General features: G+C 63.3%; 96 protein-coding genes, 2 pseudogenes and 1 riboswitch. Of the genes and pseudogenes, 35 read left to right on the forward strand and 63 right to left on the reverse strand.

Annotated features, from left to right (window positions below):
• Positions 1-39: 39 nt before the first annotated feature.
• The 3 genes from fba to FCU66_RS27295 form a co-directional block, all read right to left on the reverse strand.
• Entirely contained in the window at positions 40-1,104 is a 1,065-nt protein-coding gene (fba, locus tag FCU66_RS27285; protein WP_013532928.1) for a class II fructose-bisphosphate aldolase, read from the reverse strand.
• Positions 1,105-1,267: 163 nt separating this feature from the next.
• Complete coding sequence (locus tag FCU66_RS27290) at positions 1,268-1,741, reverse strand: 6,7-dimethyl-8-ribityllumazine synthase (RefSeq protein WP_136620731.1); 474 nt, start codon at positions 1,739-1,741, stop codon at positions 1,268-1,270.
• A 77-nt stretch (positions 1,742-1,818) separates the two neighbouring features.
• A riboswitch (FMN riboswitch) is annotated at positions 1,819-2,021 on the reverse strand.
• A gap of 66 nt (positions 2,022-2,087) precedes the next feature.
• A complete protein-coding gene (locus FCU66_RS27295; protein ID WP_136620732.1) occupies positions 2,088-3,257 on the reverse strand; it encodes an MFS transporter in 1,170 nt (389 codons plus the stop codon).
• A 49-nt stretch (positions 3,258-3,306) separates the two neighbouring features.
• Here FCU66_RS27295 and FCU66_RS27300 point away from each other — a divergent pair, with 49 nt between their 5' ends.
• Positions 3,307-3,846, forward strand: coding sequence for an Lrp/AsnC family transcriptional regulator (locus tag FCU66_RS27300; protein WP_136620733.1), 540 nt, complete (start codon positions 3,307-3,309; stop codon positions 3,844-3,846).
• A gap of 18 nt (positions 3,847-3,864) precedes the next feature.
• On the opposite strand, the gene mtnA is transcribed toward FCU66_RS27300, so the two are convergent.
• The gene (gene mtnA, locus FCU66_RS27305; RefSeq protein ID WP_136620734.1) at positions 3,865-4,959 is read right to left on the reverse strand and encodes an S-methyl-5-thioribose-1-phosphate isomerase; all 1,095 of its coding nucleotides are present in this window, start codon (positions 4,957-4,959) and stop codon (positions 3,865-3,867) included.
• A complete protein-coding gene (mtnK, locus tag FCU66_RS27310; RefSeq protein ID WP_136620735.1) occupies positions 4,956-6,227 on the reverse strand; it encodes an S-methyl-5-thioribose kinase in 1,272 nt (423 codons plus the stop codon). The genes mtnA and mtnK overlap by 4 nt, the downstream gene beginning before the upstream one ends.
• Positions 6,228-6,362: 135 nt before the next feature.
• Here mtnK and FCU66_RS27315 point away from each other — a divergent pair, with 135 nt between their 5' ends.
• The 3 genes from FCU66_RS27315 (at position 6,363) to FCU66_RS27325 (ending at position 10,053) form a co-directional block, all read left to right on the forward strand.
• Positions 6,363-7,874 carry a sugar ABC transporter ATP-binding protein gene (locus FCU66_RS27315; RefSeq protein WP_136620736.1) on the forward strand — a complete coding sequence of 504 codons (1,512 nt, stop codon included), beginning with the start codon at positions 6,363-6,365 and terminating at the stop codon, positions 7,872-7,874.
• Between the two features lie 80 nt (positions 7,875-7,954).
• Positions 7,955-8,950 (forward strand): ABC transporter permease, encoded by a 996-nt coding sequence (locus FCU66_RS27320; RefSeq protein ID WP_136620737.1) that lies wholly within the window; start codon positions 7,955-7,957, stop codon positions 8,948-8,950.
• 50 nt (positions 8,951-9,000) lie between these two features.
• Positions 9,001-10,053, forward strand: a complete 1,053-nt coding sequence (locus FCU66_RS27325) for a substrate-binding domain-containing protein (RefSeq protein ID WP_136620738.1) — start codon at positions 9,001-9,003, stop codon at positions 10,051-10,053.
• A 137-nt stretch (positions 10,054-10,190) separates the two neighbouring features.
• Here the strand turns inward: FCU66_RS27325 and FCU66_RS27330 are convergent, their stop codons facing one another.
• From FCU66_RS27330 to FCU66_RS27345, 4 genes are all read right to left on the reverse strand, one after another.
• Positions 10,191-10,421, reverse strand: coding sequence for a type II toxin-antitoxin system RelE/ParE family toxin (locus tag FCU66_RS27330; RefSeq protein ID WP_342778207.1), 231 nt, complete (start codon positions 10,419-10,421; stop codon positions 10,191-10,193).
• Entirely contained in the window at positions 10,414-10,689 is a 276-nt protein-coding gene (locus FCU66_RS27335) for a ribbon-helix-helix domain-containing protein (RefSeq protein WP_136620739.1), read from the reverse strand. The genes FCU66_RS27330 and FCU66_RS27335 overlap by 8 nt, the downstream gene beginning before the upstream one ends.
• A gap of 104 nt (positions 10,690-10,793) precedes the next feature.
• Complete coding sequence (locus FCU66_RS27340) at positions 10,794-12,848, reverse strand: bifunctional aldolase/short-chain dehydrogenase (RefSeq protein WP_136620740.1); 2,055 nt, start codon at positions 12,846-12,848, stop codon at positions 10,794-10,796.
• 91 nt (positions 12,849-12,939) lie between these two features.
• Complete coding sequence (locus tag FCU66_RS27345) at positions 12,940-13,905, reverse strand: sugar-binding transcriptional regulator (protein WP_136620741.1); 966 nt, start codon at positions 13,903-13,905, stop codon at positions 12,940-12,942.
• 189 nt (positions 13,906-14,094) lie between these two features.
• On the opposite strand from FCU66_RS27345, the gene FCU66_RS27350 reads away from it, so the two are divergent.
• The 4 genes from FCU66_RS27350 to FCU66_RS27370 all read left to right on the forward strand — a co-directional run bounded on the left by FCU66_RS27350 (position 14,095) and on the right by FCU66_RS27370 (position 21,295).
• Entirely contained in the window at positions 14,095-15,747 is a 1,653-nt protein-coding gene (locus FCU66_RS27350; protein ID WP_136620742.1) for an acyl-CoA synthetase, read from the forward strand.
• Positions 15,748-16,115: 368 nt separating this feature from the next.
• Positions 16,116-16,721 (forward strand): TetR/AcrR family transcriptional regulator, encoded by a 606-nt coding sequence (locus FCU66_RS27360; protein WP_136620744.1) that lies wholly within the window; start codon positions 16,116-16,118, stop codon positions 16,719-16,721.
• Positions 16,722-16,772: 51 nt separating this feature from the next.
• Entirely contained in the window at positions 16,773-17,915 is a 1,143-nt protein-coding gene (locus FCU66_RS27365) for an efflux RND transporter periplasmic adaptor subunit (RefSeq protein ID WP_136620745.1), read from the forward strand.
• A gap of 233 nt (positions 17,916-18,148) precedes the next feature.
• On the forward strand, positions 18,149-21,295 hold the full coding sequence (locus tag FCU66_RS27370; RefSeq protein WP_136620746.1) for an efflux RND transporter permease subunit: 3,147 nt from the start codon (positions 18,149-18,151) through the stop codon (positions 21,293-21,295).
• A gap of 32 nt (positions 21,296-21,327) precedes the next feature.
• On the opposite strand, the pseudogene FCU66_RS42880 reads toward FCU66_RS27370, so the two are convergent.
• A pseudogene (locus tag FCU66_RS42880) lies at positions 21,328-21,540 on the reverse strand (SOS response-associated peptidase); the annotation flags it as partial.
• A 267-nt stretch (positions 21,541-21,807) separates the two neighbouring features.
• Here FCU66_RS42880 and FCU66_RS27380 point away from each other — a divergent pair.
• The 8 genes from FCU66_RS27380 to FCU66_RS27415 all read left to right on the forward strand — a co-directional run bounded on the left by FCU66_RS27380 (position 21,808) and on the right by FCU66_RS27415 (position 30,536).
• Positions 21,808-22,089: a hypothetical protein gene (locus tag FCU66_RS27380; protein ID WP_136620747.1), complete on the forward strand. Its 282-nt coding sequence runs from the start codon at positions 21,808-21,810 to the stop codon at positions 22,087-22,089.
• A 319-nt stretch (positions 22,090-22,408) separates the two neighbouring features.
• The gene (locus FCU66_RS27385; protein ID WP_136620748.1) at positions 22,409-24,421 is read left to right on the forward strand and encodes a CocE/NonD family hydrolase; all 2,013 of its coding nucleotides are present in this window, start codon (positions 22,409-22,411) and stop codon (positions 24,419-24,421) included.
• 19 nt (positions 24,422-24,440) lie between these two features.
• Positions 24,441-25,391 (forward strand): ABC transporter permease, encoded by a 951-nt coding sequence (locus FCU66_RS27390; RefSeq protein ID WP_136620749.1) that lies wholly within the window; start codon positions 24,441-24,443, stop codon positions 25,389-25,391.
• The gene (locus FCU66_RS27395; RefSeq protein WP_168992073.1) at positions 25,375-26,262 is read left to right on the forward strand and encodes an ABC transporter permease; all 888 of its coding nucleotides are present in this window, start codon (positions 25,375-25,377) and stop codon (positions 26,260-26,262) included. Before FCU66_RS27390 ends, FCU66_RS27395 begins: the two co-directional genes overlap by 17 nt.
• Entirely contained in the window at positions 26,259-27,224 is a 966-nt protein-coding gene (locus tag FCU66_RS27400; RefSeq protein ID WP_136620750.1) for an ABC transporter ATP-binding protein, read from the forward strand. Before FCU66_RS27395 ends, FCU66_RS27400 begins: the two co-directional genes overlap by 4 nt.
• Entirely contained in the window at positions 27,221-28,249 is a 1,029-nt protein-coding gene (locus FCU66_RS27405; RefSeq protein ID WP_136620751.1) for an oligopeptide/dipeptide ABC transporter ATP-binding protein, read from the forward strand. The genes FCU66_RS27400 and FCU66_RS27405 overlap by 4 nt, the downstream gene beginning before the upstream one ends.
• Before the next feature lies 1 nt (position 28,250).
• Positions 28,251-29,813 (forward strand): ABC transporter substrate-binding protein, encoded by a 1,563-nt coding sequence (locus FCU66_RS27410; RefSeq protein WP_136620752.1) that lies wholly within the window; start codon positions 28,251-28,253, stop codon positions 29,811-29,813.
• 42 nt (positions 29,814-29,855) lie between these two features.
• On the forward strand, positions 29,856-30,536 hold the full coding sequence (locus tag FCU66_RS27415; protein WP_136620753.1) for a TetR/AcrR family transcriptional regulator: 681 nt from the start codon (positions 29,856-29,858) through the stop codon (positions 30,534-30,536).
• A 209-nt stretch (positions 30,537-30,745) separates the two neighbouring features.
• Here the strand turns inward: FCU66_RS27415 and FCU66_RS27425 are convergent, their stop codons facing one another.
• Entirely contained in the window at positions 30,746-32,284 is a 1,539-nt protein-coding gene (locus FCU66_RS27425) for a trimethylamine methyltransferase family protein (protein WP_136621572.1), read from the reverse strand.
• Positions 32,285-32,300: 16 nt separating this feature from the next.
• Here FCU66_RS27425 and FCU66_RS42885 point away from each other — a divergent pair, with 16 nt between their 5' ends.
• On the forward strand, positions 32,301-32,696 hold the full coding sequence (locus FCU66_RS42885; RefSeq protein ID WP_425462872.1) for an imidazolonepropionase-like domain-containing protein: 396 nt from the start codon (positions 32,301-32,303) through the stop codon (positions 32,694-32,696).
• Positions 32,697-32,996: 300 nt separating this feature from the next.
• Here the strand turns inward: FCU66_RS42885 and FCU66_RS27430 are convergent.
• The 17 genes and pseudogenes from FCU66_RS27430 to FCU66_RS27510 all read right to left on the reverse strand — a co-directional run.
• Positions 32,997-34,502: pseudogene (locus tag FCU66_RS27430) on the reverse strand (oxidoreductase); the annotation flags it as partial.
• Between the two features lie 161 nt (positions 34,503-34,663).
• Positions 34,664-36,373 (reverse strand): trimethylamine N-oxide permease, encoded by a 1,710-nt coding sequence (locus tag FCU66_RS27435; protein ID WP_136621570.1) that lies wholly within the window; start codon positions 36,371-36,373, stop codon positions 34,664-34,666.
• Between the two features lie 256 nt (positions 36,374-36,629).
• A complete protein-coding gene (locus tag FCU66_RS27440; RefSeq protein ID WP_136621569.1) occupies positions 36,630-38,999 on the reverse strand; it encodes a trimethylamine N-oxide demethylase in 2,370 nt (789 codons plus the stop codon).
• Positions 39,000-39,347: 348 nt separating this feature from the next.
• The gene (locus FCU66_RS27445) at positions 39,348-39,971 is read right to left on the reverse strand and encodes a sarcosine oxidase subunit gamma (RefSeq protein ID WP_136621568.1); all 624 of its coding nucleotides are present in this window, start codon (positions 39,969-39,971) and stop codon (positions 39,348-39,350) included.
• The gene (locus tag FCU66_RS27450; protein WP_136621567.1) at positions 39,964-42,945 is read right to left on the reverse strand and encodes a sarcosine oxidase subunit alpha; all 2,982 of its coding nucleotides are present in this window, start codon (positions 42,943-42,945) and stop codon (positions 39,964-39,966) included. The genes FCU66_RS27445 and FCU66_RS27450 overlap by 8 nt, the downstream gene beginning before the upstream one ends.
• Entirely contained in the window at positions 42,945-43,220 is a 276-nt protein-coding gene (locus FCU66_RS27455; RefSeq protein WP_136621566.1) for a sarcosine oxidase subunit delta, read from the reverse strand. The genes FCU66_RS27450 and FCU66_RS27455 overlap by 1 nt, the downstream gene beginning before the upstream one ends.
• 17 nt (positions 43,221-43,237) lie before the next feature.
• Positions 43,238-44,491 carry a sarcosine oxidase subunit beta family protein gene (locus tag FCU66_RS27460; RefSeq protein WP_136621565.1) on the reverse strand — a complete coding sequence of 418 codons (1,254 nt, stop codon included), beginning with the start codon at positions 44,489-44,491 and terminating at the stop codon, positions 43,238-43,240.
• A 36-nt stretch (positions 44,492-44,527) separates the two neighbouring features.
• Positions 44,528-45,835, reverse strand: coding sequence for a type III glutamate--ammonia ligase (glnT, locus tag FCU66_RS27465; RefSeq protein WP_136621564.1), 1,308 nt, complete (start codon positions 45,833-45,835; stop codon positions 44,528-44,530).
• A gap of 63 nt (positions 45,836-45,898) precedes the next feature.
• A complete protein-coding gene (locus FCU66_RS27470) occupies positions 45,899-47,227 on the reverse strand; it encodes an FMN-binding glutamate synthase family protein (protein ID WP_127255237.1) in 1,329 nt (442 codons plus the stop codon).
• Between the two features lie 6 nt (positions 47,228-47,233).
• Positions 47,234-47,959, reverse strand: coding sequence for a GltB/FmdC/FwdC-like GXGXG domain-containing protein (locus FCU66_RS27475; RefSeq protein WP_136621563.1), 726 nt, complete (start codon positions 47,957-47,959; stop codon positions 47,234-47,236).
• Positions 47,960-47,963: 4 nt separating this feature from the next.
• Positions 47,964-48,860, reverse strand: coding sequence for a class II glutamine amidotransferase (locus tag FCU66_RS27480; protein ID WP_136621562.1), 897 nt, complete (start codon positions 48,858-48,860; stop codon positions 47,964-47,966).
• 103 nt (positions 48,861-48,963) lie between these two features.
• A complete protein-coding gene (locus tag FCU66_RS27485; RefSeq protein WP_136621561.1) occupies positions 48,964-49,293 on the reverse strand; it encodes a hypothetical protein in 330 nt (109 codons plus the stop codon).
• Positions 49,290-49,979 (reverse strand): hypothetical protein, encoded by a 690-nt coding sequence (locus FCU66_RS27490; protein ID WP_168992137.1) that lies wholly within the window; start codon positions 49,977-49,979, stop codon positions 49,290-49,292. The genes FCU66_RS27485 and FCU66_RS27490 overlap by 4 nt, the downstream gene beginning before the upstream one ends.
• A gap of 45 nt (positions 49,980-50,024) precedes the next feature.
• On the reverse strand, positions 50,025-51,419 hold the full coding sequence (locus FCU66_RS27495) for an APC family permease (protein WP_136621560.1): 1,395 nt from the start codon (positions 51,417-51,419) through the stop codon (positions 50,025-50,027).
• Between the two features lie 14 nt (positions 51,420-51,433).
• The gene (locus FCU66_RS27500) at positions 51,434-51,595 is read right to left on the reverse strand and encodes a hypothetical protein (RefSeq protein WP_023759014.1); all 162 of its coding nucleotides are present in this window, start codon (positions 51,593-51,595) and stop codon (positions 51,434-51,436) included.
• A 14-nt stretch (positions 51,596-51,609) separates the two neighbouring features.
• Positions 51,610-51,987 carry a hypothetical protein gene (locus tag FCU66_RS27505; RefSeq protein WP_111546925.1) on the reverse strand — a complete coding sequence of 126 codons (378 nt, stop codon included), beginning with the start codon at positions 51,985-51,987 and terminating at the stop codon, positions 51,610-51,612.
• 12 nt (positions 51,988-51,999) lie between these two features.
• On the reverse strand, positions 52,000-52,287 hold the full coding sequence (locus FCU66_RS27510; RefSeq protein ID WP_013532898.1) for a hypothetical protein: 288 nt from the start codon (positions 52,285-52,287) through the stop codon (positions 52,000-52,002).
• A gap of 286 nt (positions 52,288-52,573) precedes the next feature.
• Here FCU66_RS27510 and FCU66_RS27515 point away from each other — a divergent pair, with 286 nt between their 5' ends.
• The 4 genes from FCU66_RS27515 to FCU66_RS27530 are packed head-to-tail and all read left to right on the forward strand — an operon-like array spanning position 52,574 to position 56,357.
• Complete coding sequence (locus tag FCU66_RS27515) at positions 52,574-53,707, forward strand: aminomethyl transferase family protein (RefSeq protein WP_136621559.1); 1,134 nt, start codon at positions 52,574-52,576, stop codon at positions 53,705-53,707.
• A gap of 41 nt (positions 53,708-53,748) precedes the next feature.
• Positions 53,749-54,345, forward strand: coding sequence for a dimethylamine monooxygenase subunit DmmA family protein (locus FCU66_RS27520; protein WP_136621558.1), 597 nt, complete (start codon positions 53,749-53,751; stop codon positions 54,343-54,345).
• Positions 54,342-55,307, forward strand: coding sequence for a PDR/VanB family oxidoreductase (locus tag FCU66_RS27525; RefSeq protein ID WP_136621557.1), 966 nt, complete (start codon positions 54,342-54,344; stop codon positions 55,305-55,307). The genes FCU66_RS27520 and FCU66_RS27525 overlap by 4 nt, the downstream gene beginning before the upstream one ends.
• A gap of 9 nt (positions 55,308-55,316) precedes the next feature.
• Complete coding sequence (locus FCU66_RS27530) at positions 55,317-56,357, forward strand: heme-dependent oxidative N-demethylase family protein (RefSeq protein ID WP_136621556.1); 1,041 nt, start codon at positions 55,317-55,319, stop codon at positions 56,355-56,357.
• 168 nt (positions 56,358-56,525) lie between these two features.
• Here the strand turns inward: FCU66_RS27530 and FCU66_RS27535 are convergent, their stop codons facing one another.
• Positions 56,526-57,242, reverse strand: a complete 717-nt coding sequence (locus tag FCU66_RS27535; protein WP_136621555.1) for a helix-turn-helix domain-containing protein — start codon at positions 57,240-57,242, stop codon at positions 56,526-56,528.
• A 258-nt stretch (positions 57,243-57,500) separates the two neighbouring features.
• Here FCU66_RS27535 and FCU66_RS27540 point away from each other — a divergent pair, with 258 nt between their 5' ends.
• Positions 57,501-58,859 (forward strand): NAD(P)-binding domain-containing protein, encoded by a 1,359-nt coding sequence (locus tag FCU66_RS27540; RefSeq protein WP_136621554.1) that lies wholly within the window; start codon positions 57,501-57,503, stop codon positions 58,857-58,859.
• A gap of 14 nt (positions 58,860-58,873) precedes the next feature.
• Here FCU66_RS27540 and FCU66_RS27545 read toward each other — a convergent pair whose 3' ends face one another.
• From FCU66_RS27545 to FCU66_RS27575, 6 genes are all read right to left on the reverse strand, one after another.
• On the reverse strand, positions 58,874-60,856 hold the full coding sequence (locus FCU66_RS27545) for an ABC transporter permease (RefSeq protein WP_136621553.1): 1,983 nt from the start codon (positions 60,854-60,856) through the stop codon (positions 58,874-58,876).
• Positions 60,853-61,938 carry a quaternary amine ABC transporter ATP-binding protein gene (locus tag FCU66_RS27550; protein ID WP_136621552.1) on the reverse strand — a complete coding sequence of 362 codons (1,086 nt, stop codon included), beginning with the start codon at positions 61,936-61,938 and terminating at the stop codon, positions 60,853-60,855. The genes FCU66_RS27545 and FCU66_RS27550 overlap by 4 nt, the downstream gene beginning before the upstream one ends.
• Positions 61,939-62,015: 77 nt before the next feature.
• Positions 62,016-62,990: an ABC transporter substrate-binding protein gene (locus tag FCU66_RS27555; RefSeq protein WP_136621551.1), complete on the reverse strand. Its 975-nt coding sequence runs from the start codon at positions 62,988-62,990 to the stop codon at positions 62,016-62,018.
• A gap of 521 nt (positions 62,991-63,511) precedes the next feature.
• Complete coding sequence (locus FCU66_RS27565) at positions 63,512-64,276, reverse strand: SDR family oxidoreductase (RefSeq protein ID WP_136621549.1); 765 nt, start codon at positions 64,274-64,276, stop codon at positions 63,512-63,514.
• A gap of 89 nt (positions 64,277-64,365) precedes the next feature.
• Positions 64,366-65,163: a DUF427 domain-containing protein gene (locus FCU66_RS27570; RefSeq protein ID WP_246094039.1), complete on the reverse strand. Its 798-nt coding sequence runs from the start codon at positions 65,161-65,163 to the stop codon at positions 64,366-64,368.
• A gap of 257 nt (positions 65,164-65,420) precedes the next feature.
• On the reverse strand, positions 65,421-67,076 hold the full coding sequence (locus tag FCU66_RS27575) for an ABC transporter substrate-binding protein (protein ID WP_136621548.1): 1,656 nt from the start codon (positions 67,074-67,076) through the stop codon (positions 65,421-65,423).
• 113 nt (positions 67,077-67,189) lie between these two features.
• Here FCU66_RS27575 and FCU66_RS27580 point away from each other — a divergent pair, with 113 nt between their 5' ends.
• A complete protein-coding gene (locus tag FCU66_RS27580; protein WP_136621547.1) occupies positions 67,190-68,092 on the forward strand; it encodes a LysR family transcriptional regulator in 903 nt (300 codons plus the stop codon).
• A 33-nt stretch (positions 68,093-68,125) separates the two neighbouring features.
• Here FCU66_RS27580 and FCU66_RS27585 read toward each other — a convergent pair whose 3' ends face one another.
• The 8 genes from FCU66_RS27585 to FCU66_RS27620 form a co-directional block, all read right to left on the reverse strand.
• A complete protein-coding gene (locus tag FCU66_RS27585) occupies positions 68,126-70,156 on the reverse strand; it encodes a dipeptide ABC transporter ATP-binding protein (RefSeq protein ID WP_136621546.1) in 2,031 nt (676 codons plus the stop codon).
• Positions 70,149-71,027, reverse strand: a complete 879-nt coding sequence (locus FCU66_RS27590; protein ID WP_136621545.1) for an ABC transporter permease — start codon at positions 71,025-71,027, stop codon at positions 70,149-70,151. Before FCU66_RS27590 ends, FCU66_RS27585 begins: the two co-directional genes overlap by 8 nt.
• Positions 71,024-71,977: an ABC transporter permease gene (locus FCU66_RS27595; RefSeq protein ID WP_136621544.1), complete on the reverse strand. Its 954-nt coding sequence runs from the start codon at positions 71,975-71,977 to the stop codon at positions 71,024-71,026. The genes FCU66_RS27590 and FCU66_RS27595 overlap by 4 nt, the downstream gene beginning before the upstream one ends.
• 71 nt (positions 71,978-72,048) lie before the next feature.
• Positions 72,049-73,713: an ABC transporter substrate-binding protein gene (locus FCU66_RS27600; RefSeq protein ID WP_136621543.1), complete on the reverse strand. Its 1,665-nt coding sequence runs from the start codon at positions 73,711-73,713 to the stop codon at positions 72,049-72,051.
• A 247-nt stretch (positions 73,714-73,960) separates the two neighbouring features.
• Positions 73,961-75,145, reverse strand: a complete 1,185-nt coding sequence (locus FCU66_RS27605; protein WP_136621542.1) for a mandelate racemase/muconate lactonizing enzyme family protein — start codon at positions 75,143-75,145, stop codon at positions 73,961-73,963.
• Position 75,146: 1 nt separating this feature from the next.
• Complete coding sequence (locus FCU66_RS27610; RefSeq protein ID WP_136621541.1) at positions 75,147-76,253, reverse strand: mandelate racemase/muconate lactonizing enzyme family protein; 1,107 nt, start codon at positions 76,251-76,253, stop codon at positions 75,147-75,149.
• A gap of 35 nt (positions 76,254-76,288) precedes the next feature.
• On the reverse strand, positions 76,289-76,981 hold the full coding sequence (locus tag FCU66_RS27615) for a GntR family transcriptional regulator (RefSeq protein WP_136621540.1): 693 nt from the start codon (positions 76,979-76,981) through the stop codon (positions 76,289-76,291).
• A 233-nt stretch (positions 76,982-77,214) separates the two neighbouring features.
• Complete coding sequence (locus FCU66_RS27620; RefSeq protein WP_136621539.1) at positions 77,215-78,003, reverse strand: HalD/BesD family halogenase; 789 nt, start codon at positions 78,001-78,003, stop codon at positions 77,215-77,217.
• 103 nt (positions 78,004-78,106) lie between these two features.
• Between FCU66_RS27620 and FCU66_RS27625 the strand changes: the two genes are divergently transcribed.
• Entirely contained in the window at positions 78,107-79,039 is a 933-nt protein-coding gene (locus FCU66_RS27625; protein WP_136621538.1) for a LysR substrate-binding domain-containing protein, read from the forward strand.
• Between the two features lie 21 nt (positions 79,040-79,060).
• Here the strand turns inward: FCU66_RS27625 and FCU66_RS27630 are convergent, their stop codons facing one another.
• From FCU66_RS27630 to FCU66_RS27640, 3 genes are read right to left on the reverse strand one after another with little or no spacing between them, the layout of a single operon-like run.
• Positions 79,061-80,212, reverse strand: a complete 1,152-nt coding sequence (locus tag FCU66_RS27630) for an efflux RND transporter periplasmic adaptor subunit (protein WP_136621537.1) — start codon at positions 80,210-80,212, stop codon at positions 79,061-79,063.
• 15 nt (positions 80,213-80,227) lie between these two features.
• Positions 80,228-83,404, reverse strand: a complete 3,177-nt coding sequence (locus FCU66_RS27635; RefSeq protein ID WP_136621536.1) for an efflux RND transporter permease subunit — start codon at positions 83,402-83,404, stop codon at positions 80,228-80,230.
• Positions 83,398-83,652 carry a hypothetical protein gene (locus FCU66_RS27640; protein ID WP_136621535.1) on the reverse strand — a complete coding sequence of 85 codons (255 nt, stop codon included), beginning with the start codon at positions 83,650-83,652 and terminating at the stop codon, positions 83,398-83,400. Before FCU66_RS27640 ends, FCU66_RS27635 begins: the two co-directional genes overlap by 7 nt.
• Positions 83,653-83,912: 260 nt before the next feature.
• Here FCU66_RS27640 and FCU66_RS27645 point away from each other — a divergent pair, with 260 nt between their 5' ends.
• On the forward strand, positions 83,913-84,503 hold the full coding sequence (locus tag FCU66_RS27645; protein WP_136621534.1) for a TetR/AcrR family transcriptional regulator: 591 nt from the start codon (positions 83,913-83,915) through the stop codon (positions 84,501-84,503).
• Positions 84,504-84,866: 363 nt separating this feature from the next.
• Here the strand turns inward: FCU66_RS27645 and FCU66_RS27655 are convergent, their stop codons facing one another.
• The 14 genes from FCU66_RS27655 to FCU66_RS27720 all read right to left on the reverse strand — a co-directional run bounded on the left by FCU66_RS27655 (position 84,867) and on the right by FCU66_RS27720 (position 99,516).
• Entirely contained in the window at positions 84,867-85,889 is a 1,023-nt protein-coding gene (locus FCU66_RS27655; protein ID WP_136621533.1) for a LacI family DNA-binding transcriptional regulator, read from the reverse strand.
• 227 nt (positions 85,890-86,116) lie between these two features.
• Positions 86,117-86,908 carry an ATP-binding cassette domain-containing protein gene (locus FCU66_RS27660; protein WP_136621532.1) on the reverse strand — a complete coding sequence of 264 codons (792 nt, stop codon included), beginning with the start codon at positions 86,906-86,908 and terminating at the stop codon, positions 86,117-86,119.
• A 3-nt stretch (positions 86,909-86,911) separates the two neighbouring features.
• Positions 86,912-87,898 (reverse strand): ABC transporter permease, encoded by a 987-nt coding sequence (locus tag FCU66_RS27665; protein WP_136621531.1) that lies wholly within the window; start codon positions 87,896-87,898, stop codon positions 86,912-86,914.
• A 118-nt stretch (positions 87,899-88,016) separates the two neighbouring features.
• Positions 88,017-88,952, reverse strand: coding sequence for a substrate-binding domain-containing protein (locus FCU66_RS27670; protein WP_136621530.1), 936 nt, complete (start codon positions 88,950-88,952; stop codon positions 88,017-88,019).
• A gap of 236 nt (positions 88,953-89,188) precedes the next feature.
• Positions 89,189-90,223, reverse strand: coding sequence for an ABC transporter permease (locus FCU66_RS27675; protein ID WP_136621529.1), 1,035 nt, complete (start codon positions 90,221-90,223; stop codon positions 89,189-89,191).
• Positions 90,220-91,758 (reverse strand): sugar ABC transporter ATP-binding protein, encoded by a 1,539-nt coding sequence (locus FCU66_RS27680; protein ID WP_136621528.1) that lies wholly within the window; start codon positions 91,756-91,758, stop codon positions 90,220-90,222. The genes FCU66_RS27675 and FCU66_RS27680 overlap by 4 nt, the downstream gene beginning before the upstream one ends.
• A gap of 105 nt (positions 91,759-91,863) precedes the next feature.
• Positions 91,864-93,024: a fumarylacetoacetate hydrolase family protein gene (locus FCU66_RS27685; RefSeq protein WP_136621527.1), complete on the reverse strand. Its 1,161-nt coding sequence runs from the start codon at positions 93,022-93,024 to the stop codon at positions 91,864-91,866.
• Between the two features lie 119 nt (positions 93,025-93,143).
• Positions 93,144-94,013, reverse strand: a complete 870-nt coding sequence (locus tag FCU66_RS27690) for an aldose 1-epimerase (protein ID WP_136621526.1) — start codon at positions 94,011-94,013, stop codon at positions 93,144-93,146.
• 16 nt (positions 94,014-94,029) lie between these two features.
• Positions 94,030-94,785 carry an SDR family oxidoreductase gene (locus FCU66_RS27695; RefSeq protein ID WP_136621525.1) on the reverse strand — a complete coding sequence of 252 codons (756 nt, stop codon included), beginning with the start codon at positions 94,783-94,785 and terminating at the stop codon, positions 94,030-94,032.
• Positions 94,786-94,801: 16 nt separating this feature from the next.
• Positions 94,802-95,533, reverse strand: coding sequence for an ATP-binding cassette domain-containing protein (locus tag FCU66_RS27700; RefSeq protein ID WP_056581269.1), 732 nt, complete (start codon positions 95,531-95,533; stop codon positions 94,802-94,804).
• Between the two features lie 3 nt (positions 95,534-95,536).
• Entirely contained in the window at positions 95,537-96,514 is a 978-nt protein-coding gene (locus FCU66_RS27705; RefSeq protein ID WP_136621524.1) for an ABC transporter permease, read from the reverse strand.
• A gap of 77 nt (positions 96,515-96,591) precedes the next feature.
• Complete coding sequence (locus FCU66_RS27710; RefSeq protein WP_136621523.1) at positions 96,592-97,569, reverse strand: sugar ABC transporter substrate-binding protein; 978 nt, start codon at positions 97,567-97,569, stop codon at positions 96,592-96,594.
• Positions 97,570-97,594: 25 nt separating this feature from the next.
• The gene (locus FCU66_RS27715; protein ID WP_136621522.1) at positions 97,595-98,797 is read right to left on the reverse strand and encodes a mandelate racemase/muconate lactonizing enzyme family protein; all 1,203 of its coding nucleotides are present in this window, start codon (positions 98,795-98,797) and stop codon (positions 97,595-97,597) included.
• Positions 98,794-99,516: a FadR/GntR family transcriptional regulator gene (locus FCU66_RS27720; protein WP_136621521.1), complete on the reverse strand. Its 723-nt coding sequence runs from the start codon at positions 99,514-99,516 to the stop codon at positions 98,794-98,796. Before FCU66_RS27720 ends, FCU66_RS27715 begins: the two co-directional genes overlap by 4 nt.
• Before the next feature lie 100 nt (positions 99,517-99,616).
• Here FCU66_RS27720 and FCU66_RS27725 point away from each other — a divergent pair, with 100 nt between their 5' ends.
• The 8 genes from FCU66_RS27725 to FCU66_RS27760 all read left to right on the forward strand — a co-directional run bounded on the left by FCU66_RS27725 (position 99,617) and on the right by FCU66_RS27760 (position 107,215).
• Complete coding sequence (locus FCU66_RS27725) at positions 99,617-100,522, forward strand: SMP-30/gluconolactonase/LRE family protein (RefSeq protein ID WP_136621520.1); 906 nt, start codon at positions 99,617-99,619, stop codon at positions 100,520-100,522.
• Between the two features lie 143 nt (positions 100,523-100,665).
• Positions 100,666-101,949: an NAD(P)/FAD-dependent oxidoreductase gene (locus FCU66_RS27730; protein ID WP_136621519.1), complete on the forward strand. Its 1,284-nt coding sequence runs from the start codon at positions 100,666-100,668 to the stop codon at positions 101,947-101,949.
• A 105-nt stretch (positions 101,950-102,054) separates the two neighbouring features.
• A complete protein-coding gene (locus FCU66_RS27735) occupies positions 102,055-102,939 on the forward strand; it encodes an ABC transporter permease (protein WP_136621518.1) in 885 nt (294 codons plus the stop codon).
• Positions 102,936-103,802, forward strand: a complete 867-nt coding sequence (locus FCU66_RS27740; protein ID WP_136621517.1) for an ABC transporter permease — start codon at positions 102,936-102,938, stop codon at positions 103,800-103,802. Before FCU66_RS27735 ends, FCU66_RS27740 begins: the two co-directional genes overlap by 4 nt.
• Positions 103,787-104,851 (forward strand): ABC transporter substrate-binding protein, encoded by a 1,065-nt coding sequence (locus FCU66_RS27745; protein ID WP_136621516.1) that lies wholly within the window; start codon positions 103,787-103,789, stop codon positions 104,849-104,851. Before FCU66_RS27740 ends, FCU66_RS27745 begins: the two co-directional genes overlap by 16 nt.
• Positions 104,852-105,063: 212 nt before the next feature.
• Positions 105,064-105,672 (forward strand): cupin domain-containing protein, encoded by a 609-nt coding sequence (locus tag FCU66_RS27750; protein ID WP_136621515.1) that lies wholly within the window; start codon positions 105,064-105,066, stop codon positions 105,670-105,672.
• Positions 105,662-106,747 carry an ABC transporter ATP-binding protein gene (locus FCU66_RS27755; RefSeq protein ID WP_136621514.1) on the forward strand — a complete coding sequence of 362 codons (1,086 nt, stop codon included), beginning with the start codon at positions 105,662-105,664 and terminating at the stop codon, positions 106,745-106,747. Before FCU66_RS27750 ends, FCU66_RS27755 begins: the two co-directional genes overlap by 11 nt.
• A 153-nt stretch (positions 106,748-106,900) precedes the next feature.
• Entirely contained in the window at positions 106,901-107,215 is a 315-nt protein-coding gene (locus FCU66_RS27760; RefSeq protein ID WP_136621513.1) for a hypothetical protein, read from the forward strand.
• A 29-nt stretch (positions 107,216-107,244) separates the two neighbouring features.
• Here FCU66_RS27760 and FCU66_RS27765 read toward each other — a convergent pair whose 3' ends face one another.
• Positions 107,245-107,949 carry an SOS response-associated peptidase gene (locus tag FCU66_RS27765; protein ID WP_136621512.1) on the reverse strand — a complete coding sequence of 235 codons (705 nt, stop codon included), beginning with the start codon at positions 107,947-107,949 and terminating at the stop codon, positions 107,245-107,247.
• Between the two features lie 187 nt (positions 107,950-108,136).
• On the opposite strand from FCU66_RS27765, the gene FCU66_RS27770 reads away from it, so the two are divergent.
• The gene (locus FCU66_RS27770; RefSeq protein WP_136621511.1) at positions 108,137-108,490 is read left to right on the forward strand and encodes a nuclear transport factor 2 family protein; all 354 of its coding nucleotides are present in this window, start codon (positions 108,137-108,139) and stop codon (positions 108,488-108,490) included.
• A gap of 101 nt (positions 108,491-108,591) precedes the next feature.
• Here FCU66_RS27770 and FCU66_RS27775 read toward each other — a convergent pair whose 3' ends face one another.
• Together FCU66_RS27775 and FCU66_RS27780 are read right to left on the reverse strand one after the other, a co-directional pair.
• The gene (locus FCU66_RS27775; protein ID WP_136621510.1) at positions 108,592-109,071 is read right to left on the reverse strand and encodes an SRPBCC family protein; all 480 of its coding nucleotides are present in this window, start codon (positions 109,069-109,071) and stop codon (positions 108,592-108,594) included.
• The gene (locus tag FCU66_RS27780; RefSeq protein WP_136621509.1) at positions 109,068-109,424 is read right to left on the reverse strand and encodes an ArsR/SmtB family transcription factor; all 357 of its coding nucleotides are present in this window, start codon (positions 109,422-109,424) and stop codon (positions 109,068-109,070) included. The genes FCU66_RS27775 and FCU66_RS27780 overlap by 4 nt, the downstream gene beginning before the upstream one ends.
• Before the next feature lie 158 nt (positions 109,425-109,582).
• Between FCU66_RS27780 and FCU66_RS27785 the strand changes: the two genes are divergently transcribed.
• Positions 109,583-109,933 carry an ArsC family reductase gene (locus tag FCU66_RS27785; protein ID WP_136621508.1) on the forward strand — a complete coding sequence of 117 codons (351 nt, stop codon included), beginning with the start codon at positions 109,583-109,585 and terminating at the stop codon, positions 109,931-109,933.
• The last annotated feature ends 38 nt before the right edge of the window (positions 109,934-109,971 follow it).

A 109,971-nucleotide genomic window follows, 5' to 3' on the forward strand; every position in this document is an offset into this window, starting at 1 on the left:
CTGCCGGGCATCTCCCCCACGAGGGGGGAGATTGGCAGTTCACCCAAACTTCGGATCGAGACTACCCGACTTATACCGCTTGGCCATCTCCGCAACCGGCAGCGGCTTGATCTTCTGCGCGTTGCCGGCGGTGCCGAACTGTTCGAAGCGCTCCTTGCAGAGCTTGCGCATCGCCGCCATCGCCGGCGTCAGATATTTGCGCGGATCGAACTCGCTCGGGTTCTCGGTCAGCACCTTGCGGATCGCGCCGGTCAACGCCATGCGGTTGTCGGTGTCGATGTTGATCTTGCGCACGCCGTGCTTGATGCCGCGCTGGATTTCCTCGACCGGCACGCCCCAGGTCGGCTTCATCTGGCCGCCATATTTGTTGATGATCTCCTGCAGATCCTCCGGCACCGAAGACGAGCCATGCATGACCAGATGCATGTTGGGCAGGCGGCGGTGGATTTCCTCGATGACGTTCATGGCCAGCACCGCACCATCGGGCTTGCGCGAGAATTTATAGGCGCCGTGGCTGGTGCCCATGGCAACCGCCAGCGCATCGACATGGGTGTCCTTGACGAACTCGACCGCCTGTTCCGGGTCGGTCAAAAGCTGGTCGTGGCTGATCGCGCCTTCGACGCCATGGCCGTCTTCCTGTTCGCCGCCGCCGCTCTCCAGCGAGCCGAGCACGCCGATCTCGCCTTCGACAGACACGCCGCCCCAATGCGCCATGTCGACGACGCGCTTGGTGATGCCGGAATTGTAGGCGTAGTCGGCCGGTGTCTTGCCGTCCTCCTTCAGCGATCCGTCCATCATGACGGAAGTGAAGCCGTACTGGATGGCGGTCACGCAGGTGGCTTCGTTGTTGCCATGGTCGAGATGCATGCAGACCGGAATGTCGGGATGGATTTCGACCAGCGCGTCGATCAGCTTGGCCAGCACCACGTCATTGGCATAGGCGCGCGCGCCGCGGCTGGCCTGCAGGATGACCGGCGACTTGGTCTCCTCGGCGGCCTCCATGATGGCGAGGCCCTGTTCCATGTTGTTCATGTTGAAAGCGGGCACGCCGTAGCCGTATTCGGCGGCGTGGTCGAGCAATTGTCTCAGTGTTATGCGAGCCACCCAATAGTCTCCCGTATCTGGTTTCAAGCGCAACGTCGCGGGCCGGCCGGTCGCCGGTCGGCTCTTGATGCTTCTGGCCGGATTTCAACGGAACCGCAACCTTCAGCGGTCTTCTCGATCGCAATTCTTGTTGCAGGGTTGAAATCCGGGCTGTTTGACGACCTCAGGCCGCGATCTGTTCCCGAGCCGCCAGGAGCTGGACGCAGGCATTGGCCGCTTCCTTGCCCTTGACGGTGAAGTGCTCGAAGAAGAAGCGGTGGTGCTCGGCGCTGTCGTGGTAGTTGTGCGGCGTGAGCACCGCTGACAGCACCGGCACGCCGGTCGACAACTGCACATTCATCATGCCGTCGATCACCGCGCTGGCGACGAACTCATGCCGGTAGATGCCGCCATTGACGACAAAGGCCGTGCCGAGGATCGCGGCATAGCGGCCGGTCTGGGCCAAGGTCTTGGCATGCAGGGGAATTTCATAGGCGCCCGGCACGTCGAAGATATCGACAGCGAAGCGCTCGCCGCCGATGTCGGCCAGTTCCGCCTCGAAGGCCTGTACGCACTGGTCGACGATATCGGCGTGCCAGCGCGCCCTGATAACGGCGATACGGGTCGTTTCATAGTCTTTATGGGAATGCTGATTCATGGGTCCATCCTTCCGTTTCGAACCAGAATCAGGACGCACGATACGCAATCCGGCCCGCCGGGGCGGTCCGTCTTCCGTTTCGTTCTCTTCCATCCGGACTGTAACCGTCGGCTCCGGAATCACACCGGATCTGCTGACCTTCCCGATTGTGCCGGGAAGCGCTCGCGGGCTTGGGTCCCGCGCATGACCCCGAAAACCGGAACGGTTTTCGGAAAGGAATCATGCGCAACTAGGAGTCCTTACCGCCGGTGGGGACTTTCACCCTGCCCTGAGAACATTAACGGCTTTGTATGAAAGGGCAGGACGCTGCTGTCAACCGTGAGAAGGTTGGGCCAAGCACGTACGACTACCTCGTGCGCCAAGCCGCCGCCGATGCGGCAACCAGCATGAGCACTGCCGCAACCGCCGCGCAGGTGGCAAAGCCGAAGCTGGAATAAAGCGGCCCGAAACTGGTGGTGCCGACGAAGACCGCGAGGTAGGTCACCGCGCTGTTCAAGCCCATGATCGTGCCGCGCCGCGACGGATCGAGTGCCGACAGGCGCATCACCAGGACGTTCAATCCGAAATGATTGGCAAGTCCCCAAACCGCGACCATGGCCAGGGTCACGCTGAAACTGCCGCTCGTTGCGGCCATGGCAACATAGACGACCGCGACCAGAAGATAGGCGAATGGCATGACGCGTCGTGCGCCGAGCCGATCGATGACGCCGTCGAGCAGAGCAGCTGTACCGAAGCCGATTCCGTAGGCAAGGGCCGCCAGCCCATTGGCGCTGACCGGCTGCCCAAGCCCAACGTGAAGGTGGTCGCCGAGATAGCCATAGACACCATAGAAGGCGGTCATGAAGGCGGCGCAGGCAATGAGAAGCGGGACGATGCCGGGAATGCCGAGCGCGTCTAGTGGCGTCGGTGCCGGGCCGCTCTTCCTGATGTCACTCAGCGACGACAGTGCGAGGCCGGCCAACGCAAGCATTGCAAGCAGCGCGACCGCTGCGAAAACGGCGCGCCAATGTACGAGATCGGCAAGCACGGCCGACAGCGAGACGCCGGCCACCATGCTGAGCGTCCATCCGGTCAGCACGACCCCGATCGTGCCGCTTTCACGGCCGGGCGGAGCGATGGCCGCGGCGCTGGCATAGATTGCCGGCATGGCGATACCGGCAGCGATGCCGGCGAGCAGCTGTGCCGCGACCAGCATGATCACCGTGGGTGCCGCGGCACTCGCGACCAGTGCCAGTGCCAGCAGCAACAGTGCGCCCTGCAGCATCCGGCGTGCGCCGAGCCGGTCGATGTAGCGGGCCAGGAACAGCGCGCTTGCGGAGGTGCCGAGGCCGAACGCGGCCGCCGCAATCATCACGGCCGGCACGCTGGTCCCGAACGACGAGGCCACAGCCGGTGCGATCGGACCCAGCACAAGCGAGTTCGAGCCGATGACGGCGATGCAGCCCGTCAAGAGATAGGCAAGCGCCGGAATCGGTGCTCGGGCAGTCAAAGGTGCAACTTGATCAATGTTCGACATATCAGCATAATGGCCGTATTCAATTCAGCGGAGAACCAGGAATTTCGCCATGGATGAAGAAACAGATGGCATTCTGCAGAACAGGCCTGCGCCCCGCGATCTCGACGCGATAGACCGAAGAATATTAGGCGTCCTGGTCGATGACGCCACGATCAGCTACGCCGAACTCGGCGATCGCGTGGGCTTGTCGCCACCCGCAGCGCATGAGCGGGTCAAACGGCTCCGGCGCAGCGGCGCCATCCGCAACACGGTCGCCATCATCGATCCCCGGGCGGTGAAAAAGCCTTTGCTTGCCTTTGTCCACATCGACACCAGGGGTTGGGGAAAGACGCCGGAACTGATGGCGGTCTCGCAATATCCCGAAGTCGAGGAGATCCATACCGTCGCCGGTGATACCTGCATGCTGCTGAAGGTCCGCACGGAAGATACCAGAGCACTCGAAGGCCTTTTGGCGCGCCTGTACGAAACGCCGGGGGTCACCTCGACGCGCAGCTATGTGGTTTTATCGACCTATCTGGAGCGGCCGGTGCAGCCGGGCATTACCGAGACATGGCCGACGCCGAAGCATATGGCCGAGCCTCTGTACTAGAAGACTAGAAGCGAGCGGCTACGCTCTCTCGGGAAACATGGCTTTCAGACCCGCGCGCGACGCCTTGGCAACGCCGCGTTCGGTGATCAGTCCGGTCACCAGCCGCGCCGGCGTCACATCGAAGGCCGGGTTTGCCGCCGGCGTCGTCTCCGGCGAAATGCGCACCTGGGCAATCTCACCGGCAGCGGTCTTGCCCCAGACCAGCGAGACCTCGTCGGCCGAGCGCTGCTCGATCGGGATTTCGGCCAGACCGTCATGCACCGTCCAGTCGATGGTCGGCGAGGGCAGGGCGACATAGAACGGCACATCATTGTCGGCGGCGGCGAGCGCCTTCAGATAGGTGCCGATCTTGTTGCAGACGTCGCCGTCGGCGGTGGTGCGGTCGGTGCCGACGATGACCATGTCGATCTCGCCGCGCTGCATCAGATGACCGCCGGCATTATCGACGATCAGCGTGTGCGGCACGCCATGCCCGGCCATCTCCCAGGCGGTCAGCTGGGCGCCCTGGTTGCGCGGCCGTGTTTCATCGACATAGACGTGGACCGGAATGCCGGCCTCCGTGGCCAGATAGATCGGCGCGGTGGCCGTGCCGTAGTCGACGGTCGCCAGCCAGCCGGCATTGCAGTGGGTGAGGATGTTAACCGGCTCGCCCTTCTGCTTGCGTGCCGCGATGGCCTTGATGATGGCGAGACCGTTCTCGCCGATGGCGCGGTTGAGCTCGACATCCTCGTCGGCGATCTCATCGGCGCGCCGATAGGCGGCTGCGGCGCGTTGCTCTGTTGGCAGGGGCCGCAGGAAGCGCCGCATTTCGTCGAGCGCCCAGCGCAGATTGATCGCGGTCGGGCGCGTCTCGTGCAGGGTCTCCCACACAGCGTCGAGCGCTGCATCCGACGGATCGTCAGCCATCTGCATGGCGACACCATAAGCGGCGGTGACGCCGATCAGCGGCGCGCCGCGCACCCACATGTCGCGGATGGCGGTGGCGATGCCGGCAACGCTGCCGATCTTTTCGATGCGGAAATCATGCGGCAGCCAGCGCTGGTCGATGATCTCCACCGAACGTCCGTCGTCGCTCAGCCAGATGGTGCGATAGTGGCGGTCGCCGACGTTCAAATGCTGCTCTCCTGTTCGATCAGCGCGGCCAGGTTGTTGACCTCGTCGATGCTGTGGATATGGCGCCGGTTGACGGCGATGTGACGGCCGAATTTCAGCGCCTTTGCCTCACAACTGGCGCGCAAATCCTCGTCGGCAATGGTCTCGAAATCGGCATTGTGGGCGAGGCCGAGGATACGTCGGTGAACCTCGATGCCGGCAAAGCCCAGCAAATCGGTCCAGATCTGGTGCAGCACATGGTCGAGCGCCTGCTCGGCGCCGAGCCTGTCGCCCTGATCCTCGAACAGGCTCTTCTGATAGAGCATGCCGGTGCGCTCGGTGCGCCACAGATGCGAGAACTCGGCGCGGAACACCGACCATGTTTCGGCTGTCACGCCGAGCAGATAGGCGCGCATGGCGTCGCGCTTGCCAGTCTGCTCATGGCCGCGCTGCGAGAAGAACGACATCCAGAAATTGGCAAGCAGCATGCCGACATCGAAGGCCATCGGGCCGTAGAAGGCGAACTCCGGATCGATCATCCGGGTTTCCCGGTCTGTGACCATGATTGAGCCGGAATGCAGATCGCCATGCAGCAGCGTCTCCGCATTGGCGGCGAACAGATGCTTCAGCCGCTGCGCCTCGACCTTGAGGTCGCGGTCGGCGCGCAGGTCGGCGACGAGACCGTCGAGCTGCGGCGAGGTGTGGCGGTTCATCTTGGCATCGAAATAGGGGTCGGAAAACACCAGGCTCTCGGTGATGTCGCAGAGTTCGACATTGTCGGCGAACAGCGCCAGATCGGCCTTGCGGTCCTTGGCCGCCATGTGCAGGTCGGAGCCGCGAAACAGCGTGCGGGCCATGAACAGGCCGATATCCCGGGCAATGTTCGGCAATTGCCGGCCTTCGATCAGCGCCCGCCGCAGGATGATGTGCGGTGACAGATATTCCATGATGATCAGCGCCTGGCCCTCATCGAAATGATGGATGGCCGGCACCGAGCCCGGCGCACGCGCCTCTTGCCGGGTCAGCGCGTGATATTCGAAGAAAGAGCGCTTTAAGGGCAGCGGCCAGCTGTCGCCGACCAGGCGGACATAGGGCAGGGCCTGCTTGACCACCGCCGCACCGCTGGCGCCCTCGACGATGAACACCAGGTTGAGATTGCCGTCACCGACCTCGCGGACCTTCCAGCATGTCGTGTCCTTGCCGATCTTCGCGCATAGCGCGTCGTTGTCACCAAGGCGGACAGCCAGGGTCTCGACCGACAGGGCTTCGAACGGCAATTTTTCAGTCATCGTCATCCTCCCGCATATGCGCTCCGAACATAACGGAGGCATGGCGGCCGGGCCAAGCTAGGAAGCGATCTGGCAATTGTCAATCGTGTTGACAATTGCCGATACAGCTCATAGCGTCATGTCAGGGAGGAACGCATGGTCGGCAATGCCGTGTTCCGCGTAGAGGGACTGAGGAAATCCTTTGGCCATAACGAGGTGCTTGGCGGCGTCTCGCTGGAACTGCATGCCGGTGAAGTGACCGTGCTGATGGGCGCCAACGGCGCCGGCAAATCCACCCTCGTCAAGATCATCTCTGGCGTCTATGAGCGCGGCGGCGGCACGATGGCGCTCGCCGACCAGGATTTCGCACCGAAAACCCCGGCTGAGGCGATCCGCGCCGGCGTCGTCACCGTGCACCAGAACATCAATGACGGTGTCGTCGCCGATCTCGACGTCGCCACCAATCTGACCCTCGACAGGCTGAGCGGCAAAGGCGCGCCCACCCTGTTCAATCCGGCCCGCGTGCGCCGGGAGGCCAAGGCGGTTGCCGACCGCATGGGGCTGGCCATCGATTTGAAGGCGAGGGTGAGCGATCTTTCGCTGGCCGATCGCCAGATGGTGGCGATTGCCCGCGCCTTGGCGCACCAGCCGAAAGTGCTGATCCTCGACGAGCCGACCTCATCTCTCTCCAGCGCCGAGGCCGATCGGCTGTTTGCGCTGATCGACAGGCTGCGCGAGCAAGGCGTGGCGATCCTCTACATCTCGCACCGCATGTCGGACATCAGGCGGTTGGCCGATCGGATCATCTCGATGCGAGACGGAATCATCTCAGGCATTTTCGACAAGAAGCCGCTCGACTATGAAGGCGCGGTCAACGCCATGCTCGGCCGCAAGATCCATCTCGACCAGATCGTCGTCAGGAATTCGGCCAAGGCAATCCTGACGATCGAAGGTCTGCGCATTGCGCCAGGCGCCCGGCCGATTTCGCTGACGCTCGGCGACGGCGAGGTCGTCGCCATCACCGGCCTCGTCGGCGTCGGCAAGACGGCGCTCGCCGAGACGCTGTTTGGCGTGCGCAGGCCGCTCGCCGGCACCATGACGATGAATGGCAAGCCTTATGCGCCTGAAACAGCTGGTGAGGCAATCGCCGCCGGCGTGTTCCTCGTCGCCAAGGACCGCGGCGAGAACGGCATCGTCGGCGGCTTCAACATCCAGGAAAATATCAGCCTGCCGTTTCACAAGCGCATGTCGCGCTTCGGCATCCTGAGGCGCCGTCTCGAACGTGCCACCGCTCGCCGGCAGATCGAAGAACTGGGCATCGTCTGCCGTTCCGAGAAGGACGAGATGTCGGAGCTGTCCGGCGGCAACCAGCAGAAGGTGATGGTCGCCCGCTGGATGGCTCAGGATGCGAAACTGTTCATTCTGGATGAGCCGTTTCAGGGCGTCGATATTTCCGCCCGCCGCGACATTGCCGCCAAGCTCAGGGCGAGTGCAAACGGCCGCGCCACGCTGTTGTTCGTCACCGAGCTGGACGAGGCGCTGGAGACCGCCGATCGCATCCTGGTCATGTCGGAGCAGACCATCGTCGGCGAACACCGCAATGCCGATGTCGATCTCGATCGCCTGCTGGCCGAGGTCGCCGGCGGACCGTTGCACAGCGCGGCCTAGCGCGCGGCCAATAGGAATTGGAATGGAGAGAGCATGGGTTCGAGTTGGGTAAAGACGGCAGCGGTGCGAGGGGGCACTGAATGACGCTGCGCGACCACGCCATCCGCTACGGGTTCATCGTGCTCTTGTTCGGGCTCGTCGCCTATTTCTCGATCGCGGCCGACGGTTTCGTTTCGCCGCAAAGTGCTGTCTTCATCTTCCAGTCGGTCGCCATCACCGGCGTGCTGGCGCTCGGCGTCACAGCCACGCTGGTCGTCGGCGGCTTCGATCTGTCGATCGGCTCGGTCGCTACGTCAGCCATGATGGCGGCGGCCTATGTGATGGTGGTGCTGGAGCAGAACGCCCTCGTCGCGGTCGTCGTCTGCCTGCTCATCGGCGCCATTGTCGGCCTGATCAACGGCTGGCTGATCGTCTACATGCGCGTGCCCGATCTGCTGGCGACGCTCGGCATGATGTTCCTGCTCGTCGGCCTGCAGCGCATTCCGACCGAAGGCCGTTCGATCGCCACCGGCATGACCATGCCGGACGGTTCGGTCGCCAACGGCAAATTCTCTGACGCCTTCCTGGCGCTCGGGCGCCACCGCTTCGACTTCTTCATCCCCAACCTCATTCCGGTGTCGGTGGTGGTGCTGCTCGTGCTCGCCGTGCTGATCTGGTTCTTCCTCGAATACACCCGCTTCGGCCGCATGATGTACGCGGTCGGCAGCAATGAGCGCGCCGCCGAACTCGCCGGTGCGCCTGTCAAGGCATACAAGATCTGGGCCTACGTTATTTCAGGAGTTTTTGCCTCGATCGGCGGCATTTTGCTCGCTGCCCGGCTTGGACGCGGCGACATCGCCTCGGGTAATAATCTACTGCTCGATGCAGTTGCCGCGGCGCTGATCGGCTACGCGGTGCTAGGTGCCGCCAAGCCGAATGCCTTCGGCACCGCCGTCGGCGCGCTGTTCGTCGGCATCTTGCTGCAAGGCCTGACGATGATGAACGCGCCTTACTACACGCAGGATTTCGTCAAGGGCGTCGTTCTGGTCATCGCCCTTGTCTTCACCTTTGCGCTTTCGGGCAGGGGCAGGAGGTAGCTTTTCGACCGGAACAGGATTTGGGTTCAACAAGAGTGGAGGAAAACAAAGTGAGCATTACAAGAAGACTTCTAGGGAAGGCGGCGCTCGGCCTGGCCGGCGCAACCATGCTGATGCAGTTCCCGGCGCTGGCCGCGGACAAGCCGGCGCCTTTCGACAAGCCTGGCGTCAAGATCGCGTTGGTGCGCTATCTCTCGACCGGCGACTTCTTCCAGGCCTATCTTTCGGGCGTCGAGGCCCAGTCCAAAGCGCTCGGCATCGACCTGCGCGTGCTCGACAGCCGCCAGGATGCCGCCCTTCAGTCCGACATGGTCGATCAGGCCATCGCGCTCGGCGTGCAGGGCATCATCATCCAGCACGGCCTGACGGAATCGATGAAGGACGCCGCCCAGCGTGCGGTCGACGCCGGCATCAAGGTGGTGGCCTTCGATGTCAATGTCGAAAACCCGAAGATCCCGCAGGTCGAACAGTCCGACCGTGACCTTGCGCGCCTCGCGCTCGAGCAGGCGGTCAAGGACAATGGCGAGAGCTGGAATGCCGGCTATGTCTATGTCGCCGGCATCGCGCCGCTCGACCGCCGCAACGAGACCTGGGTCGACGTGAAGAAGAAATATGCCGGCATCAAGGAAGTCGCGATGTTCGGCACGCTCGACAATCCGATCGCCAACTCCGTCGCCAACCAGGCGCGTTCGGTGCTGTCGGCGCATCCCGACATCAAGGTGATGTTCGCTCCCTATGACGAATTCGCCAAGGGTGTGAAGATCGCTGTCGATGAAGCCGGCCTCAACAAGGGCATCAAGATCTACTCGGCTGACATTTCGACCTCGGATATCGCCGCGATGCGGGAGCCCGACAGCGCCTGGGCTGCTACCGCCGCGACCAACCCGGCCGTCGTCGGCCAGGTCTCGGTGCGTGCGCTGGCGCAGTTGCTGGCCGGTGAAGATCCCGGCCACAACGTCGTCGTGCCGCCGACGCTGATCACCCAGAAGGACCTGATCGACAAGGACATCAAGAACATGGAGGACCTGTCTGCCAAGCTGCCGCAGTTCGCCCATGCCGATGTCGCGATGCCGGCCTGGATGCCGAACCCGAACGCGAAGTAGGGTTCAGCTGAAGACAAAGGAAAGGAGCGGCTCTCGGGCCGCTCTTTTCAAATTTGAAGTCTCCTCCCGAAGCCTCTGTTTACAGCCAATGCTCCGGATCGCGCATCCCGTGGACAATCGCCACGACCAGGACGCCGTCAGACTGCGGTTCGTAAATGACGATATAGCCGGCGTTCGATGAGCACACGGGCCGTCGCGCTCAATTCCGGCTGGGCCGTGCCCATCTTGGGGTGCTGCGCCACCAGTTCCAGCTTGGCAAAAATGCGCATAAGCAGCTTGTCCGCTGCCTTTTCGTTGTCGATTGCGATTGTGTGCCAGATATCCCGCAAATCCTGCGCGGCGCGCGGTGTGAGCCGATATCTAGCCACGGGCGCGGCGTTCTGCCTTCAGACTGCGTAGAAACTCGGCGGGTTCGATTTCCACCGGCTTGCCGCTGGCCATGCCGTCGGCATAGGCGCGTTTCAGATGCTCGAGCTCCAGGACACGCAATTCCTCGCGCTGCTCCCACAGGCGAAGAGCGTCGCGGACAATCTCGCTGTTGGAGGCATATGCTCCGCCTTCGATGGCGCTTTGCAGGCGAGCACTCTGCTTCGCGGTGAGCGAGATGGTGAGGGTGCGCATCGGTTCGGCTTTCATGCCGATCCTATATCACACCTCACAGGAACTAACAATATTTGTTAGGATTATGGCATCCATGTCTTGATCCCCCGCCATTCGGCAGGGGATCACAAGGCAAAGTTCTACCTCATAGCTGCCGCGATATTACCGCCATCGACCGTCGTCACGTCGGCGGTGGTCCGGTCGGCCAGCGCGTGGTGCAGGAACGCCTGCGCCACATCCTGTGCCGTCACTTCCTGGCCGAGCAGGTTGCCGGACATGTAGTCCTTCTCCGACACGCCGCGCGCGCCCGAACGGCTGGCGATCATGGCGTCGGTCAGAAGCCCCGAGCGGATGCGATCGGCGTTGACCGCGTTGGAGCGGATGCCGTAGGCGCCATAGTCGAGCGCGTATTGCCGGGACAGGAACAGTGTCGCCGCCTTCGGTACGCCATAGGCGCCGAATTTCGGACCCGGATTGACCGCCTGCTTGGAGGTGTTGAACAGAAGAGCGCCGCCGGTGCCTTGTTCCAGCATGATGCGCACCGCGTTCTGCGCCACCGACTGATGGGCGAAGAAGTTGAGTTCGAAACTCTTGCGCAGGAGCGCATCGTCGAGTTCGCCGATGCGGCCTTCCCAGGCCGCCCCTGCATTGGACACCAGAATGTCGACACCGCCGAACACGGCGACCGCTTTGTCGAAGGCGGCACGCACCTGCGCTGGGTCGGTGATGTCGGCGGCGACACCGATCGAATTGTTGCCGGCCTTCTTGGCGGCCTCGGCAGCCTTTTCAGCGTCGAGATCGACGACGACGGCATGGGCGCCATTGTCGGCGAACAGTTTTGCCGTCGCTGCACCGATCGCGCCGGCGCCGCCGGTGATCAGCACCACCTGGCCGGTCAGCGGCTTCGGCTTGTTGGAAGCTAGCTTGGCCTGTTCCAGCGACCAGTACTCCAGCGGGAACAGGTCTGCCTTGGAGAGCGGATGGAACCGGCCGACCGCTTCGGCGCCGCGCACCGCCTCGATCCACATTTCGCCGACATCGGATGCGATCTTCGCATCCTTCAGCGTGCGGCCGTGGCCGAACATGCCGAGGCCGGGAACCAGAGTCAGCCGCGGCATCTGGTCGAGCATGGTGCGCTTGACGTCGTCGAGCGCATCATTGGTTTCGAAATAGGCGCGGTAATCCTTGGCGAAGGCGTCGACATGGCTCTTGATCACGGATCTGTAGTCGCTGGCCTTGTCCGCATCGGGCGCCGGCAGCGCCATCGGCCCGGTCTTGATGCGGATCGACAGATCGGGTGTCGACACGCCGCGTCCGGCATAGTCGGCAATCTCGGATGAATTGATGAAATCGACGATTGCCGGCGAAGTGCGGAAGTCAGAGATCATGCGGTCGAAGCGGCCTTCGCCGCGCGCTACCGCCACCGCGCCGCGCAGCATCGGCGCGATGGACGCGGGTGTCGCGAGCCTTGCCGGCAAGGCTGCCTTTGCAGCCTGAGGCTTGCCGTGCTTGGCAATGTAGTCCTCGGCGACGTTTACATAATGGATCATCCTGTCATAGGCCTGCTTAGCATCGTCGCCGAAGGTGAAGATGCCATGCTTGTCGAGGATCAGGCCCTCGACATCAGGATCGGTGTCGAAGATATCGGCGGCCGCCTTGGCGAGGTCGAAGCCGGGCATGATGTAGGGCACGTAACCCATCTTGCTGCCGAACACCGTCTTCACCAGCGGCTTCGAGTCTTCCTGGTCGACGATGGCCAGAATGGCGGTCGAATGCGTGTGGTCGACGAATTTGTGCGGCAGGAAGGCATGCAGCAGCGTCTCGACCGACGGGTTGGGCGAGGACGGGTCGATGAGGTTGACGCGTTGCAGCGCGACCATGTCCTCGTCGGCCAGTTTGCTCAGCGCGCGCGCCTTGAGCAGCGGCTTGAGCTTGACCGCCGGCAGGCCCTGCGGCTCGATGACACCCATGTCCCAGCCGCTGCCCTTGACGCACAGCACGTCCCACTCGTCGCCGACAAGATCGGTCGCCGTCGTCTTGCACGAGGTGTTGCCGCCGCCATGCAGGACCAGCCGTGGTTCACCGCCCAGCAGCCGGGTCGTGTAGACGCGCAGCGCCAGGTCGCGGTCGACGCCCTTTTTCGCATAGTCGGCAACGAGCTTTTCGGCTGCATCGTCATTCCACAAATTCTTCATGTTCGTTTCGTCCGGTTGCTGTCTTTGATGGTGAAACAGGAATGCCGCGACGCTTTGATGACAATGCGTCGGCGGCGAAGATGATGGTTTCCTAGGAGGCCTTTTCTGTCGTGGCAGCGGCATGGTCCAGCAGCCGCTGCGCCATGCGCGCGCCGACCACCAGATGCGTGCAAAGGCCGCCTGCGATCGCCGCGAACAGCGGTTCGAACTTGCTGTCCTCCTGCACCACCATCAGCCGTCTGGCGATGGCGCGCAGCGAGGCAAGCTCGGCCGAGATTACCCGGCGGTTATAACTGCAGTCGAGCACCTCGCCCTCGGCGTCGATAATCTGACCGGCGATGACGCCGGCGGCGCCTCGGCTGCGCAGTTCCGCCATTTCGCCCGATGTCAGTGCGCCGCATTTGACCAGATGGCTGTCGGCGTCGACCGCGCCGACCGAGTACAGCGCCAGATCGCATTCACCGACCCCTGACAGCTGTTCGCGGATCACCGGCTCGGCGCGCAGCGCGCGCGCCAGCTCTTCCGTCGACAGCACCAGCGGTGCGTAGAAGTTGAGGCCCTTGGCGTTCAGCCGTCGCGCGATCTCCATCGTGCATTGGTCGGGCCGGTAGGAATAGGGCGCGCCGAGATTGCCGCAGAGCTGCACCACGGTGACATCCTGCAGGTCGGCATAGGACATGATGTCGGCGATCATGTAGACGGTGCGGCCCCAGGCGACGCCGATGCGGTCGCCCTTCTTGACCAGTTCGAGGAAGACGCTTGCCGCCAGCACGGCGATTTCCGTCGACGGGTCGGCGATATGGTCATTTTCCGGCGCGATCCAGACGGCGTCCAGGCCCAACGCATCCTCGAGCTTACGCGCCAGCACATCGTCGGTGAAAAGCTGGGTCGAGGTGGAGATGTTGACGATGCCGGTCTCGCGCGCCTTGCGCAGATACATGGCGACCGAGGCGCGGGAAATGTTAAGCTGGCTCGCCACCTGGTCCTGCCGCAGGCCATGGGCATAATAGAGCCAGGCGGCCTTGTGGATGAGTTGTTCTGCCGGTCGGATCGCCATGCCGTCTCCTCGGCTGACATTATTCACGGCTCTCGACAAAAGTCAAACTGGGCAGGGGCATGCGATGCCCTTTCATCCGCTGAATCTGGATCATCATTGTGCCAAATGCACCCTATCGTGGCATCGTTGATGGTGACGCGGCTCGAGCCTGTGACTAGAAGGTCTAAAAGAAAACGCGGGGAGCATGGGATGGGCAATCCTTACGAACAGGATCTCGACAAGAACGCGGCCAACCATCAGCCGCTGACGCCGCTCACCTATCTGGAGCGCGCGGCCAAGACCTATCCCGACCAGATCGCCATCATCCATGGCCGCCAGCGCGTCGACTATCGCACCTTCTGGCACCGGTCGCTGAAGCTTGCCTCGGCGCTCGACAAGCGCGGCATCGGCAAGGGCGACACGATCACCGTCATGCTGTCCAACACGCCGCCGATGCTGGAGGCGCATTTCGGCGTGCCGATGACCAAGGCGGTGCTGCATTCGCTCAACACCCGCCTTGATGCGGCGGTCGTCGCCTTCCAACTCGACCACGCCGAGACCAAGGTGCTGATCGTCGACCGCGAATTCTCCAGCGTCGTCAAGCAGGCCCTGGAGCTGGCCAAGGTCAAGCCGCTGGTCATCGACTATGACGATCCCGAATACGCCGCCGACGCGCCGTATCCGAAAGGCGAGCGGATTGGCACTCTGGACTATGAGGCGTTTGTTGCTGGCGGCGACGAGGATTTCGCCTGGTCGATGCCCGACGATGAGTGGGATGCCATTTCGCTCAACTACACCTCCGGAACGACAGGCAACCCGAAGGGCGTCGTCTACCACCATCGTGGTGCGGCCCTGATGGCCTACACCAACACCATCCATGCCGGCATGGCCAAGCATGCGGTCTATCTGTGGACGTTGCCGATGTTCCACTGCAACGGCTGGTGTTTTCCCTGGACGCTCGCCGTCCAGGCCGGCACCCATGTCTGCCTGCGCTGGGTGCGGCCGAAGCCGATCTACGATGCGATTGCCGATCACGGCGTCACCCATCTGTGCGGCGCGCCGGTTGTGATGTCGGTGCTGATCAATGCGAAGGACGAAGACAAGCGCGAATTCCCGCAGACTGTCACCTTCAATACCGCGGCTGCTCCGCCGCCGGAAGCCGTGCTGTCCGGCATGGCCGATGCCGGCTTTGCCGTCACCCATCTCTACGGCCTGACCGAGACCTATGGCCCGGCGGTCGTCAACGAATGGCATGGCGCCTGGGACGATCTCGAAAAGAGCGAGCGCAGCGCCAAGAAGGCGCGACAGGGCGTGCGCTATGCAGCACTCGAAGGCCTGACCGTCATGGATCCCGAGACGATGCGGACGACACCAGCCGACGGCGAGACCATTGGCGAGGTCATGTTCCGCGGCAACATCGTCATGAAAGGCTATTTGAAGAACCGTAAGGCGAGCGACGAGGCCTTCGCCGGCGGCTGGTTTCATTCCGGCGATCTCGGCGTCATGCACCCCGACGGTTATATCCAGCTCAAGGACCGCTCCAAGGACATCATCATCTCAGGCGGCGAGAACATCTCCTCGATTGAGGTCGAGGACGCGCTCTATAAGCACCCGTCCGTTGCCTCTTGCGGCGTCGTCGCCAGGCCTGACGACAAATGGGGCGAGGTGCCCGTAGCCTATGTCGAACTGAAGCCCGGCAAGGCGGCGACCGAGGCCGAGATCATCGAGCACTGCCGCGCGCTGCTTGCCCGCTTCAAGGTGCCGAAGGCGGTGATCTTCGCCGAAATTCCAAAGACCTCGACCGGCAAGATCCAGAAGTTCCGGCTGCGCGAGATGGCCAAGGACCTGACTTCGTCATCCTAGGGTGGAGCAGTCGCGAAGCGACGTCGCGGAAACCCTAGGATCCATGCCGTGACCTCACGGCCGTGCTCCAACGGTCGAGAATGACACGGCGCGCTGAACTGCGTAACTTCTTGATCCGCCACACTCTTTGACTGATGTCGCGGCATGGATCCTAGGGTCTGCGCCGCGTCGCTGCGCTCCTTGCTTCGCCCTAGGATGACGACGGGACGAGGGTCGTTCGCCAACTTCTGGCGTGGCGGCCTCCGCCCGTCCTTGTCACCATCTGTCACCAATCGTACGCGTACACAGAATCCGCATTGACAGGTCACTCGTTTCGATTTACGACTGACGAAAGTTGAAATTCGTCACTCGTAAATTGACAGAGGACCATGTCCGAAGCCGCCACCATCGTCGCCGACGCCGCCCGACAGGAGAATGTGACGCGCATTCTCGACTGCGCCGAGCGCCTGTTCCGGCACTATGGCTACGGCAAGACCAATGTCGCCGACATTGCCCGTGAACTCGGCATGTCGCCGGCCAACATCTACCGCTTCTTCGCCTCCAAGGTCGAAATCCACCAGGCGGTCTGCGGCCGGATGCTCGGCGCCAGCTACAAGATGGCCTACGAGATCATGCACCTGCCGGTCAGCGCCGAGGAGCGGCTTCGGCGCTACGTGCATGCGCAGTACAAGATGACGATGGAGACCATGCTCGACGAGCAGAAGGTCCATGAAATGGTCATCGTCGCGATGGAGCGGGACTGGGGCGTGATCGACAAGCATGTCGACAGCATTCATGACCTGTTTGCGGAAGTGATCCGCGACGGCATCGAGGCCGGTGAGTTCAGGCAACAGGACCCGGTGACCGCGTCGCGCTGCTTCGGCGCCGCCACCGTCATCCTGTGCCATCCGCAGATGGTGGCGCAGTGCCTGGCCAAGACCAACCGGGCGATGCCCGACGATCTGATCGACTATGCGATCAGAGCTCTGAAGTAATAGCCGCCGAACGCCGGTGTCGACCGTTTATCTCCAGTCGGGAGTACCAAGATGTCTTTGTCCAGTTCCATCCTCCGCAAGCTGCCGGTTGCCGGCCTGATCGTCGCGGCGCTCGGGCTTGCCGGCTGCTCGCAGGAGAAAGCCGAAGTCAAGGACATCATCCGCCCGGTCAAGGTCGTCGAGATCGCTCAGGCGCATGACACCCGCACGCTCTCCTATTCCGGCTCGGTGCGGGCCCGCACCGAAAGCGCACTGGCTTTCCGCGTCAACGGCAAGATCACCGAGCGCCTCGTCGACATCGGTCAGCATGTGGCCTCGGGCGATGTGCTCGCCCGCATCGATCCCATTGACTACGACCTGTCGGTCAAGAGTGCGCAGGCAGCACTTGATGCCGCCGAGCGGCAGGTCGAGACATCAGAGCTATCCCGCAAGCGCGCCGAGCAGCTGTTTGACAAGAAGTTCACGCCGAAATCGCAGCTCGAACAGGCGACCCTGAGCTACGACCAGGCTGTCGCCACCCGCGATTCCGCTCGCTCGACGCTTGCCCAGGCCAGGAACCAGGTCGGCTATACCGATCTCAAGGCAGACCGGGATGGCATCGTCACCGCGGTCAGCGCCGATGTCGGCCAGGTGGTCGGCTCCGGCGCGCCGGTGGTCACCGTCGCCGTCGATGGTGAAAAGGAAGTGCTGATCGCCGTGCCGGAAATGGAGGTCGCCGAATTCAAGCCGGGCAAGATCGTCAAGGCGGGCTTCTGGTCCGACGACGCGCTGGCGCTCGACGGCAAGGTCCGTGAGGTCGCCGGCAGTGCCGATCCGCAATCGCGCACCTTCGCCGTCCGCGTCAGCTTGCCCAACGATCCGCGCGTGCTTCTCGGCATGACCGCCAGCATCGAAGCCTCGGCGGCCAATGAGCGGCAGCTCGTGTCAATCCCGCTGAGCGCACTGGCCGAGCAAGGCAAGCAGTCGATCGTCTGGGCCGTCGATCGGGGCGCCGACACCGTTCATGCCCGTCCGGTCAAGGTCGCCGAATTCGCCGCCGATGGCGTGCGTGTTGCCGAGGGACTGAAGCCCGGCGACGTCGTGGTCGCTGCCGGAACACAGTTCATGACCGAGAACCTCAAGGTGAAACTCGCCGGCGATGCGGCACTGCAGTCCGCATCCGCGGCAGACGGCGACGCCAAGCAGGTGCGCTGACGACAGACAACCGGCTGCGCGTTCCCGCAGCCGCTGGTTTCCGGGCGGCAAGCGCTCGAACCGAGGCGCTCGATTGATGTAACCCCCACATCGATTTTCGCGTCCCACCGCGATGAGCGTTTCTCCGCTCGGAGAGCCTTGCCGCCCGGAAGCCACTACCGAACCTCGATTTTGTTCCGCGCCAGGACATTCGCATCGGCGCGCTGACGATCAAACGAAGTGGACGACCACTGATGACCAATTCCACGGAAGAGAAGCGGCCCTTCAACCTGTCGCGCTGGGCAATCGGCCATCCGTCCATTGCGCGGTTCCTGTTCGGCCTGATCATCATTTCCGGCGCGCTCGGCCTGATGCGCATGGGCCAGAAGGAGGATCCCGATTTCACCTTCCGGGTCATGGTCGTCCAGGCAATCTGGCCGGGCTCCTCGATCAAGGAGATGGAAGACCAGGTCGTCAACAAGATCGAACGCAAGCTGCAGGAAACGCCGCATCTCGACTTCGTGCGCTCCTTCACCCGCGCCGGCAGCGCCATCATCACGGTGCAGATCAAGGGCGACACCAACGCCGCCGAGGTCACGGACGCGTTCTACCAGGTGCGCAAGAAGGTCGGCGATATATCAGGCGACCTGCCGCAAGGCCTGCTCGGCCCGTACTTCAACGACGAGTTCGGCGACACCTTCATCACCCTGCATTCGATCAGTGGTGACGGCTTCAGCTATCCCGAGCTGAAGAAATTCGCCATCCAGGCGCGCGACATGCTTTTGACGACGCCCGGCGTCGAGAAGGCGGTCATCATCGGCGACCAGCCGGAAAAGCTCTATATCGACGTTTCGTCCAAGGCGCTGGCCGAACGCGGCCTGACGCTCACCGATCTGCAGAACGCGATCAAGGGACAGAACAATGTCGACCCGGCCGGCTCCGTCGACACCGGCACCAATTCGGTGCGCATTTCCGTCGAAGGCGATGTCAGCAAGGTCGAGGACATCAGGAACCTGCGCCTGCGCGCCGGTGGCCAGGTCACAAGGCTGGGCGACATCGCCACGGTGACGTCGGGGCTGGAAGATCCTTTCCAGCGCAAATACCGCTTCAATGGGCATGACAGCGTGCAGCTTGGCGTCGTCATGGCCAAGGGCTTCAAGGTCACCGATGTCGGCAAGGATGTCGAGGCCACCTACAAGCGCTTCGAGGAGGCGCTGCCCTACGGCGTTTCCGTCGACCAGATTTCCGACCAGCCGGGCGTCGTCACGGACGCTGTCGCCGAATTCATGCATGCGCTCGGCGAAGCGCTGCTGATCGTACTCGTCGTCTCGTTCCTGTCGATCGGCTGGCGTTCCGGCCTGGTCATCGCCATCGCCATTCCGCTGGTGCTCGCCGCCACCTTCGCCATCATGTACGAACTCGGCATCGATCTGCAGCGCATCTCGCTCGGCGCGCTGATCATCGCGCTCGGCCTGCTCGTCGACGATGCGATGATCGTCGTCGAGATGATGGAGCGCAAGCTGGAGGAGGGGCTGGTCAAGATCGAGGCGGCAAGCTTCGCCTATTCCTCGACCGCCTTCCCGATGCTGACCGGCACGCTGATCACCACCGCCGGCTTCATCCCTGTCGGCTTCGCGGCTTCCACGGCCGGTGAATATGTCCGCACGCTGTTCTATGTCGTCGGCATCGCGCTGATCGTCTCGTGGTTCGTCGCGATCTATTTCACGCCATGGCTCGGCAACATGATCCTCAAGCAGCGCAAGCATGCCGGCAGTCATCACGACGCCTTCGACACGCGCTTCTATCGCCGGCTTCGTGCCACCGTCGGCTGGGCGGTGCGCCATCGCATCATCGTGCTTGTCATGACGCTGGGCACCTTCGCCACCAGCCTGTGGGCGTTCCAGTTCATCCCGCAGAACTTCTTCCCGCAATCGTCGCGGCCGGAAATCCTGGTCGACCTCTGGCTGCCGGAAGGTACCAGCATCAAGGAGGTCGAGGCGCAGGCCAAGGCGCTTGAAACCAAGATGATGGACGACAAGGACAAGCGTTTCATCGCCACCTATATCGGCGAAGGCGCGCCGCGCTTCTTCCTGCCGCTCGACCAGCAGCTGCGCAATCCGAACTTCGCCCAGTTGCTCGTCATGGCCAATGACGAACCGGCCCGCGAACGGCTGATCGTCAAGCTGCGCACCGTCCTGGCGGAGGACTTTCCGTCCGTCCGCGCCAAGGTCGACCGCCTGTTCCTGGGTCCGCCGACCGGCTGGCCGGTGCAGATGCGCGTCATGGGGCCGGATCGGCAGGAGGTACGCCGCATCGCCGACCAGGTGAAGGCGAAGTTCCGCGAGGATCCGCTGCTTGGTGCCGTGCATGACGATTGGCTGGAGCCGGTGCCGGCAATGAAGCTGGTCATCGATCAGGATCGCGCCCGCGCGCTCGGCGTCACCTCACAGCGCATCCGCCAGATGCTGCAGGCATCGATGTCCGGCGCCCCGCTCGACGACTTCCGCGACGGCGAGGAGACGGTGTCCATCGTTGCCCGCGAGCCGGATGCCAGCCGCAGCCTGCTGTCCTCGGTCGACTCCGTCTACATCCCGACCGATTTCGGCGGCTTCGTGCCGCTGTCGCAGGTGGCCAAGGTTGTCCCGGTGCTGGAGCAAGGCATTGAATGGCGCCGCGACCGCCTGCCGACCATCAGCGTGCGGGCAACGCTGCCCGACGGCGTGCAGTCCAACGACGTCGTTACCAAGCTGTACAAGGACATGCAGGGCCTGCGTGACGGGTTGGCGCCCGGCTACAAGGTCGAGATCCAGGGCGGCGCGGAGGATTCGGCGGAAAGCCAGGCTTCGATCGCCGCCAAGGCGCCGATCATGCTGGCCATCATCGTCGTGCTTCTGATGATCCAGCTGCAGCATTTCGGCAAGGCGATGCTGGTGCTGGCGACCGGTCCGCTCGGCATCATCGGCGCTGCCGCCGCCCTTTTGATCAGCGGCGCGCCATTCGGTTTCGTCGCCATTCTCGGCGTCATCGCGCTGCTCGGCATCATCATGCGCAACTCGATCATCCTGGTCGACCAGATCGACCAGGACATTGCCAAGGGCATGGAACGCTCCGAAGCGATCATCGGCTCGGCTGTACGCCGGTTCCGGCCGATCGTGCTGACGGCGATGACGGCGGTGCTGGCCCTGATCCCGATCTCGCGCGCCGTGTTCTGGGGGCCGCTCGCCTACGCCATGATGGGTGGCATCGTCGTCGCCACCGTGCTGACCATCCTGGTGCTGCCGGCGGGCTATGCCCTGTTCTTCGGCCGCGAGCCCAAGAAGCGCGGCGCCGCGGAGCCGACGGACGATCTGGAACTGAGCCAGAAAGCCGACAGGCCGCAACTGGCGCTGGCCGCCGAATAGATGTTTTGGGGGCTGGGCGATGTCGTCCGGCGCTTCGGTCCGGCCGGCGGAAATCCGAACGTCATCGATGCCAGTTCGATAGCATCCCCAGCGGCGCGCATTATGGGTACCGGATCCTTGAGGCGGACGTCGTCCGCCTGCGGCAGATCAAATTCAGTCTGGTGGGGTGGGATTTTAAGCGCCAGCGACGCCATTTTCCGGCAATATTCGGCCCAAGCGACATGCTGCTCGTAATCGTTGCACATGAAGGCTCCGGACGTGGGCAACCTCTGTCAATACTAGGACAAACAAAGGCGAGATGGAAAGCAGGGGCGTTCGCCCCGTGGTGCCATGAGGAACAGATCCGTCTTGTCGGTTGGATTTTGTCGATTCCTTCCAGTCACAATGAAAATCCTTCCCCGCATGCAGTCAATTCTTCGCGATCAGGCCACCGTCGCTATAGACGGGCGCTGTTCTATGTGACTGCAATGATGCGCCGATGTCGTATCGGTTCTATATTGGGAGGGAAATCAATGCGCGTTCAAATTTCTTTGGCTGCGGCGATGGCGTTGGCTGCTATGGCTGTGACTACCACACCGAGTCTTAGCAAAAGCTGCGGCACTAAGTGCCTCCAAGGGAAAATCGAGGAATTAACAAAGAAAGTCGATAACCTAACCGCTGCTTTGGCTCATACGCAGATTCGAGAATCTGATAATCATAACATTTGTCTTGCACACAACACGCCAGGTCAGGGATTTGGTACCAAGGACTGCGCCGGCGGAAGCGACGAATTCTTCGTTATAGGCTCGCACTGAAACGCTAGGGGGCATCCCGCAGATCTCGCGAGGTGCGCTCTGCTGTCGAGCAGGCTCCGGCACTGAGAATAGTACGGTTGCTGGAGACCAGCAGATATATTCGAATTCCGGGTGCATGACTGGCGAAGCCTCCTTGACACATCGGTAGCATTGGCATCGTCCGGCCCGCGCATTTACTTCCAGCGCCCCGCTCTCGCCGGTCTGCCCGACCGGCGCTGGGCATAGATGGCATTCGGCGCCAAAAAGCGCGAAGCGGGATTGCGCCTTAAATCGCCTTGTTGTACGAACGTTCAACAAGGCGATTTAACGAGTACCTGCCGTGGTACGGACCGAGTTCCCCTTTGCTGTCGAAACCGTCGATCCACTCTGGATCACGCTGGCCGACGGCACCCGCATCGCCGCCACTTTGTGGCGCCCGCGCACCGATACCAAGGTGCCCGTCGTCGTCGAAATGGTTCCCTATCGCCGCCGCGACGGCACCGTTGCCCGCGACATCGACATCCACCCGTGGCTCGCCGGTCACGGCATCGCTTGCGCCCGCATCGACATCAGAGGCTCCGGCGATTCCGACGGCGATCTGGCCGACGAATATCTGCCGCGCGAGCAGGAGGATGCCTGCGAGATCATCGCCCATTTGGCAGCACTTCCCTGGTGCAACGGCAATGTCGGCATGACCGGCATTTCCTGGGGCGGCTTCAACGCGCTGCAGGTGGCGGCGCGCCGGCCGCCGGCCTTGAAGGCCATCATCGCCAACTGCGCCACCGATGACCGCTATGCCGACGATATCCACTATATGGGCGGCGCGCTGCTGACCGAGCAGGAGATGTGGTCGAACTTCATGCTGGTGAAGAAGGCGATGGCGCCTGACCCGCAGATCGTCGGCGACGCCTGGCGCGCCATGTGGGTCAGTCGTCTTGAGGCGACAAGCTCGTTGTCGGAAATCTGGCTGGCGCACCAGCGCCGCGACGACTACTGGCGGCAGGGCTCGGTCTGCGAAGACCACGCCGCGATCGAATGCGCGGTGATGGCCGTCTGCGGCTGGGAGGACAGCTACTCCAACTTCGTGCCGCGCCTGCTCGAGCATTTGCCGGGGCCGAAGCTCGGCATCGTCGGCCCCTGGTCGCATGCCTATCCCTGCCGCGGCGCGCCGGGGCCGCTGATCGGCTATCTGCAGGAGGCGTTGCGCTGGTGGCGGCATTGGCTGTGTGGCGAAGACACCGGCATCATGGACGAGCCGCTCTACCGAGTCTGGGTGACCGGCGAGGAACGGCCGCAACCCTTTTATCTCCCCGATCACGCCGGCAACTGGGCTGCTGAGGATCAATGGCCATCGCCGCACATCGAGCGCCGCGCCTTGCACCTGAACGCCGGCGGGTTGGGCAGCGAACCTGCGCCGGGTGCCACCACACTTTCCGTACGCTCGCCGGTCACCGCCGGACGCGATTGCGGTCGCTGGGGCGGTTATGGCGGCTCCTGCCCGGACATGGCCATCGACCAGCGTCGTGAGGACGGGCTGGCGCTGTGCTTCGACACGCCCCCGCTCGACAACGACCTGACCTTGCTCGGCGCGCCGGAACTCGATCTGCTCGTCACCGTCGACCAGCCGCATGTCAACCTCGCCGCCCGGCTGTGCGATGTTTATCCCGACGGCACCTCGGCGCTGATGACCTATGGCGTGCTCAACCTCAGCCACAGAGACAGCCACGAGCATCCAGAGCCGTGTCCAGTTGGAACACCGTTCCGCGTCCGGCTGAAACTCAATGATTTCGCCCGCACGGTGCCCAAGGGCCATCGCATCCGGCTGGCGCTAGCCAACCAGCATTGGCCGATCCTGTGGCCGCAGCCGAAACTGTCGACGCTGTCCGTGGCGACCGGCGACAGCACGGTGATGCTGCCGGTGCGGCCGCCGTCGGCTCGCGACCGCGACGTGCGCTTTGAACCCGCCGAAACGGCGCCGCCGGTGCCGACGACGACTCTGGACGACGGCTTCGACCGCCGCATCGTCACCGACGATGTCGGCTCAGGCGTGCAGACCATCGCGCTGAGTTCCGACCATGGGCGCCGGCGCTATGACGATCGCGCCATCACCGTGTCCTCGGCCAACAGCGACACGATGAGCATCCGCGCCGACGATCCGCTGTCGGCCAAGCTCGTCACCGAATACCGCTGGGCGATTGCCAGCGGCGATGCCGACATCGAAGCCATGGCAGTCACCGAACTGAAATCGGACGAAACCCATTTCAACCTGAGCTGGCGGATCGAGGCCCGAGAACGGGGCACGCTCGTCCACAGCGCCTCGGCGACGCGGCGCATCAGGCGCGATTTCGCCTGACAGGAGCGGAGAGGAGACCATGCTTGCATATGCAGTGAAGCGCATCGGTCTCGGCCTCCTGATCCTCGTGCTTGTCATGATCGCCATGTATGCGGCCGTCTTCCTGGTTCCGGGCGATCCCGCAACCGTGGCGCTTGGTCCACGCGCCACGCCGGAGCTGAAGCGGCTGCTGATCGAGCGCATGGGCCTCGACCAGCCGGTCTGGTGGCAGATCGTCGAATTCTTCCGCAACGCGCTGACCGGCAATCTCGGTTACGACGTCTGGTCGAACCGGCCGGTCTCCACCCTGGTGCTGGAAGCGTTGCCGAACACGCTGATCCTCGGGCTGACCGCGCTCACCGTCGCGCTTCTGATCGGCGTTCCGCTCGGCTGCCTGTCGGTCATGCGGCGCGGCACAACAGCCGATACCATCATCGGCGTGCTCTCGGTCGGCGTCATCGCCGTGCCGTCCTTCGTCGTTGCCATCTATTCGCTGCTGCTCTTTGCCGTGACGTTGCGCTGGCTGCCGGCCATCGGTGCCGGCGAGGCAGGCGACATCGTCAGCCAGGCCAAGGCGCTGATCATGCCGGCGGCAGCCATCGCGCTCGGCTGGATCGGCTACATCGCCCGCATGGTCCGCGCCTCGATGATGGAGGTGATGGGCGAACCGCACATCCGCACCGCGCGATCGTTTGGTTTGCCTGAATGGAAGATCGTCTCCAAATACGCGTTGCGCATCGCCATCATCCCGACCATCTCGCTGGTCGCCGTCGGCCTCGGCAGCATCCTGTCCAGCGCCGTCTTCGTCGAGGCGGTGTTCGCTCGGCCCGGCATCGGCAAGCTCATCACCGACGCCGTCAACACCCGCAACTATCCGGTCGTGATGGGCACCGTTCTGATCATGACCGCCATCTACGTCTCCATCACCATCGCCGCCGATCTCCTGATTGCGCGGCTCGACCCGAGGGTGCGCGATGTCTTCCGTGGCTGACGCCTCGCTCTCCCTTCCGGACCGACAAAGGCTGCCGCTGCTGCGGGCGCTGCTTGCCGATCCGTTCACCTGCGTAGCGCTGATCCTGGTCAGCGGCTTCCTCATCACCGCCGTCTTCGCGCCATGGCTGGCGCCCTATTCGCCGATCAAGATCGACGTGCTGCACAAGCTGCAGCCGCCATCGCTCGCGCACTGGTTCGGCACCGATCATCTCGGCCGTGATCTCCTGTCGCGCGTCATTTTTGGCGCACGCACGGCGCTGACCATTGCCATGGTCTCCGTCGCTATCGCCGGCGCGATCGGCCTGCTGCTCGGCCTGATCGCCGGCTACGGGCCGCGCTGGCTGGACGCCATTCTGGTGTTGAGCTTCGACAGCCTGAATTCGCTGCCGATGATCATGTTCGCGCTCGCCATCATCACCGTGCTCGGCGCCGGCACCGGCACGCTGATCATCGTCATCGCCGCCACTTCGTTCCCGAGCTATGCCAGGCTGATCCGGGCGCAGACGCTGGCGCTGAAGAACAGCGACTACATCCTCGCCGAGCGCCTGCTCGACGCCAGTGCCGCGCGCATCATCTTCATCCACCTTCTGCCCAATGTCGTTGGCCCGCTGATCATCCTGCTGTCGATGGACATTCCGGTCGTCATCATGGTCGAGGCCGGCCTCAGCTTCCTCGGCCTCGGTGTCAGGCCGCCGACACCGTCCTGGGGCTCGATCCTTTATGACGGCTACACCAGTATCCGCTCGGCACCTTTCATGGTCATCTTCGGCGGGCTGCCGCTGGTGCTCGCAACGCTCGGCTTCACTTTCCTCGGCGAGGGCCTGCGCGACTATCTCGATCCGCGCCTGCAGTTGCGGAGGCCGGCATGACCGGCTCGCTCGCCGCCAGCAACCTCAGCGTCCGCTACGAGACGCCGCATGGCGCAGTGCACGCGCTACGCCATGTCGACATCGAGGCGCATCCCGGCGAGGTGATCGGCATTGTCGGTGAGAGTGGCTGCGGTAAGTCCACATTGGTCACCGCGCTCGCCAACCTGCTGCCGGCCAACGCGCGTATCGACGGATCGATCAGCTACAACGGCGTCGACCTGGCAAAGCTTGACGCACACCACCAGCGCCTGCTGCGCGGCGACGAGATCGCGCTGGTCGGCCAGGATCCGATGACCGCGTTCAACCCGGTGCTGACCATCGGCGACCAGCTCGTCGACTTCCAGCACCACCGCAAGGATCTCGGCCGTGCGCAGAAGCGGGCCCGCATCGCCGCCATGCTCGGCCGCGTCGGCATCGCGGATGCGGAGCGGCGGATGAACAGCTATCCGCACGAACTCTCCGGCGGCATGCGCCAGCGCGTGGCGATCGCCGCGGCGCTGCTGACCGATCCCGGCCTGCTCATCGCCGACGAACCGACGACGGCGCTCGACGTGACGATGGAGGCGCAGATCATCCATCTGCTGCGCGAACTCCGGCGCGACTACAACGGCATCATCATCGTCGTCTCGCACCATCTCGGCGTCATCGCCGAGCTCTGCGACCGCGTCTATGTCATGTATGCCGGCGAGGTGGTCGAGGGCGGCGAGGTCGACGCCATCTTCCACGATGCACGGCATCCCTATACGCAAGCACTGCTCGCCTGCGATCCCGCCCGCTTTCATGAGAAGCTGGATCGGCTGCCGACCATTCCCGGCTCATTGCCCAACCTGACCCAGCCGCCATCGGGATGCGTCTACGCGCCACGCTGCGACCGCGCCTTCGCGCCTTGCGTGTCTGTCGCGCCGCCACTGGTGAAATTGTCTGTCTCGCACATGGCGCGCTGCCATGCGGTGACGCCATGAGCCCGCTGCTCGCCATCGACGATCTGTCGGTGACCTTCGCCCGCAGCGGCTTGCTCAGCCGCCTGATCAACCCGTTCCCGTTGCCGAGCTTCAATGTCATCGACGGCGTGACGCTGTCGCTGATGCCGGGCGAGACGCTTGGGCTGGTCGGTGAGTCCGGCTCCGGCAAGACGACGCTTGCCCGTACCATTCTTGGCCTCGTGCGCGCGGCCGCCGGCCGCATCACCTTCGAGGGCAGGAACGTGGCGACGCCGGCCGATTTCCGCGCCATGCGCCGGCGCTCGGCGATGATGTTCCAGGATCCGGTCGCCTCGCTCAGCCCGCGCCTGCGTATCGGCGCGCTGCTCACCGAACCACAGATCATCCAGGGGCTGCCGATGCCGGACCGTCGCGCCGCGGCAAAGGCGCTGCTGGCGCTGGTCGGGCTGCCGGCCTCCTTCGTCGACCGCTTTCCGCACGAGCTGTCGGGTGGCCAGGCGCGCCGTGTCGGTGTTGCCCGCGCGCTGGCGATGAAACCGCATCTGCTGCTCGCCGACGAGCCGACGGCTGGGCTCGACGTCTCCGTGCAGGGCGACGTGCTCAACCTGATCGGTGAATTGAAGCGCGAACTCGGTTTCGCCGCCATGATCGTCACCCACAATCTGGCCATGATCCGCCATGTCAGCGATCGGCTGGCCATCATGTATCTCGGCCGGCTGGTCGAGACCGGGCCGACGCAGGATGTGTTTTCGGCGCCGCTGCATCCCTACACCGCGACGCTGATCCAGTCCGAGCCGATACCCGATCCGCGCCGGCGCAGCCAGAACCCTGCCGTCACCGGCGAGATACCAAGTGTGTTTCGCCGGCCTTCCGGCTGCGAATTCCACACACGCTGCCCGATCGCCCGCGATCGTTGCAAGACCGAGGCACCGGCCTATCGACCGATGGGCACTGACCGGATGGTGCGCTGCCATTTCCCGCTGGTGACAGGCGGGCAAGAACGGGAAGCCTTCTCACGCGCTTCCGCAAACCACAGGGGAAACTGACATGACACAATGGAACATGGACAGACGTGCATTCCTGAAAGCGGCGGGCGTGCTGGGCGCCGGCCTGGCGATGAAGCCGGGCTTCGCCTGGTCGGCCGCCGGCGATACGTTGCGCATCCGTATGGAGGGCGATCTGCAATGCCTCGATCCTGCCTTCATGAATGGCGGCATCGAGGATGTCATGATGCGCGGCATCTATGTCTCGCTGAACCATTTCGACGATATCAGGAAAGGCTCGCCGTGGTCGCTGTGGGGCGCGGAAAAGCTCGAACAGAAAGATCCGAAGACCATCGCCTTCACCTTGATCGACGGCCTGAAATGGTCAAATGGCTTTGGCGCGGTCACCGCCGACGACGTGAAATTCTCGTTCGAGCGCATCGCCGACAAGGCCTTGTCGTCGCCCTGGGCCTATCAGTTCGAAAAACTTGATCGCGTCGAGGTGGTCGATGCCCGCAATGGCATCATCCACCTCAAAGAACCCTACCAGCCGATCTTCGTCACCAGTCTGCCCTACTATGGCGGACACATCATCAGCCGCGCAGGCACCGAGAAGGCGGGCGGCAAATTCACCACCGAGCCCCCGGCGACATGCGGTCCCTACCTCTTCTCCGACTGGCAGCAGAAACAGAAGGTGACACTGACCGCAAACCCTGACTGGCCGGGGCCGAAGCCGGATTTCGGCAAGGTCGAGATCTACGTCGTCGCCGACGATCAGGCCGCACAGCTGGCCTATGAGGCCGACGCCTTCGACTACACCAAGATCGCCATTTCGGCGACCAAGGCGGTCAAGGCCAGCCCACCCGCCGACACGAACCTGATCGAGGCGCAGTCGACCCGTTACGTCTGGCTGACCATCAACATGCTGAGCCCGCGCCTCAAGGATCTGAAAGTCCGCCAGGCGGTGCAATATGGCGTCGATGTCGGGCAGATCCTGACCGGCGTCTATGACGATCTCACCAAGCGCTCCACCGGCGTCGTCCAGCCCGGCACCAAGTTCGCGCGCGCCAGCAATCTGATCGCCGCACCGGATTATGAGAAGTCCGCCGCACTGCTGGCTGAGGCCGGTGTCAGCGACCTGTCGCTGACCTTGACGGTGATGAACGATTCCATCCGCACCGCGACGGCGCAGATCGTCCAGGCCAGTCTCGAACAGGCCGGCATCAAGGTCGAGATCCAGCCCTATGACGAGGCGGCCTTCTGGGGCGTCGGCGACAAGACGCAAGGTGAGGGCTACAAGAACATCGATCTGGCGCTGATGGATTTCGCCGGCGGTATCGATCCTTCCGAAAACCTGGTCTGGTTCCGCCCCGACCAGATCGGCGCCTACAACTGGTCGGGCTTCGACAGTGCTGAGTTCGAAACCAGTTATCAGCAATTGGTGGCGGAAAGCGATGAGCCCAAGCGCATCGCGCTTTCAAACCGCATGGAGGACCTGATGGAGCAGTCCGGAGGGTTCATCTTCATCTGTCATCAGCCGCTGGTCGTCATCCACAAGACCGATTTCGAGTCGGTCATCTATCCCGACGGCCACCCCAATCCGGTGCTGTTCAAGAAGAAGGGGTAATCACTCCGTGGACAGAAAAGCCACGATCGATTAGCTGGAGCCATGACGGAAGCAGGACCATCACCTGAAAAACGCAAGCGCGGCGCCAAGAAATCGCCGCCGCGCTTCAGCCGCGAGCAGGCGGATGTGCGCCGTTCCATGCTGATCGAGGCGGCGACGCGATGCCTGTCGGTCGGCGGCATCGGCGCCTTCACCATCGATCGCATCTGCAAGGAGGCCGGCGTCTCGCGCGGCCTCATCAACCATCACTTCGAAAGCCTCGATGGCTTGCTGGTCGAAGTCTACAAATCCTCGCTCTACGCCAGCGTCAACAACCAGATCGCCGAAGCCAAGCGCCGCCGCGCCGAGACGTCAGACTGGTCGCCGCAGGCAGCACTTGCCGCCTTGGTGCACTCGAATTTTTCGCCCGATTATTTCAGCCGTGACAATCTCTTGATCTGGCTGTCGCTGTGGGGCGAGATCGCCGTCAACCCGCGCCTCAAGGCGGCGCATCGCGAACTCTATGACGCTTACCGGGCGGAACTCGCCGAGGACATCGCCGCGGTCGCCGTGCCGCGCGGCCGGGATGTCGATGCCCCGACATTGGCGCGCAATTTCATCGCCCTGGTCGACGGGCTCTGGCTCGAATGGTGCCTTGATGAAAGCGTCGTGACGCCACAGGCGGCGGAGGCTGCGGGGTTTGAGATGCTCGAGGGGCAGGTCGGGCCTTTGCGGGACGGGTAACCATTTTGGCCGGCGCCTAGGCACCCCCCTCTGGCCTGNNGCAAGGGGGGAGATCAGATGGCACTTCTGCTTTCGCCAATCTCGAACGTCGAAGAAGAGGACGTATTGGTCGAAGCTGCCAATCTCCCCCCTTGCGGGGGAGATGTCCGGTAGGACAGAGGGGGGTGCCTAGGCGCAGGCCCCGACAATCAGCTCGACACCCCAAAACCTCAATTCAGCGGGCAACCGCCCTCGCGCTTGCGGCGCTCAATATAATCGCGCAGTGCCTCGTCGATGCCGGGATCGATCGGCGGCTGTTCGTATTCGGCGACCATGCGTTTCCACACGACATTGGCCCGTTCGCGCGCGGTGATCTGGCCGCGCTCCATCCATGTGTCGTAATTGTCCCAGTTGGAGACCAGCGGCGAATAGAACGCGCGCTCGTAGCGCTGCATGGTGTGCGCGGCGCCGAAGAAATGCCCGGCCGGGCCGACCTCGCGCACCGCCTCCAGCGCCAGCGTGTCGATGTCGACCACCGGCGGGTCGAAATAGGCGCACATCATCTGCAGCATCTCGGCGTCGATGACCAGTTTTTCGAACGATGCCGTCAGCCCGCCGCCGAGCCAGCCGGCGGCGTGCAGCACCAGATTGGCGCCGCCCATCAGGCAGCCCCACAGCGACATGGCGCTCTCATAGGCCGCCTGCGCGTCGACCGAATTGGCGGCGGTGACATTGCTGGAGCGGAACGGCACGCCGATCAGCCGGCAGAGCTGGCCGGTGATCTGCGCGGCCTGCGTATATTCCGGCGTGCCGAAGGCGGGCGCACCAGTCTTCATGTCGACGTTGGAGGTGAAGCCGCCATACATGACCGGCACGCCGGGGCGCACGATCTGGGTCAGCACGATGCCGGCCAGCGCCTCGGCATGTTGTTGCGACAGCGCGCCGGCCAGCGTCACCGGGCTCATCGCACCGGCCAGCGTGAACGGTGTGATGACGTTGACCTGGCCATGCTCGGCCAGCGCGATCAACCCCTCGGCCATCGGCTCGTCGAGTTGCAGCGGCGAATTGGTGTTGATGATGCCGGTGAACACCGGCATCTCCTGCGCGAGATTCTCGCGCGTCGTGCCCAGCGAAATCGCCACCATCTCCAGCGCGTCGACGGCGCGCCCACGGCCGAGCGCTTGCGGTTGCCAATTCTTGTCGAGCAAGGTGATCTCGGCATAGTAGAGGTCGAGATGGCGCGTGTTCTGGTGCAGGTCGAGCGGCTCGAACGGCCCGCCGCCTTCCTGGTGCAGCACGTTGAACGACTGGATCAGCTTGAGATAATCGCACATCTCGGCGTAGGTGCCGGGCCGGCGGCCGCGATCATTGTCCATCACATAGGCCGGCCCGCCGACCGACGACAGGATGCAGTGCTTCCCGCCGACCTTGACGTTCTTCGCCGGATTGCGGGCGCGCAGTTCGAAGGATGACGGCGCCATGGCGACGCGCTCCATCACCATGGCGCGGTCGAAGCGCACCCGCATTTCGCCGTCGTCGACATCGCAGCCGGCCGAGCGGTAGAATTGCCGCGCCTGCGGCTGCAGCACCCGCATGCCGATCTCTTCGAGAATGGTGAGACCCATTTCGTGGATCGTCTGCACCTGGTCGGCCGACAGGATCTCGATCGGCGCATAAGGCCGCGTCAGCTGCTTCCACGGCCGCTGCTCGATGCCGCCGATCTCGCGCTGCGGGCGACCGGGTCTGCGACGTGCCGTGATGCGCTCCATGGCTCTCTAGAACTCCTTGTTTGACGCAATTCCGAACGGAAAACCGCTTCACACTTTTCCTGGAATTGCTCTATTCAGCAGCTGTCCGCATATCGAAATCCGCTATCGCATCGACGATGGGCGTATCGCGGCGGTAGGGCCGCGAGCGGATCTTCGCGCCGATCTCCTGAGCCAGCTTGTGGCCGCTGTGCACCGCGTGGGCGATGGCGCCCGGAGCCAGCGTGTCGCCGATACGATCGACGCTGCGGATGCCGGCACCGCCAAGCGCCTCCGCCCGTTGCGTCAGGGGCTCGAACAGCTCGCCGCGCGGCAGCCTCAGCCCGACGATCAGCACCGAGCGGCAGGCCACGTGGACCTCCTCGCCGGTGAACAGATGCGCCAGCGTCGCCGTCTCGCCATCGAAGGATTTTAGGAGATGCAGTGTCGTCACCGGCACCTTGCGCCGCGCCAGGGCGCGATGCACCAGCGGCAGTTCGTTGGTCATGATCGTCCAGGCGGAAGCCTGACCCGCCGGCGTCACATAGCTGACCGGGATGCCCTGCGCGGCCAGATGTTCGGTGAGGACGCCGCCCATGTAATAATTGTCGAAATCGAAGACCAGTGTCGGCCCTTGCGGAAGCCGGCCGCCGGCGATGTCGTCCGGGGTGAACACGTCCGGATGGTCGAGCCTGCCGACCGGAATTTCCAGCGATGAGTAGAGCATGTTGGTCCAGCGCGCGCCGGTCGCCAGCACCACGCGATCCGGCGCCAGCTCGACGATCTCGTCCGTGCCCAAAACACTCTCCGGATAGAGCGAGACGTTGCTCATCTCGCTGAGACGCCCAAGCCGGTAATCGACGACGCGGTTCCAGGCCGAGAGGCCGGGCAGCGTCTTCTCGAAAGTCAGTCGCCCGCCGAAGGTGCGGCTGCCGTCGGCCAGCATCACCTCATGGCCGCGACGGCCGAGCGTCAGCGCGCATTCGAGCCCAGCCGGTCCGCCGCCAACAATCAGGATTCGCTCAGGCGCATCGGTGCGCTCGACACGTTCGGGGTGCCAGCCGCGCCGCCATTCCTCGCCGGCGGTGGGGTTCTGGGTGCAGCGTACCGGCACGCCGTCATGCCAGCTCGAAATGCAGATGTTGCAGCCGATGCATTCGCGGATTTCAGCCTCGCGGCCCTCACGGATCTTGGCCGGCAGGAAGGGGTCGGCGATCGAAGGCCGCGCGCCGCCGATGAAGTCGAGCACGCCGCGCCGGATCTGCGAGACCATGGTGTCCGGCGAGGTGAAGCGCCCGACGCCAACCACCGGCTTCCCGGTCAGCGACTTGACGAAATCGATCACCGGCTCATGGCTGCCCTCGCCGGTGAAGCGCGACGCCGAACAGTCGGTCGGGCTGGAGTCCATCTTGACGTCGAACAGGTCGGGCAGGTCGGCCAGCAGTTCGATCAGCTCATGCGCTTCCGAGGGCTGGTTGCGGCCGGGCCTGCCGCGCAGTTCCTCGAGGCTGACCCGCAAGGCCACGCCGCAATCCTTGCCGACGGCATCCTTGGTGACCTCGATCATCTCGCGCACGAAGCGCACCCGGTTCTCGATCGATCCGCCATACTCGTCGACGCGATGATTGTATTCCGGCAGCAGGAACTCGTAGCCGAGATAACCCATGCCGGCATAGACGTAGACCACGTCGAAGCCGGCAATGCGCGCCTTGCGCGCCGCCTCGGCCTGACACCTCAAGACCTCGCGTATATCGGCCTTGTCCATGGTCTTCGGCCGCAAATTGCCCATGAAGCCGACATGGGTGGCCATCCATGGAATTCCCGATGGCGACAGCGGCGGCAGGCGGCTTGTCCTGTTCATCACCGAGGCGCCGCCGTGCCACAATTCCACGCCGGCCAGCGATCCGTGGCGGTGCACCGCTTCCGTCATCAGCGCATGCGCACGGATGTCGTTATCGTCCCACATCGTGGCGAAAGGCAGCGGCGCGTCGTCCGAACTGGGGTCGATCGAACAGGCGCCGGTGCAGATCACGCCCCATCCACCCTCGGCCTTGGCTTCGCGAAAGGCGGCGCGCACCCGCGGCAGGGCGTTGGTCATGCCGCTGGCGTGCGGCACTTGATAGAAGCGGTTCGGCGCGGTGACCGGCCCGATCCGCATCGGCTCGAACAGGATTTCGTAGCGAGGATTGCAGGTCATCGGAGCTTCGCGAATATGCTTGTTGAACGATCGTACAACAAGCATATTCGCACGGCTGACGAAACGCAATGGCCTCTGCGGCGACACGGAATTGGACCTATTACCGGCCGCAACGAAAAAGCCCACCCCGATAGTATCGGAGTGGGCTTCAGCCGGGAGGCTCGGGTCAAGCGCTACGATTCGCGCTCGACCCCTTCAGTTTGGCGTCAGATGACGAAGAACCAGTTGGCGAGCAGCATCACCACGACGCCGGCGACCAGCGTCAGATAGGGCAGCATGCCCGCCTTCTTGACCGCCAGATCGGACGAGCTCATGCCGAGATCGGCCAGCATGTGGTCGGGGAACTTGCCCTTGTCCTGGATGTAATGGCGGAAACAGAACACCGGGATGATCAGCGCGGCGGTGATCAGCCCGGCCCACAGCGCCATCGGGTTCCAGACCTTGGCGCCGGCGCCCATGAAGATGGCGTTGACATAGGCGAAGATCGCTCCGATCCCCAGCAGCCAGGTCGGCGCCTTCCATGGCCGGGCGATATGGCCGTTGTCCATCCGGTGGATCCAGCCGGCGTTGAGGTTGAGGAAGTTGAAGATGATGTAGCCGCAGTTCGACACGGCGAGGATGAAGAAGAAGCTCGTCGCGTCGGCCGAGGCGATGGCCAGCACGATCAGGTTGAAGACCAGGTCCGTCCACATCGCACGTGTCGGCGCGCCATGTTCATTGACGTGGCTGAGATAGCGCGGCAGCCAGCCGTCGACCGAGCCTTGGTAGAGCGTGCGCGAGGAACCGGCCATGGCGGTCATGATGCAAAGCACCAAGGCCAGGATCATCAGCATCACCAGCAGGCTGTGGATCAGCGCTCCGCCGCCGACCATGCCGGCCAATGCGTCGGCGACACCGGAGCCGTCGACGATCGGTGTCGCCAGCATACCGTTCAGGCCAAGCACGCCCTGGAAGGTGAACGGCACCAGGATGAACAGCAGCATGCACAGAAGGCCGGAATAGAAGATGGCCTTGAACGTGTCGGTGCCGGGATTCTTGAACTCCGACGTGTAGCAGACGGCGGTCTCAAAACCGTAGGTCGACCAGGCGGCGATGAACATGCCGCCAAGCACCAGTGTCCAGCCGGCGATGTTCCAGGCGCCGGGCTCAGGCGCATAGGCGGCCGCCAGCGGCACCAGCGGCGAGAAATTCGCCCAGTTGATCTGGCCGGTGATGATCGGGACGACACCGACGATCAGCATCGGGATGATGACCAGCAGGCCGATATATTTCTGCACGTTGGCCGTGCCCAGGATGCCGCGATGCTGGATGGCGAAGATGATCAGCATCAGCACCGCGCCGATGAAGAAGGTCGCGTTGAACGTGAACGAGACCGGTCCCAGCGTGTGGCTGTAAAGCGTCCAGTTGCGGATCGCCGGCGTTGCCGCGGCGGTCACTGCCGTGATGGCGTCGGCGGCGCTGGTTCCGGCATGCGCGGCGATATAGGCGACGACGTCCGGCGAGGCAGCGGTGAACAGCGGCACCGGCGCCAATGCGTTGAGGATGTAGGCGGCGGCGATCGAGCAGCCGAGCGACAGCACTGGCGACCAGGCGAACCAGTTGCACCACACCGACAGCGGCGCGATGAACTTCGAATAGCGCAGCCAGGCGGTGGCGCCGTAGATCGAGGCGCCGCCGGACTTGTTCGGGAACAGGCCGGCGATTTCGGCATAGGTGAAGGATTGCAGGAAGCCCATGATCATGGAGGCGATCCAGATCCCGAAGGCCAGCGTGCCGGTCGTGCCGGCAATGCCGCCGATCGAAAACAGGACGAGGGCCGGAACGCCGCTCGCCACCCAGAAGGCGCCGCGCCAGTCGATATTTCGGTGCAACTTGCCTTCGGCAAGCGGCTCCAGGGCAGTGGTAATCGTGCTCATGTGTTTGGCTTCCCCATTTTTGATGTTCCCCGTTCGTGACGGCCGCGACTTCGCGAGGCTTCGTCATCGACGCATGCTTTGGGCGGCTGCCGGTGTTTCCACTCAGTCGCATTTTTTTCTTAACAGTGAAGATTGATCCGGCGCGCTTTCAGGTCAAGCGTTTTGTGAAGCCGTACACATCACGCTTGTGAGCGCGCGGACTCACACGTTCGGCGACATCGCCGACCGGCCGGCCTGTCCGTCGCGAAAGCGGCCGTCAGGAGCGCGGTTTGGTTTTCTGCGGATCGTAATGCGCGAAGGCGACGACGCGCGCCGGCAGCCGCTTGGCATGGCCGTCGAACTTGCCGATCTCGACCTCGGTACCAATGGCCGAATGGGTGACGTCGAGTCTGGCCAACGCGATGGTCTTGTTCAGCACCGGCGAGCGCATGCCTGACGTGACCACGCCGATCTGGGCGCGGCCGACATGCACGCAGTCGCCATGGCCGACCGCGACATTGGCATCGATGTCGAGGCCGACCAGCTTTGTCTGCGGGTGCTCCTTGCGCCGGATCAGCGCCTCACGGCCGATGAAATCGTCGGTCTTGCTCTTCAGCGGCACGGTGAAGCCAATACCCGCCTCGAACGGATCGGTCTGGTCGGAAAATTCGTAACCGGCGAAGATCAGCCCGGCCTCGATGCGCACCATGTCGAGCGCCTGCAGCCCCATCGGCTTCAGCCCATGCGGCTGGCCGGCCTCCCAGATGGCGTCGAACACCTTTTCGGCGTCGCGCGGATGGCACCAGATCTCGTAGCCGAGTTCGCCGGTGTAGCCGGTGCGCGAGACGACGACCGGGATGCCGTTGCCGCCGCCGATGCGCGCCACCGCAAAGCGGAACCATTCGAGTTCATCGATCGACGGCTGTAGCGGCGAGGTCCAGATCACTTCCCTGAGGATGTCGCGGCTCTTCGGTCCTTGCACGGCGACATTGTGCATCTGGTCGGTGGAGGAACGCACCAGCACGTTGAGACCAAGCTTCGTCGCCGTCTCGCGCAGCCATTCGCCGGACAGGTCATCGCCGCCGACCCAGCGGAAATTGTCCTTGCCGAGGCGCAGCAGCGTGCCGTCGTCGATCATGCCGCCGTGCTCGTAGCACATGGCCGAATAGACCACCTGGCCGACGCCAAGCTTCTTGACGTCGCGGGTCAACGTGTATTGCAGCAGCGCTTCGGAATCCGGACCCGTGACCTCGAACTTGCGCAGCGGCGACAGGTCCATGATCACGGCGTCCTGCCGGCAAGCCCAGTATTCGGCGATCGGCCCGTCCTTGGCGAAGGAATTGGCGAGCCAATAACCCTTGTACTCGACGAAGTTGCGGGTGTGCTTGGCAAAGCTCGAATGAAAAGCTGTCTCGCGGGTCATTTTCGGTTCCGAATCGGGCGTCATGCGTCTGGCTATCGCTCGCGAGAATTTGTGCTGGCCGGAATAGGTCCGCACATGGATGTCGGTCGGGTTCCAGCCATTGGCCGGCGTCGTGTCGTCGGGGCAGGCGGAGGAAACGCAGACAATGTCTGTGAGCGCCCGCAGCAGCACATAGTCGCCCGGCCGCGACCAGGGCTCGTCGGACACCATGACGCCATGCGCGTCGATCGCCGTGTTGAAGAAGAAGTTGATCGCCATCCAGCCGGCACGTGGCGTGACGCCCCTGTCCGCCAGTGCGCGATTGAAGTTCTCCGAGCAGTTGGTGTGGCCGGGGTAACCGATGTCGTCGTAATATTTCGCCGCGCAGGCGAGCGCGAACGCGTCGTGCCGGCCACATGTGTCCTGCACCACCTCGACCAGCGGCTCCATGTCCTGGTCGTAGTATTTCGAATGCAGGCCTGGCATCGGATAGCTCGCACCCATCAGCGTCCGCGTCGTCGTCACGTCGAGCGGATGGTCAAAACCCTTGTCCAGCTTGCGCGCCGAAAAGCACTGGAAATCCGTGCATTGCCGGCCGTCAACATCGATGATCTGCAGATAATCGCCCGCCTTGACGAAATAGGATTCCGCGGTCGCCGAGTGGACACGCAGGTCGAGCACCGGGTCGGCCAGTGGATCGGCCAACTGCGATTTCGCCGCCAAGCGGATCGTGGCGCGCCGGACGATGACGGTAAGCGGCGTTGCCGTGTCGTGACCATCGACCAGCATCGGCCCGCCGGGAGCGGCGATGACCATCGCGCCGTCGCGCGCAATCGTGAAGGCCTGTTCGGTGCCGGCCGGTGTGGCGCCGCCGAAGACGCGCACCGCCTTGGCCTGATCGAGCTGTACCTGACGACGCGCCAGCCCGCGGCGCAAGGAAGCGAGGCTGTCGTCGCCTTCCGCCAGCAAGGCCTTGGTGCCGGCTGCATTGCTGTTGGATTTCTCGCCGAAGATGGAAGGGTCTGTCGCGCCCGATTTGTCCCAGGCCAGCAGCTCGCAGGCCTGGCCGCCCTCGACATTACGCACATTGATCGTGTCGCCGGCTTCGATCTCGATGAGAACCGCGCCGTTGCCCTGGATCGTATAGCGCTCCATGCCCGGCGGCAGCGCGATCTGGCCCGGTCGCAGGATGAGGCTTGGCCTGGGCGGTCCGGCTGTCACTGTGGGGTAGGGCGACTGGCTCATCTCAGCCTTGCGGTTCGAGAAACAAGTTTGCCTGTGTGTAAAATTACTTTAGCAGCAAGAATAGCAGGGGGATCGCGTTTGGCAAGGCAATGGTGGCGTGCGGAAGCGATTGGGCAAGGTTGAATCTTGCTAACCAGCCCTGTCTTCCGAACGTCAGCGCTGCCCCTCATCTGGCTGCCGCCATCTTCTCCCCGTAAACGGGGCGAAGGACGCTGTCGTCGCCGGTTTCGCCAATCGCCAACGTTGCAGAAATGGCGCGGCGACGCGGCCAGCTTCTTTCTCCCCGTTTACGGGGAGAAGATGGCGGCAGCCAGATGAGGGGCAGCGCTAAGATCGACAATTGGTGAGCTAGAATTCCTTGGAATGCCCGATATCGACGCCGTATTCCGCGGCCGAGTCCAGAATCATGTGCCACAGGCTTTCGGCGAAGGTCGCAAACACCAGAAGGTTGAACACGGCCAATCCATCTCGATCGCCGCCGCGCCAAAGCGTGACACTGGTGTGATCCATTGAGGTCGCGGCCGCCGCGCCAACAGCGAACGCATCAGGATGCAGGTCGATCGACGACAGCTTGGCCAGCATGGCGCGCGCCTTGGCGTCGGAGATGCTGATCAGGACGCGCGCATGCGACTGGTCCGACAGCGAGGCGGGGCCTGACAATGAAGTCGCCAGCGTCTGCATCGTGTGCTTGCCGCCCTTCGACAAGACGAAGAACTGATCCGGCCCCGACCAGATCAACGTGGCGTCCGAGGTCTGGATCGCCTTCGGCGCATTAGGAGCCGCCACGCCGAAACGGGCCTTGGCCACCTTTGCCAGCTCGGCCGCTTGGCCGCGCCGCGCCATGACTTGGATCAGATCAAAATTGCGGATCTCGGTCAGCGAGATGCCGGCCTCGATACCGCGCGTGCCATGCGCACCGGCAACAAGTGCCTTTTCAAGCGAGCTGCGGGGAGCCCAGGAAAACTCAGCCACGCTGGCGCCCTCCATCCGGGTCGTAGAAGACGGGATTGCAGAGTTCGACGTCATAGTCCTCGCCGCGCAGCGGGTCATGCGCATGCACGATCTCGCCGATGCGCTCGCGGCCGCGTTCGACCAAGGCCAACCCGATCCATTGGTCTGATGTCGGCGAGAAGCAGACCGAGGTGACGTAGCCCTGGTCGTTGCCTGGGCCGGGCGTCTGCCCCTTAGGAATGATGTGCGCGCCGGAGCGCAAGCGGCGTGCCTTGTCCGTCGGCTTGATGCCGACCACGACCTGCCGGTCCGGCGCGACCAGCGCCTCGCGTCCGGCCATCACGCGGCCAATATAATCCTTCTTGGTCGACATCATCTTGCCCAAGCCAAGATCGGCCGCCGTCGTCGTGCCGCTCAGTTCCGGTCCGGCGATGTGGCCCTTTTCGACGCGCATGACGCCGAGCGCCTCGGTGCCGTAGGGCGTCACGCCGAAGGGCGCGCCGGCCAGCATCAGATTGCGCGCCATGGCATCGCCAAAGCGCGCCGGAACCGAAATCTCGAAGGCCATCTCGCCGGAGAAGGAGATGCGGAACAGCCGTGCCTTGAGGCCGCCGCGCAACGTCACTTCGCGCGCGCCCATGAACGGAAAGCCCTCGTTGGAGAGGTCCTCGGCCGGATCGACGATCTCCTTCAGCAGGTCGCGGGTCTTGGGTCCGGCAATCGAGAATTGCGCCCACTGGTCGGAGACGGAGGTCAACTGCACGTCGAGTTCCGGGAACAGCACCTGGCGGCAGAATTCGAGATGCTGCATCACCAGCCCAGCCTTGGCCGTGGTGGTGGTCAGGAAATAATGATCTTCGGCCAGCCGTGACGTCGTGCCGTCGTCATAGACGATGCCGTCCTCGCGCAGCATCAGCCCGTAGCGCGCCTTGCCGACGGCGAGATTGGAGAAGGTGTTGATGTAGACGCGGTCGAGGAAGGCGCCTGCATCGGACCCGTGCACGTCGATCTTGCCGAGCGTCGAGACATCGCAGAAGCCGACGCCGCCGCGCACCGCCTTGACCTCGCGGGTCACCGATTCCAGCCAGTCCTTCTCGCCGGCGCGGGGATACCATTGCGCCCGCTTCCACAGACCGGTGTCGACGAAGACAGCACCTTGCTCCACGGCCCAGTGATGCGACGGCGTCAGCCGCGTCGCATGGAAAGTCTCGTCGCGATGATGGCCGGCGAAGGCGCCGATGGCGACGGGCACGTAAGGAGGCCGGTAGATCGTCGTGCCGGTCTCGGGAATGGAGCGGCCGCTGACCGCCGCCATGATGGCGAGGCCGGCGACATTCGAGGTCTTGCCCTGGTCGGTCGCCATGCCGAGCGTCGTGTAGCGCTTCAGGTGCTCGACCGATTCAAAGCCTTCGCGCTGCGCCAGTTCGATGTCGGACGCGGTGACATCGTGCTGGTAATCGACAAAGGCTTTCCCCTTGCCGGCGACGTGCCAGAGCGGGGTCAGCGAGAAGACCTCGTCGTCGGCGACAGGTGCGATGCCCGCCTTGCCGTTGTGCCCCGCGTCACGCGCCGCTGCCGCGCCGGCTGCAAACCCCTGGCTCAGGCAGGCGCCGAGCCCGAAATCGCCATTGGCGGCACCGGCGGCAACCATTCCGGGAGGCGCGCCGTCCGGCACGAAGGCCGCGATGTCGTCACGCCATGTCGGCCGGCCGCGATGATAGGAGGTGAGCCCGACCGCCGGGTTCCAGCCGCCGGAAACGGCGAGGCCGTCCGCTTCGACTTCCGCGCGCGCGCCGCCGGTCAGCGACACCGCGATTTTCCTGACGCCGTCCTTGCCACCGTCGACACCGCTGACGGAGCCATGCAGCACCGGGAAGCCGCTCTTGGAGGCCAGCGAACGATGCGCCGGCGATACGTCAGGCCTCGCGTCGATGACCGCGGCAATCTGCAGTCCCGCACCGAGCGCCGTCTCGACTGTGCGCCAGCCATCCTCATTGTTGGTGAACAGCGCGATGCGCTTTGCCGGTGTCGCGGCATAGCGCGCGACATAAGTCCGCATGGCGGAGGCCATCATTACGCCGGGCGTGTCGTTGCCGGCAAAGACGATCGGCCGTTCTATGGCGCCGGCCGCGACGACGCAGCGCCTGGCCACGATCCGCCACAGTCGCTGACGCACCTGGTGCTCGGGCGGCGAGGGCAAATGGTCGTTGACCCGCTCGATCGCGCCATAGGTGCCGCCGTCGTAGACGCCGAACAATGTCGTGCGGGGTATGATGCGGACATCGGGCATTGCCGCGAGTTCGTCCAATGTCTTCGAAAGCCATGCGGCTGCCGGCAGGCCGTCTATGGTGCCGCCGTCCGACAGCAGACGGCCACCGAGCGTGAAATCTTCCTCGCACAGGATGACGCGGGCGCCGCTGCGGCCGGCGGAAAGTGCGGCCGCAAGCCCGGCCGGGCCTGAACCGGCGATCAGCACATCGCAATGCGCCCATGCCTTGTCGTAGTGGTCCGGATCGGCGATGCCGGCGGCGCGGCCGAGGCCGGCGGCACGGCGGATCGCCGGCTCGTAGATCGCTTCCCAGAATTTCGCCGGCCACATGAAGGTCTTGTAGTAGAAGCCGGCGACGAAGATCGGCGCGAACAGTTGGTTCACCGACATCACATCGTGGCGCAGCGACGGCCAGCGGTTCTGGCTGGCGGCCTCCAATCCTTCATAGAGCTCGGCCGTGGTCGCCTTGGTGTTCGGCTCACGCCGTGCGCCCGTGCGCAATTCGACCAGCGCGTTGGGCTCTTCCGAGCCTGATGTCAGGATGCCGCGCGGGCGATGGTATTTGAACGAGCGGCCGACCAGTTTGACGCCATTGGCGATCAGCGCCGAGGCGAGCGTGTCGCCCTGGAAGCCAGAGAAAGCCTTGCCGTCGAAACGGAAGTTCAGTGGCGCCGAGCGGTCGATCAGACCGGCATTGCCGAGCCGGTGTGTCTGCGCGCCGGCCATCACGCACCAACCTTCGCGGCGCCAGCCCCCGCCGCCGGCTCCACCGACGAAATCTCGTGCGTCAGCGTGTTGCGGGTGACCTTCAGCCAGGTCCGGCAACCGCCGCCATGGTACCAGTATTCGCTGGTCTCACCGGCAACGTTGTCGCGCAGATAGACATAGTCGAAGACCTCGTCTTCCGAGGCGCCGGCTTCGGGCCGCACAGGCTTGGCGTCGCCGAGATAGGTGAACTCACCGAGTTCGCGTTCACCGCAGAAGGGACAGACAATGCGCATTTTCTTCTAAACCGCCTTCAATGCAGGTTCGGTTGGGCGCCCTGGCCCTTTTCGTCGATCATGGCGCCGGTCCGGAACCGGTCGAGGCGGAATCGCGCCGCCTCTTCGTGCAGCACATCGCGGGCCAGAAGATGGGCAAAGACAAAGCCGGAGCCCGGTGTCGCCTTGAAGCCGCCATAGCACCAGCCGGCGTTGATATAGAGCCCGTCGACCGGCGTCTTGTCGATGATCGGCGAGCCGTCCATCGACATGTCCATGATGCCGCCCCACTGGCGCAGCAGGCGCACGCGGCCGATCATCGGCATCAGCGCCATGCCGCCCTCGCAGACGTCCTCCATCACAGGCATGTTGCCGCGCTGGGCGTAGGAATTGTAGCCGTCAATATCGCCGCCGAAGACCAGCCCGCCCTTGTCGGACTGGCTGACATAGAAATGGCCGGCGCCAAAGGTGATGACGCCGGGAATGAGCGGCTTGATCGCTTCCGATACAAAGGCCTGCAGCACGTGGCTTTCGATCGGCAGGCGCAGACCGGCCATCGCCGCGACGCGCGACGAACTGCCGGCGACCGCCATGCCGACCTTGCCGGCGCCGATCTTGCCGCGCGAGGTCTCGACACCGGTCACCTTGCCATTGGCGTCCCTGACAAAACCGGTGACTTCGCAATTCTGGATGATGTCGACGCCGAGTGCGCTCGCCGCATGCGCGTAGCCCCAGACCACCGCATCGTGACGCGCCGTGCCGCCGCGCCGCTGCAAGAGCCCGCCTTGCACGGGAAAGCGCGCATTGTCGAAGTTCAGGAACGGTATCATCTTCCTGACGGCGGCGAGGTCGAGCAGTTCCGCGTCGATGCCGTTGATGCGCATGGTGTTGCCGCGCCGCGCATAGGCGTCGCGCTGCGCGTCGGAATGGTAGAGGTTGATGACGCCGCGCTGGCTGACCATCGCATTGTAGTTGAGGTCCTGCTCCATCCGCTCCCACAGCTTCATCGACAGTTCGTAGAAGCCGGTGTTGCCGGGAAGACCGTAATTGGAGCGGATGATGGTGGTGTTGCGGCCGGCATTGCCGGAGCCGATCCAGCCTTTTTCGAGCACGGCGACATTCTTGATGCCGTACTCGCTGGCCAGGAACCAGGCGGTGGCCAGCCCGTGGCCGCCGCCGCCGATGATCACCACGTCGTAGCGGTCCTTCGGCGTGGCGTCGCGCCAGGTGCGTTGCCAGTTCTTGTGGCCGGACAGGGCGGCGCGGGCGAGCGAGAAGATAGAATATTTCATACGGTCATTCCGAGGTCGCTCGCACCGCTGGGTCGACTAGATATCCAGCGTGTGGTCGCGCTCCCATTGCGTGAAGTGCGAAGCATAGGAATTCCATTCCTGGTGCTTCAGCTTTAGGTAGGCCGACGAGAATTCCTCACCCAGCGCCGCCTTGAGCGATTTGTCCTTGTCGAACTCGCGCAAGGCGTCGAGGAGGTTGAGGGGCAGCTTCGGCGCGCCCTTCACCGTATGGCCGTGCTGGTACATGTCGATGTCGTAGCGCTTGCCGGGATCGGCCTTCGAGCGGATGCCGTCGAGCCCGGCCGCGATGATGACTGCCTGCAGGAGATAGGGGTTGGCAGCGCCATCCGGCAGTCGCAGCTCGAAGCGGCCGGGGCCGGGCACGCGCACCATGTGGGTGCGGTTGTTGCCGGTCCAGGTCACCGTGTTCGGCGCCCAGGTCGCGCCGGAGATCGTGCGCGGCGCGTTGATGCGCTTGTAGGAATTGACCGTCGGGTTGGTGATCGCGGCCAGCGCGGAGGCATGCTTCATGATGCCGCCGAGGAAATTCCTGCCCTTGGCCGACAGGCCAAGCTCCATCGAATTGTCGGCGAAGACGTTGGTCTTGCCGGCCTTGTCCCACACCGAGATATGGGCATGGCAGCCATTGCCGGTCAGGCCCTGGAAGGGCTTGGGCATGAAGGTGGCGCGCAGGCCATGCTTTTCGGCAATCGACTTGACCATGAACTTGAAGAACGAGTGCTTGTCGGCGGTCGCCAGCGCGTCGTCGAAGGCCCAGTTCATTTCGAACTGGCCGTTGGCGTCCTCGTGGTCGTTCTGATAGGCGCCCCAGCCGAGCGCCAGCATGTGGTCGCAGATCTCGGCGATGACGTCATAGCGGCGCATCACCGCTTGCTGGTCGTAACAGGGTTTTGAGGCCGTGTCGTATTCGTCGGAAATCGTCTTGCCGTCGGGCGAGATCAGGAAGAACTCGGCCTCGACGCCGGTCTTGACGTGCATGCCGTCGCTGGCTGCTTCCGCGATCAGCCGATTCAGCGTGTTGCGCGGCGCCTGGTCGACCTCCTTGTCGTCCATGATGCAGTTGGCCGCGACCCAGGCGACCTCCGGCTTCCACGGCAGCTGGATCACCGAATCCGGATCCGGCACCGCCAGCATGTCGGGATGTGCTGGCGTCAGATCCAGCCAGGTGGCGAACCCGGCAAAACCGGCGCCGTCCTTCTGCATGTCGGCGATTGCCTGTGCCGGCACCAGCTTGGCACGCTGGCCACTGAACAGGTCAGTGTAGGAAATCATGAAATATTTGACGTTTTTCGCCCTTGCGAATTCTGCAAGATCAGCTGTCACGGAAGTTCCCCATTTTTTGTCGATTGTTGGCCCCAGAGCGTGTGGGCTTCGGCCCTTCGTTGATTAGAAGCCGTTCTTCCCCGGTATCCAGTTGGTGCCGGCCAGCGGCACGCCGGCCATGGCGGCTGCCTCGATCGTCAGCGCGACGAGATCCTCGGGTTCGAGATTGTGCAGGCTGTTCTTGCCGCAGGCACGCGCTATGGTTTGCGCTTCCAGCGTCATCACCTTGAGGTAGTTCGCCAGCCGGCGTCCGGCGGCCACCGGGTCGACCCGCTTCATCAATTCGGGGTCCTGCGTGGTGATGCCGGCCGGGTCGCGGCCCTCGTGCCAGTCGTCATAGGCGCCGGCCGTGGTGCCGAGCTCGTTATACTCCGCCTCCCAGCGGGGATCGTTGTCGCCGAGCGCGACAAGGGCGGCCGTGCCGATCGAGACCGCGTCGACGCCGAGCGCCAGCGCCTTGGCGACATCGGCGCCGTTGCGGATGCCACCGGAGACGATCAGCTGCACCTTGCGGTGCATGCCCAAGTCCTGCAGCGCCTGCACCGCCGGCCTGATGCAGGCAAGCGTCGGCATACCGACATTTTCGATGAACACTTCCTGGGTCGCGGCGGTGCCGCCCTGCATGCCGTCGACGACGACGACATCGGCGCCGGCCTTCACCGCAAGCGCGGTGTCATAGTAGGGACGCGCGCCGCCGACCTTGACGTAGATCGGCTTTTCCCAGTCGGTGATTTCGCGCAGTTCGAGGATCTTGATCTCGAGATCGTCGGGCCCGGTCCAGTCCGGGTGGCGCGAGGCCGAGCGCTGGTCGATGCCTTTCGGCAGCGTGCGCATTTCGGCGACGCGGTCGGAGATCTTCTGGCCAAGCAGCATGCCGCCGCCACCCGGCTTGGCGCCCTGGCCGACGACGACTTCGATCGCATCGGCCCGGCGCAAATCGCGTGGATTCATGCCGTAGCGCGACGGCAGATATTGATAGACCAACTGCTTGGAATGGCCACGCTCTTCCTCGGTCATGCCGCCATCGCCCGTGGTGGTCGAGGTGCCCGACAGCGTCGCACCACGGCCGAGCGCTTCCTTGGCGGGGCCTGACAGCGAGCCGAAGCTCATGCCGGCGATGGTGATCGGGATCTTCAGCTCGATCGGCTTCTTGGCATGGCGAGAGCCCAGCACCACGCTGGTGTCGCAGCGCTCGCGATAGCCTTCGAGCGGATAGCGCGAGATCGAGGCGCCGAGGAACAACAGGTCGTCGAAATGCGGCAGCTTGCGCTTGGCGCCGGCGCCACGGATATCATAGATGCCGGTCGCCGCGGCACGGCGGATTTCGGAAAGCGTATAGTCGTCGAAGGTCGCGGATTTGCGCGGCGTCGTCGGCGGGTTCCTGTAGGTCATGCTGCCTCAATACGCGTCGGCGTTGTCGATATTGAAATTGTAGAGGGTACGCGCCGAGCCGTAGCGCTTGAATTCCGACGACTTGACGCCGGTGACGCCGGCGCGGTCGAGCAGGCCCTGCAGCAAGTCCAGATGCTCGGCCCGCATCTCCTTGGCGATGCAGTCGGCACCGAGGCTGTCGACCTTGCCGCGCACGAACAGCCGCGCCTCGTAGATGGAATCGCCCAGCGCATCGCCGGCATCGCCCAGCACCACCAGATTGCCCGACTGCGCCATGAAGGCCGACATGTGGCCGATATTGCCGTGCACGACGATGTCGATGCCCTTCATCGAAATGCCGCAGCGCGAAGACGCATTGCCTTCGATGACCAGCAGGCCGCCCTTGCCGGTGGCGCCGGCATACTGGCTGGCGTCGCCTTTGACGGTGATCGAGCCCGACATCATGTTCTCGCCGACGCCGGGGCCGGCCGAGCCATGCACGGTGATCGTGCTGCCGGAATTCATGCCGCCGCAGTAATAGCCGACGCTGCCGCGCACATCGATGGCAACAGGCTGGTCGACGCCAACGGCGACCGAATGACTGCCTTTCGGGTTCAGCACTTCCCATGCCGTTTCATTCGAGCCGGGAGCCAGATTGTGCAGTGCCTGGTTGAGTTCGCGCAGCGACTGCTGATCGAGATCGAAGACCCGAGGGTCATGCGCCGCCGTCTTTGAAAGCGTGGTTGCCGGCATGAACTCAATGCTCCCAGAAATAGACGGTTGCGGGCTCGGGTTCCCAGACCCTCGCATTGTCTATGCCGGGCAATTTGGTCAGCGCACGATATTCCGAGCCGAAGGCGACATACTGGTCGGTTTCGGCCATCACGGCGGGCTTGCAGGCGATCGGGTCGCGCACCACGCCAAAACCGTTCTTGGTGCCGACGACGAAGGTGAAGAAGCCGTCGAGATCGCTCAGCGTGCCTTCCAGCGCCTCGCCGAGGTTCTTGCCATGCGCCATCTGTGAGGAGAGATAGGCAGCTGCGACCTCGGTGTCGTTCTCGGTCTCGAATTTCATGCCCTCGCGGATCAGTTCGCGGCGCACATTGTTGTGGTTGGACAGCGAGCCATTGTGCACCAGGCACTGGTCGGCGCCGGTCGAGAACGGATGCGCGCCCATCGTCGTCACCGCCGATTCCGTCGCCATGCGGGTATGGCCGATGCCATGCGTGCCGGTCATCTTGCGGACATCGAAGCGATCGACGACCGCCTCGGGCAGGCCGACTTCCTTGTAGATTTCGACAACGTCGCCGGCGCCCATGATGCGGATGTCGGGGCGCAGCGCCTGGATGGTTTCGCGCGCTTCATCGATCTTGGCGGGCGTGGTCCTGACGACCGCATGGGTCGACTTCACCGCGATCGTCACCGGCGTGCCGATGGCTTTGGCGAGCTCCGCCTCGAGGCCGCGGAAATCGCGCTCCGGCTTGGCCGACTGGATGGTGATCTTGGCTTCATTTTTCGAAGGCGCGCCATAGATGGCGATGCCGGCGCTGTCCGGTCCACGATCGCTGAGCGAGATCAGCATCTGCGACAGCATCGCACCAAGCTGGGGTTCCAGCGACTTGTCCTTCAAAAACAGTCCGACAATTCCACACATGTCAGCCTCCCGGCGTTTGTAGCTAAGAGATCGTTTGCAGCTAAGAGATGATGTATCGAATGAGTCCCATAAATTCAATCATATGAAAAAAATTTTCCTCTAGTTACGTATGCGGCTCGATGTCGCTTTGTGCACTGTCGCTGTCTCGCCGGGCATTGTGAACCCATTTGGCGGTGCGGATGCGGGCGATCTTGTAAGCGTCGAGGATCGACAAGGCATAGATCAGGAAGCCGCCGGCGTGACGACCAACAAAGCTGGCGTCTGGCGGCGCGATCTTGGCGGTGACCCATGCCAGGATCACCATGAAGAAGAGGAACTGAAGGCCGCGCACCGGCACACCCAGAATGACGTGCCCGCTTGCCGGCAGCACGATTGCCGAGCCGAGAACCAGATACGGGCTGGGGGGAGCAGGTGCAGTGGCGGAATTGGTCATGCGGCCTGCCGTTCGCTTTTGTTGATGGCGTCGCGAAGCGCCGACGCTGACACCAGCAGTCTTTCGATCAGCGCGGGATCGAGTGTGGCGTCGCCAAATTCGGCCTGCCGGAAAACGCCATAGCGTGCCCGCTCGGCCTCCGCCAGCAGCCAGACGATGCGTATACCCTTGGGCGTGATCAGCAGTTCCTTGGCGCGCCCCTCGGAAAAGATCTCGATATGACTGGCGATGAGGCCTTGTGGAAAGCGCGCTGCCCCCCGGTCGGTGCGCAGCACCGCCTCGGCAGGAAATCCCGGAGCCTTGGGCAGCGTATGCTCAAGATGATCGAAATTGGAGAAGGTCGTCGGCGAGCCCGGCCGCATCATCATGTCGAACGTCGCAGGCACCGCGACCTCTTCGGTGATCGAAACACTAAGCCAGCGTGCGGGCAGTTTCCGCGTCGCCAGCGTATCGACGATGGTGCGCACCTGGACACGTTTGCTGTTCCACGATCCTTCCCAGGTGATGACGCCGGCGGTGCCTTCCGAAACATTGTCTGCGTCGGTGATGACAGTGCGGATGCGGTCCTGCTCGACGGCGAGCGCCATCGACGCCCTGTTGCGGCTGGCACGCGCCTGCCAGGCAAGGTGGAGGACGAGAGCCAGGACAATGGCCCCGGCCAGCAGTGCTGATGTCACCTCGGACATTTTCTCATGCCAGGCCCGCCAGGGATCCGGACGGGCCTACTCCCATCAATAACCCTGCGGCTTCGGCCACGGCATGGTGAACTGGTCACCGCGCCGCACGAATTTGTAGCGATAGAAATGGAACCACAGCGAGATCAGGAAATAGAAGGCGACCATGGCGATCAGCTGCGAGCCGAAGCCGAGGAAGATGGCGAAGAAGGTCACCACGCATAGGCAAAACAGCACGATGGCCGGGATTGGATGGAAGGGGTGCGTGTAGCCGCGGCGGATCGAGCCCAGCGGCCACTTCTTGCGGAACATGATGATGTTGATGCTCATGAACGTGTATTGCAGCACGCCTGACAGGATCGAGAAGGTGATCGCCTGGTTGAGGTCGGCGATGAAGGCGAAGGCCAGCGCGATCGGCAGCAAGAACAGGATCGAGCGGTAGGGCGTGCGATATTTCGGATGCACGGCCGAGAACCAGGTCGGCAGATAGCGGTCACGGCCGAGCGAGAACCAGGCACGCGCCGCATCGTTGATACAGCCATTGGCCGACGCCAGTGCGGCAAGCAGCGTGGCGACGAACAGCAGGTTCTCGAGCAGCGGGCTGCCGGTCAGCTTGCCGGCGTCCCACAGCGGGTAGTAGGTGATGCCCAGATACTCCCACGGCATCATCGAGGCGCAGACATACCAGGTCATGGCGGCGGCGATCAAAAGCGTGATCATGCCGGCCATGGTGCCGTAAGGCAGCGAGCGGGCGGGCGAGCGCACTTCCTCGGCGGCCTGCGTGGTGCCCTCGATGCCGAGATAGTACCAGATGCCGAACTGGAAGGCGGCGATGACGCCGATCCAGCCATAGGGGAGCGCATTGCCGGGAGTGACCAGTTCGTTCAGCTTCAGCACCGCGCCTTGCGTCCACGGGCTGACCGAAAAGAACAGGATGACGATCGAGATATAGGCGATTGCGGTGATGACGAAGTTGACGTTGAGCGTCATCAGCACGCCGCGATAGTTCAGCCACGCCAGCACGACGATGGTCGCTGCGATGAAGGAATTGTGGGTGAGCCCTTCGACCCCCGCCTTGGCGACGATGGTGTCGCCGAGCAGGATGGCGTCGGACACTTCGAGCATGGTGTAGGCAAAGACCAGGAACAGCGCGACATTGAACGCCATCAGCGGTCCGACAATGTGCTTGGCCTGCGCATATTGGCCGCCGGCGGCGGCGACGGTCGATGTGACTTCGGAATCGATCATCGCGACCGAGGTGTAGAGCAATCCAACGACCCAGCAGACGATAAGTGCTGCCAGCGCGCCGCCTTTGTCGGCGGCAAAATTCCAGCCGGTGAATTCGCCGACGAGAACGATGCCGACGCCGAGTGCCCAGACATGGGCCGGGCCAAGCACGCGGAGCAGGGAAACCCTGTCCCCGTGAATTGCCGGTTCAAGTGTGACCGTCATTGTTCAATCCCCACTCAGATCCGGTGTTTTTCGGAAACGGCTTCAAGCTCGCCTTCGCGCGACGAGGTCAGCACCTCTTCGGAGAAGGTCGTGTCGACCTTGAACCAGTCGTAGAGCATCCACAGGGCAAGCACGATCGAGATGCCCCAGCATGCGTAGGAGAGTACCGTCCACATGGTGCGTCCCTCGATTATTTGTCGTCGAATTTTTCGTTGATGACGTCGCGATATTCGCGGTCGGATGCGCGAAACAGGAAGACGAAATAGCCGATCAGCACCGCAGCCATGATGATCAGCGTCGGCCAGTCGATGACATAATGGAAGCGGTTCTGGATGATGTCGTGCGCGGTCTCGGGCGTGTAGCCGAGCTTTTCCCAGATCGAGGCCATGGTCGGGTTCTGGCCAAGCGCTTCCCAGGTCTTGGCGTCGAGCGCGTCGATGGATTTCGCCGCGCCGGCAAGGCCCATCTTGAGCGGCAGCCACAGCGCCACGAAAATGGCGACCACGACGACGACGATATCGAATATCTGCCCGGCCTTGCTCTGCTCCGGTGGCGTGTAACGGGACATCTCTTCTACCCCTCAGGACTTGCGGTTGCGGAACGCGTCGGCGTTCTTGATATCGAGCCCGTAGATGAATTCCTTGTCTTCCTTGTAGTGCTTGACCATCGCCAGGATCGCCGCGGTGTTGAAGATCAGCACGGCGGCGGCGGCGATCGCGACCACGGCCTTGATGCCGCTGTGCGGGATGTAGGGCCATGTCATGAGGAGGACGAAGAGGATCGTCGCCCACAGGCAGACGATCAGGAGCGCGGATCCGCGCACGTCGGAACGGTACAGCGCTTCGATGCGCTGCTGCATGTCTGACATCGGTTTTCCCCTTTTTCCAACGCTCGACCCCGAATTGGCCGCTCGCTGCCCTCTTTCAACAGAGTGAAATTTTTTTCATAAATTCAGTCCGAATTCCGCAATTGTCAAGCGCGATTTACGTCGGGTTAACCGTTGCTTCGCGGGACGAATTTTGCCTGACAATGAAATTAATTGCTTATGGGTATTGCAGCGCCCGGAGGTTTGCGGTCAATATTCGGCCAAAGCTCCCGCCGCTGCGCAGGGAGCAGGGAACAGCTAAAGAATTTTCGAAACGGAGGACGAGCGGATGACGGCATCCTGGAGATTTTCGACCCTGGCGGATCGCCATCGCGCGCTCGGTTCGAAGCTCGAAGACTGGAGCGGCATGGGAACCGCCTGGACCTACGACAAGGATGCCGACGAGGAGTATATCGCCATCCGCACCAAGGCCGGCCTGATGGATGTCTCCGGCCTCAAGAAGGTCCACATCACCGGGCCGCATGCTTCACACCTGATCGACCTAGCGACGACGCGCGATGTCGAAAAGATCTATCCCGGCAAGTCGGCCTATGCCTGCATGCTGAACGATGCGGGAAAATTCACCGACGACTGTATCCTCTACCGGACCGGACCGAATGCATGGATGGTCGTGCATGGTTCGGGCACCGGCCATGAGGAGTTGCAGCGTGCTTCGGTAGGACGCGACGTCTCGCTGCGCTTCGACGACAATCTGCACGATTTGTCGCTGCAGGGGCCAACCGCCGTCGACTACCTGGCCAAGCACGTGCCGGGTATCCGCGACCTCAACTACTTCCATCACATGCAGACGCAGCTGTTCGGCTTGCCCGTCATGATCTCGCGCACCGGCTATACCGGCGAGCGCGGCTACGAGATCTTCTGCCGCGGCCAGGATGCCGGCACGATCTGGGACAGGATCCTCGACGAGGGCAAAAGCGCCGGCATCATTCCATGCCGCTTCACCACGCTCGACATGCTGCGGGTCGAAAGTTATCTGCTCTTCTACCCCTACGACAATTCGCAGAAATACCCGTTCGACAATGAAGGCCCCGGCGACACGCTGTGGGAACTCGGCCTCGACTTCACCGTCAGCCCCGGCAAGACGGGCTTCCGGGGCGCCGAGGAGCATTACCGCCTGAAAGGCAAGGAACGCTTCAAGATCTATGGCGTTCTGCTCGACGGCAAGGAGCCGGCCGACGAGGGTGCTCCGGTCTATCGCGATGGCAAGAAGGTCGGCGTGGTGACCTGCGCCATGTATTCGCCGCTGGTCAAGAAATCGATGGGCATCGCCCGCCTCGACGTCGACTGCGCGGTCAAGGACACCAAGCTCGAAATCCGCAACAAGAGCGGTGCCATCAAGGCCACCGCGCAGCCGCTTCCGTTCGACGATCCCAAGAAGACCAAGCGCACCGCGAAAGGTTGAGGCATAGTCGACAGCGAGGGGTTCGAGGCACGAAGACTTAAATGGTAGCCAAAAGCATCATCAGCCGGCCCGTTTACGGAACCTTGTCTCCGCAACCCGGCAAGCATCATCTTTTTATCGCGGATGCAGAAGGGGCGCTGGCGATAGCGGAGATCGCCGAGAGGGCGCCGCCCGGATTTTTCGACGACTCCGAAATCGTCTTCATTCCCGGGCCTGACGGCAAACACATCGCCGCCCTCGAAGCGCTGAAGCCGGCGCAGTTTCATCAGGCGCCGTCCTTCGCCAGCCTGCTGCCGCGGCTCAGGCAGACACTGGCCAACGCGCATATGGGCTTGCGTCTCTATCTCTCGGGCACCGAAGGCCTGATCGGCCAGGCGATGCAGGTGGCGCTTGAAGCCGGCATCGACCACACCTCGATCCAGACCGAGCACCGCGGCTCGCTGGCGCGGCGCATGCAATGCGTGCACTGCAAGGGCATCACCGAGAATGTGACCACGCAGCCGGCGACCTGCGCGCATTGCGGCCTGCTGCTGCTGGTGCGCGATCACTATTCCAGGCGCATCGCCGCCTTCCAGGGCGTCTGCATCAATGCGGAAGATCGCTCGGAGATTCCTCCGATGGAGGAGGCCTTCCCATGAGTACAGGCACCACCAAGCTCGATGTCGTGGTCAGCGATGTCGTCCCGGTCAACGATCTGGTCACCCGCTTCCATTTCCGCCGGCGCGACGGCGAGCTTTTGCCGACCTTTTCCGGCGGCGCCCACGTCGTGGTCGAAATGCGCGACGGCGAGCGCACCAGGCTCAATCCCTATTCGCTGATGGGCTCGCCGCTCGACACGCGCGAATACACGATCTCGGTGCGGCGCGACGATGTCGGCCGCGGCGGCTCGCTGTTCATGCACCGCAATGTCCGGCCTGGCCTGGAGATGGTGGTCAGCTATCCGGTCAACCTGTTCTCGCTCGACCGGCGCGCTAGGAAGCATCTGATGCTGGCCGGCGGCATCGGTATTACGCCGTTCATGGCGCAGACCGCGCAGCTGGCGGCGGAAGGCGGCAATTTCGAGCTGCACTACACCTGCCGCACTGCATCGCTCGGCACCTATGCCGATGTGCTGCGCGAGCGCTACGATCGCCGGGTCAGGCTCTATCATGACGACCTTGACGAGCGCATCGAACTCGACCGGTTGTTGTCGACGCAGCCGCTCGGCACACATCTCTATGTTTGCGGCCCGGCCGGCATGATCAACTGGGTGCGCGATCGCGCAGCAAGCCTAGGCTGGCCGGCGGAAACCGTGCATTTCGAGCATTTCGCGGCACCCCAGCCCGGACTGCCGTTCGATGTGACGCTTGCCGTCAGCGGCAAGACGATCCGCGTCGATGAACAGCAGAGTCTGCTCGAGGCGATCGAAGCGGCCGGCGTCGATCCACCCTATCTCTGCCGAGGCGGCGTCTGCGGCCAGTGCGAGACCAATGTCGTCTCGTATGACGGCAAGTTCATCCACAACGACCACTGGCTGAGCGAGGAAGACCATCGCTCAGGTTGCAAGATCATGCCGTGCGTGTCGCGCTTCGAGGGCCGGTCGCTGGTCCTGGAGCGGTAGGAGGAAATCATGGGTATCACCTTTCGCAAGGAAACGTTCCGCGACGACTTCACCTTCAAGAACAGTCCGGAGCACATCAGGCGGTTCCCGTTTCCGTTCCACGAAGACGCCTACATGTATGCGGTCAACATCGAACCGCATGTCGTCGGCCCGAAGGGCAGCGTGCTGGAAAACCTGATCGACGTCGACGAGCACTACGTCGCCGAGATGCAGGACCGCGCGCTGGTGCTGGCCGAGGATCCGCTGCGCTGCCAGTCGCTGCCGCACATGACGCTGGCCGGCTGGGACCTGCTCGAGCTTTTGATGGAGCAGCAGGCGCTGGGCTATCCCGAGCATTTCACGCTGACCCGCGACGGCGATCGCTGGCGCTGGATCAATCGGCCGCTCGGCATCGACGACACCTTTACCTTCGGCGACACCTCGACGCTGCCTTACGGGCCGATGGAGTACATCACCAGGCAGAGCCAGGGCGATTTCTGCATCCTCGACCAGCGCGACGGCAATCTGTGGATGGATGCCGGCATGGTCACCACCCAGGCCGACTGGTCGCTCGATTTCGACATCGGCATGAACTTCTTCGAATGGCACGCACCGGTGCCGCTGGCGCATGAGAAGGGGATTTTTGTCAGGGCGCTGAAGTTCCTCACCAACATCCAGCAAGGCAAGCCGGCCCGGCGGCTGAACTGGACGATGACAATCAATCCACGCCTCGACACCAGCCCCGAAAACTACCACAAATGGGGACCGGACCGGGCGACGGTGACGCCGGAGAATGTCGGCGACAAGGTGCATCTGCGGGTCGAACTGCAGAGCTTCTGGCGGCTGCCGCGCTCGAACGGCATCGTCTTTCCGATCCGCTGCTATCTGATCAAGATGGACGAACTGGTGACGCAGCCAAAATGGGCACGGCGCCTGCACCGCGTCATCCGTGACCTGCCCGACGAACTCGCCAACTACAAGGGTCTGACGCGCTATCGCCCGGCGCTGGTCGAGTGGCTGTCGAAGCTGGATGATGGGAGTGCGACATCACCGGGGTTTGGGCCGGACTGAGCAAGGGCCCCCTCATCCGGCCGCTACGCGGCCACCTTCTCCCCGAGGGGAGAAGAGGTCGCCAACGCTGGCGCCAGCCTCCTCTCCCCTCGGGGAGAGGTCGGATTGCCCCGAATTGCCCTCCGCAATTCGGTTGGCAATCCGGGTAAGGGGCCTTCGTTGAGTTCTTCAGCCCGCGCTCTGCGGATAGCAGATGATCGAGAGATAGCGCATCGGCAGTTTCGTCAGCTGTTCGGGTCCGTGCGGCGCGTCGGCGTCGAAGAACAGGCTGTCGCCGGGCTTCATCGGGTAGAGGTTGCTGCCGTGCCGGTAAACGACCTCGCCTTCGAGCATGTAGAGGAACTCCATGCCCTCATGCTGGAAGGTCGGAAACACATCGGAATCCTCGGTCAGCGTGATCAGATAGGGTTCGACAACGACGCCGCTGGTGTTGGAGCCGATATGGCCGAGCAGATTGTACTGGTGGCCGGCGCGCGTGCCGCGGCGTTCGACATCGAGCCCTTCGCCGGCCTTGACGAAGACGGCGCTGCGCTCTTCCTCGAAGCGGCGGAAGAAGGCGGTGACCGGAACGCCCAGCGCCCGCGACAGCGCTTGCAAGGTGGTCAGCGATGGCGAGGTGATGCCGTTCTCGATCTTCGACAGCATGCCCAGCGAAATGTCGGTGGCGACCGCCAGGTCGGCGACGGTGATGCCGAGCTTCTTGCGGAAGGCCCGCACCTCGCGGCCGATCGCCACCTCCAGCACTTTCTCGCGGGTGTCGCGAATGGCATGCGGGTTCTGCGTCAGCGGCGCGCGGATGGTTTTCCCGTCGGCCGAGACCTTTGGCAGCGGCTTGGCCTTTGCGGCCGCGGGACCAGCCTTGGAATCGGAAGTTTTCTTCGCCATGTCGCCCCCGGGACTCTGCGGATCTATTTCACTCTAGGTGAACATGTCAGGTGCCGATACAGCAGCGCAACTGCGACGGCAAGTCGCCTGAAGGCGCATGCGCATGATCCGGCGTTTGGCCGCGTCCGGTTTTTTGCAGCAAATCCACCGCGGCGGAACCTAGTTTCAGCACAGGGCTGTTGACAGCACGAAAGGGCCAATTACTGTCCCTGTGAGTGAAATTTGTTTCGTAAGAGCAATTCAGATCGGAGGCCTGCCATGAAAAGTCGCGTTGCCGTTATCGGAGCCGGACCGTCCGGCCTGGCACAGCTCAGGGCCTTCAAGTCGGCGGCCGACAAGGGCGCCGACATTCCCGAGATCGTCTGTTTCGAGAAGCAGTCCGACTGGGGCGGCCTGTGGAATTACACCTGGCGCACCGGCCTCGACGAGCATGGCGACCCGGTGCACGGCTCGATGTACCGCTACCTCTGGTCGAACGGGCCGAAGGAATGCCTGGAATTCGCCGACTACACTTTCGAGGAGCATTTCGGCCGGCCGATCGGCTCCTACCCGCCGCGCGCCGTGCTGTGGGACTATATCAAGGGCCGCGTCGAAAAATCAGGCCTGCGCAAATGGGTGCGCTTCAACAGCCCGGTGCGCATGGTGACGTTTTCGGAGGAGACGAAGAAATTCACCGTCACCGCGCATGACCGCACCAACGACGTCACCTATTCGGAAGAGTTCGACAATGTCGTCGTCGCCTCCGGGCATTTCTCGGTGCCCAACGTGCCCTATTTCGAAGGTTTTTCGACCTTCAACGGCCGCATTCTGCACAGCCATGATTTCCGCGACGCGATGGAGTTCAAGGGCAAGGATATCCTGATCATCGGCCGCTCCTATTCGGCCGAGGACATCGGCTCGCAATGCTACAAATACGGCGCCAAATCGATCACCTCCAGCTACCGTTCGAAGCCGATGGGTTTCAAATGGCCTGACAACTGGAAGGAAGTGCCGCTGCTGCAGAAGGTCGTCGGCAAGACCGCCCATTTCAAGGATGGCACCACTAGGGGTGTCGACGCCATCATCCTGTGCACCGGCTACCTGCATTCCTTCCCCTTCCTGACCGACGATTTGAAGCTCAAGACCGCCAACCGCATGTGGCCGCTCGATCTCTATGAAGGTGTCGTCTGGGAGAAGAACCCGCAGCTCTCCTATATCGGCATGCAGGACCAGTTCTACACCTTCAACATGTTCGACGCGCAGGCCTGGTTCGCCCGCGACGTCATCATGGGTCGCATCAAATTGCCCTCGGCCGAGGTGATGGCCGCGCACGGCGCGAAATGGCGCGCGCGTGAGGAGACGCTCGAAGACGCCGAGCAGATGATCTGGTTCCAGGGCGACTACACCAAGGAATTGATGGACCAGACCGATTATCCCGGCTTCGACGTCGAGGCGGTCAACCAGACCTTCATGGAGTGGGAGCACCACAAGGGCGAAGACATTATGAGCTTCCGCGACCACGCCTACCGCTCGCTGATGACCGGCACAATGGCGCCGCTGCATCATACGCCGTGGCTGCAGGCGCTCGACGATTCGATGGAGAGCTATCTCGAGGTGAAGGGCGTCGCGGCGGAATAGCGTCGGGCCGCAGGCTACCCCAGCCTTGCCCTGGCCTTCGCCGTCCAGGCACTGAACAGCCGGTCGGCGACGATGCCGATGAAGGCGATGGCGAGACCAGCGACGATGCCACGGCCGGAATCGGCCTTGGACAGCGCGATGAACACTTCCTGGCCGAGATCGCGCGTGCCGACCATGGCGCAGATGATGATCATCGCCAGCGCCATCAGGATCGTCTGGTTGACGCCCAGCATGATCTCGGGCAGCGCCAGCGGCAGTTGCACGCGAAAGAAGGTCTGGCGCGGCGTGCAACCCGACACCTTGGCCGCCTCGATCAGCGCCGGCGGTACCTGCCTGATGCCGTGATTGGTGTAGCGGATCGCCGGCACCACGGCGAAGGCTATCGTTGCGATCATCGCGGTGACGTCGCCGACCCTAAACAGCATCACCACCGGAATGATGAAGCAGAAGGACGGCAGCACCTGCAGCGTGTCGATGACCGGTGTGACGATCTTCTCGAAGCGGTCGCTGCGCGAAGCCATCAGGCCGATGGGGATGCCGATCAGGCACGCGATGAAGGCCGAGATGCCGCAGAGATAGACCGTCGCCATGGTCTTTTCCCACAGCCCTGTGACGGCGCAAAAGGTGGTGAGCGCGGCGACGAGAATTGCCAGCCGCAGGCCGGAGAGCTGATAGCCGGCAAGGCCGAGCAGGAACACCGCGCCCAGCCACGGGAAGCCCTCGCAGAAGGCGCGCAGCGGGTTCAGCACATTGAGGATCAGAGCCACCCGAAACGCCTCGATCGTGTCGAAGAAGTTGATCGTCACCCAGTTCACCGCCGCTTTCCACAGCGGCGCCGTGGTGAAGGTGATCGCTTTCGGCACCGCCGCGAAGGCGGGCACGAACAGGCCGAGCAGCGTTGTCGCGACAAGGATGGCGATGGCCAGCGTCAGATTGGGGTAGCGCCGCCAGAGGCTCGGGCTCATCTCCTGATGGACATGGCCCTTTGCTTGGCTGTGCGCGATGGCCTGGCTCAGCCGGTCGAGCGCGATGGCGAGCGCCACGATGGCGAGACCCGCTTCCATCGCTTCGCCGACTTTTAGCGCGCGCAGTGCGAGCAGCACGTCGTAGCCGAGGCCGCCGGCGCCGATCATCGAAGCGATGATCACCATGTTCAGCGCCAGCATGATCACCTGGTTGACGCCGATCATCAGTGTCGGCCGCGCCGACGGCAGCAGCACCCGCCACAGTTTCTGCCGCGCCGTGCAGCCGGCCATTTCGCTGAAATCGTCGATCTCCGACGGCACCCGCGACAGGCCCAGCATCGTCGCCCGCACCATCGGCGGGGTGGCGAAGATGGCGGTTGCGATCATCGCCGAGACCGGGCTGTTGCCGAACAGCAGCAGCATCGGGATGAGATAGGCGAAGGTCGGGATCGTCTGCATCAGGTCAAGGGCAGGGGAGACGATGAGCCTTTCGGCCCATGGCTTGCGCCATGCCCAGATGCCGGCGAACAGCCCGGTGACGATGCAGAACGGCACGGCGATGGAGATCAGCGCCAGCGTCAGCATGGCGCTGGTCCATTGGCCGAACAGGGCAATGTAGAGGAAGCAGCCGCCAACCAGCAGGCCGAGTTTTCTGCCGCCAACGGCATGTCCGGCGAGGAAGGCGGCAGCGCAGACGCCGACCCAGGACAGGCGCGGCAGGACATAGGCGTCAGCGCCGTGGCCGATCTTGAAATTCTTGGCCAGCAGATTGAGCGCGAAATCGAGCGGAACGCCGAGCACCGCGGTGATCGAGCGGGTCAACCACGACAGGTTCGACTTGATCCAGCGCATTAGCGCGCTGACCCAGTCGGCGACCGGCACGACGGCGCTGGCCGGATAGTTGACGGCCCAGGGCAGGCGGTCCTGCAGCAGGAACACGACAAGCACGGCGGCAAGCGCGAACGCCCAGATCAGCAGCCAGACCTGAATCGGCCGCGGCCTTGCCTCGCTGGCGCTTGCCGTCACCGTCATGCGCCGGCCCTTGAGCGATCGATGCCGGCCAGCAGATCGATCACCGCTTGCGGCGTCACCTCGCCGATCGGCTTGCCGGTGCCGTTGACCACCGCGAACGGCTTGTTGGCGGCAACGATACCGGCCGAGAAGCTGGCGATCTTGGCGTCTGGAGCTATGGTGCCGCCATGCTCGGAGCCGTCGCAGGCGCGCATCAGGCTGCGTGCCGAGATCACCTTGGCGCGGTCGACGTCGCGGGTGAACTCGGCGACATAGTCGGTCGCCGGATTGACCACCAGCTCCTCCGGCGTGCCGATCTGGATGACCTCGCCATCCTTCATGATGGCGATGCGGTCGGCCAGCCTTATCGCCTCGTCGAAATCATGGGTGATGAAGACGATGGTCTTGTGCAGCATGGTCTGCAGCCGCATCAGCTCGTCCTGCATCTCGCGGCGGATCAGCGGATCGAGCGCCGAGAACGGCTCGTCGAGGAACCAGATTTCCGGTTTTGTCGCCAGGCTGCGGGCGATGCCGACACGTTGCTGCTGGCCGCCGGACAGCTCGCGCGGATAGAAATGCTCGCGCCCCCTCAAGCCGACGAGTTCGATGACCTCGCGGGCCCGTGCCTCGCGTGTCGGCCGGTCCTGCCCCTGGATGCTGAGCGGGAAGGCGATGTTCTCCAGCACGTTGAGATGCGGCAGCAGGGCAAAGTTCTGGAAGACCATGCCCATGCGGTGTCGCCGCAATTCGATCAGTGCTGCATCCGAGATTTTCAGCAGGTCCTTGCCTTCAAATTCAACCTTGCCGTGGGTCGGCTCGACCAGCCGCGACATGCAGCGCACCAGCGTCGACTTGCCGGAGCCCGACAGGCCCATGATGATGAAGATCTCGCCCTGGCGGATTTCGAGGTCGACGGCGCGCACCGCGCCGACCAGTCCGGCGGCAGTGACGTCGGCCATGCTGGCCTTGCCGTCGCGTTCGCGGATGAAACTGGCCGCGTTCGATCCGAACAATTTCCAGACATTGCGGCAGGCAAGCTTTATCGGGCGGGCATCCTTTGGCGCGCCCGCCGCGTTTGGCTCCTGGTCAGTCTTGTTCGTCATTCAAACGTCCTTCTGGAACATCAAGAAGTGAGGCCCGGCTGATCAGGCAGCCGGGTCTCATTTTCCAGTTGGAACGATCACTGCGCCCAGGCTTTCCAGTCGGCCTCGTGGGCTGCGATCCAGGCGGCGGCGACGTCTTCCGGCGTCTTGCCGCCGAGATCGATCTCGCCGCTCATCTTGTTGAGCTCGTCGGTGTCGATCGTGTAGGCCTTCGCCACCTTGTAGGCGACCGGCCATTTGTCCTTCATGCCGGACCAGGAGTATTTCCAGATCTCGCCATGCGGCTTGCCGCAATCATATTTGGCGTCGGGGTTCACGCCCCATTTCGGGTCGTTGTAGCACTCGGGCGTGTATTCGGGGAATTCAACCCACTCGCCCTTGTACTTGGCCGGCGCCCAGTGCGGCGAATAGATCCACAGCATGATCGGCGCCTTGCGCTGATAGGCCGAGTCCAGCTCCGCGAACATCGCCGCGTCGGTGCCGGCATGGATGACGGTGAAGGGCAGTTTCAGCGCCTCGACGCGCTCGTCGTCAAAACCTTCCCAGGTTACCGGACCACCGAGATAACGCCCCTTCGGTGCGGTTTCCGCCGTCGAGAAGGCTTCGGCGCATTTCGGGTCCTTCAGCGCTTCCCAGTTGGGCAGGCCCGGGCACTTCTCCTTCATGTATTCGGGAAACCACCACTCCTCCTTGGCCTTGGGTCCGAGCTTGCCCAGCCGTTCGGTCTGGCCGGTCGCATCGGAGGCCTTCATGGCCTCGCCGGCGGTCGTGTCCCAGAACTCCAGGCCGACATCGAGATCGCCATTGGTGAGACCGGTGGTCAGGCTGGAGAGGTAGTCGGCCGTGGGATATTCGACGGTGTAGCCGAGTTTTTCCAGGATGCCGCCCAGGATCTTGGCGTTGAGATTGACGCTGGTCCAGTCGAACAGCGCGATCTTGATCGGATCGTTGGATTCCGGAGCGGCGGCCTGGGCGGACGGTGTCAGCAGACTTAGTGTCGCGAGCGCGACGGCGCCCATCGACAGTTTCGAGATCTGGCTGCGAAATGACATGCTTGTTCTCCTTCAAGCTGTGAAAATTATCGTTCGTTCCCTTCTTGCGGCTTTTCTTGATTGTGTTGGAAAGGCTGGTCTTCGCGCAAGGCCGTCGGCGCCAAATTGTTGTCCCGGCTTTGGCCAGCGCAGGCAAGATGGTGCTCAATTTCGGTGATGGTGGAGTATGACTGGAGTGTCAGCGTCATGGCTGCCGACAGACCGCTGCGCGAGCGATCATCTGCGGATCAATTGCCAGTCCTGCGGCGCCCTGCAAGGTGCGAGCCATCAAGGTCCCATGATCCAGAGCATTTCCGGCGAAACACGATCGCCTCCAATGCTCCATCCGTTTGTTTTTACGCAATTCCGGACGCAAAACCGCTTCGCACTTTTGCTGGAATTGCTCTCGGCTGTCGACCCGGCAAGCCCCATCTCGCCAAGGCCGTTTCATGAGATGAAATTATATATACCAAGGTTCATGCCGCGCAACGTCTAACGCCTCGCGGGACGTATATATTCAGACTGCAGGCGAAGTCGAACCCCTACCAGCAGACGTAGCCGCCATCGACAATCAGGTCGAGGCCGGTGACGAAACTCGATGCGCGGCTGGCCAGGAACACCGTCGGTCCAACCATCTCCTCCGGCGCCGCCATCCGCCCCATCGGCGTGTCGCGTTTGAAGATCTTCACCTCTTCGGCCACCTCAGGCCGCTTGTTCATCGGTGTCAACGTATAACCCGGGCTGACGACATTGACGCGCAGTCCGCGATCGGCCCACTCCATGGCGAGGCTCTTCGACATGTGGATGACGGCGGCCTTCGAAGAGTTGTAGTGCGCCTGCGTCAGGCCCCGGTTGACGATAGTGCCCGACATCGAGGCGATGTTGATGATCGAGCCCTTGCGTCGCGCCAGCATCTTGCGGGCTTCGGCCTGGCAGGACAGGAAGACGCCGGCGACATTGACCTCGTGCACCTTCTGCCATGTCTCCAGCGGCAGCGTCTCGGCTGGTTCCGAACCGGCAATGCCGGCATTGTTGACGGCGACGGTCAGCGCACCGAGTTCGCTCTCGACGCGATCGATCGCCGCCGCGAGATCGCCCGGTGACGTCACCGTGCCGGTCAGCACCAGCGCCTTGCGGCCGAGCGCCGTGATCCGGTGGGCGGTTTCGTCCAGCCCACCCTTCGATGCATGGCCGAAACAGGCGACGTCGGCGCCTGCCTCGGCCAATCCGATCGCGATTGCCTGGCCGATGCCGCTGCCGGCGCCGGTGACCAGCGCGACATCGCCGTCCAGCTTGAAAAGATCCATCGATAGTCCTCCCTGCCTCAGAGAGGGTATGCGCTGAGCCGTGCTTCGATCAAGCGCCCGCGCGCAAGCGACCCAAGCGGCGTCGATGCTCAGAAATAACCGCTCGACGCGGCCGTGGCTTCCTTCGGGATTTCGACGCCATCGACCAGGATCTTGTCGACCAGTTCGTGGTGGAAACAGACCAGCCCCTTGATGCGCTCCGCCTCGTGTACCGGTTCCGGATAATACCAAACGAGGTTCTCGTGACGCTTCGCCTTCGTCGTCACGTGATAATAGTTGGAGATGCCCTTGTAAGGGCAACGCGAGATGTAGCGGCTGGGCGCGAACATATCGAGCCGCGTGTCGGCGATCGGCAGATAGTGGCGCACCGGATGGCCGGTCTCGAACAGGAACACGCCGCGGCGTGAATCGGCCACCTGTTCGCCGTCGAGGATGACCTGCACGCGCCGCGAGGACGGCAGGCAGTCGACCCGGCGGAACGGATCGCGGGCGTGGACGAAGATTTCTTCGTCCTCCTCGAACCAGTGTCCCATCTTGCTCCAGGTGAACGACATGTAGTCCGATATCGGCGGACAGCCCTTGACCGGATCGAGATAGCGCCAGGCCGCGTCCTCGACCAGCGTGATACCGGTGTTGAGCGAATAGTGGGTGGCAATGCCCTTGAATGGGTCCTCTGTCGTCGTCTTGCTCGGCAGCAGGAACTCTTCGCGAACGTCGCCGATCGGGAAATAGTAGACCGGCAGGTGATCGGATTCGTAGAACACCAATGCGTTGGTCGTGTCGGCCACGGTCATTGACCCCACCTGCACACGCAGGCGCTTCTGCGTGGGCATGGTGAAGGCTATATAGCCCGGCTCGAATTCGTACTGCACGATGGTGTCGAGCAAGGGAAAATGCGGCCCACGGCCGCGCAGATGGGGCTTGCGAATGGTAGTCTCCCGTTTCTTTTCTTTTGTCATAGAGCGTTGACGCAAAGCGAGATAAGCCTGGATCAGGCCGTTAGATCGAAGGGGGCTTCGGGCGGCGAGCTTCTCTTGCATCGAGCGGCTCGAACGATGGCCCCCATCGCTCTTCGCAACCCCAGATAGTCTCACCGCCCGAAAGGCGGAATTGTCCAATCCTGCCTCTATCCCCCAATCCTGCTCTATCCCAAGGACACGCGATCGAGCAGCAGCCCGGCGGCGATCGGCGGCAGTCCGCTGACATTCTTGCGCACCGGCACCGGCAGATCGGGGAAATAGCTGAAGATGACAGGCGTCTCGTCGAGCAGCAGCTTCTGGATGTCGGAGGCGGCACTGCGCTGCGCGCCGACATCGAGCGCCTTGAGATAGCTGGTGACCATGCCGTCATAGGCCGGGCTCTTGAAATGCGCCGCGTTCCACGGGCCGTCGCTGACCAGCGGGCTCTTCAGGAACACGTTGGGCACGCTGCGATGCGCGTAGTCGGTGATGCCGAGCGGGCTATCCAGCCAGTCCGACTGGCCGAACACCGCCTTGCCGTAATATTTGTCCTGGTCCTCGATGTTGAGCGAGATGCGGGCACCGATTTCCTTGGCGAAATTCTGGAACAATTGCGCATAGCCGGGAATGTCCGAATAGCGCAGCGTCGTCAGCGTGATATCGAAGCCGCTGGCGAGGCCCGCCGCCTCAAGCAATTGCTTTGCCTTGGCTATGTCCTGGACGCGCTGCGGCACCGTCTTGTCGGTCGCCGGGAAGGCCGGCGCGAACGGGCTGTCATTGCCGGTCGCCGCCATGCCTCTGCACAGGCCGTCGACCAGCTTCGAACGATCGATGCACAGCGCCAGCGCCTGGCGTACGCGCTTGTCGGTGAAGGGGCCGGTGTCGCAGCGCATGTGAAGCTGGCGGTGTGCGGTCGAAGCGACGCGCAACACGGTGATGTCAGGGCTGTTCAGCACCACCTGGCTGACATCGAGCGGAACAGCATCGAGAATGTCGACCTCGCCGGCCTGCAGCGCCAGGATGCGCGGCTGCACGTCGCCGTAGAACTTGAACTCGAGACGGTCGGGCAGCGCCTTCTCACCCCAATAGTCGGGGTTGCGGACAAAGGTCGCGCCGACCTTGGGCGTGTAGGTCTCCAGCCGGAATGGCCCGGTGCCTTCAAAAGTCTTTTCGTAATCGCCCTTGTAGCTCGCCGGCAGGATGACGGCGTTGTAATTGTCGATCGACACCGAATAGGGAAAGCTGCCATTCGGCGCATCGAGGTGGAAGGCGACGGTGTGGTCGTCGACCTTCTGGGTGCCGCCCTTCGACAGCAGACCTTTGAACACCGATAGCGCGTTGGAAGCGCCGTTGGGGTCGGCCAACCGGTCGAAGGTCGCGACGACGTCGTCGGCCTTGAAGTCCTCGCCATTGTGGAATTTCACGCCCTTGCGCAGCTTGAAGGTCCACACGCTACCATCCTCGTTCGGCGCCCAGCTCTCCGCCAGCACCGGCTTCAAGGTGAGGTCCGGCTGCGTGACGCAGAGAAACTCGGCGGTCTGGAAAACCAGCTGGTAGCTGCCGCTGTCGTAATAGGTGACGGGATCGATGGCGCCGCCCGGCGTCGCCACGCCGGCCCGCACCGTGCCGCCCGGCTTGCCCTCGGCGCGTGCCTGCTGCGTGCCGAGGCCGCTTGCTGCGACAAGGCTGCCCAGAAAGGGCAGGGAGAGGCCAAGCACGCTGCCATGGCGCAGGAAGTCGCGGCGGCCCATCCTGCCGGCCAGCAATTCGTCGACAGCGGAATTTTCGATTGCGGTGAGCGTTCTGCGAGCGTTGTCGATCATCCTGAAATGCTTGGGCATGGCTGGATTCCTCGCTTGTCTTGGGGTTCGGCCATCTAGTTCATTGTTGACTGCCGCCGGAAAGCGATATTTTTTGATAGGGGTCATCGAAATTTTCGATGCAAGAGGTGGGCATGGACACTGAAAATCTGCGCAGCTTTCTCGAAGTCGCCACGCATGGCAGCTTCACGGTCGCGGCCAGCCGGCTCAACCTCGCCCAGTCCACTGTCAGCGCGCGGATCAGGGGGCTGGAGGAGCAGTTAGGCCGCCGGCTTTTCGTGCGCGACCGCGATGGCGTCACGCTGACGCCGGCCGGCCGGCAGTTCCTGCCGCATGCCTCTTCCATCACCCGCACCTGGGAGCAATCGCGGCAGGACATCGCCGTTCCCGATGGCTATGAGACCTTGTTGCGGCTGACCGCGCCGGCCTATCTGTGGGACCGCATCACCTCGCCATGGGTCGAGTGGATGCGCGCCAGGCGGCCGAACGTGGCGCTGCGGCTCGAAGGCAGCTTTCCGGACTCTGCGATCGATCAGCTGGCGGAAGGCCTGCTCGACATCTGCATCCTCTATCTGCCGCGACCGCATCCCGGCATCGTCTACGAAACGCTGGCCGTCGATCAGGTCGTGCTTGTCCAGCATGCCGCGCAGACCAAGCCGTGGACCGAAAACTACATTCTGATGGACTGGGGGCTGGAATTCCGTATCGAGCACGACCGCGCCTTTGCCGGCATGGTCAAGCCTGCCATCTCGGCCGGACTGGTCTTCATCGGCCTGCAGCACGTGCTGTCGCAGCAGGCCGCCGCCTATCTGCCGCTCAGCGCCGTCAGCGGTCATATCGAGCGTGGTGAGATGCGGCGCATCGACAACGCGCCGGTGTTCCAGCGGCCGATCTACCTTGCCTATCCCAGCAACCCTGTCTCGTCGGACGTCTTGGATGTCGCTTTGACTGGGTTGCGCACGTTGGCGAGAGACTGGGCGGAGGGGCAGGGCTTTTCAGAAGGCGACCGTTCCCTGAGCATGGCGGGCCAGGTCTGACCGGCCAAGCCACACTCGCGGCGGTGACGCTCGCTATGCCGGCTCGGTCACGGCCGCTTTCTGCAGCCTGGCCAGTTCGGCGTAAGGAATATGGCAGCGGATCGAATGGCCGGGCTGTGCCTCGCTGAGCGGCGGCTCCTGCTGCTCACAGATAGGGCCTATCTTGCGCGGGCAGCGTGTGTGGAACACGCAGCCAGACGGCGGGTTGGTGGCGCTGGGGATTTCGCCGTCGAGACGAATGCGCGCCGTCTCGGTCTGGTCGAGTTTTGGCACGGCCGACAGCAGCGCTTCGGTGTAGGGGTGGTGCGGCCCGGAAAAGACGTCTTCCGACGGTCCGAGCTCCATGATGCGGCCGAGATAGAGCACGGCGATCTTGTCGGAGAGGTAACGCACCACGGCCAGATCATGCGAGATGAAGATGTAGCTGACGTCTTCCTTCGACTGCAGGTCGGCGAGCAGATTGAGGATCGCAGCCTGCACCGACACGTCGAGCGCCGAGGTCGGCTCGTCGCACACCACGATGCGCGGGTCGCCGGCGAAGGCGCGCGCGATGGCGACGCGCTGCTTCAGGCCGCCGGAGAGCTGGCGTGGCTTGACGGCGAGATGGCGGTCGGTGAGCCGCACCGAGCGGACGAGGTCGTTGAGACGCGCATCCAGCGCCTTGCCGGAAAGGCCCGCCAGCCGCTTCAACGCGCGGCCGATCAGGTGGCGGATCGAATGCGAGCGGTTGAGCGCGGAATCCGGATTCTGGAAGACGATCTGCATCGCCTTGATCTGGTCGTCGCTGCGGTTCTCCAGCCGCGGCGCCAGTGCCTTGCCTTCCAGCTCGATGGTACCGCCTTCGTCGGGCGGCACCAGGCCGAGCAGCAGCCTGGCGAAGGTCGTCTTGCCGCTGCCGGACTCGCCGACCAGCCCGAGCGTCTCGCCGGGCCGCAGATCGAGCGACACGTCCTTGACGGCGCGCAGCGCATGGCCATGGCTGGCATAGGTCTTGTTCAGCCCGGCGACGCGCAGCACCGGTGCTGCCGCCGCCTTTGGTGCGGGCGCCACATCGCTCGGTGTCGCGCGCGGCAGCGCCTGCGCCTTGTCGTGATGGAAGCAGCGCGACAGCCGGCCGCCCAGATCATAGAGCGGCGGCAATTCGCTGCGGCAGCGGTCGTCGGCGAGCGCGCAGCGATCGGCGAAGGCGCAGCCTTTGATATCGGCTCCAATGCCGGGCAGAAAACCCGGAATGGTGTCGAGGCGACCCTGATCCTTGCGTTGGCCACCGCGCGGCAGGCAGCGCAGCAGCGCAACGGTGTAGGGATGGCGCGGATCGTTGAAGATGACATCCGTCGGTCCTTCCTCGACCAGCATGCCGGCATAGAGCACGCCGACCCGGTCGCACATGTTGGAGACGACGGCGAGGTTGTGGCTGATGAACAGGATCGAAGCCGACAGTTCCTGCCGCAGCTGTGCGATCAGGTCGAGCACCTCGGCCTCCACCGTCGCATCGAGGCCGGTGGTCGGCTCGTCGAGGATCAGCATCGAGGGATCGTTGGCCAGCGCCATGGCAATCGCCACGCGCTGCTGCATGCCGCCGGAAAGCTGGTGCGGGTAGCGCTGCATGACGCTTGTCGGGTCGGAGATGCGCACGCGGTTCAGCATGGCGATGGCGCGGTCGGTGGCCGCTTGTCCGGAGATGCCGCCGAGTTCAAAAATCTCGGTCAGCTGGCGGCCGACGCGGATCGACGGGTTCAGCGCCTTGCCCGGGTCCTGGTAGACCATCGAGACGCTTTCGGCCCGCGCCCGCCTGAGCGCCTCGGCATCCAGTTTCATCACATCCTGGCCGTCGAGCGAGATCGCGCCGCCAGTGATCGAGCCGTTGCGCGGCAAATAGCGCACGACGGTGAGCGCCACGGTGGATTTGCCGCAGCCGGATTCGCCGACCAGCCCATAGGCCTCGCCCTGGCCGATGGTGAGGCTGAGGTTGCGCAGCACCGCGCGGTTGCGGCCGGCGACGCGGTAAGCAACCGACAGATCGGTGAGTTCAAGGGCGTTCTTGGCCTTGGCGGACTTAGTCATTGAGCGCTCCGTGAACGCCGTCGGCCGCCAGATTGACGCCGATCACCAGCGAAGCGATGGCCAGCGCGTCGAACAGCACCGTCCACCAGAAGCCGCCGCCGATCATGCCGTAATTGTTGGAGATCGAGAGCCCCCAGTCGGGCGACGGTGGCTGGATGCCGAAGCCCATGAAGGAGAGCGTGGCGACGGCGAAAATGGCATAGCCGAGCCGCACGGTGGTTTCGACCAGGATCGGCGGGATGACGTTGGGCAGGATCTCGACGAACATCGTATGCAGCGCGCTTTCATGCCTGAGCTGTGCGGCGGCGACATAGTCGAGTTCGCGCTCGGCCAGCACCGCGGAGCGCACGGTGCGCGCGATGATCGGCGCGAAGCTGAGGCCAATGACGACGATGACCGTCGTCTTGGATGTGCCGAGCGCAACGATGGCCAACAGCGCGACGATGACCACCGGGATCGCCATGAAGGCTTCGAGGATGCGGCTGACGACATCGTCGACGAGGCCGCGAAAATAGCCGGTGAGCAGGCCGAGCGCGGTGCCGGCCACCGTCGCCAGCAAGGTCGCCAGTGGTGCAACGGTCAGGATGTCGCGCGAACCGACGATGACGCGCGAGAAGACGTCGCGGCCGATCTGGTCGGTGCCGAACCAGTGTTCTGAAGAGGGCGGCGCCAGCGCATTGATTATGTCGTCGGCAAGCGGGTCATAGGGTGCGAAATGTTCGCCGAACAGTGCGCAGGCAACCCAGAACAGCACGATCGCGAAACCAACAAGGAATGTTCGGGAGCGCAGCAGCGAGAAAAAGACCTCGGCCAGCGGGCCGCGCCGGCGCGTGTCGTCGGGGGTGGGGGAAGTGGTCTGGACGGCGCTCATTGATCTGACCCCAGCCGGATGCGCGGATTGAGCACGGAATAGAGGAAGTCCGCCACAAGGGTGGCCACGGCATAGACGATGCCGATGGTGAGAATGCCGGATTCCAGCATCGGGAAATCCTTGCCGCGCGCGGCGGTGAAGATCAGCGAGCCGATGCCCTGGTAGCGAAACAGCGTTTCGATGACGACGAGGCCGCCGATGAGATAGCCCGTCTGCGTCGCGATGACGGTGATGGTTGGCAACAATGCGTTGCGCAGCACATGCCGCCAGATCACCGTGCGCCATGGCAGGCCCTTCAGCACCGCGGTCCGCGTGTAGTCGGAATCGAGCGCCTCGATCATGCCGGAGCGCGCCATGCGGGCGATGTAGCCGAACAGCACCAGGAACAGCGGCAGCGAAGGCAGGATCAGATAATAGAGCTGCGTGAAGAAGCCGGCGTTGCGCGGCCATGCGGCCGATATCGGTAGCCAGCGCAGCCACACACCAAAGATCAGGATCAGAATGATGCCGGTGACGAACTCGGGCAGAACCGTCACCGACAGGCCGCCGAGGCTGATGATGCGATCGAGCGGGCGGTTGAGGTTGAGTGCGGCAACGACGCCGCCGAGGATGCCGATCGGCACCACCAGCACGAAGGCGACCGCCGCCAGCTTCATCGAATTGCCGAGCGCATCGATGACGAAGGGCGCGACCGGCGAGCGGAAGATGTAGGACGTGCCCATGTCGCCCTGGACGAAGTTGGAGATCCAACCCCAGTACTGGGTCAGCAGCGGGCGATCGACGCCAAGCGTGTGATTGAGCGCATCGACCGCGCGCTGGTCGGCGAACGGGCCCAGTATCGCGCGCCCGACATTGCCTGGCAGCACCTGGCCGCCCAGAAACACCATGATGCTGAGCAGGAACAGCGTCACCAGCGACAGCGAGACACGCCGGACAAGGAAGGAGAGAATGGCTAAGACTCCTTGTGGAGCCAGCCCCCGTGAGGGAGCTGGCTGTTACAGGATTGGCTTTCCCTTTCCGTTCAGGCCTTCGATGCCTTGTCGAGGAACAGCTGCGACATCGCGGTCGGCTGCACGCCGGCCACGCCTTTCGCCGTCGCCGTCAGATAGTCGTAGAAATAGCCGAAGATGACCGGCGTTTCTTCGAGCAGCAGGTTCTGGATCTTGCCTGCCGTTGCCTTCTGCGCCTCGAGGTCGAGTGCGGCGATGTAGCTGGTGGCGAGCGTGTCGTAGTCCTTGTTCTTGAAGTGCGCGGCGTTCCAGGTACCGTCGCTCTTCAAGGGCGCGGCCAGGAAGACGTTCGGCACGCCGCGGTGACCGTAATCGGTGATGCCCATCACCGAATCCAGCCAGTTCGATTTGCCAAACACCGCATCGCCGTAATAGGCGCCCTGGTCGAGGATGTTGAGCTCCAGTTCGATGCCGATCTCCTTGACCCAGTTCTGGATGAGCTGGGCGTATTCGGGGATTTCGAGGTAGCGCTCGGTGGTCAGCGTCACCTTGAAGCCCTTGCCGGCGCCCGCGGCTTCCATCAGCTGCTTTGCCTGGGCGATATCCTGCTTGCGTTGCGGCACACTCGCATCGGTCGAGGGATAGGCCGGGGCGAACGGGCTGTCATTGCCGGGCGAAGCACGGCCTTTCATCAGGCCGGCAACCAGCTTGTCGCGGTCGAGGCTGAGGGCGATGGCGCGACGTACGCGCGGGTCCTTGAACGGATCGGAATCGCAGCGCAGATGCAGTTGCTGGTGCGCGACCGACTTCAGGCTGATGATGTCGATGCCCGGATCGTTGAGCAGTGCGACGCCGGCCAGCACGGGCAACTGGTTGATGATGTCGACCTGGCCGCCCTGCAGTGCCAGGATCTGCGGCTGCGTGTCGGCGAAGAAGGTGAACTCCGTCCGCTCGGGCAACGCCTTCGGTCCCCAGTAGTCTTCGTTGCGGACGAAGGAGGCGCCGACCTTCGCCGTGTATTTCTCGATCTTGAACGGCCCGGTGCCGTCGAAGCTTTTCTCGTAGTCGCCCTTGTAGCTCGCCGGGATGATGACGGCGTTGTAGTTGTCGGAAGACAGCATGTAGGGGAAGTTGCCGTTCGGGGCGTCGAGGTGGAATTCCACCGTGTAGTCATCGACCTTCTTTGAGGCGCCCTTCTGCAGGATGCCGTTGAACACCGACAGTGCGTTGGACGAGTTTGCCGGGTCGGCAAGGCGGTCGATGCTGGCCACGACGTCGTCGGCCTTCATCTCGCCGCCGCTGTGGAACTTCACGCCCTTGCGCAGCTTGAAGGTCCACACCGTGCCGTTGTCGTTCGGCTTCCAGCTTTCGGCCAGCGCCGGCTGCAGCACGAGGTCTGGGCCGTCGACGCAAAGGAATTCGGCAACCTGCTGCATGACCAGCAGGCCGCCGGCGTCCGCGATGGTGACAGGGTCGATTGTCGCCGCCGGCACGCTGCTGGCAACGCGGATGGTGGCGCCGGGCGCGCCCTGGGCGCGCGCCAGCGACGGCATGCCGCCGAGGCCGGCTGCCATGCCGATACGGCCCAGCAGCGGCAGCGACAGGCCGAGCAGGCTGCCGTGGCGGACGAAGTCGCGGCGGCTGACCCTGCCGTCGACGAGGCCGTCGATCAGGTGATTTTCAAGCGGCGAGCGATTGCGCCGGATCAGGTCGAGAATGCTGTAATTCTTGCTCATGGGTTTTTACCCTTTCCCCTATTTCTTATGGTTGGCGAAATTTCGTGGATTGCTCCATTTTCCGGCCGCCAGAGAGGTCTGTCGACTGGAACTTTAGCATGCGGTTTTGTCCGGTCCATCCAGTCGTGGCGTCGATGTGCCGGATTCTTGGCTGCACTGCTCCATCGTCTTGTCCGACCTTCCCGACCGAAATCGCGGCGGCTGGCTTCTCGTCTCTTGGCCACTTGTCTTGGTCGCTTGCCGTCATCTAGTTCAGCGGCAAACGGCGATAGGTTCCGGGCTTTGCCGGGTCATGATACTTGTTGCACGGTCCTTTCTCGGTAAAGTCTCTGTGACAGGCAGCGAGGTGTTCCCGCGACAGGGTGACGCCGAGACCGGGACCTTCCGGGACGCGCACGACGTTGCTTCTGGGCGAAAACGGCCCTTCCTCGGTGACATCCATCGGCAGCATGCGAAACAGCGACTGGTTCGGCTCCCTGATCCAGCCGAGTGCCGCGCACAGATGCAGATAGGCAGCACTTCCGATGCCGCTGTCGCCGCTGTAGCACCAGAAATCGATGCCGGCGTGCTCGCAGGCGCCGACGAAGCGCAGCAGGCGGCCGATGCCGCCATGCGTCGTCGGGTTGCCGACGAAGGCGTCGGGCACTTTCATCTCCATGGCGCGCGCAATGTCGATGTTGTGCGTCGAGAACGGGATCGAGCAATGGCGGCGCAATTCGCGCATCTCCTCGATGGTCGCTACCGGGTCCTCCCAGTTGCGCACCCCGAGCTCTTCCAACGGCCGCGCCAGCCGACGCGCGGTGCTGAGCGAATAGGCCTGGTTGGAATCGATGCGGATCATCGCATCGTCGCCGAGTTTGCGGCGGATCAGCTCGACCATCCTGAGCGAGACTTTCGGGTCCTCGGTCGAGAACTTGCCCTCGAAGAAGGTCGTTCCGTGCGTCTCGTTCAGTTCGACGCAATAGTCGGCGACTTCCTCCGGCGTCGTCTCGCCCTTCACATCAGGCCCGTCGCCGCGCAGCGAGAAATAGTCGGTGAACGGGATGTCCTTGCGCACGGCGCCGCCAAGCAGCTGGTAGAGCGGCTGGTTCCAGGCCTTGCCGCGCAGATCCCACAACGCCATCTCGATGGCGCCGAAAGCCATGATGCGGGTGCGGTCGTTGATCGACTGCACACCGGTCCAGTAGGGCAGGCAAACGTTCTCGGCGCCGGCGATGTCGAAGGCATCGCGGCCGACCAGGCGTGGCGCCAGGACATCATTGATGATCGCGGCCGCCGCCGGTGTCGGCGCCTCGCCAAGGCCGATCAAGCCATCCTCGGTCTCGACCTCGACAATGGTCGGCGAAAATCCGTCGAGCTCGCCGAACACCCAGGCGTAGGGCGCCTCGAGGCGCAGATTGATCGGCGTGGCTTTGATGCTGCGGATTTTCATCTCAGCGGCCGACCTCGAAGAAAGGCTTGCCCAGCAGATCGGGAACGACGTCGATGCCTAGGCCGGGGCCATCTGGAATGCCCATGCGGCTGCCGGTGACCGGAGGCATGTTCGACGCCGTGCGCACCGTCACCCATTCATGGAAGGCGATGGCGTGCAGTCGGCGCTCCTCTGGCGTCGACAGCGACAGGTGTGCCATGGCCGCGGTGTCGATCTCGGCGCCGCCGGTGTCCTCGACCGTGATCATGAAGCCCAAATCGACGGCAACATCGCGGATCTGCCGGGTCTTCGTCACGCCGCCCAGCCGCGAGATCTTCAGCGTCAGCCCGTCGGCCGCGCCCAGGCGATGAATTTCCAGCATCTCCTCGAGCGAGGTGACGGATTCGTCGAGCACCATCGGCTTGTCGAGCATGCGGCGCACCGACATGTTTTCCTCGATCGTCGTGCAGGGCTGTTCGAACGTGTAGTCGATGCTGCGCGTGGCGTCGGCGAACTGGCGCGCCTGGTAGGGTGTCCAGCCGGCATTGGCGTCACAGAAGATGACCGTGCCTTTCGGCACCGAAGCGGCGACCGCGGTGACGCGTTCGATGTCGTCATGGACATTGCCGCCGACCTTGACCTGCAGCCGGTGGAAGCCGTCCTTGACGATGCGCTTGGCCAGCGCGGCCATGGCCTCGACGCTGCCATGGGTGACAACCTTGTAGAGTTCAGCCGTCTCGCTCTCCCGACCGCCGAGCAGCGTGACCAGCGGCACGTCGGCGGCGCGCGCCGCGAGATCCCAGCAGGCCATGTCGAGTGCCGACTTGATGTAGGGGTGGCCCTTGAACACCGTGTCCATCAGCCGCCCGACGCTGGCAAGCCCGCGTGGATCGTGACCGATCAGATGCGGCGCGATCTCCACCACGCCGGCGCGAACGCCGGCGGCGAAGGCGGCCGAGTAGAAATTGCCGAGCGGCGCCATCTCTCCCCAACCGGTGATGCCGCTGTCTGATGTCATGGACACGATCACCGCGTCGAAGGCGTCGGCCTCGCGCCCCTTCGACATGCGATAGGGCCCGTCCACGAAGGGCTGCACGACATGGTAGGCTTTGATGGTCTCGATCTGCACGTGTCTTGTCCGCTGTCTGTGATGGTGGGAACGGGTCAGGCGCCCCTCGATGGGCGTTGTTCGAGGCCGCGCGCGTAGGAAAGCAACTCCTCGAAATCGAGATCGATGTGCTCCCTGGCATGGCGCTGGGCTGCACGCATATCCTTGCCCTTCAGCAACCGCACATAGGTTTCGTGAACGTCTTCGGCCGGCACCGGCTCATTGCGGGCATGCTGGTGGAGTGCAAAATACATCTGCAGCCGGCTGGTCAGCCGTTGCCAGGTTTCCAGCAGCACCGAGTTGTCGGCCCATTCGTAGATCAGGCCATGCAGTTGCAGCGCTGTTTCGATTTGGCGTGTCGTGTCCAACTCACGGGTCGCCAGCTTCACTGCTTCGTGGCGCCGGTCGAGCTCGTCGTAGAAGCGCTGGTCGCGCAGCGGCCAAGCCCGCTCGATGGCCAGCTCGTCCATCACCTTGTTGAACGAATAGGCATCGTCGATGTCCTTGGCTGTGACCTCGATGACGAAGGTGCCGGCATAGGGAATGCTGGTCAGGATGCCTTCCTGCACCAGCTCGCGCATCGCCTCGCGCAGCGGCGCACGGCTGACGCGCATTTGTTCGGAGATACGGAGCTCGTTGAGCTTCTGACCGGGTTCGAGCTGGCCGGTCAGGATCGCACGCCGCAGCAGCGCGACGATCTCGGCGCGGCGCGTGGTGTCCGCGATCGGACTGAAATCCACTTTCCCCATTCGGTCGCTCCCAAGGAAACCGAAAGCAAGACAAGCAGATTGTCGACAATCTAACAAGAGGCTATTTCTGAATTGATTGCCGACGCTGCAGAGACCGTTTCGAAATTCGCTCTGGCGAGTCATATGGTGGCGGTTTCGAGAACCGGAGCGCAGCGGACATTTGGGTCCGTGAGCACCGGAAGCGCAGAAAACGCCGCTAGATGGCCGCCAGAGTAGAATTTCCAAACGGTCTCTCAGGCCGCGCGGCCGTAGAAGCCGACGCGCTCCTCGGCGCTGAACATCACGCCGGGCTTCTCATAGTAGGAAAACACCGCGATCATGCGCTCACGCTCGCCTTCGACGGTGGTGACGCGATGCGCGGTGTTCTTGCCGCGGAAGACATTCAGCGTGCCCGGCTTCATGCGCAGGATCTTTGCATCGGGGTCGCGCCCTTCGAGCAGTCTGGCGACGCCGTCATAGTTCGGATTGTCGTCAGATCGCAGATCGGTGCGGTATTCGAGGTCGCCGCCACGCTCCGCTGCTTGCAGCAGCAGCGTCGTCGTGAATTCAGAACGGTCGAAATGCCAATTCAGCGCCTCGCCGGCGCGATAGGCCATGACATTGGTGCGGGCCAGCGGATCCTGCATGACATGCAGCCTGGTCTTGCCCATCGTTGCCGCCAGGAAGCGCAGCAGCGGCTCGTATTCGTAGATGGCGAGCACGACGCTGCCCGGGATCTGGTCGGCGCAGACGGTGTGGCTGATGGTCTCGACCTTGCGCAGCGCCGGATGGTCGGGCGCAAGCTCGGGGATATCAGGCTTGAAGTAGATGTTGTGCATGCGCTTGTGCACATGCGATCGCGCGGCCATCACCGGCTGGATTTCGCGCACGGCTTGTTCTGCCACGCCGGGGCGCAAAAACCCTTCGAGATTGAACATACCGTCGGCTTCGATGGCGGCGATGGATTGTTCGACAAGGCGCTGCCATTCGGCGCTGCCTTCGCGGTCGAGCGGATAGCGGTCGAGATCGAGGATGTCTTTCATCGTCATGGGCTCCGAGGTTTCGAGCCTATGAGACGGCAAAAAAATCTTTCTCTCAACGCCGAAAATAATTAGGATTGAGCAAGAAAAACTTATGGAGCCTGGTGTGGAACGGTTGCCCCCGCTGAATGCGATCAAGGCCTTCGAGGTCGCCGCCCGCGCCGGCAGCTTCACTCTGGCCGCCGCTGAACTCGGCGTGTCGTCGGCGGCGGTCAGCCAGCAGATCCGCAATCTCGAAACCTGGTTCGGCAAGCAATTGTTCGTGCGCAGCGGCAACCGCATCGCGCTGACAGACGCCGGCCACGCCATCTATCCGCAGACGGCGAAGGCTTTGGGAGACATCGCCGCCATAGGCCAGCGCATGCTGGAGGGAGGAGTGCGGACGCGTCTGGTCGTCAGCGTGCCATTCTCGCTGGCCGAACTGTGGCTCGCGCCAAGGCTGGCCACGCTTCTTGATGCCTTCCCGCAGATGGCGATCGACGTCCGGGTCGAGGACGATCCGGTCGACCTGATGCGCCAGAACATCGATCTGCGCATCAGCTATGGCGACTATCACTATCCGGGATTGAAACTCGTTCGTCTCGTCCATGACGACGTCCTGCCGGTCTGCGCGCCGGAATTCTGGCGCCGGCACGGCAATGGCGATCCCGGTCTGGCCGATCTGCACGAGAGCCAGTTCATCCACACCAATTGGGGCCCGAACTATGCCTCGCACCCGACCTGGGCGGATTGGTTCGCGGCATCCGGCGGCAGCCGCTCGCCCGACCCGTCGCACGGGCGGCGGGTCGGCCTGTCCAGCCTGGCAATCGCCTCGGCGAGGCTGGGCCTGGGCATCGCCCTTGGTCAGCGGGTCATGGCGCGCGCCGATCTGGAGGCCGGCCGGCTCATAGCGCTCTCATCCGTATCGGTTCGCCTCGGGCATCCCTATTGTGCGTTCATGCCGCCGGCCAAGGCCGACCGCGCCGATGTCGCCCGCCTGGTGGAACTGCTCACGAAAACGGCGCCCGCGACCTGTGGGAAGGTCGGGGCGCCGCGCTGAAGCCGGTCCTGACGGGGGTGTTCAGGTGGCCGGCTTTTCCGGCATCGGCGATACCGGCGCTCCGGGGCCGATTTTTTGCAGATTGCCCGTGATCACCTGGTCGCCTTCGGCGACGCCGCTCAGGATGGCGACCTGATCGCCGCTCGTCGGTCCGAGCGAAACCAGCCGCTGGTCGACCGTGTTGCCCTTGCCGACGACATAGAGATATTTGCCGAGCTGGCTCGAGCCCAGCGCCGTCTGCGGCACCATAAGCGCATCGGCCTGCTGCCTCACATGCAGCCGGACACGAACATATTGCCCGGGCAGCAGCGTGAACTTGCCGTTGCCGATCGTGGCGCGCGCCGTGATCGTGCCGGTCGAACGATCGACCGAATTGTCGATGAAGGTAAGCTCGCCCTTCTGGCTGGCTTCGGTCTCACCAGGAAGCAGGACCTCGACCTCGATCGGGCCGTTCGCACGCGCCTGTTCGATCTCGGCCAGATCCGTCTCGCTCGGATTGAAGGTGACGTAGATCGGATCGAGTTGCACCAGCGTGTTGAGCACCGTGCCGGCGACGCTGACCAGCGTTCCGACCGAGGCCTGGTTGCGGCCGAGGCGCCCGCCAAACGGCGCGCGGATTTCGGCATAGCTCAAATTGAGCTCTGCCGTGCGGACCGCCGCCTGGTTGAGCGCCAGCGACGCTTGCGCTTCGCGCAAGGTGCTGGTGCGCTGGTCGAAGCCGTCCTTGGCGAGGTAGCCGCTCTTGGCAAGCTCGGTGCCGCGACCAAGGTTTGAGCGGGCATAATCGAGCGTCGCCGTGTCGCGCTGCACCTGGGCCTTCGCCCGGTCAAGAGCCGCCTGGAAGTCGTCAGGTGAGATCTTGTAAAGAAGATCGCCCTGCCGGACATCGACACCGTCGGCAGCGGTCTGCTCCTGCAGATAGCCTGGAATCCTGGCCTGCAAGGTGATGCTGCGGATAGGCTCCGTCCGCGCGGCATAGTCGAGATAGATCGGGATCGTCTTCTTGACGACGCTGACCACCGGCACCGGCATGACGAACGCCGCCGGGGCGGGTGCGGCACCAGCCGTACCGGCATTGAGGCTGAGATTGCCCATGTCGAGCAGGTGGACGCTGGCCACCGAGATCGCACCCAGCGCGACAGCCGTCCCCAACGCGATTTTCCATTTACGCATGATTAGTCTCCAATCTTATTCGGCCGCTTCCGCCAGGGGAGGGAAGGCGGGCTTAGTCGTTGGTTCATTGTCTTGAGAGGCGGGCTCGTCATTGCCGCGTCGTTCGCGCAGCTGTTCGATGACCGCGTAGAAGACCGGCACGAACACCAGCGACAGGATCGTCGCTGCGACCATGCCGCCGAACACGGTGGTGCCGATCGATTGACGGCTCGCGGCACCGGCGCCGGTCGCAAACATCAGCGGCAGCACGCCGAGGATGAAGGCGAAGGCCGTCATCAGGATCGGCCGCAGCCTGAGCCGTGCTGCTTCCATCGCCGCATCGACGATGCTGAGGCCTTCCTCGCGCCGTCGCCGGGCGAACTCGACGATCAGGATCGCGTTCTTCGCCGCCAGGCCGATCAGCATGACGAAGCCGATCTGCGAGTAGACGTCGATCTGCATGCCGCGAGCCCACAGCACCACGAACGCGCCGAACAGAGCGAGCGGCACCGCCAGCAGCACCATGAACGGCATCGCCCAGCTCTCATATTGCGCCGCCAGGATCAGGAAGACGAAGACGATGGCGAGGCCAAAGACGACGGACGCGATCGATCCTGCCTTGAGCTCCTGGAAGGTGATGCCGGTCCATTCGAAACCGAAATCCCTGGGCAGTGCGGTGGCGGCCGCCCGTTCCATCGCGGCGACTGCTTGGCCCGAAGAGAAGCCGGGTGCGGCACCGCCATTGATCGAGGCCGAGGCGTTGTTGTTGTAGTGCGGCACGGTTTCCGGGCCGACGAAGGGCACGAGTTTGCCCAGCGTGCTGAGCGGCACCATGCCGCCGGAGGCATTGCGCACATAGAGCCGCGAAATGTCGGCGGCACCCGCACGTGCATCCTTGTCGGCCTGGATGGTCACCCGGAAGGTGCGGCCGAACAGGTTGAAGTCGTTGACGTAGAGCGAGCCGAGATAGATCTGCAGCGTGTTGAACACGTCCGGCAGGTTGAGACCGAGCAGTTTCGCCTTGCTGCGGTCGAGGTCGTAGTTGAACTGCGGCGTCGAGGTCGAGAACGGCGAGAACAGCTGCTGCGGATTGATCTCCGGCTGCTTGCGCGCCTCGGCGATCACCGCTTGCGTGGCATCGTTGAGGGCTGAGCTGCCGCGACCGGTGAGATCCTCGACGACGAATTCGAAGCCGCCCGTGGTGCCGATACCAGGGATCGACGGCGGATCGAAGCTCAGCGCAAAGGCTTCCGGAATCTGCATCAGCTTGCCGCGCACGTCGGCGACGAGCTTCGAGGCACTCTGGTCGGGACCGCGTTCCTCCCAGGGCTTCAGGATGGCGAATTCGACCGCCGAATTCGACTGCGCGGCACTGGTCAGGAAGTTCAGGCCGCTGATCGAGCCGACGATGTCGACGCCGGGTGTCGCCTGCAGGATGTCGCGCGCCTTTTGCGCCACCGCGTCGGTGCGCTCCAGCGACGCGCCGTCGGGCAACTGGATGACGACGAAGAAATAGCCCTGATCCTCGACCGGAAGGAAGGTCGAGGGCAGGCGCTGCCAGACGAAATAGGTGGCGACCAGTCCTGCCGCGAACAGGCCAAGCATGATCCAGCGCAAGCGGATGAGGATGCGCACGCCATTGGCATAGGCATGCGACAGCCTGTCGAAGCCGGTGTTGAACCAGCGGAACGGGGCGAACTGTGTCTCGCCGCGATGCCGCAGGAAGGCGGCGCTGAGCGCGGGGCTCAGCGTCAGCGAATTGAAGGCGGAGATGCCGACGGAAATCGCCACCGTCAGCGCGAACTGGTTGTAGAGCTTGCCGGAGACGCCGGGAATGAAGGCAACCGGCACGAACACCGCCATCAGCACGGCGGTGGTCGCGATGATCGGACCGGTGACCTCGGCCATCGCGGCCTTTGTCGCCGCAAGCGGCTTGAGCCCGGCCTCCAGCTGTCGTTCGACATTCTCGACCACGACGATGGCGTCGTCGACGACCAGGCCGATCGCCAGCACCATGCCGAGCAGGGAGAGCATGTTGAGCGAGAAGCCGAGCATCTCCATGACGACCAGCGTCGCCACCAGCGACACCGGAATGGCGATGGTCGGGATAATCGTCGTGCGCCAGCTCTGCAGGAAGATGAACACCACGGCGACGACCAGCACCAGCGCTTCGCCGAGCGTGATCAGCACGTCATGCATCGACGCCGACACGAAGCGGGTGGTGTCGTAGTGCATCGCATAGGCGACGCCCTTCGGGAACCGGCCCGAAAGCTCCTGCATCTTGTCCTTGACGCGCTGCTGCAGATCGAGCGCGTTGGAGCCGGGCATCTGGTAGACGGCGAGCACCACGGTCGGGTCCTTGCCGAAGAAGGCCGACGACGAATATTGCAGCGCGCCAAGCTCGATGCGGGCGACGTCGCGCAGCCTGACCAGCGAGCCGGTGTCCGTGTTGGCGCGCACGACGATGTCGCCGAATTCCTTGGGATCGCTCAACCGGCCGATGGCATTGACCTGCATCTCGAAGGCAGTGCCGGCCGGCGCCGGCGACTGGCCGATCTTGCCGGCCGCCACCTGGACGTTCTGTTCGGCGATGGCGTTTTGCACGTCGACCGCGGTGATGCCGAGGTTGGCGAGCTTGTCGGGATCGAGCCAGACGCGCATCGAATAGCGCCGCTCGCCGAAAATCTGCACATCGCCGACGCCAGGCAGACGCTTCAGCGGATCGACCACCTGCAGATAGGCAAGGTTGCTCAGCGCCACCGGATCGACCGAACTGTCTGGCGAGGTCAGGTTGACGATGAGGACGAAGTTCGGGTTCTGCTTCTTGATCGTCACGCCGCCCTGGTTGACGATCGCCGGCAGCGACGAGGCGGCCTGCGAGACGCGGTTCTGGACGTCGACGGCGGCGGTGCTCAGCGAATAACCGACATCGAAGGTGATGGTGATGGTCGAGGAGCCGTCATTGGAGCTCGTCGACGACATGTAGGTCATGCCTTGCACGCCGTTGATCTGCTGCTCCAGCGGCGTCGTCACCGTGTCGGCCACCACTTGCGCGCTGGCGCCCGGATAGTGGGCGCTGACCACGACCTGCGGCGGTGTGATGTCGGGAAACTGCGAGACGGGCAGCAGGAAATAACAAATCGACCCGGCGAGCACCATGATGATGGCGATCGCCGAGGCGAAGATCGGACGGTGGATGAAAAAGTTTACCACGACACGCAAGCCTCCCCGGCTGCTCTTGCCCGCCCGAAGGCGCTGGCAACCCTGGACAGCCCTTGGCCGCGCCCGTCGCCGGGCTCGTCCAGCGAACGCAGCAACGGCACCTCGCGGCGCTGCGCATCGGCAAGCGAGCGCAGCATCCTTTCGAAGGCGCGCGGGTCGACGCCATCTGCTTTCATGACCAGCCGGATCATCGGATCCCGGACGGCTTCATCTATGGTAAGATCGCGGCGCTGTGGCATTGGCCGGCTCCTTGTCTGTCGATTCGCAGCCCATGCTCACGAACCGTTTTTTGATCTCTTCACCGGCCGAGGCCGCATGATCCGCAATTTTCGCCCATCTCGATCTGGCCCATCTGATCTGGTAGGACCAGTTCACAGCCTTGTGATTGACGAAAGGCGATATAGGTGTTACCAGTAAGTAACATTCGTGACGTTACAGACCGGTAACACCATAGTCAAGAGGCGTACCGAGGGATTTTTGGGAAACCAAGGAGGTTTTGATGGAAGACGGCACTGTGGAACGCGCTCGCCCCCGGGACAGGATCCTGGAGACGGCGCAGGACATGTTTCACAAGCATGGCATCAAGGGCGTCGGCATCGACGCCATCACTGAGGCCGCCGGAACCAACAAGATGACGCTCTATCGTCATTTCGATTCAAAGGACGACCTCATCATCCAGTGCCTGCGCGCCACCGCCTGCAAGGCCGGCGCCATGTGGGAAAAGTTCGAAACCGAGCATCCCGGCGACAAGCTGGCGCAACTGCATGCCTGGGTCCGGATCGCCGCCGATATGCTCAGGGCTGACGGCCGCGGCTGCGACATGGCCAATGCCGCCGTCGAGCTAAGCGAGACCGATCATCCGGCAAGACGTGTGATCAAGGAGCTCAAGGAAGCCCAGCGCGATCGGCTGGTGACGCTTTGCAGGGATGCTGGCATCGGCCAGGCCGAACTTCTCGCCGATACGCTATCGCTTCTGCTTGAAGGCGCTCGTGTCAGTGTCCAGAGTGTCGGTACGGAAGGCCCCAGCGCACAGTTCGTCCGCATGGCGGAAGGACTGATTGTTTCCTTCAGGGGCACGGCTGCCGGCTGAAGTCTCCCTCGATTACCGTTTGATTGGCGAGCCCTGATTCAGAGCACCCAGCCGCAGGCTGGAAGGTGCCTCACTCCTTGAGCGTGAGCAGCAATGCAATCTTTGTTGACTGGAACGAAAAAAGCCCGCTGCCGGGAGGAGGTGGCAGCGGGCTCGATTTCGAGTGTGGCGCGGGAGGAGGTGCACCCCACTCAGCGTCGGCATCGCATCTGGGAGGAGTAGATGGCCGACAACCAGAAGCTATGACGTGCCCAACGATTCGGCAATCGTGGATCGTGCATAGCAGCTGTGCAGATTTGCTGTATCGCCCGCGAAAGTTGTCGAGTGTGACCAGAAAAGCTCAGGCGCCATCCAGGCGCGGCTTTACTGTACCGGAACGTTTTCCCTGAAGATCAAGCGCGGCTCGATGAACTTCCGCGTCAGATAGGGCGCCGAGGATGCAATCGAGCCGAGCAGGCGAATGACCGACTGTTCCGCGATCAGTCTGGCATTCTGGTCGATGACGACATCGACCAGGTCGTCGACGAGATGGCCGCGCGTGTCCTTGGTCAAGTCGTGGCAGATGAACACCGGCTTGCGGTTCGGCCTGGCTTCCCGGATCGCCTTTGCGACGCCCGAGTGTCCGGCTCCAACGCAATAGATGCCGAGCAGCTCCGGCTCGTTGTGCAGCGCCTTCATGGTCTCGGTGTAGCTGACGTCGGGCTCGTCGTTGATCTCGACGGCGCTGCTGACCGTCAGATTGGGAAACTCTTCATTGAGCACCGAGCGGAAACCCATTTCGCGCTCCTCGTGGCCGCGATAGGAGCGCGAGCCGACGACCATCGCCAGATGGCCGGTGCGGCCGCCAAGGAAGCGTCCCATCAACAGTGCCGCCGTTCGTCCGGCCACGCGGTTGTCGATGCCGACATAGGCAGAGCGCGGTGCCGCCGGAACATCGGACACCAGCGTCACCAGGCGCATGCCGGCGTCGACGATGTCGCGCAGGATGTTGCGCGTGCGCGGATGATCAACGGCGATGACGCCGACGCCATTGGCCCTGAGCGAGAGGTTTTCGACGGCTGTCTGCAATGCGTTCGGCGAGATTCCGGCAAGGTTGTGGATCCGGCACGAGGCGACAAGCGGCAGGCGCGCGGCATAATCCTCGATATGCCCGGCGAGATCGCGCATGAAGGCATTGCTGCCGATCGGCAGTAGGAATTCAAGGTGGGCGGGCCGCGAGGGCAGCGTCACCTGATCGGCAACCGGCAGGTAGCCGAGCTGCTTGGCCGCCTCCATGACGCGCTGCCGGTTTGCCGCACTCGCACCGGGCCGGTTGTTGAGCACCCTGTCGACCGTTGCGGTCGACAGCCCGCAGCTGCGGGCGATATCGGAGACGGTGGCTTTCATGCCGCAACCCACAGCCCGCAATTGCGGGCGATATCCGAGACGATGGCTTTCATGCCGCAACCCAGCCCGCAATTGCGGGCGATATCCGAGACGGTAGCTTTCATGCCGCAACCCTATGCGCCGATGCGATGCCGCGCCAGACGAGCGATGCGATCTGAGGTGTCGGATGATTGCCGCCCATCAGCCACATGCGCATTAGATTGCCTCGACAAGACGGCCGCCCGTTCTCAGTGCGATGGCTTGCCATCGGCGATGGCATCGCGGATTTCCTTGTCCGACATGCCGGTGATGATCCGCTCGACCTCCGCCACGCTGGTCTTCTTCGGGTCGATGTCGTCGGCGACCACCTTGCCCCGGCGCATGACGACGATGCGGTCGACCACCTGGAAGACATGGTGGATGTTGTGGGCGATGAAAATGCAGGAATGGCCGGAATCGCGGGCGTTGCGCACGAAACTCAGCACGCCCTGTGTTTCGGCGACGCCGAGATTGTTGGTCGGCTCGTCCAAGATGATCAGGTCGCTGTCGAAATGCATGGCGCGCGCGATCGCCACCGCCTGGCGCTCGCCGCCCGAGAGCGAGCCGATCGGCGTCGTCGGCGGGATGTTCTTGGAGATGCCGACCTGCTTGAGCAGGTCGCGGGCGACATTGTTCATGGCGTCCTGGTCCATCCGGTTGAGGAAGCGCGGCGGCTTGATCGGCTCGCGTCCGAGGAACAGATTGCGGGCGATTGACAGTTGCGTGACCAGTGCCGAGTCCTGGTAGATCGTCTCGATGCCGTGGGCGATGGCGTCGCTGGTGGTGCGCAAATTCACCTTCTTGCCGCGGATGAAGATGTCGCCGCTGGTCAGCGGAACCGCCCCCGAGAGCACCTTGATCAGCGTCGACTTGCCGGCGCCATTGTCGCCGAGCAGGCCGACGATCTCGCGTTCATTGACGTGGAAATTGGCATCCTCCAGCGCCTGCACGCGGCCATAGGACTTGCGGATGTTCTGCATGCGGATCAGCGGCTCGGCCATGGTTCAAGTCCCCGCCTGATGCCGGCGTTCCAGCCATGAATGCAGCGCCATCATGCCAAGGATGATCGCGCCGATGAAGATGTTGTAGGCAAGGCCGGGCACGCCGATCAGCACGATGCCGTTGCGCATGACGCGCAGGATCAGGATGCCGAGCACGGTGCCGATGATCGTGCCGCGCCCGCCGGTCAGCGCCGTGCCGCCGATCACCACCATGGCGATGACTTCGAGCTCGTAGCCGGTGCCGCTGTTGGGGTTGGCTGCCGAAGTGCGCAGCGAAGAAATGACGCCGGCGAGCGAGGCCATGACCGACGACAGCACGAACAGGCCGATCTTGACGCCGCTGACGTTGACGCCGCGGGCGCGCGCCGCACTGGGGTTGCCGCCGGCCGCCTGGATCCAGTTGCCGGTGCGGCTCTGCGTCAGGACATAGCCCAGCGCAATCGCCGCGGCGATGAACCAGAACAGCGACATGTAGATGCGGAACGGCCCAATGAAGAAGTCGCCGACCAGCGCCTCCGCCAGCCAGCTGCCTTCGGCGCTCCAGGTGCGCTGCGGAAAACCATCGGTGACGAAAAGCGCGGTGCCGCGCACCACCAGCAGCATGCCGAGCGTCACCAGGAAGGATGGGATCTTGAGCTGTGTCACGAACCAGCCATTGACCAGCCCGATGCAGGCGGCGACCAGCAGCGCGGCGACAAAGCCGACTTCCAGCGAAGTCAAGCCGCTGTTGAACAGCGTCCACATCAGCACCGGCGAGAAACCGAACAGCGAGCCGACCGACAGGTCGAATTCGCCCGACGTCATCAACAGCGTCATCGCCAGCGCGATCAGGCCGAGCTCGACCGTGAAGGCCAGCGTGTTGGAGATGTTCTGCGGCGACAGGAAGTCGTGGTTGAAACCCCAGAAAACGGCGATCTCGACGACGAGCAGCACGAAGGGGCCGAATTCTGGCCGCGCGATCAGGCGTTGGATGAGCGAACGATTTTCCACGAGCAACCCGCGACATGAGTGGAAAGGCTGAGCCTTGCACATCCGCGTGCGAAGGACTCGGCGAAATGGGAAGTCAGCCGCGACCGCCGGGGCGGTCGCGACTGCTAGGGTTGGGATGTTACTTGCCGGACAGGATGTCGTCGTAGACCTGCGCGGTGTCCTTTTCGTAGAGCGCGCCGGTGATGACGTTGAAGCCCGGAGGAATGCCGCTGGCGGCCATGTTGGCCAGCGAAAGCGCGACATAGCTGGTCGCCTGCGGGTCCTGCCACTGGCCGGCATTAACATAGCCGTTCAGCACTTCCTGGGTGGTGTCGAGCGAGTTGCCCCAGCCGACGACCGGGATTTCGCCCGCCTTGATGCCGGCCTGGTCGAACACACGCTTGATCGAGCCGGTGACGAGGTCGCCGAGACCGATGATCGCCTTGACCTTGGCCTTGTTGGCGGTGAGGTAGTCGACCATGCGGTTGATGGCTTCGGCCTGGTCGAGCGTCGCTTCGGTGATTTCATAGGTGATGCCGAGCGGCTCGAAGACGCTCTTGATGCCTTCTTCTTCCTGGACGCCGTAGGTGGCGCCGGGGATTTCGACCGGCATCCAGACGAAGTCGCCCTTCTTCACCAGGCCCTTGTCGACCAGATACTGCGCCCAATGCTTGCCGAAGGTGACATTGTCGCCGCCGACATAGGCGTTGAAGTCGGCCTTCGGGTCCGGCGTGTTGAAATTGATGATCGGGATTTTCGCCGCCCGCGCTTCCTTGACGATCTCGATCAGGCTGCCCGGATCGGGGCTCGTGGTGACGATGCCATCGGCCTTGGCGGAGAGGGCGGCGCGAACCGCTTCCTGCTGGGAGGCCACATCGCCATTGTGGAACGAGGTGTTGACGGTGTTGCCGGTGTCCTTGGCCCATTGCTTGGCGCCGGCGAGGAAGTAGGTCCAGACCGGATCAGCCGGGCCGCCATGCGAAATCCAGTAGAACGTCTTGGCCTGTGCCGCTGCTGGTATCACCATCAGCGCCACCAACAGGCCGTATAGAACGAGTCTTAGCCGTGTCAGCATTTGATTTCCTCCCGTTTGCAGATGATCAGTTCCGGATCCGTCCCTTGTGTTCCGGCGACAGCCGGATTGCGTCTTTTGCCAGCGCCGGTTGGATGCGTCAGAGCATTCCCTTTTTCGGCGGATGGCAAGCCTCCATCTGCAGATGTAGTTGTCGTCTGACGAGGCGTCATCAACGCTCCCATCAGATTGCATCAATTCAGGTGATTTTCCGACTGTCGGATAATTGGTGTCGAGGCTCAGCCGAGCAGATTGTCTTCACCGTGTCCGGCGCGCCGGTTGCGCCACAGCCTGAACAGCCTGTCGACCGCCAGCGCGAGCACGGTCAGGGCGCCGGTCGCGAAGTTGCTCCATGCGGCATCGACGCCAATCAAGCTCATCGCGCTCAGGATCGCCTGGACGAGCAGGATGCCGATCGCCGCGCCAACGACGCTGCCATGGCCACCTGAAAGTGATGTGCCGCCGATGATGGCCGCCGCAATAGCAAGCAGCATGAAGCTGCTGCCATCGCCGGGGGCAATGGCGCCGTTGGCGCCGACATGGATCACGCCGGCCAGCCCCGCCATCGCACCCATCAGCACCAGCGTCAGCAGCCGCACCTTGGCCGTCGGAATGCCGGCATAGGCAGCGGCTTGTCGGTTGCTGCCGACGGCCTGCACCCGGTAGCCAAAGCGTGTGCGGTGGAGCACGACGTGCAGCGCCAAGGCCAGCGCAACGAAAACGATGCAGGCCGCCGGCACCACCGCGAAGGCCTTGCCGGACAGCGTCGTGGAGAAACCGCTGTCCGCGCCCGGCGGTGCTATCGTCTGTCCCTTGCCGGCCGCCAGCGACAGGCCTTGGATCATCCACCAGGTGCCGAGCGTCACCACCATGGCCGGCAGGCGCAGCGTGATTGCCAGCAGCCCGTTGATGAGGCCGAGGCCGGCGCCGAGCAGGATCCCGGCCAGGGCGGCAAGCCAGGGGTCGATGCCGGCAACCATCAAAAGGGCTGCGACAACGCCCGCGAGATGGAACACCGCGCCCGCCGAAAGGTCGATGTCGCGCATGGTGAGCACGAACACCATGCCGATCGCCAGCAGGCCGGGCAGGGCGGCTTGCCCCAGCAGTGACGACAGATTGGCTGGATCGAAGAAGGAGGGCTGGAGCCAGCCGAGCAGCCCGGCCAGGACGGCGAGCCCGACAGCGGCACCGGTCTCGGCCGGTAGCCGAATGTGGCGCCCCGGCCTACGGTTCGCCGATCCGGCTAAAGGCTGTGCGGTATCGGTTCTGGTCATACAATGCCCTCGCGACTGGTCTGTCGGCCTTCGCCCTCTGCCTCGCCCGCCGCAATCAGCTGCAGCAGCCGCCCGCCATCCATGTCGGCGCCGGCGATCTCGCCTGCGAGCCGGCCCTGGTGGAAGGCAAGGATGCGATCGCTCAAGCCGGTCAGTTCGGACAATTCCCTCGAATGCAGCAGCACGATGCAGCCGCTGGCCGCCATCTGCCGGATCAAGGCGTAGATTTCCTGCTTGCTGCCGATATCGATGCCGCGCGCCGGCTCATCGAGCAGCACCACTTGCGGGCCGATTTCCAGCCATTTGGCGATGATCACCTTCTGCTGGCCGCCGGCCGACAGCGAGCCCGCCGGCGTCTCCGGAGCGGACCTGATGCGCAGCGCCTCGATCTGCCGCGCGGCGCGGCCGAGCGCCATCACGGGTGAATACCAGCGCGACCCCCAGTCGCGTGCGCCGACGACGACGTTCGCCAGGTTGAAGGCGATGGACTTGTCTTGCATCAGCCCGTTGCCGCGCTCGTCTGAAATCATGCAGATGCCGCGCCGCGCCGCTTCCGTGCGGGTCTTCGGCAAGCCGTCCCCGTCCGGGAAGCGCACTCTGCCCGCGCGCGCCTTTTGCGCTCCGAACAAGAGGGCAAGCAAGTCCGACACGCCGGAGCCGGCAAGCCCGGCAAGCCCGACGATCTCGCCCGCGCGGGCCATGAAGCTGGCATCCGACAACCTGCCGCCGCCGAGCCTCGAAACCGCGAGCTGCGGCCGCAGCGTGCCGGCAAGCGTCGGCATGGCCCTGAGCGGCAGCGGGAACAGCGACTGGCGCAACTGGCCGATCATCGCTTCCTCCGACGTCGTCAGCTCCTGTCGCGCCTTTGACAGCACGTCGCGGCCGTTGCGGATGACCGTCAGCTGGTCGGCAATGGCCAGCGCATCCTCCAACCGGTTCGAGGCGTAGAGCATGCTCATGCCCTTGGCCTTCAGTCCCCGCAGCACCGCGAACAACCGATCTGTCTCTCGCCGGTCGAGCGCCGAATGGGAGTCGTCGAGGATGAGCAGTCTCGGGTTTTCCAGAAGCGCGCGGGCGATCGCGACGAGTTGCCGCTCACCCGGCCCGAGTTCGGCGAGCGGGGCGTGGACATCGACGGCGAGGCCAAGCTGGCGCAGCAGGTCGCGGCTGCGCGCCTCCATTTCGCGCCGCGAGATCAGCCCGTTGCGCAGCGGTTCGCGGTTGACGAACAGATTGGCGAGCACCGGGCGCTCGTGGAACAGTCCGGCCTGCTGCAAGACGACGCCGATGCCGAGCTTTCGCGCCGCATTGGGGCCGCTGATCGTTGCCTTCTTGCCGTCAAACTCGATGGTACCGCTGTCCGGCCGGACGATGCCCGCCAGCACCCTTATCAGCGTCGATTTGCCGGCGCCGCTTTCGCCAACCACCGCGTGGATCGAGCCGCGCTCGACCACAAGGTTCATGTCTTCGAGCACGACCGTGCCGCCAAAGCCTCTGGCAACATTGCGCACCAACAGTATCGGCGAATCGGACATACGGACGGCCCCCCGACCGCGCCGCGATCTTGGAGCGGATTGCGTCCTTAGTCACTCGGATTCAGCATAAAATTGTGTTGATGGCGATCCGGGGCGAAAGCCGGCTTAGATCAGGTCGGCTTTGGCCAGCTCCCGCATCAGATGGCTGGCGCCGTAGGTCCAGTGCGGGCAGTCGGGCGACAGCCGCACCCGGTTGACCAGCGCGCCGAATTTTTCCGACGAGATGGTGACGATGTCGCCGACCTTGTGCGTAAAACCCTTGCCCTTCTCGCCGCGATCCTTGGAAGGCACGAACATGGTGCCGAGATAGAGCGCCAGCCCGTCCGGATACTGGTGGTGCGGGCCCATGGCGGCGGCAACCAGTTCTTCCGGCGAGCGGCTGATCTCGGCCATCGAGCTTGCGCCCTCCAGCGAAAACCCGTCCTCGCCCTCGACCTTCAGGCGCACGACGGCCCGCTTCACGTCGTCGATCGAGAACGTGTCGTCGAACAGCCGGATGAAGGGACCGAGAGCGGCCGAGGCATTGTTGTCCTTCGCCTTGCCGAGCAGCAGCGCCGAACGCCCCTCGACGTCGCGCAGATTGACGTCATTGCCGATTGTGGCGCCGACGATCCTGCCGCTTGAGGCAGCGATCATGGCGATCTCGGGCTCCGGATTGTTCCAGGTCGACACCGGGTGCAGGCCGACATCGGCGCCGAAGCCGACCGAGGCCATCGGCTGGCATTTGGTGAAGATCTCGGCATCGGGGCCGATGCCGACTTCCAGATATTGCGACCAGGCGCCGCGCGCGATGAGCTTGGCCTTGATCTCCATCGCTTCGGGCGAACCGGGCTTCAGCTTCGACAGATCGTGGCCGATCAGTCCGGCAATGTCGGCGCGGATGGCGTCGGCTTTTTCAGCCGAACCGCGCGCCTGTTCCTCGATCACCCGTTCCAGCAGGCTGACGACGAAGGTGACGCCCGAGGCCTTGACCGCCTGCAGGTCGACCGGGGAGAGCAGGTACGGTTTTGCCGGATCGCGTTTGGTCTCGAAACTGTTGGCGGCGATGTCATCGAGCGATCCGATCGGTCTGCCCTTGGCCGATAGCACATGGCCGGCAGGATCCGGCATCTCGCAGATGTCACGCACAGTCGGTGCCGCACGCGACGTGATGTCGAAAACCGTGCCGTCGCGGACCGTGACCACCAGGGGATGGGGCGCGGCCGGTGATCGGGCGCGGCCGAGGAAGACACCATCGTCATCAGGCAGAAAGATCATGTTCGTCACTACTCTCTCGTCACAGGGCGGGATGTTTCAACATTGTGAAGTGCCATGGTCCCTTCTTCAAGTCGGACAGGCCATGTCCCTGCGCCGAAGAACGCCGCTTAGCAACTCCCGATTCGGCGCTACAGCGCATCCCAGCGTAGACGCAAATGCGCACTTGTCGATCTGCCCTGTTCCAGCGCGGTCAGACCGCTGCCGTGATGGGCGTCCACGACATGTGAAACCGGTTCGAAACAGAAGAAATCGGCATCTCGTGCTGGCGAATAGAGAACGAAGACGTTCAGCGTCGACGATGCTTCGACCGTGACAATGATGGCGTCATCCGGCTGGGCGATCGAGGCACGGCCGTCCCAGCCTTCGAACGCGTTGTTGACCCAGGTGTCGGGAAGGAGTGCGGCTTGCGAAAAATCCCAGTCGGGGCGGGAGGCGAGCGACACAACCGCCGTCGGCAGGTGACGTTCGTCCTCCAGCCAGACCCTTTTCGCCGATGCTTGGAGCGAGGTGTGCGGGCTGCGCGGAAACCACGGATGGAAGCCGAGTCCGTAGGGCAGGCACATGGCGGCCCGGTTCTCGACGGTCAGGACCGCGGCCAGCGCGCCATCCTCCAGCGCGTAACGGACGCTTGCATGGTAGCGATAGGGCCCGATTGCGCCGTTTTCCAAAACCAGCTCCATTTCAGTGCCGGTTCGTCGTGTCAGCCGCCACGGTCTTTGAAAGCCGTCGCCATGGAGCGGGAACGGCTCGCCTTCGACATTGGGTTCTATCGCATGGTAGCGCCCTTCGAACTCGAAGCCCCCGCCGGAAATACGGTTCGACCATGGAATCAGCAGTTGAGACCCGAACTTCAGCAGACCCGTCGATGGCTTGATAACAGGCGTGGGCGCCCGGCCGGGGCGTAGTGCGTCGTAGCGCAGGATGGCGGCGCCCTGGCGAGGGCTCACCACCAGGCTTGCGCGCCCGTCGGCAAGCTCGACCGCATCGCTGTTTGTCATTGGCGGAAAGCCACGGCTACCAGCCACCATCGACGCCGATGTTCTGGCCGCTGATCATGTCCGAGGCTGGGGAGACAAGGAAGAGCACGAGATCGGCGACGTGCTGCGGCTCGATGCGACGCTTCAAGCTCTGGTTGGTCAGGATCCAGTCGTTGTATTCCTGGAGCCGTTCTCCGAAAACGCGCGCCTCGGCCTCGGAAACGACTGCGCCCGGCGACACTGCGTTTACGGTAATGCCGTGCGGTCCCAATTCCCGCGCCAGAGACTTCGTGAGACCCAGCATGGCGCCCTTCGAGGCCACATAAGGCACGTAACCCTCCCAACGGCCGTTCAGCGTCACCGAACAGAAATTGACGATCCTCCCCTGGCCCTTCTTCTTCATGCCAGGAGCGCAGGCGCGCGCCAGCGCGAAGGCAGCCGAGGAATTCACGCGGATCTGGTCCTCATATTCGGCGAGTGAAAACTCTTCGAACGGACGGTTGATGATAAGCGCCGCGTTGTTGATCAAAATGTCGATCGCGCCTTCTTCGTCGGCGAGCGCCCTGACCACTGCTTCGGCTTCGGCCAACTGGTTCAAGTCGCAGCCGATATAGACGATCGCACCCTTGTTTGCTGACGCCAATTCAGCGGCGATCCCAGGTCCTTCGACAGTCTCAGGGCGGTCAAGCAAAAGCACGCGAGCGCCGGCGCGAGCAAGTGCGGCAGCCTGGGCACGGCCGAGCGAACCCAGACCGCCCGTTAGCAGCGCAACTTTGCCGGAAAGGTTCGTCATCACCATTCCCCGCTTCTCAGAGCACGTTGTGGACTTCGTCTATGGAGGTTTCCTCGATGCGCTTATCGAGCACGACCTCGCCGCGCGCCATCGCGACCACACGATCACAGCAGTCAAAAACGTGATGCATGTTGTGGCTGATGAAGACGCCGGTGACACCCTGCTCCTTCAAGCCACGAACAAAGCCGATCACCTTCTGCGTTTCCTTGACCGACAGATGGTTGGTCGGCTCGTCGAGAATCATCACCTTCGACTTGAAATGCATGGCGCGCGCTATGGCGACGCCCTGCCGCTGGCCCCCTGACAGTTCACCGACCAGTGCATCGGGCGAGCGCAGGTGCAGATCGACATTGGCGATCGCCTTGATGCTTTCGCTGCCCATCTTCTTCTGGTCGAGGATGCCTACGCCGAACACGGAAAACCGCGTCGGTTCCCGCCCGATAAACAGGTTCCTGGCAATCGACATGGTGGGAACCATGGAATTGTATTGGTAGATGGTCTCGATACCGAGGTTCATCGCATCGCGCGGCCTGGCGATCCGCACCGGCTTGCCGTCGACCAGGATTTCGCCCTCATCGGCTGTCTGGACGCCAGATAGAATGTTGATGAGCGTCGACTTGCCGGCACCATTGTCGCCAATCAGCCCGAGTGCCTCGCCCCGCTTGAAGTCGAGGCTCACGCCCTTCAGCGCATGGACGCCCGAGTACCATTTGTGAAGATTGCGGACGGAGATGATCGCGTCGTCCATATCTCAATTCTCCATCTTGATCGCCTTGGCACGCTTGCGCATCCAGGCATTGGCGACGACGGCGAAGATGGTCAGGAAGCCGATCGCGAATTTGAACCAGTTCGCGTCGACTTGCGAGAGCACAAGCCCGTTGTCGATAATGCGGATCAGGATCGTGCCGATGATACCGCCTGCGACCGTACCGATGCCGCCTGCCAGCGAAGCGCCGCCGATGACCGCCGAGGCGACTGCTTGGAGTTCCAGACCCTCGCCGATGGAAGGCAGAGGAGAGCCCAGTCTCAGCACCTGCAACATGCCGGCGAAACCGGACAGCATCGAGCAAAGCATGAAGCATGCGAGCTTCACCCTTGCGGTCGGAATGCCCATCGAGGCGGCGGCGGGATGGAAGCCGCCGGTGGCCTTTATCCAGTTGCCGAAATTGGTCCGGGAAAGCATCAGCGACGTCAGCACGGCAATTCCGGCAAACCACAGGAACGACATGCGGAACATGTGGCCGGGACCGACAAACGAGGTGAACAGCCAGTTCGGCAGATCAGCGGGAAGCAGGGGTGGAAACCCGCCCGAGACGACGATCGTCAGCGACCGCGCGATGAACAGCATGCCGAGCGTGGTGATGAAGCTCGGGATCTCGAACCGGATCGTCACATAGCCGTTGATGAAGCCGATGACCGCGCAAACGCCAAGGCCGGCCAGCAAAGCGAGCGGGAAAGGCACACCCTCGACCATGAGGACGGCCATGGACATCGGCATCAGCGCAAACACCGATCCAACCGACAGGTCGAACTCGCCGCTGATCATCAGGATCGTGACGCCGATGGCGACGAGGCCCGTTTCCGGCAGAATGCCGAGTATGCCACGAAGGTTGTCCTGGTTGAGGAACACGCCATCCGAGCGGATCTCGAAAATCACCACCAGAAGCACCAGCAGGATCAGTCCAGCCAGTTCCGGTTTTTCCAGATAGGTCTTGAAGAGGCGTTTCAAGGCAGGCTCCAGGAATTGAGGCGAGGGACCACCCGGCGGCGCGGGCACCGCCGGGTGAACACATGGCGCGTGTAGGCCTAGCGCAGACCTTGCGCGGAAAGCGCCATGATCGCATCGGCCTGGTCCGGGCGTACGATGCCCTGGCCCGTATCGATGTCGGAGGGCGCCAGACCCACCTTCTTGTTCAGGTAGGCTTCCATCACTGGCATGAAGCCTTGCATGTAGGGCTGCTGGTCCACCAGGGCCTGCACATAGCCCTTCTGCATTTGCTGCAGAACTTCCGGCACCAGATCGAAGCCGCCGAGGAGCACCTTGCCGGGCGCGACACCGCGATCCTGCAAGGACCGCGCAACGCCCGCGCACCAGAAGCCGGTGTCGAAATAGGCGGTGGTGTCGGGATGCGCGTTGAGATAGGCGCCGACACGATCGGACGTGATCGCAAGGTCCGTTCCGCTGTCGATCCGCTCCCATGAGACCTGGCGGTCGGGATGGGCCGCCTTGTACTCTTCCAGGAACTGCATCACGCCTGCGCCACGGCTTTCCGACCAGTTCTGGCCTGGTGCGGAAATGCCGACCAGAACCTTGATCGGCCCTTCTTTCGGGAAGCTCTCGGAAATCGCCTTGCCGAGCGAATAGCCCGCCGGCTTGAAACCTTGCCCTATGAAGGCCTGCCGGGCATTGCCCTTGGCGCCTTCGGTGTCATCGACATTGACGGCAATCACCAAGACGCCGGCGTCCCGCGCTTCCTTGATGACGTCGTCGAACGCCTTGTTGTCGACGATCGAGGTCAGCAAGGCATCCGGCTTGGCGGCAAGTGCCGCGCGCATGTTGGCGAGTTGCTGCTCGACCGAACCCTCGGTCTGGGTGAAGATCATGTTGCACTTGGCTTCGACCTTGCCGCAGGCATCGTCATAGCCCTTCTTCACCGCCTGCCAGAAGGTGTTCGAGGCCGACGAATGGTGCGTGAAGACGATGTTGAGCCCGTCGGCGCTGGCGATGGAAGGCCCGGCGAACAGTGTCGTGGCGAGCAAAAGCGTTGCAGTCAGTCGTTTCATTACTATTCCTCCCGTTGAGTGTTCTTCAGATGTCCGCCTTGTCGGAGACGCGGCGATGGACGGTGTAGGCCCGACCGAGGTCGGGATTGAGTTCCAGCCCGAGGCCCGGGCCGGGCGGCACGGTGATCATGCCGTCCTTGACTTCCGGTAGCGCGGTCACGAGGTCGCGATACCAGGTCCGGTAGAATGCCCTCACACTCTCCTGTACGAGTGCGTTGGGCGCGTTGAGAGACAAATGTGTGGACGCCGCCAGAACCACAGGCCCGGTGCAGTCGTGCGGGGCGACCGGCAGGTGCCAGGCCTCCGCCATCGCGGCGATCTTGCGTGCTTCCGAAAGTCCGCCGCACCAGGAAATGTCCAGCATCACGATGCCTGCAGCGCCGGTCTCCAGCAGATCCCGGAATGCCCAGCGACTGCCCAAGGTTTCTGACGCCGAGATCGGCGCCGGGCTCGCCGCCTCATAGCGCTTGAGATCGCCGAGGCTGTCCATGCGGATCGGATCCTCGTGCCAGTATGTGCCATAAGGTCCGAGCGCCTTTGCGATCTTGATCGCGGGCAGGAGCTGCCACATCGAATGGAACTCAACCATGATGTCGATCCTGTCGCCGACGGCCTTGCGGATCTTCTCGAAAGGCTGCAACGCGCCTTTGAGGTCGGCGGCGGTGATATCCTGCCCCCTGCTTTTCTCGGCGGCATGGTCGAAGGGCCAGATCTTCATGGCCGTGATACCGTCTTCAAGGAGCTCCGCCGCCAATTCGTCGGCGCGGTGCAGAAACCCGTTCAGATCGTCGTAGCCCTGCTTTGCGCCGAGACCATAGTTTGCGGTGGTCTGTCCCTTGCCGTCCTTGATGTATTCGGTGCCGGCGCAGGTGTTGTAGGTGCGGATGGACTGCCGTGAAAAGCCTCCAAGAAGCTGCGCTATCGGCTGGTTTGTCGCCTTGCCGAAAATGTCCCAGAGCGCGATGTCGAAGGCGGAATTGCCGCGAACCTCGACGCCGCTCGAGCGGAAACCGAGATAGCCAACCAGATCCGCGGAAAGCAGATCGATCTGCAGGGGATCGCGGCCGATCACGCGTGGCGCAACATATTCGTGCAGGTATTCCGCGACCGTGCGCGCCATGAAGAAGGTTTCGCCAAGGCCGGTGATGCCTTCGTCGGTATGCACCTCGACCCAGAGCAGATTGGGCCGCTCTTCGATGCGAATGGTCTCGATCGCGCGGATTTTCATGCGATCCCCGCATCGGTCAGCGCCTTGACGCTTTTGTCGAAATGCGCGGCCATGTGTTCGGCGGCAAGTTGCGGATTCCCCGCGATGATCGCCCGAGCAATATCTGCGTGACCCTCGATCATCTTGATCTGATCTTCCACCGAGGCGCGTGTACGCCAGCCGATCACCCAGGTGCGTCGCGTGACGCCGCTGAAGGCGGTGATGATCAACGAGAACACCGGGTTGTGAGAGGCCCGCGCGATCGCCTCATGGAATGCGATGTCGTGCTCCATGACGATCTCGGGCGCACGATAGTTCTCGCGCATCAGTCGCGCGTATTCTTGTATTTCAGCCGCCTCGGCATCGCTCCGCCGGAGTGCGGCGAGCGCCACCGTGCGCATTTCGATGGTGCGGCGAACATCATAAACCTGGTGGACGCTGATCTGCTCGGTGGTGACGCCGTGCTCGATCACCATCGACATGGCACCGATGTCGAGCTTGGCGACGCTGGCGCGCCGACCGGCGCTCATATCGATCAGGCGCATCGCCGACAGCGATCGAAACGCCTCCCGCACCACCGTCCGCGAGACGCTGAGCCTGCGGGTCATATCGGCTTCGCTGGGCAAGAGGTCGCCAGGGCCGAGTCCCTCGACGCGGATGTATTGGGTGATGGCCTGAATAGCGGCGCTGACCAGGCCGGGGTTGGTCTCCTCCGGCATCATGCTACGATTGGCCACCATTTGCCCTCAACCTGTATGACATGTTTTCTTGAAATGCCTATATCTTTGTGAAATGCTGTCTGTCAAGTGACGTCAACAAGCGCGACAAACGAGGCAACGCATGGATAGTGGAGAGATGCAGGCGGTTCTCGTGTTCGATGCCCGGGATGTCGTCGGGGAGAGCCTGATCTGGGACGAAAACAGGAAAACACTGATCTGGGTGGATATTATCGGGCGGCGTATCCACCAGCTCGATCCGGACACCCTCGATCACCAGAGCTGGCAAGCACCGGACCTCGCAACCTCGATCGGCCTGTGCAGGAACGGTGGCGCAATCGTCGGGCTGCGAAAGGATGTGGCGCTGTGGGATTTCGGGGAAACCTTCAGCACGATCGTGACGATCGAACCGGATAGTCCGGACACACGGTTGAATGAGGGCGTGGTCGCCCCAGACGGCTCATTCTGGGTCGGAACCATGGAAAACAATATCGGCCCGGATGACCTTCCGCGCGATATTTCGCGAGATGCGGGGCAGATCTATCGCGTCGACACGACCGGCATTGTGGAGGCGCTCAGCGCCGATCGTTTCGGTATCACCAACACCATGATCTGGACGGCGGATGATACTTTCATCACGGCGGATACGACGAAGAACCAGATGTTCCGCTATCGCTGGGATAGGGTGCAATCGCGAATAACCGACAGGCGCCTTTTCTTCTCGGGCTTTCCGCGCGGTCTGCCCGATGGGTCGTGCATGGATGCGGAGGGCTATGTCTGGAATTGCCGCGTTGCGGGCGGCGGCTGCCTGGTTCGGATTTCTCCCAGTGGAGTTCTCGACAAGGTCGTGGACCTGCCCTGCAGCTGGCCTACGAGTTGCGCTTTTGGCGGCGAGAATTTCGATACTCTCTTCGTCACGTCGGCGCGATTCACCATGAGCAGGGGACACTTGCAGGCAAATTCGCAAGAGGGCGGATTGTTTGCGGTGCGGACCGGCGTTCGGGGCACGCCGACCAACCGGTTCGGATGAGAAGTGCATTGTTTCATCCGATGCGACTCGCTGTGTCGGGAAACCGTTGGCGAGATCTGTGAGCCGCCGGATCAAAACCCACTTTCAAAATAGTGAAATCACATCTAGGATTTTCATTTTGCCAATGAATCCTAGGTGACCCCTTGCCCACACCATTCTCCGATCCGATCTGGCGCAAGCCGCAGGCGGCTTCCAGGTTTCAATCGCTTTTCCCCAGCGGCGAAAAGGCCGACGTCGTCATTGTCGGCGGCGGCATTATGGGCCTGTCGACGGCTTTGCATGCTGCCCGGCTTGGCATGTCGGTGCAGGTGCTGGAGGCTGGTGAGATCGGCCAGGGTGCATCGGGCCTGAATGGCGGCCAGGTCATTCCCGGCCTGAAATATGATCCGGAGTGGCTGCTGGAGCATTTTGGCCCGGAGCGCGGCGAGGCGCTTGTCAATTTTGCCGCCTCTACCGCCGACGCCGTGTTCGAACTGATCCGCGACGAAAAGCTGGCGGTGCCGTTCGTTCGCAATGGCTGGATCCAGGCGGCGCACACCGAGGTTGCGCTGAAGGCGGCGGCAAACCGTGACCGGCAATGGCGGGCGCGGGGCGCCGATGTCCAGCTTCTGAGCGCGGCGGAGATCGCAGCCAAGACCGGTGCACAGGGCTATCTCGGCGGCTGGCTCGACCGCCGCGCCGGTGTCATCGATCCGCTTGCCTATACGTCGGAACTCGCCCGTGTCGCGGCCGCGGCTGGAGTGAGGATAGCCGAGCGTCAAAAAGTCGTGCGGCTCACCCATGCCGCCGGCATTTGGCGAATTTCGACCGAAAACGGCCCGGAATTGCAGGCAAAGGCCGTCGTGCTGGCGACCAACGCCTATACGGACGGTCTGATCCCTGGTCTCGCGGAGACGATCGTGCCGCTGCATTCCTTTCAGATCGCCACAGCGCCGCTGTCGCCCAATCTGGCGGCCACGATCCTGCCGGAAGGGCAGGCGGTGTCGGACTCCAGGCGCATCCTCGTCTACTACCGCAAGAGCGCCGACGGCCGGCTGGTGCTTGGCGGACGGGGCCGCATGGCGCTGCCGGCGAGCGCCAGCGACTGGAAGCATCTCGAGCGTGCGCTGGTACGGCTCTATCCCTTGCTGTCCGGTGTCGCCATCGAGAAGCGCTGGTTTGGCCGGGTGGCGATGACGCCGGACCATCTGCCACACATCCACGAGCCCGAACAAGGCCTGCTGGCCGTGGTCGGTTGCCAGGGCCGCGGCGTTGGCCTGATGACCGCGCTTGGCGAGCGCATCGCCGGCTATCTCCAAAGTGGCGACGCCAGGCAATTGCCCTTCCCGGTCTCGCCGATCCGGCCGATCCCGTTTCACGCCTTCCGCCAGGTCGGCGTCGCCGCGACCATCGCCTGGTATCGCCTGCTCGATGCGCTGGAGCGCTGACCAGGGCGCTTCCCGTCAATGGGATTCGGTTTGGGGAATTCTGCTTGACAGTTTCATGAATATGAAAAATTCTAGGCTAATTTCAAAATTTCGATGGACAGGTCGATGTCGACCATAGTTGCAACACCAGCGCCAGAGGCCCGGTCTTCTTCGGGCTTCCGGTTTGCCATGCTGCTGCCGGGCGCGCTGGTCACCTTGCTGCTGATCCTGTTTGCCCTCGGCCTTGTGCTTTTCCTCGCCTTCCGCACCAATGACGGTTCGCTGCTCGGTGCCAGTTTCAGCCTGGCGAACTTCGTCACGGTGGTGTCCGATCCGCTGTACTGGACGGTGACGCTGCGCTCGCTGGTCATTGCCGCTCTGGTCACGCTGGCGACCGTCGTTACTGCCTATCCCGTCGCCTACTACCTTGCCTTCCACGCCGGCCGGCGGCGCGGCCTGCTGCTGTTCCTGGTGACGCTGCCGTTCTGGACCAGCTATCTCCTGCGCGTCTTCGCCTGGAAGATCGTGCTCGCCTATAACGGCGTGCTGAACTCGGCGCTGATTGAAAGCGGCATCTGGTCCGAGCCGACATTGGCCTTTCTCAACACGCCGGCCGCCGTCGTTGTCACGCTGGCGCACGCCTATGCGCCGTTCGCCATCCTGCCGATCTATGTGGCGCTGGACACGATCCCGAAATCGCTGACCGAGGCCGCTTCCGATCTCGGCGCGCGTCCATTCACCTCTTTCCGCCGTGTCGTGCTGCCCAATTCGATGCCGGGCGTGCTGGCGGCCGCGCTCGTGGTCTTCGTGCCGACGGTCGGCGATTATGTCACGCCGGCTCTCGTCGGCGGCCCGGCCAGCACCATGATTGGCACACTGATCCAGGCGCAGTTCGGCAAGGCCAATGACTGGCCGTTTGGCGCCGCACTCTCCGTCGCCGTCATGCTGGTCATCCTGTGCGTGGTGTTGGTCGCGCGCTTCGCCGACAGCAGATTTGGCAGCCGCACATGAGCGAGGGGCGGCACACACAGCGAGGCGGCGGCTGGCTTGGCGCCTACGTCATTGCCTATCTGGTCTTTCTCTATCTGCCAGTCCTGCTGATCCCGCTGTTTTCCTTCAACAACTCGATCCAGGCAGCGTTTCCGCTGCAAGGCTTTACCTTGCAATGGTACGCGACTTTGTTCGGCAATTCGGCGCTGACCAGTGCGCTCTTGAACAGCCTCATCATCGGTGTCATTGCCGCCACTGGCGCAACGCTCTGCGGCATCACCGTGTCCTACATGGACCTCTATGGCCGCTCGCCGCTGGCCGCCACCATCAGCGCCATCGCCCGGCTGCCGATCCTGATCCCCGGTGTCATCGTCGGTATATCGCTGCTGATCCTCGTCAACCTCATCGGTCTGGGGCCATCGCGCATCGCCATCGTTCTCGGCCACATATTGGTGGCGCTGCCGACGACCGTGGTGATCATGCGCAGCCGCTTCGCCGCCATCCCCAAAACCATTCGCGAGGCGGCCCTCGATCTCGGTGCCTCCGACTGGACGACCTTCCGGCGGGTCATGCTGCCGCTCAGCCTGCCGGCCATCGTCTCGGCCTTCATGCTGGCCTTCCTGATCTCCTTCGACGAATTCATCGTCGTCTTCTTCCTGGCCGGCACCGAGCCGACGCTGCCGCTCTACATCTGGAGCCAGCTGCGTTTTCCAAGGTCGCTGCCGACGGTCATGGCGCTGGGCACGACGATCCTGGCGGTGTCCTTTGTCATCGCTGCAGCAGCCGAAATCCTGCGCCATCGCGGCCTGTCCGCAACGGCGCCCGCCGATCCATCACAACCAAAACAAACCAAGAGAGGAGAACTACAATGGCATTCGACCTGAGATCTGGAAAGACGGTCCGGGCCGGCCTGGCCGCCCTGGCATTGGCGCTGTCGTCGACCATCGCTTTCGCCGGCGACAAGCTGCAATATTTCACCTGGTCGGGCTATGAACTGCCCGATTTCAACAAGAGCTTCCTGGCCGCGCATCCCGATGGCGTCGAGGCCTCCATCTTCGGTGACGACGACGATGCCTTCACCAAGGTCAAGGCCGGCTTCCGTCCCGACATTGCGCATCCCTGCTATGACAAGGTGGCGCGCTGGAACAAGGAAGGCCTGCTGCAGCCGATCGACACCAAGCGCATCAAGAACTGGGACTCGATCTTCCCGGTGTTCAAGAACCTGCCCGACCTGCAGGCCGGCGACGGCAAGGTCTGGATGGTGCCGTGGGACTGGGGCAACACCTCGATCCTCTACCGCACCGATCTGGTGAAGAACCCGGAGGCGAGCTGGAACCTTTTGTGGGACAAGCAGTATGCCGGCCGTATGGCGACGATCGACGCCGTGCACGACACGCCTGTGGTGGCGGCGCTGCTCGCCGGCGTCAATCCGTTCGACATGACGCCCGCCGAGATGGACAAGGTGGCCGAGAAGCTGCGCGAGCAGCGGCCGCTGCTCTCCAACTACACCACCGACATGACCTCGGTGGAACAGGCGCTGGCCAGCGGCCAATTGGTCGCCGCCATGACCTGGAACGCGTCCGCCACCTCGCTGAAGAAGCAGGGCGTGCCGGTCGAATTCATGAAGCCGAAGGAAGGCATGCTGACCTGGTCCTGCGGCTTCGTCATGCTCAAGGACGCCAAGAATGTCGATCTCGCCTATGACTTCATCAACAGCCGGCTGGACGCCGACTCGGGCAAATATCTGATCGAGGCCTATGGCTATGGCAGTTCGCTGAGCTCCGCCTTTGCCACCGTGCCGAAGGAGGAGCTGGAGAAATTGCAGCTGCCGTCCGATCCGGAGGTGATGCTGAAGACCACCATCTTCACCGGACCGATGAAACAGAATGACGACCTCGCCAAGATGTTCGAAAAGGTCAAGGCAGGCGGGTGAGTTGAGGCCTGCCTTCTCCCCTTGTGGGAGAAGGTGGATCGGCGCGCAGCGCCGAGACGGATGAGGGGTGCGTGGCGGATCACCGTCGGTGCCAAGCTGGAGCACCCCTCATCCGTCGCCTGCGGCGACACCTTCTCCCACAAGGGGAGAAGGGGGAGCTTATCGACGCTTCGCCGCGCTCCGATGGATAGACTGCAAACGAGGACGAATGCATGGACATGCTGGACGAAGCGGCTGAGAAGCCGAAGGACGATGCCGATGTGCGGGTCGGCCGGCGCGTGCGGGCGCTGCGGCTGGAGCGCAACCTGTCGCTGGCCGATCTTGCGGCAAAAGCCGGGGTGTCGATCGGCGCGCTGAGCCAGATCGAACGCGGCATGTCCTCGCTGCGCGTCAAGGTGATCTGGCCGCTCGCCGCCGCCCTCGACATCGAGCCGTCGGCGCTGATCGCCGACGGCAACGATGCCGTCAACGATCTCTATTGCGTGCGCGCCAACAGCCGACGTGCCATCCCGGTGAAATCGGAAGGCATTGCCAAGGCGCTGCTGTCGCCGCCGGGTGCGACGCTGACCGGCATGTTGGTGACGGTGGAAGCCCGCGGCGGCACGGCCGAGGCCTATGCGCATGCCGGCCATGAATTCGGCTTCGTGCTGGCCGGCGAGGTCGAACTGGTGGTGGATTCGACAAATTACGTGCTGAAGGCCGGCGACAGTTTTGCGTTCAAGAGCACGCTTTTGCATGCCTTCCGCAATCCGGGCGCCGAGCGCTGCCAGATCCTCTGGGTCAACACCACGAAGCCGTCCGAGGTTCGCGATGGCGCCTGATCCCCTTGTGCGGCTGCAGGCGGTCTCGAAGATTTTTCCCGGCGGCATCGTCGGGCTCGACGCCGTCGATCTCGACATTATCAGCGGCGAGTTCATCACGCTGCTCGGCCCGTCGGGTTGCGGCAAGACCACCAGCCTGCGCGTCATCGCCGGCTTCGAAAGCCCATCGGGCGGCAAGGTGCTGCTCGACGGCCGCGACATCACCGCCCTTCGGCCCTTCGACCGGCCGGTCAACACCGTGTTCCAGGACTACGCGCTGTTTCCGCACATGAATGTCGCCGAAAATGTCGGCTTCGGCCTCTCGCTGCGCAAGCTTTCTGGAGCCGAGCAGGCAAAACGCACCGGCGAAGCCCTCGACATGGTCGGTCTCGCCGACAAGCTTGGCGCCCGCGTCTCCGAGCTGTCGGGCGGCCAGCGCCAGCGCGTCGCACTGGCGCGTGCCATCGTCTGCGAGCCACGCGTGCTCCTGCTCGACGAGCCACTGTCGGCGCTCGATGCGCATCTGCGCGAGCAGATGCAGGTTGAACTGAAGCGGCTGCAGTCGCGGCTCGGCACCACCTTCGTCATGGTCACCCATGACCAGACCGAAGCCTTGTCGATCTCCGACCGCATCGTCGTCATGAACAAGGGCCACATCGAGCAGATCGCGCCGCCGGCAACCCTCTATGACCGGCCCGCCACGAAGTTTGTAGCGAGCTTCATCGGCACCATGAATCTCCTGCAATCACGGTTTGTCGGCCGCGATGGCGATCGCCTGCGTTTCACTGCCGGCACCCTGCCGCTGGAGGCCATCGCTGAAACCGGCCAGTCACCCGGCGAAGGCGAGATGCGGACCATCGGCGTGCGCCCGGAGGATCTGCTGGCGGCCACCGAAGCCGCGCCCGGCACCGCGCAGGCGCGTGTCAACAGCATCGTCTTTCACGGCCGCACGCTGCGCCTGCACGCCGAACTCGGGGAGGGCGCACCTGTTGTCATCGACGCGCCGCGCCAGGCCGAGGGTTTTCAATTCAGCGCCGGCGACATGGCGCATATCAGCCTGCGCCGTGGCGCCAACTGCCCTGTGCTGCCAAGCTAGTCTCAACGACATTCGCAAGGCGGCAGCACGACTGCGCGCGGGGCAGGTCCCGATCAATTGTCCTGAGTGGTACTCCTTCCAGCCGGCTGTGAACAAAGATCGTGGAACTAAGTAGGAATTGACTCAGCAAGGAATACATTCCTAGTTTGGCCGATGCCGGAACTGAGCAGCCGACCGCGCCGAAATGTGCAGACCCTGTGCCTCGCGCACGAGGTCGGGCAGCTCATTCGTGTTCGATGCCGGCACTGCAACATCACGCGGCACTATCTGCCCGGCGACCTTGCAAAGCTTGTCGGTGACATTCCATTTTGGGATGTCGAACGGCATATGCGCTGTGAGCGCTGCACGCTTCGCGAGCTTGACGCCGACATAATTTTGCCGAGCGCTGCCGAGCGCTTGAAAATTCGAGTCAGACGCCTTGTCGAAATCCGCATGGTTCGCCGGGTGATCTGGCGAGACGAGGATTGAGGAAGCTGCTGACAAGCTGATCCTGCATCCTAGAACAGAGACCCTTGGGCCGGAGCCTGCTGCGGAAACTTGATTTGTGTGGCTGGCTTCTCGACGATGACCAACACGTCGTCTGGCGCAGTCCGCTGCAAATGCCGTGCTTCTGCCCACGGTGCTGTCAGCCAAGCCTCGGTCTCTTCCGGCGTGGGCAGGATCACCGGCATAGCCTTCTCATGGATCGGCGCGATGAGGGCGTTGGGCTTGGTTGTCATGAAGGCAAATAGTTCGAAGTCACCAGGTCCGTCCTTGACCTTTCGCACACCCTGCCAACGGGTCCAGAAACCGGCGAAAAAGAACAGCGGCCGGCTTTCGTCTCGGGCAAACCAGTAATTGCGCTGGATGCCTGTTTCCGGGTCTTTGTCGCTCGTTGCAGGACTGGGTTCGGCAAAACTGGTCACCGGCACGACGCATCTATGCTCTACCCCGACTAACTGTTGCCAGTGCGAATATTGTGGATTGCGAACGTTGGTCGTGCCGTAGTCGGCCTTGCCTTTCATGCGCTCTGGTGGCGTCGGCAACCCCCAAAGCAGTTTCGCGAGTTCGCGCTTCCCGTCTGCCGTATTGCGAACGACCGGGCCGGCCTGATTTGGGTAGATGTCGACCGAAGGTTCAAGGTTGCCGCTGATATCGCGAAGTGTGCGCGTCCATTGACGGACCGCCTCTTGCGTCGTGGTGATGTTGTAGAGGTTGCACATGCACCTAGCATTGCGGAATTGCATTGTGTCTGCAACCGATGTCGGTGTCGGCGCTCCCGTAAATCGTGGTCACACAGCCGCGCTGCATCGACAGTCCTGACACACCTTGTCAGCTGTCGTGCGGGCAAAGGTGGCAGGCCAGCGAGCTATCCCCTACTTGCAACGTGTCTGAACAGGAGGAACACAAATGACCATCGCGGATATTGCCAAGGATTTCACCGAACTGCTCCAGCAGGGTGATCATGTCGGTGCGGCCGAGAAGTACAATGCCGATGATATCGTCAGCCTCGAAGCCATGGAGGGGCCGATGGCCATCGCCCGTGGCAAGGAGGCCCTCAGGCAGAAGGGCCAGTGGTGGCAGGAGAACAACGAAGTGCATGGCGGCTCGGTCGAGGGCCCCTATGTCAACGGCGACCAGTTCGCGGTGCGCTTCAAGTTTGACATAACACCCAAGGCTACCGGCGAGCGTGTCACCATGGATGAAGTTGGCCTCTACACGGTCAAGAACGGCAAGATCACCGAAGAGCGCTTCTACTATTGAGGCCGGGAATGCCACCGGCTTCGGGGAGCTTGCTCTCTTCGCTGCCGGGTTGAAAACAAGCATGGCGGCCAGGACGACGTCCTGGCCGCCATGTGAGAAGATCAGATCGTCTTCACATACTGCGCAAGCTGATCGGCCACCGTGCCCCAGCCGTCGAAGAAACCCATCTCTTCGTGGTTGTTGCGGGTCGCCTCGTCGCGGTGGATGGCGGTGGCGGTGTAGCGCGTGCCCCGGCCGTCTGGCTGGAGGGAAATGACCGCGGTGATGAACGGCTCGCCTGACGGCCGGTAGCCTGGCAGCAGCGCGTCCGTCCACACCAGCCGCTCATTCGGCACGATTTCGAGATAGCAGCATTGGCGGTCGTTGACCTCCTTGCCGTCTGGCGACTGCATGCGCGTCCGGAACAGCCCGCCCGGCCTGAGGTCGATCTCGCAGTCGGTGATCATCCACGGCTTCGGCGTGAACCATTGCTTGACATGCTCCGGCGTCGTCAAGGCGCGCCACAGCAATTCGCGCGGCGCATCGATGACGCGCTCCAGCACGAGGTCCAGTCTGGGATCCGGCTTGAGGGGATAGCTCATTTTTCCTGCTCCTTGAGGGTCATCACATAGGCGTCGAACTGGTCGAGGCGGCGCTCCCACAGCGCGCGTTGTTCGGCCAGCCAGTTTTCGGCGAGCTTCAATGGCTCGGGCGCCAGTTGATAGGTCCTGACCCGGCCGGTCTTTTGCGAGCGCACCAGTCCGCAGATCTCAAGCACCTTGAGATGTTCGATGAAGGATGGCAGCGCCATCTCGAAAGGCTCTGCGAGTTCGCTGACCGAGGCTGGACTGCGGTTCAGTCGTTCCACAACGCGTCGCCGTGTCGGGTCGGCAAGCGCGCGGAAGATGCCGTCGATCGGTGGAGGGCTGGAAGTTGCGGTCTGAAGGCTTGTCATGGTCGGTCCCGAGGCGCTGCAAAAGGGGCTCGACAGATACTTAGGAAAAATCCTTAGTGTTGGCAAGGGCAAAAACAAAGGCACGCCGCAGAGCGCTGGCAAAGCGCGCAGAGCGTCCTTAATCTGCGATCAGATTCGAAATCCGAAGGGCCACTGTTTTGACGATCACCATCTACGGCATCACCACCTGCGACACAGTCAAGAAGGCCCGAGTCTGGCTGGAGGGCCATGACGTTGCCTACCGGTTTCACGATTTCAGGGCAGATGGACTGGACGCCAAGCGGCTCGATGGCTGGGCCGGCAAGGTCGGCTGGGAAAAACTGCTCAACAAGGCGAGCACGACGTTCCGCGAACTGACGGACAAGGACAAGCAGGGCCTCGACGAAAGGAAGGCCAAGGCGCTGATGCTGGCCAAACCGACCATGATCAAGCGACCGGTGCTGGAACTGGGCGACCGCGTCCTCGTCGGCTTCAAGCCGGATGTTTATGAGCAGGCGGTTGGGAAGTAGAGCGACACTCGCCCCGCCGCGCTCTACGGCGCCCCCCT

Source organism: Mesorhizobium norvegicum (assembly GCF_004919685.1).
In the GTDB taxonomy this organism is placed as follows: domain Bacteria; phylum Pseudomonadota; class Alphaproteobacteria; order Rhizobiales; family Rhizobiaceae; genus Mesorhizobium; species Mesorhizobium norvegicum.

Excerpts from the sequence above, each read along its gene's own strand:
- FCU66_RS27290 (WP_136620731.1), bottom strand. The coding sequence starts at position 1,741 with ATGAATCAGCATTCCCATAAAGACTATGAAACGACCCGTATCGCCGTT.
- FCU66_RS27295 (WP_136620732.1), bottom strand. The coding sequence starts at position 3,257 with ATGTCGAACATTGATCAAGTTGCACCTTTGACTGCCCGAGCACCGATT.
- FCU66_RS27300 (WP_136620733.1), top strand. The coding sequence starts at position 3,307 with ATGGATGAAGAAACAGATGGCATTCTGCAGAACAGGCCTGCGCCCCGC.
- mtnK (WP_136620735.1), bottom strand. The coding sequence starts at position 6,227 with ATGACTGAAAAATTGCCGTTCGAAGCCCTGTCGGTCGAGACCCTGGCT.
- FCU66_RS27315 (WP_136620736.1), top strand. The coding sequence starts at position 6,363 with ATGGTCGGCAATGCCGTGTTCCGCGTAGAGGGACTGAGGAAATCCTTT.
- FCU66_RS27320 (WP_136620737.1), top strand. The coding sequence starts at position 7,955 with ATGACGCTGCGCGACCACGCCATCCGCTACGGGTTCATCGTGCTCTTG.
- FCU66_RS27335 (WP_136620739.1), bottom strand. The coding sequence starts at position 10,689 with ATGAAAGCCGAACCGATGCGCACCCTCACCATCTCGCTCACCGCGAAG.
- FCU66_RS27340 (WP_136620740.1), bottom strand. The coding sequence starts at position 12,848 with ATGAAGAATTTGTGGAATGACGATGCAGCCGAAAAGCTCGTTGCCGAC.
- FCU66_RS27345 (WP_136620741.1), bottom strand. The coding sequence starts at position 13,905 with ATGGCGATCCGACCGGCAGAACAACTCATCCACAAGGCCGCCTGGCTC.
- FCU66_RS27350 (WP_136620742.1), top strand. The coding sequence starts at position 14,095 with ATGGGCAATCCTTACGAACAGGATCTCGACAAGAACGCGGCCAACCAT.
- FCU66_RS27360 (WP_136620744.1), top strand. The coding sequence starts at position 16,116 with ATGTCCGAAGCCGCCACCATCGTCGCCGACGCCGCCCGACAGGAGAAT.
- FCU66_RS27365 (WP_136620745.1), top strand. The coding sequence starts at position 16,773 with ATGTCTTTGTCCAGTTCCATCCTCCGCAAGCTGCCGGTTGCCGGCCTG.
- FCU66_RS27370 (WP_136620746.1), top strand. The coding sequence starts at position 18,149 with ATGACCAATTCCACGGAAGAGAAGCGGCCCTTCAACCTGTCGCGCTGG.
- FCU66_RS27380 (WP_136620747.1), top strand. The coding sequence starts at position 21,808 with ATGCGCGTTCAAATTTCTTTGGCTGCGGCGATGGCGTTGGCTGCTATG.
- FCU66_RS27390 (WP_136620749.1), top strand. The coding sequence starts at position 24,441 with ATGCTTGCATATGCAGTGAAGCGCATCGGTCTCGGCCTCCTGATCCTC.
- FCU66_RS27395 (WP_168992073.1), top strand. The coding sequence starts at position 25,375 with ATGTCTTCCGTGGCTGACGCCTCGCTCTCCCTTCCGGACCGACAAAGG.
- FCU66_RS27400 (WP_136620750.1), top strand. The coding sequence starts at position 26,259 with ATGACCGGCTCGCTCGCCGCCAGCAACCTCAGCGTCCGCTACGAGACG.
- FCU66_RS27405 (WP_136620751.1), top strand. The coding sequence starts at position 27,221 with ATGAGCCCGCTGCTCGCCATCGACGATCTGTCGGTGACCTTCGCCCGC.
- FCU66_RS27410 (WP_136620752.1), top strand. The coding sequence starts at position 28,251 with ATGACACAATGGAACATGGACAGACGTGCATTCCTGAAAGCGGCGGGC.
- FCU66_RS27415 (WP_136620753.1), top strand. The coding sequence starts at position 29,856 with ATGACGGAAGCAGGACCATCACCTGAAAAACGCAAGCGCGGCGCCAAG.
- FCU66_RS27425 (WP_136621572.1), bottom strand. The coding sequence starts at position 32,284 with ATGGAGCGCATCACGGCACGTCGCAGACCCGGTCGCCCGCAGCGCGAG.
- FCU66_RS27435 (WP_136621570.1), bottom strand. The coding sequence starts at position 36,373 with ATGAGCACGATTACCACTGCCCTGGAGCCGCTTGCCGAAGGCAAGTTG.
- FCU66_RS27440 (WP_136621569.1), bottom strand. The coding sequence starts at position 38,999 with ATGAGCCAGTCGCCCTACCCCACAGTGACAGCCGGACCGCCCAGGCCA.
- FCU66_RS27450 (WP_136621567.1), bottom strand. The coding sequence starts at position 42,945 with ATGGCCGGCGCGCAGACACACCGGCTCGGCAATGCCGGTCTGATCGAC.
- FCU66_RS27455 (WP_136621566.1), bottom strand. The coding sequence starts at position 43,220 with ATGCGCATTGTCTGTCCCTTCTGCGGTGAACGCGAACTCGGTGAGTTC.
- FCU66_RS27460 (WP_136621565.1), bottom strand. The coding sequence starts at position 44,491 with ATGAAATATTCTATCTTCTCGCTCGCCCGCGCCGCCCTGTCCGGCCAC.
- FCU66_RS27470 (WP_127255237.1), bottom strand. The coding sequence starts at position 47,227 with ATGACCTACAGGAACCCGCCGACGACGCCGCGCAAATCCGCGACCTTC.
- FCU66_RS27475 (WP_136621563.1), bottom strand. The coding sequence starts at position 47,959 with ATGCCGGCAACCACGCTTTCAAAGACGGCGGCGCATGACCCTCGGGTC.
- FCU66_RS27480 (WP_136621562.1), bottom strand. The coding sequence starts at position 48,860 with ATGTGTGGAATTGTCGGACTGTTTTTGAAGGACAAGTCGCTGGAACCC.
- FCU66_RS27485 (WP_136621561.1), bottom strand. The coding sequence starts at position 49,293 with ATGACCAATTCCGCCACTGCACCTGCTCCCCCCAGCCCGTATCTGGTT.
- FCU66_RS27490 (WP_168992137.1), bottom strand. The coding sequence starts at position 49,979 with ATGTCCGAGGTGACATCAGCACTGCTGGCCGGGGCCATTGTCCTGGCT.
- FCU66_RS27495 (WP_136621560.1), bottom strand. The coding sequence starts at position 51,419 with ATGACGGTCACACTTGAACCGGCAATTCACGGGGACAGGGTTTCCCTG.
- FCU66_RS27500 (WP_023759014.1), bottom strand. The coding sequence starts at position 51,595 with ATGTGGACGGTACTCTCCTACGCATGCTGGGGCATCTCGATCGTGCTT.
- FCU66_RS27505 (WP_111546925.1), bottom strand. The coding sequence starts at position 51,987 with ATGTCCCGTTACACGCCACCGGAGCAGAGCAAGGCCGGGCAGATATTC.
- FCU66_RS27510 (WP_013532898.1), bottom strand. The coding sequence starts at position 52,287 with ATGTCAGACATGCAGCAGCGCATCGAAGCGCTGTACCGTTCCGACGTG.
- FCU66_RS27515 (WP_136621559.1), top strand. The coding sequence starts at position 52,574 with ATGACGGCATCCTGGAGATTTTCGACCCTGGCGGATCGCCATCGCGCG.
- FCU66_RS27520 (WP_136621558.1), top strand. The coding sequence starts at position 53,749 with ATGGTAGCCAAAAGCATCATCAGCCGGCCCGTTTACGGAACCTTGTCT.
- FCU66_RS27525 (WP_136621557.1), top strand. The coding sequence starts at position 54,342 with ATGAGTACAGGCACCACCAAGCTCGATGTCGTGGTCAGCGATGTCGTC.
- FCU66_RS27530 (WP_136621556.1), top strand. The coding sequence starts at position 55,317 with ATGGGTATCACCTTTCGCAAGGAAACGTTCCGCGACGACTTCACCTTC.
- FCU66_RS27535 (WP_136621555.1), bottom strand. The coding sequence starts at position 57,242 with ATGGCGAAGAAAACTTCCGATTCCAAGGCTGGTCCCGCGGCCGCAAAG.
- FCU66_RS27540 (WP_136621554.1), top strand. The coding sequence starts at position 57,501 with ATGAAAAGTCGCGTTGCCGTTATCGGAGCCGGACCGTCCGGCCTGGCA.
- FCU66_RS27545 (WP_136621553.1), bottom strand. The coding sequence starts at position 60,856 with ATGACGGTGACGGCAAGCGCCAGCGAGGCAAGGCCGCGGCCGATTCAG.
- FCU66_RS27550 (WP_136621552.1), bottom strand. The coding sequence starts at position 61,938 with ATGACGAACAAGACTGACCAGGAGCCAAACGCGGCGGGCGCGCCAAAG.
- FCU66_RS27555 (WP_136621551.1), bottom strand. The coding sequence starts at position 62,990 with ATGTCATTTCGCAGCCAGATCTCGAAACTGTCGATGGGCGCCGTCGCG.
- FCU66_RS27565 (WP_136621549.1), bottom strand. The coding sequence starts at position 64,276 with ATGGATCTTTTCAAGCTGGACGGCGATGTCGCGCTGGTCACCGGCGCC.
- FCU66_RS27575 (WP_136621548.1), bottom strand. The coding sequence starts at position 67,076 with ATGCCCAAGCATTTCAGGATGATCGACAACGCTCGCAGAACGCTCACC.
- FCU66_RS27580 (WP_136621547.1), top strand. The coding sequence starts at position 67,190 with ATGGACACTGAAAATCTGCGCAGCTTTCTCGAAGTCGCCACGCATGGC.
- FCU66_RS27585 (WP_136621546.1), bottom strand. The coding sequence starts at position 70,156 with ATGACTAAGTCCGCCAAGGCCAAGAACGCCCTTGAACTCACCGATCTG.
- FCU66_RS27590 (WP_136621545.1), bottom strand. The coding sequence starts at position 71,027 with ATGAGCGCCGTCCAGACCACTTCCCCCACCCCCGACGACACGCGCCGG.
- FCU66_RS27600 (WP_136621543.1), bottom strand. The coding sequence starts at position 73,713 with ATGAGCAAGAATTACAGCATTCTCGACCTGATCCGGCGCAATCGCTCG.
- FCU66_RS27605 (WP_136621542.1), bottom strand. The coding sequence starts at position 75,145 with ATGAAAATCCGCAGCATCAAAGCCACGCCGATCAATCTGCGCCTCGAG.
- FCU66_RS27615 (WP_136621540.1), bottom strand. The coding sequence starts at position 76,981 with ATGGGGAAAGTGGATTTCAGTCCGATCGCGGACACCACGCGCCGCGCC.
- FCU66_RS27620 (WP_136621539.1), bottom strand. The coding sequence starts at position 78,003 with ATGAAAGACATCCTCGATCTCGACCGCTATCCGCTCGACCGCGAAGGC.
- FCU66_RS27630 (WP_136621537.1), bottom strand. The coding sequence starts at position 80,212 with ATGCGTAAATGGAAAATCGCGTTGGGGACGGCTGTCGCGCTGGGTGCG.
- FCU66_RS27640 (WP_136621535.1), bottom strand. The coding sequence starts at position 83,652 with ATGCCACAGCGCCGCGATCTTACCATAGATGAAGCCGTCCGGGATCCG.
- FCU66_RS27645 (WP_136621534.1), top strand. The coding sequence starts at position 83,913 with ATGGAAGACGGCACTGTGGAACGCGCTCGCCCCCGGGACAGGATCCTG.
- FCU66_RS27655 (WP_136621533.1), bottom strand. The coding sequence starts at position 85,889 with ATGAAAGCCACCGTCTCCGATATCGCCCGCAGCTGCGGGCTGTCGACC.
- FCU66_RS27660 (WP_136621532.1), bottom strand. The coding sequence starts at position 86,908 with ATGGCCGAGCCGCTGATCCGCATGCAGAACATCCGCAAGTCCTATGGC.
- FCU66_RS27670 (WP_136621530.1), bottom strand. The coding sequence starts at position 88,952 with ATGCTGACACGGCTAAGACTCGTTCTATACGGCCTGTTGGTGGCGCTG.
- FCU66_RS27675 (WP_136621529.1), bottom strand. The coding sequence starts at position 90,223 with ATGACCAGAACCGATACCGCACAGCCTTTAGCCGGATCGGCGAACCGT.
- FCU66_RS27680 (WP_136621528.1), bottom strand. The coding sequence starts at position 91,758 with ATGTCCGATTCGCCGATACTGTTGGTGCGCAATGTTGCCAGAGGCTTT.
- FCU66_RS27690 (WP_136621526.1), bottom strand. The coding sequence starts at position 94,013 with ATGACAAACAGCGATGCGGTCGAGCTTGCCGACGGGCGCGCAAGCCTG.
- FCU66_RS27695 (WP_136621525.1), bottom strand. The coding sequence starts at position 94,785 with ATGACGAACCTTTCCGGCAAAGTTGCGCTGCTAACGGGCGGTCTGGGT.
- FCU66_RS27700 (WP_056581269.1), bottom strand. The coding sequence starts at position 95,533 with ATGGACGACGCGATCATCTCCGTCCGCAATCTTCACAAATGGTACTCG.
- FCU66_RS27710 (WP_136621523.1), bottom strand. The coding sequence starts at position 97,569 with ATGAAACGACTGACTGCAACGCTTTTGCTCGCCACGACACTGTTCGCC.
- FCU66_RS27715 (WP_136621522.1), bottom strand. The coding sequence starts at position 98,797 with ATGAAAATCCGCGCGATCGAGACCATTCGCATCGAAGAGCGGCCCAAT.
- FCU66_RS27720 (WP_136621521.1), bottom strand. The coding sequence starts at position 99,516 with ATGGTGGCCAATCGTAGCATGATGCCGGAGGAGACCAACCCCGGCCTG.
- FCU66_RS27725 (WP_136621520.1), top strand. The coding sequence starts at position 99,617 with ATGGATAGTGGAGAGATGCAGGCGGTTCTCGTGTTCGATGCCCGGGAT.
- FCU66_RS27735 (WP_136621518.1), top strand. The coding sequence starts at position 102,055 with ATGTCGACCATAGTTGCAACACCAGCGCCAGAGGCCCGGTCTTCTTCG.
- FCU66_RS27740 (WP_136621517.1), top strand. The coding sequence starts at position 102,936 with ATGAGCGAGGGGCGGCACACACAGCGAGGCGGCGGCTGGCTTGGCGCC.
- FCU66_RS27745 (WP_136621516.1), top strand. The coding sequence starts at position 103,787 with ATGGCATTCGACCTGAGATCTGGAAAGACGGTCCGGGCCGGCCTGGCC.
- FCU66_RS27750 (WP_136621515.1), top strand. The coding sequence starts at position 105,064 with ATGGACATGCTGGACGAAGCGGCTGAGAAGCCGAAGGACGATGCCGAT.
- FCU66_RS27755 (WP_136621514.1), top strand. The coding sequence starts at position 105,662 with ATGGCGCCTGATCCCCTTGTGCGGCTGCAGGCGGTCTCGAAGATTTTT.
- FCU66_RS27760 (WP_136621513.1), top strand. The coding sequence starts at position 106,901 with ATGCCGGAACTGAGCAGCCGACCGCGCCGAAATGTGCAGACCCTGTGC.
- FCU66_RS27765 (WP_136621512.1), bottom strand. The coding sequence starts at position 107,949 with ATGTGCAACCTCTACAACATCACCACGACGCAAGAGGCGGTCCGTCAA.
- FCU66_RS27770 (WP_136621511.1), top strand. The coding sequence starts at position 108,137 with ATGACCATCGCGGATATTGCCAAGGATTTCACCGAACTGCTCCAGCAG.
- FCU66_RS27775 (WP_136621510.1), bottom strand. The coding sequence starts at position 109,071 with ATGAGCTATCCCCTCAAGCCGGATCCCAGACTGGACCTCGTGCTGGAG.
- FCU66_RS27780 (WP_136621509.1), bottom strand. The coding sequence starts at position 109,424 with ATGACAAGCCTTCAGACCGCAACTTCCAGCCCTCCACCGATCGACGGC.